The organism is Thermocladium modestius, from assembly GCF_055398215.1.
The window spans coordinates 851563-962720 of the sequence record NZ_AP043731.1 but is presented as its reverse complement, the minus strand read 5'-3'; the positions used below and the strand labels follow the sequence as shown (position 1 = coordinate 962720).

Sequence of the window (111158 nt, the reverse complement as noted above, 5' to 3'; positions counted from 1 at the left end):
TTGCGGACTCGATTGCGGATCTGCCAGCGTCGATACCTCACCCAGTGATAGGCATTGCAATAGTATTGGCCTTATCTCCGACCACCCCGATCGGCGCTGCGTTGGCCGACCTTGGATTTAAGGTATTCGATACCTTCTCCGGCTTATCGCTAGCCTTAATGGCAGTCTCATCCCCCATATATTATAGGTCGGCCAGGAATTTCTTCGAGTCAATGCCGAGGGAGCAGGAGGAGTACGCGCACACAATCGGGATGGACGAGGTCTCCACGTTCATTAAGGTTGTGCTGCCCCAGTCAATTAAAGGCATTGCCAGCTCCGTATTGGTGGCTACGTCAAGGGCAATGAGCGAATTCGGCTCTGTAGCCATTGTTGCTTATTACGTGTTGACTGGCCCCATCCGCGCAATGCCTGCATCGGTCATGATCTACAACTCCTACTCGTATAGCGGCGTCGGCGCTGCGGTCTCCGAGTCGGCAGCGTTGGTGTTGGTGGGCCTTGCCGTTGAGTTGGTCTCCAGGTTATTGGGATGGGGGAGACGGCTATGGTGGTGACTATAAACGTGAAGAAGACGTATGGAGATTTCAAGCTATCCGCATCGGCATCAATGAAGGGCGTGGTTGCCTTGCTTGGAAGAAATGGAAGTGGAAAAACAACCCTGCTCAGAATAATAGCAGGACTGGAGAAGCCGGACTCCGGTTGGGTGTTAATGGATGGAGTGGACGTGACTCGACGGCCTCCCTGGGCGAGGCGAGCCGCCTATGTATCCCCCACCACCTATATCCCGTATCTGAGGGTCGAGAAGCATTTGGGCATTGCCAGCAGGTTGGAGCTGGATTATGCCAAGGATTTACTGCGGGAATATTCAATACCGATGCAAGAGAAAGTGGGCAGGTTAAGCATGGGACAGAGGGAGGTGGTTGCCATATTGACGGCTTTGTCATCCAGGCCCAGGGCATTATTGCTTGATGAGGCTGCTGCCAACATATCGTCTCCGATGAACGTGCTGGGTCCAGTCGCAGCTACATGCAAGGAGGTTGGGATAGACATGATATATGCTGCCCAAGGCGGTTATGGTGAATTATTCGAATCTGTGTTTCACATGGATGCCGGTAAGTTGAGCCAACGCGCTCCATAGGGTTTTCCGCCATCCCAGATGTAATTGACAATAGGAGTTGCATTTAATGTCACGTAAAGCAGCCGCCCCCGGTTAAATTCACGTCCAAATAGGGGGGATTCCCATTGCCTTAATTTTACAGAGCAGTCGAGGGAATTAATGCTTATATAGTTGGTTCGCTTAGGCCCTGTCATGAAGTATAGGCTTATGGACGTGCTTGCTTGTCCCTACGATAAGACATTCCCGCTAAGGCTAGTGGTGCTCGGGGAGCACACCAAGGATAGGAACTACACGGGCAAGGTACCGTTTTGTGAGCTTTACTGTGCATTTAAGGGGATGAACATAAAGGATATGGACGATCCAAGCAAGGCGCCGTGCGCTGAATGTTATAGACACGAGATAGAGGAGGGAATCTTGTACTGCGATAAATGCCACAGGTGGTACCCGATAAAGGAGGACATACCCATACTTCTGCCGGACGAGTTGAGGAACTTAAATGAGGACAAGGAATTCCTCGCGAAGATTAAGGATAGATTAACCAAGGTGGATCCAAAGCTAGCGGATGAGATAATAAATAATGGAAACCCAATAAACCTGAAACAGTGAGGGGATCCACGTAACGGTGTTGGATGGAAGGTAATGCATGCCGTGGATCAATGCTTCACCGCTCGCCGTTGTTGCAATGGATGGCCAGAATGAGTTTGCGCATATTTAGTTGCTTATAGGTAATCGGATAAATCGCCGCTGGGCTCCTCGTCTCGGGGTACCCTAGTTATCCTGCCGGTCTCCATGAGTTTCTTGGCTTGTTCTATGAGGGAGTTGGCTAAGGTAGGCCCTATCCCCCTTGCTTGTTGCAGTTTGGCAGGCGTGGAGTTGGCTATATCCTCTATAGACTTAAAGCCGGCCCTATACAACTCCCTGGCCCTAGTCCTCCCTATCCCCTCCAAATTCAGCGCAAGCTCCAATGCATCGGCCTTTATTCCGTACTTCACGCGAAGCCTGAGCATTCCTATCCTTCCAGCCAATTCCCTCAGCTTTAGGATGCGGGCCAGCTCAGACATGGCGCCCAGCAGCCAATCCAATTGATCTATGTACATGCGAAGATCCCCCGGCTGGGCATCGTACTGCTTTAGCAGTGCATCTTCATCAACCTCATTTATCCAGTCCAGCATCATGGTTGCTGTCTTCAATTCCTCCATAAATGGATTCAACTCATCATCGTCATAATCAGGCAAGGTTGGCGGCATTAACGGTAACCTAGACCAATTGCGAACCAATGCATCGCTCCACTTATCCTCCTCCCCCCTCTTAACCCTGAGCTTCGGTATCTTCCTTGACTTCACCGCCAGAAAAAGCAGATTCAAGTTATTTGCCTTGCCATTTAATTCCCTTAACCCCCTCACGTAATCATTGGCAGTATATGGATCTATGTACGTCTTATTAACGGCCAGGCCAAGCGGTGTTGCGGCGAATTCCCCATTGCTCTCCTCAATGAAGCCGGACTCAATGAGGAATTTCAACATGTCATCAACCCTCCGCATCAAGGCATTCCGTTGAATCACGTTGCTCGCTATCCTATACTGGGAATAAGCTAGTGTATTGGATAGGAAGTCGTTTATTTCGTTCATGTTACTGGCATAACCGCTAGCTATTATGGAGAGAAGATTAAAGGCCAGATTCTCCTCAACGAAGAACCTGGAAACCACGTTCTCCGGTTCCGCATTCACGTAAAGATCGAATAACCTCCTTGCCTCCCTATCATTTGACGCTATCAATACGGCCTCCCCATAAGGATCAAGGCCGGGCCTGCCGGCTCGCCCAGCCATTTGCTTGTATTCCATAACTGGTATATCGACCATCCCCTCCCCAGCCTCATACCTCCTGTAATCCCCTATTATAACCCGCCTGGCCGGCAGGTTAACTCCGGCCGCCAGCGTCGTAGTTGATGCCAATGCCCTTATTATCCTCTGCCTAAATGCCTCCTCTATAAGCCTCCTCACCTCTAGCTCCAGCCCAGCATGATGAAACGATGCGCCGCACCGTATTAGCTGAGATAGCTCATCCCCAAGCAACTTGGAGCTAGACGCCCTCCTCACCTCCTCGGCCGTGCGCGAAGCGGCCTCAACATCTATCAACCTGGATTGAGAATCGCATATAGCCTTGGCCAATTGCTTGGCCACCTTGACCGCGCTGGATCTGGACGACGTGAACACTATGGCCTGCCCTCCGCCGTTCAGTGAATCCATGGCTAGGGATGTGACGGGGTCACCCACCTCCCTCACCCTTATCTTGGTTCCATCGTTAAACGATAGAAATGGCCTTAGGTAAACGCCTTCCCGCAGCGGTATTGGTCTCCAATTGGTTTTGACGAGCTTCGCGCCGAGCCAGCCTGCTAATTCCTCGGCGTTCCCTATAGTCGCGCTCAGCCCTATTATCTGGGGGGTCAATCCCAGCAGCTTTATCTTGGATATGATGGACTCTATTATGGGTCCTCTCTCGGGATCACCCAAGTAATGCAGCTCATCTATTATCAATTGGCCGACATCGCCGAGCCAAGCCGGCTTATGCCTGAGTATGCTGTCCAGCTTCTCGTATGTGGTTATTATCACATCGAATGATTCCAGCCACCTATCATCGCTGTCGTATTCCCCGGTGGATGCGGTTATCCTTATCCCCAGTTCCTCATATGCCTTGAAATCCATTAATTTCTCATACGCCAGCGCCTTTAGAGGCACGGTTACAATGGTCTTCCTATCATTGATCAATACATTGCTGATGGCGGCCACCTCCGCTAGGAAAGTCTTTCCACTGGCAGTTGATGTTACCATCACCACGCTCTCCCCGTTCAATATGCCTCTCCTCACAGCTTCTTCCTGGGGTGGGTAGAGGAACTTGGCATTGCGCTTTTCCTCTATGAATGTCTTAAGCACGTCCGGCAACGATAAATCGGCTATGAGCATTGTCATGTAGGACTTCGGTGGGTTTAAGACTCTATCGGGTCCTCTCCCGTTTAAAGCCGGAAGAATAATCCTCGCTTAGGGCGGGAGAGGGAATCAATTGCTTCACATACTCCAGTATTACGCCCAGCACGTTGGGTGGGTCTATCCGCGTGGTGTCTATAACTAGGTCAAAAATCGATAGGTCCCTCACGTCGAAGCCGTAGATGTCCTTGTACCTCTTCCTATTGGAACCCTCTCTCGCCCTTATTTCGCTCATTGCATCGCTGATATTCCTCCCATCTCTGTTGGCCAACCTAGCTGCCCTAATGTCCTCATTCGCCTTTAGATAAACCTTAATGTCGGCGATATCCTTCAATATCCATGCCGCTAAATGGCCCTCTACCACCACGTTGCCAGCCTTAGCTTCCTCCAACGCATATGAATCAACCATTCTATCTATTGAATGATCCGTCTCCGCCAATCTATGCAATTCTATCAAGGATACCCCCCTCTCCTGAGCTACCTTTCTGAATAATTCACCTATGGACACAGCCCTATAACCGAGCTTCCATGCCAGCAGCCTCGCTATCGTGGTTTTCCCGCTAGCGGCCTCGCCGCTTATGGCGATGACCCCCATCTAAATCACTGGGAGACGAGAACGCTGAGTTTCAGCGCGGTGTTGAGGCAATTACCGCAAATATAACCCCCAAAGGGTCTGCTGGATTTCTTGATTGGCTTACCGCACACGGCACACTTGGCGACGCCCCCGCCGGTCTTTATTTTACTTCTCCTTACTTCTCCGCTTGGGGTCTTCCTCACCGAAATTATCTTCCTAGCCATAAAAAAGGTCATAATGTTCACCATTTAAAAATTTGACTAAAAGCCGCAACCGATCCCCTCCCACCCTAAAGCGCGATTGTCTTTTTATCGCATGCCTTCTAGGTCCAAGGCCGAATCGGGTTTAAATCGAGGCCTCATTTGGATTGATTCGCTTAGCCTTGGATCGATTTAATGAGTTAAGGCTCAGCGGCCCCCCACAGGGCCTTTTTCTCTTCATCGATACGAGTAACTCTGACTCATCACGGTCCAGACAATGCTATGCGTATTTTATAAAGATGCGCTGATGAAAGATGGGGCAAACCTCGCCTCTCTGGGGCTGGGGTGTGTTTTCAAGTCATGTTTTGTCGGGGTTTTTTGTTTCTTGCTGGTCGACTCTCTGAGGATGGGGGGCTGGGGCCGACTACCCCAGCAATGCCAGTAGGGGAGGGGGCCAAGTAGCCCTAAAGGGGCGTAACCCCCAGACCCCGGGGAACCCCCCTAAAGGGCGGGGAGGAGGTCAATAGCTACGGTCTCCTCTTAAATGAGGTCTCGCATTCTGAGGTCAGTAAGTCATTAAGGCTCATCCTTTATCGCTTGGAGGAGGGGCGGGGAGAAACAGAATTGTTGGATTTACGGAGGGTTAATGGTCATTAACCGCGTTTCAATGATGGAATTGCTCCCGCCACCACCAATGCTGCGCTTATTATCATGACGGCCGAGCTGGCAAATGCGGCGGCGCTTGGGGCTCCCTGCATTAATAGGAGCACTAGAAGAGTGGATAATGGTCCAATGGCTGCATTTATGTTCCATCCAAAGGACACCCCGCTCCATCTGGCCTCCACAGGGAAGAGGGATGTGAAGTAAAGCGTTTGGGGCGCGGCAGCCAAGCCGAATAATATGCCCATTATCAATGATATCAGGGGAGCCAGCGGATTGAAACTGAACGATAAATTAACCCCCAGCGGGGAAATCACCATCAATGCGATTGCGGAGGCTATGAAAAGAGGTCGAATGCCGATCTTATTCAACAGGAATCCACTCAATACCTCCCCTGTTACGGCTCCAAGTCCTCCATACATGCTTAAGGTCAAGGCGAAGTCGAGCGCTTTCGATGGAGTTACCCCAACATGTGGGGCAATAAGCTTCGGTATGGCATAGCTCCAGAATCCAGTGCCGCCGTAATAGTACATAGTTAATCCGAGATTTATCAGTATAACTATCAACAGAGCCCTCCAATGTCTTCTTACCACTGAGGCCAGGGGTAGCCTCGGCAATTTACCGGCTCGCTTGGCCTCGACCCATTCCGGCGACTCAACACCGCTCAACCTAATTATCAAGGCTATCAATGCTGGTACGGCGCCGAAGGCATATATTACCCTCCATCCCCATGCATTAAAGGCAGATGGAGGTAATGCTCCCTTGATCGTTAACACCATGAATGAGGAGAGAAACACCGCCCAGGAGAGACCGCTATACATTACTCCATTCAAAATTGGCTTGAGACGGACCGGGGCAACCTCCATGGCCCAAGTCGCTCCCCCGCCGGCCTCTCCTCCCAGCGATAATCCCTGTAATATCCTCATTGAGTAAAACGCAAGGGGCGCGGCTAAGCCTATCGCTGAATACGGTGGTAGAAGCCCTATCACCACGGCGGCTAAGCCTATCAATCCTGCATCCAATATCGTGGTGTACCTACGTCCCCGCGTGTCGCCCAAGTGACCGAATATTACAGCGCCAAGGGGTCTCACCAAGTAAGATAAAGCAAAGGCACCCCATACCTCTAACAATCCAACTAATGGGGAGCTGGAGAAAAAGAGCGGTTGAATTATATATGCAAGGGATGAATATATTATAATGTCATAATACTCCAATCCCCATATTAGCATCGTTGAGATCACCGGGACCAAGTACTGCCTAGTTTCCAGCCTAACTCCCATACCATTTTGATCAGAGAAGCCCTATTTTAATTATTTGGGGGTTAGGGGGTGGGAGTAGTGAAGGTAGATCCTAGAAATGCTTTCAAGCCTTGCTAGGTGTGGGTATGTGAGGGAAGATCTATCTTTAGCCGACCGTATTTTTCGTGCCCTAGGTGTGGCTGGACGGTTGATCGTGGTTATGACGCTTCCCTGAATGTTCTCGGCGCGGGTTGGGACTGCCCCTTAGAGCCTGTGGACGGGGGGCCTCTGCTATACATTCCCTTCTCCGAGGGAGTGCATAGCAAGTTCCCTGGAGGAAGCAGGAAATCCCCACCGCGGAGGCGGGGATGCCCCGCCCGTAAGGGCGGGGTAGTTCACAATTCTGATTCAGCATTGCATTAGCATGCAAAGCCATCCAATGCTGAAATATCAAAGCCACACATTACGTTTAAAACTGGAACGGGGCTCCCGCAGTCCCTCCCATCCCTGAAGTATGGTCTTCCTCCCCAAACCGGGAATCTCCAATCATGATTCGCTGAACTTGCATGTATAATTTTCCTCTTCATAATGTAGAATAATTCCCCGTATTAAGTACATGTATTTTCTCATCAATATTTATCCATCAATTTAAGTAGAATGGTTTGCCGTGAGCAATCATTGCTTCTCAGCCGGGTGGCAGAGCCAATCAATTCATCCCCGTCTAAGCGAATCTCTACGCGTTTCCTGGACAGCGCGGCTATGGTTATGACGCTATGGCCAAGCGGAGAGGCTCTCTCTACGGCCTCGTTTATCTGGAGCGTGCATTGGCTCAGCGCCAGGGCCTCCATGTTTGGGTCCTTGGCAAATGCGTTTCCATTTATGTGGGATCTAAGCGCGAAGTATAGATAATAAAGCATGTCTAGATCCATCGGTGCAGCCGATGCATTTATTACCACGAATACGTCGGCCTTCACGGATCCCATTATCCGCTTTACATCGTCATTTGTGGCATTGCCGTCAAGAACTATTGTAATTATTTGGAAGTCAAGTGGACCTATATCGGTATTTACCATCATTGTTAACCACCGTGTATGTATGATAGAAACAATACAGTATCTCCATCCTTGAGAGGCGTTGCCAAGCCCTTCAATAATCTGACATCCACGTCGTTTATGGCTATGTATATGTCTGGCATTAATTCCTTTCCATCCATTAACCTAGAGAATAGTTTTGGATTGCTTGAACCCAGCCTTGCTATTAAGTCCTTAATGGATGAACCGCACGGTATCTCAACGTCGATTTCGTTGTCGCCAGCAAATATTTTTAGCACGCCGGCGAATCTCAATTTAATTCTAATCCTACACTCCATGTTTTTGGTGTCAGGCAAAATGATTTATAAATCAGTCACTATTAATTGGTCAACTGTGGTAAAGCGATGCATTAACGAGGCCCTAGATGGACTTGGCCACTCGCTGCAGCTTTGCAGGAATGGCAATGGCAAGATAGTCAGCGCCAGGTTGGTTAGGGAGGTCTCCAGGCATAAGTTCGAGCAGCCTAGCGTTGTGGAGGTGTTAAACATGATAGAGATACCCGCAAACATGCTGGGATTATTGATGATAGCGCTACTTGCCATTCCTAGGGGAAAGGTAACATCATATGCAGCCATGGGCAAGCTCCTGGGCATAAGTCCTAGATTGGTGGGATTGCTCCTCTCGAAGAACCCAATTCCAGTGTTGGTGCCATGTCATAGAGTGATTCAATCAGATGGGAACATAGGAGGGTACTCAATACGTAATCCGGCGATAAAGAATGCCGTTGACGTGAAGAGAAAGCTATTGGAGATGGAGGGCATTATATTCATTAACGGTAAGGTGCCCAAGAGATTCTTCATTGATTATAGAGAACATGAGAGAATGTTCTATGAATTATATAATGTTTATGTCAATCAAATGAAGACTAAGAGTTGATATAAAACCATCGGCATTAGCCGAATTGAGCGGGGTTACTCTGGCTTGTGCTCCTCTATGAAATCGGATAGCTCCAGCTTGGGGTATATGCCTAGGCTTATCAATTCCTGCAGCATCAACTTAAACGCGTACGGCACCACTATCTTCGATATATTGCTCTTATTGCCGTGTATTGGGCACACGGGACGGCCCTTGTGGTAATCATACCAAGCTATCATTCCGCAATCCTCGCATACATACATTGTGTACTTATCGCTTGACTCCACCAGCCTCTCGTGAAGCAGAGCGGATGCGCCGTGGGCGATCAGCACGTCTCTCTCCATTTCGCCGAGCCTCAATCCTCCCTCCCTTGACCTTCCCTCGGTGGGTTGCCTGGTCAATATTTGGACGGGGCCTGTCGACCTCGTATGTATCTTATCAGCAACCATGTGGTGCAGCTTCTGGTAGTAAATGACTCCAACGAATATATCGGCCACCAGCTTCTCCCCGGTTATGCCGCTATACATTACCTCCTTGCCGGACCACCTGAAGCCAAGTCTTATCAATGCATCGCGCAGCGTCTTCTCGTCCACTCCCTCGAATGGAGTGGCATCCACTAATTGACCGGTCATCGATGATATCTTGCCCGCTATCGCTTCCATTAACTGTGCAATAGTCATTCTACTTGGCATTCCGTGCGGATTAATTATTATATCCGGCACTATTCCGCTTTCCGTGAATGGCATATCCTCCATGGGCAATACCATGCCGACCACTCCCTTCTGGCCGTGCCTGCTGGCAAATTTATCGCCTAGCTCCGGCTTGCGTATCTCCCTCACCTTTACCTTTATCAATTTATAGCCCTCGCTATTCTCAGTTATGAGTATCCTATCCACTATGCCTCTCTCTCCCCTCCTCACCGTTATTGAGGAATCCCTTCTCTCCTTCTTAAGGGTCTCCTCGGCAAAGGCTCCGTAGAACCTCGGCGGGCTGGTCTTCCCTATCAACACTTCATTACTCGATACCAGCACCTCAGGTATTATGATGCCGTCCTCATCCAAGTGTGAGTATACGTCCGCGCCCTTATACCCCCTCGTGCTTTGGGATGGTATTTCTATTTTATCCGTCTCTCCGCCGGAGTACCTTATCTCCTCCGTCTCATATGTTCTGTAAAATATGCTTCTGAACATTCCCCTCTCCACCGACGCCTTATTTATTATCACTGCATCCTCCATGTTATATCCAGTGTAGGATATCAGCGCGACCACCGCGTTCTGGCCGGAGGGCCTTTTGCTGTAGCCCACCAGCTCTGCTCCCCTTGTGGTTACCAGCGGTCGTTCTGGATATAGAAGTAGATGACCCCTAGAATCCATTCTATATCTAAAGTTTGAGGCAGGCATGCCGAGAGATTGCTTTGCCATTGCGGCCTCATATATGTTCCTAGGCGATTGGTTGTGCTCTGAGAACGGTATAATGGATGCGATTGCCCCCAACATAACGGATGGGTATATCTCCATGTGGGTGAACTTGCTTAGATCGTCTTCGGGCCCTATTGTTATTAATGCATTCTCCTCCTCGTCCGCATCCAGGTACTCTATTATGCCGTTCTTCTCTAAATCATTCCACGTCCACGTTCCTTTTCTCAGGTTATCAATGTGCTCCGGCTTCAGCTTGAACTTGCCTCCCTCTATCACGAGGAGTGGACGCCTTAACCTGCCCGAATCGCAATTCACCCTGACCTCCTTCAATTCATCTATGTAGGCCACGTTTATCTCCTTGCTTATTTCATTTCTTCGCCGCATTTCCCTTAACCTTGATACCAATTGCCGTGGGTCCTCATGAATCCCTATCAATCTACCGTTGAGTAAAACCTCGCTGCCCTTTATGCCGTTTCTTCTTGCCGTCATTATATCCACGACGCCCATTTCGTAGAGCATATCCTCGACGTCCTTTTCATCTATTCCAACGGTCACCGATGCGAGGAGCGCCATGTTCTTCACCAATCCACAGTTGGCGCCCTCGGGCGTCTCCACGGCGCATAGCCTGCCCCATTGGGTCGGATGAAGATCCCTGGCCTCGAAGTGGGGCTGTCCTCTTCCCAGCGATGATAAAACTCTGCGAAGATGACTTATGGTAGATAAATAATTGGTTCTGTCCAGCATCTGCGTCACCCCGGTTCTATTTCCGACCCAGTTACCCGTGGATAGGGCATGCCTTATCCTCTCCGTCATTATGTCGGCTCTTACTATTGTGGCCAAGTTAGGTATCTTGCCTCTAGCGTAGTACTTCTCCAATTGGCTTCTCAGGTCTTGCATGAATTGGTTGAACACGGTCTTGAATAATTGCGACATTAGGTCGCCGACCAGCCTTATCCTCTTGTTGGCCATGTGATCCTTATCGTCCGGCTTCCTCCTGCCCAGGTAAAGCTCAACCACTCCCTTTATTGCCTGTCCCAGTAGGAGTGCCTTCTTCATCCTGATCTCGGGATCTGGGGCGGTGCCTAGGTGGGGCAGGAAATACTTGTCTAGGGTCGACAATGCCCTTTCAATTCTTATTTCCCTCAATTGGCCTATGGCTATCTTGCCCCCTATGTAATCCCTTGCATCGTCTATTGTGGCTGCGACTTGGCTTGATTTCTCGAGGGATGCCATCAATTCGTTCTGTATATCGGGATCATCGCTTATTGCCATAACTATGTCTTGGTCAGTCTCCATGCCAAGCGCCTTCATTACTATTGGGAATGGCAATTTTATGGATAATCCAACCGATTGAACGTATATAACGCCGTCCCTATGTAATTCCACTGTAGCCTTAGTCCTATAGCCGGGCCCTATGGATACTATGGTGGCCATGTATACTCGTGTGCCGCCTCTTTGATCTATTTCATAGATGGGCTTATTGAGGGATAGGTCCTCCTGCGCCACCACGACTCTCTCGCTTCCGTTTATTATGAAGTAGCCTCCAGGATCATCTGGGTCCTCCAGCTTCTTGGGTAGGTCATTCTGTTTCAATCCCATTAGGTTGCAATACCTGGATTTCACCATAATGGGCATGTCGCCTATGTATACCCTCTCGCTTGGATACTCCTCGCCGTTCACCACCAAGGTCATTCGCATATACATTGGAGCGGCGTATGTTGTATTTCTCATCCTTGCCTCCATGGGATAGATAATGCTTTCTATTCCGTCTGACTCCTTAATCCTGGGCTTGCCTATCTCCACTTTATCTACTATGAGGGAGATGCCCTTGACGTTCAGTTCCGCGCTCCCCATCTCCTTAACCATTTTTTGCAGCTTATTGTCCAAGAAATCATTGAAGGAATCTATTTGATGTCTGACCAATCCATTCTCCCTTATATAGGACTCCACTATGGTCCATCTATCGTTGGTAGATGGAAAAACCCCCCCATCATTGGCCTTGGTCAAGTATGGAAGTATTAGCGGTCCCTTCTTCATGCGGATCAACCCGATACTACTATCCTATAGAATATTATCTCTCCAGCAGTGGGGGATTTCCTGTATATTCTCACAACGCTTCCCGGCTTGGCCCCCAGGGCCTTTATCAAGGGATCTTGTGCCCTTATCCATGGCAACTGCCAAGGTGCAACATTTAGCTTCTTCAGGATGGCCTTAGCTTCATCCATGGGAACGAGCTCTGCCTTGGGCACTAATTCGTGATCCAAGGCTCGCTGAGCAATCAATTCATCTTTTTTCCTCCTTGAACGATGGGACGACATTACACTCCATTACGATAGAATACCGTTAATAAATCTTTTCCAGACGGCACACAATTTTCTGCGGCTTGACGTATCATTGATTCCCATCATGCATCAACTATTAATATGCGTTGAAATTGATGATCGATATGATAAGGCCAAGTGCCAAGGTTCTTGCCTTCACCAGCGGTTCCAAGGGCGGGGTCGGCAAGAGCACCATAGCGGCTAACGTGGCTGCAATAATAGACGCCCCGGTGGCATTGGTGGACTTGGGCTTCGACGGGAATAGCACTGCGAGCAAGCTGCATGGAATAGACGATAATGACGACGGCATCCTGAACTACTTGGCAACTGGCGCCAAGCTTAAGATATATGAATCGAAGGAGCATAAGAACGTCTCAATAATTCCGCCGGGTGATCTTGACTATAGATATTTCCTCCTTTTCAGCACCAATAGGTATGCCGTGGCGGCCAGATTCGAGAGATTGATAATTGACCTTTCAAGAAATGGAGTAAAGCTTGTTCTGGTCGACTTCCCGGCAAACATGGATAAGTCTATACATCATGCCTTGATAGCTTTTTCCGACATAGTTAATCTAATAATGGAGCCCAGCGAATCGTCGATAGACTCCCTGACCAAGTTGTACAAGGAAGTGATGGGTTTTTACGATGGATATGGCGTGATAAATACTATCGTCAATATGGTAGCGGTGGATAACGATCCATTGGCTGACTATTCCAGGAAGTACGTTAACAATGGAGAGACGATGAGGATACCATTTGACCATTATGCCAGGTATTATACAAATAACGGCGTCTTGGCAATTCACTACAAGACTGGTGGTTTCACGCCAGCCATCACCGGCGTCGCCAAGCAGATATCAAAGCAGGCAGAGCAGTTGATGGGGGTGAGATTATGATCTCCAATAAGCAGGAGAGATTGAATAGATTGGGCGAGGTATTAGGCGATGACGTGAAGGAATCCATTAAGGAAAAGGGTCAGGATAGTAAGGTCAGGAGAGCCATGAGGTTGACAAGGGATCTAATAGAGCTGCTGGGAGATGATGAATTGACGAAGAAGATACTCTCAAAGATAACGGCAGATGATATAGTGGGGGAGGTGAGGCAAATTGACCCGGAGCTGGCGAGTTTCCTGCAGGTTTGGCTATCAATTAGGTGTTCTCAGTGAATGAGCGGAAGTTAAACGAGCTTAATGAAAGGATGAGGCATGACTTGGGCGGCATATCGATGAAGCGCATTGATAAGGTAAGGAAGGTCGCGGCCTTCCGAGTGAATTACGAGAAGAATATGGCTAAGAAATGCGGTAAGCTGCGTGAGCAGTGCCTTAAAATGCTGCATGATGTCTTGAATGGCTATGATGCAGGCGATGTGAATGTGCTGCTAGGCAAGGGGAATGCAGCGATAGTCGCCTTTTTTCTATGGAGAAGGGATGAAGTCGCCCTGATGGATTATCTGGGCAATGGTAAGTACGATTCAAACGAGGTGAGACAAGCGTATTTGGGCTTAGGAGCCAAGGAACGGGATATAGATGAGGCATTGGGCAGCGGTGGAAAGAGTGAAAAACTGGTCGTAATTAAGTTGCCCAGAAGGAAGCGCGTCAATGCCAAGAGCGAAAAAGATGATCTTCCCCAATTGACCACAATAGATGATCTACCGGACGATTTATTTAAGTAGTTGACCTATGGATAATAGACTGAATCTAATACTCGCATCCATGATCGCAGTACATGTGGTTGCCCTGCTATATAAGCCAATGATATTAGCAATTCTGCCTCTATTGGCAGTAACAGGAGGTTACTCAGTGCCTCTGTTGCTTGGTCTCTTTGATGGAAAGGCGATGCCGTTAGCCACCATAAAGAATGATTATGTATATGACGTGGGCAGCGGCGTGATAAATGTGTTCTATTCTCTGGAGCCATTGTTTAATTCAAGTAGAATGAGCGGAAAAGGCTATGCTGCGTTAGTTACGGAATTCGTTCAGAGGCTGCAATTGGATGACGATGTCTTAGTTTCGTTCATTGTTATGGGGAGCAAAATTATGGCCCGCATAGGATTGAAGATTGCCGTCGATGATATGGCAATTGCGCGGGCCAGGTTCTTATCGATTGAGAGGATATTGGGGGAGTACTTCGTTATCAGGAAGAGATTGAATAATGCGGATTTGAGGGAATTTTATGGAATTAGAGGCATTAAGTTAACTGTGAAGCACTCTCCATTGATCATAGTATCGTTTATGTACTTCATCGTTTACGGCATACCTGGATTACTGATGATTGCCTCAGTAGCGTCATTCTTCATTTACGGCATCTATAGAGGTAAGTGGGTATCCTCCGATCTCCCCTTCAATTATGTGATGAGATCTAATGACAATGCATTCAAGGATATAGACGACGACTCACTGCGGGCGCTCTCATTGGCTCATAATGGAATCAATTCGTATTGCGTCATATTCCAAGGGAACCCAGATCTTCAGGGCAAGGCTAGGAAAATGTACCATAAGGCAAATGAGGGAAATGTGGTTAAGGAGATGGGAAAGTATTACTTCGATGCTATCAAGTGGAGAAATGTGATAAATAGAATTAATTCAGGCGAGTTACCTATAAGACTGCTTGTCCTCTCCGCATTACCGATAGGCCCCGGGTACACTCATCGCTTGCCTGCTCCTTACCTATTCGCTAGGCCGGCCGAGTTCATGAGTGATGGCTTGAGCAGGGACCTCATGATATACTTACCATTTAGGGCAGCCGAGGAGTCGAGTGGTAGTTCAATACGTATAGGCAGGGATAGGCAGGGCAATCCGATTAACGTGAACATGGATTTATTGCCCAACATGCATGGGCTCATAGTGGGACCCACTGGAATGGGGAAGACGTGGACCATGAAGACCCTCCTCGCGAGACTTATGTCGAGAAACATAATGCCCATAGTGGTAGATCCCCACGGCGAATATGCCAGCGTGAGGGGTATTAGGGAGATAGATGTCACCAAGCAGATGATAAACATGTTCGATTTGGGCGGCATTACCAGGACCGAGAGGATCAGCAGGATAGCCGAGGGCATTTCCCTCTCCTTCCAAGTCAATGCTATTGATGAGATAATAGAGGATTTGGAGCTTGCATATGCCGGAGGCGAGATCAAGGATAACAAGGATGGAATTAAGAGATTAATGGCTGTGTCTCAAGATGCTAGGCTGGTTAATGTGTATGAACGCATAGGCGAGGCAATAGAGGGATCCGAATCAATGAGGCTGGACGATTTAATATCGTCGCCAACCTCAATAACGTTCAAGGGAGTGGCGGCTAGCCCCGACGTAACTAGGTTCTTGATGCTGCAGTGGATAGATCATATATATGGATATATATTGAGCAGGAACGTAGGGGGAAGGAGATTATTGGTGATAGATGAGGCGTATTACGTACTATCCAATAGGTTGATAGAGCTTTACGTGAGGGGGACCAGGAAATTCGGCCTAGGTATTTTCCTTATAACACAGGAACTGGGAGATTTATCGCCTGAGGCGGTGCAGAACATTCCATTCAATATATTGCTAGCCGGCCCCGATCCCTATGTTGCCTCCATCGCATCCATTTACAATCTAAGTGAGGAGGACATTCGTTGGTTAACGCAGGCCCTACCTCCCCAAGCATTGGGCGGAGCAGCCAGGGCAATGCTGATCAGAGGTCCGTTAAAGGATCACGTAATGATAGAGCTAGAGAAAAATTAATAGAACTAAATAGACCTCATGCTTTCAAGCAATGCTCATCTATCATTTCGTTTAATAGCCAAGCCTTCATGTATGGCCTCCCTAATTAGGTCAGTCCCTCACTCGAAGGGAAGGTTAATTGCTTCTGGTCCCTTCTTGTAATTCATTATGGGAGATGACATTCGCAGCGATCTATTGGCCCGGGCCCATCAATGGTTCCCGTTCCACGAAAGGGTTAATACCGCTGTTCCGCCTTAATCCAATGATATGGAGAATCGCTGCCGCCATCCTAGTGATGGCTTTATCGGCGGCCCTCCTGGTTCACGCCAGTGGAAACTATACCGGGAACTCGACTGGAATAAACCCTCAATCCATAGAGAACAATTTGATAACGCCGTTTCTAAGCGATGCATTTAATGTAATTTCAATTATAGGAGGACTCAGCATGTGGATGTTGATATTGGCTGGCATATATAAGATCTTCGAGTCTAAGTTAAGCATGACATCGTGGGGCAGGATGAGCGGTCTTTACGAGGCAATAAACAATTTTAAGTGGATATTCATTGGAATAGCCACCTTCTATGTATTGATGTATGTAATGTTTTATGTCGCAAACGGATTGGGAGCCAACGTGAATCCAGGCGCTGAGTCCCTATTAATGATTAGAAAATTGCTGATATCTCCTTTCATTCAATTAGCAAGCCATGCAACTTGATGAATTAGCTTTGACGCTGGAGGCCACTTCGGTAATAGTGATTGGGCTTTGGAGGCATAGAATTAGACTACAGGAGGCGCTGCTCGTAGTGGCTTCATGCATATTCTTCTTATCGCTGCCTCTTTTGATGAACGAACCCCCAATAGGCGCTGGATCCATATTTGAACTATCTGGAATTCGGGATTCTTGGCTAGCCATGTACAGATCATCTATCGCGGCCGGGTTGACGTTATCGATGGTGCTGACCGCCAGAAACATAATAGCCATGGTGGTGCTTGCCGGAGTTAACGTTCCATCCCAACAGTATTACTATGGATTGGAGGCATTGGGCAAATTCTTGGATCCACTATCATTTATTGTATATACATCAATGCATTTAAGCCAGGTAATGCTTGCCATATTTAATACAGTGGTAGAGGTGGCCAGAATATCGGTTTACTGCGGTCAGTCCATCATAGCATTATCGCTTCCTCTGATAATTATGGGAAAAACCAAGTCATTTGGGCTCTCATTATTGATCATTGCCGTAGTTATGGGATTCGTGGCGGGCACAGCGGCCGCCTCCGTTTACGGCCTCAAGCCCCCCTCAATTCGTTTCCCCCCTCAACTGCCTTCATCATCCATGGATCTCCTATACACGACGGGGTACGCTGGTTGGTTAGTCACGGGATACGCGGGTAGGCAAGGATTTGCATTGGTCACCCCCACCTCCATCTCTCCCATACCAGGCGGAAATTTGGTGATAAATGCCACGTATTATCTATGGTTGAATATAAGGACCTCTCCCATAATAAATCAATCCAATGGAGCATACGAGATTGGGCTGGGCTCTCCTCCATTCCATGTTATAAGAAATGAAAGTTATGCAGTTGGTGCGTGGATGTGGCTCAACTCATCAGCCCCTTCGCATTACTATATCCAAAACGGTGATGGGTATGCTGTATTGAAATGGACGGAAAGGCTAACCCCCAACGAAACCATGAAGAACACATTATGGACTTACTCAAGAAACATATCGATAGAAGGATGCAATTATACCGCTTTAACCAAGGCCATCTACAATGAAGCCGATCTAGGCCTGTATATAACGGAATTAACCGGATTATACGATCGCATAGCGCATCAATTGGGGGTGAATTCAATTGATGAAGCTCCGCCTCCAGCTCCGCCTAGTGACTTAATTCAACGCGTGGCTACCATAACGTGCTTCAACAATGGAAACAAGGACCTCACGTACTCTATCATCGCAGTGATATATGGAACTGACCTTAGGGGCTGGGGCGATTGGGGCATTGGACCCAAGCTAGTAGGCATTGCATATACGAATGAACTGATGAGCTACTATGATGCAGTTAACAATGATTATTTGACAGGTGCGATAAACGAGGTAAAGGCGTTGCCCAACATATTCGGCATATTCGTGGTCAGGATAATAGTCCTGTCGGCAACGATCTTTGGCGTGGCCAATGCATTGGCATTCGTCCTGGGATTGCCCACCGGATTCAATTCATTGATGTATGCGTTAATAAATGGTCTAGTCTACGAGTTATCGGTTATATTCCTGTTCAAGCCATCGTATGGCTCCACATCAATAACTAGAAGGATAACCAGGAAAATAATAGGCAGGAATCCCACAGTACCTGGAACCAGAAAATCATCGCTGCTCATGTCGAGGGCCAGGAGGGGCGAGCTGCATCGATACGTGCCGCAATACTTGCTGAGGCGTCGAATAGTAGATGCCACTACGCTGACTTTAATTCATGATGGCTTGACGGGCCGGGTTAAGCGACCGCCAAAGGCTGAGGCAAGAACGATAAGCGATACCACGGCTAGGTATATTGCATGGGCCGTTAGGAAGAGGAGCCCCAGCGACATACGCGTTAGATTCACTGGTAACATATATTCCTACAAGTATTTAACTCAATCATCTATAGCCGTGTTGAGGAGCGATAAATTACTCGCCAGATTCATTCAATACTCGATCGCATTGAGGATAAGCGAATTACACGAGCGAGACATAGACCTACTCCGCTCGGCCTCGTTTGCCAAGTCAGGCAACGCAAGGGCCATGGAAAAGCTTCGAAGGGCCGGCATAGTAGTTAATGGGACTATTGATGCGGCTAGGATAAATAGAATTAAGGAGGACTTAGCCCGTAGGTATAATTGGTTGGGGGATCTATACTCCGGTAGGGCTCCGGCTAAATCCCCAAGGGATCCAGTACTGCGCGAGATGGTGAGTGATTATTTGACCATTCATAGGCAAAGAACAAGCACCGTTCTTCAGATGTCGGTTAGGCTCAAGGTAACTCCGTTGTCCGCAGTAATGTTGAGCCTGGGGCCTCTCTCAATTAAGGTATCGAGGAGTGGAAAATATGGTGAAAACCACGAGAAATTGGCCCACGACGGCGCGGTCCGTGATTACGTAATGATGGGACGAGAAGCAGCCAGGATATTCCGTCGCCGATCGCGAACCATGGAGGATGATCTGTTAAGCGATGCTCGCTTCTCTTCATTATACGTGAAGCCGGCAATAGATTTCCTGGAATCATATAGATCATACTTGGTTAACGCGCTTAACGATATGGGACTCCCCGGATCCACAGTTCACCAGTTCATAATGGAACTGAGAACCGGGCCCGTAATAGATGCAGATAAGGCGGTGGAGTTGATATCCGAGTTGAGGAGGGTTGATCAATTGATGAAATCATTGAGGCCCAGAAAAACGAAGCCCGTAAAATGAATTAAATGGGATTCCCGTTTTAAAGGGGTGAATTATGTCCTCCAAGGCCTATCCAGGCGTGGCTGTGCCCTGATCAATGGGTGGCCAAATTCATGATAAAAAAAGAGACGATCGCCTTTAGGATGGGAAGGAGGTCAAGAAACACTTTCTTCAATAATTATTTAACGGTTTCAGCGGCTTGCCTGGTCGTGAATGAAATGTTTAAATGAGGGGGTTAGGCGATCGATTCATGCCTCTAAAAGTAGGTGATCAAGCGCCGAACTTCGAGTTGTTGGATACGGATCTAAAAAAGGTCAATCTATACGACGTGCTCGGGAGGGGGCAGTATGTTGTTCTGCTCTTCTTCCCTGGCGCTTTCACTAGCGTGTGCACGAAGGAGCTGTGCACGTTCAGGGACAGCATGTTCAAGCTGGAGAAGGCCAAGGCTAATGTAATAGCGATCTCTGTGGATTCGCCTTTTGCTTTGAAGGCATTTAAAGAGCAGAACAGGCTGAACTTCACCCTAGCATCAGACTTCAATAAAACGGTGATAGCTGACTATGATGAAGTGCTACCCAACCTGTTGGGCCTTAAGTACTTGGCAAAGAGGGCGGTCTACATAATAGCGCCGGACCATACAATAAAGTATGTGTGGCACTCAGATGATCCAGGCAAGGAGCCGCCTTACGATGAAGTAGTGCAAACTGTAAATAAGCTCGCATCTTGATTTAGAAGGAGAAGTTAGGCAGGCTTAATTCAATATTCTATGAATTATATCGGCGGTCTTCAATCCTGTCCCCGTTATGATGTGCACCATGCCTGGAACTGGCTTTACCATGAACACCACGGCCGAGGTGGGCTCCACGATAAGCCCAAGGGAGGCGGCAACCCTAAGTCCGGCGATTACATCGCTGTCCCCAGCTAGCCTTATCTCCCCCCCGCTCTCCTTCACGGCATTGATTATCTGATCCAACCTGGGTGGTTTTCCAACCATTATCCCCTCCGGCAACGTGGCCTTCCCATCGCATCGCTGCCCCGTTAACTCGGAGAAGGCGAAGCAAAAACCCTGCGCCTCCACTGCGATAAATCTAGGCATGTCCTTGATTAATCCTTCCTTAATCATTTCCTGGAATCCCCTGTATAGGCCGAGCAGGAGCGTGCCGTTGCCTAGGGGCACCACTATGGATTCCAAGGTCTTGGCTTGATATAGTAATTCATAGGCGATCAATTTAGTGCCCTCCAGGAAGAATGGATTCCATGAATGGCCAACATAGACTCCGTCCCGATCATTCAATGCAGCCGCAGCAGCCTCGGATCTATCCGCCGTTTCCACCACCTCGGATCCAAGGAATCGCATTAGGGCTTTCTTGGAGGGGGATGCGTTGTATGGCACGTATATCCTAGCCCTAATACCAGCTCCTCTACTATATGCTGATAAGGAAACGCCTGCATTGCCGCTGGAGTCCTCGACCAGCATTGCTTCGATTATGGATGCAGCAATGCTCCATCCCCTATCCTTAAAAGAGCCGGTGGGGTTCAATCCCTCCATTTTGAGTCCATATTCCCCCCGCCTTATGAGCGGTGTATACCCTTCCCCTAAATTTATGGTTCTCCTCACGGGAAGCACCTTCATCAGCTCCCTGCTCGTTGCAGCTCTCGGTTTTTCCACATCGAACTCGAGATCCAGAGGGTGACCACAGCGGGGGCATTTCCACATCCAGGTCATGGCGGGGGTCGTGAAGCCGCATTTACTGCATGAATATTTAACTCCCTTTTTAACGTTGATTAGATTGAGGGGCATACGATCCTCCGTTCAAGCCGCTCCACTTTAAAAATATGGGTTCATGAAGACCACCGATCGTTCCCTTTATGAGGAGTAATATTAGCTCTATATGATGTAATCGATATTGGAAAACGCCCAGAGCTCAATTTCAAGTAGTCGCTTCACTTTAGGAAGTAATTTTCATAGTCCTTCACGTACCTGACGCTCTCCTTGACGCCCAAGAACAGCTTTCTAACGTACTCCACGTCGTCCTTGGAGATGCTTTTCCTACCGGATTCGCTGGCCTTGAGTTGAGTTGGTGCTAGTAATTGAATTGAATATCTAAGGCTCTCCTCAACGCCTAGCTTCGTTAATTCCTCCAACGCCTCATCGCTGAGCTCCACCTTCTCCTCCCTGGCTCTAATCCTCAATATCTCCCTCACCTCGTCTGCGTTGTAGGGTCTCGTCCTAATTATCACCAGCCTATCAAGCATGTCCAGGGGAACACCGTGCGGGCTCTCTATGTCGGTGCCCCTTATCTTGGTTAAGCCCCTATTTGTGGCCATTATTATTATCGGGCTTAATTCCCCCTCCATTGCCCTGGACAAATAAGCCCACGTCTCTACGTCCAACATGTGAACATCATCTATGAACAAGACGCCGGGAATCAACTCTCCCTTTCCATCGTTTATCAGCTTCATCACGAATTCATCAACGGATTTCCTCACCTCGCCTGGTATTTCCCTCTCCTCGCTTGCGAATCCGAACAACATAGCCCCAACTAATCCCTGCTGCCTTGCCTGGTATACATCTAAGTCGTTCAGCGTGAAGAACCTGGTTATCTCCTTCTCCTTATATACGGGCCCGCTTGGCACATCGATCTTCCTCTTGATGCTGACATCATACTGTCCCTCCCCCTCTCCGCCCTCCCTGCCCTCCACGAATACTCTTCCCGTTTCCTCGTCTATCATTATAACATCCCCCTCCTCCACGCCCATCTCTATCAATTGCTCAGCTATCTCAGCGGATACCCTGAGCCGTTTCTCCTCGTCCTTGGTCTTTAAGGTTATGGCGGCTCCCCGCGGTATTTGGGAGTATGGATTGTATGGATGCTTCCCCAGCTGGTAATCCATTCCCTTTACCACTCCCTCATACACTCTCCTCCATTCCCTAATCCTAACGCCTATCGCCCTCCTCAATGCCCTTGTCAGGAACTCTGTCTTCTTTATCTCCATGCTGTAGACCTCCGCACCGCTCATTTGAACGAATGGAGTGTCGGAGCCCAATTCCCTGGCTATTCCAATGGCCAACGCAGTCTTTCCCGTCCCTGGAGGCCCCACTATTAGCACGGCCTTTCCACCGAACTTACCGCTCTTTATCATTTTCACCACGTAATAGGCCGCCTCCCTCGCCTCGGATTGGCCGACGAATCCATCTGCGTTGAATTGTATCTTTCCATCTCTTATGCCTAACCCCTTTATATGGCTATGCAGGCCCACCCTTTCAAACGAAGTCTTGACTTCCTCTACCCTTATCTGCGACATAATGATGCGCAATTGATGGAACCCTTTAAATATTTGATGCTATTATCGCAATGAAAGAAGCAATACGCCTAGCCCCCTTCATGGAGGGAAGAGGTCGGGGCTATTCAAACTAAAGTTATATTAGGCCAATTTCACTTCATTAAGGAGGGACTCATTGATATTTTATATGCAGAGGATGAAAACGTCTCATAGAGAGGCATCCAGTGATGATACAACGTTCTTGAACTCCTTGTAATCGAGCTTATGAATGCCCCATTCTACCGACCTTATCACGCCTTCTATGAAGTCCTGCTTCACATTGATTGGAAGCTTTGCTGCTATGCTCATTGAAATGCCCGGCCTCCTCAGCATGGCAATTCCCTCCTCGTATACCTTGATAATTGCCTCTGGATTTCCATTCACGTGAACGCCGCAACTGCCCGGAACGAAATTCAGTAGATCCTCGAATCTTATCCCAGGAGCTAAGTTCGCCGTCACAACCGCGCTATCCGCTGAGCCCCTCTTCAACGCTGCAATTGCGTCGAGTGGATCATTTGCCGGAAGCAGCTCCATGCCGCCCCTGGAGGCTGCGAGCGCTTTTGCCAGAATCACGGAGCTCTCTCTGTTTGTGGGCACAGCTATCCGCCTTCCCACGCTTGGCGTCAATACCATTAGTCCCCTCACAGTTACGTAGTCTATCCTGAGTCCTCTCTTGATTAACGATACGGTGGAATCAAAAATGGCATCCGCGTTGGCGTTATCCTTGGAAAAAACGAGTTCCACATCATCTCTCTCCAGCGAATATGCCACCAATGGGTATGAGACGGGGCCCGGTGCTGCTGCTATCCTCATCTTCTTATCGTTCATGAAGACGCCGCTAGTTATAAGAATTTAAATTAATATGCGGATGTTATTTTCAATTTCATTCAATTATTTAATGGCTTTAAAGGATTCCTCCAACGCTCTTATAGTGTAATCAACTACATCCCTGTCATGAGCAGCAGACGTGAAGTTCACCTCGTATTGGCTGGGCGCCAAATAGACGCCTCTCTTCAATGCCTCCGCATGCACCTTCAAGTACATCTTCTCATTGCTTTCAGCCACGTCCCTTGTGGATTCAACGGGCTTCTTGGTGAAATAAAACTGAAACATAGATGCCACCCTATTGACCCATACATCCAACCCCGCCCTTCCCCCGATATCGATTATGGCCTCACCCAACCGCTTAGCCGCCTCGTTGGCTATGGCATATGCTTGTTCCCCCTCCAGCTCCTTGATCGTTGCAAGCCCAGCGACCATTGAGACTGGATGCGCATTGAATGTTCCAGCATTGTAAACAGGTCCAAGGGGGCTCACCAGCTTCATTATTTCCCGAGATCCACCAAAGGCGCCTATTGGGAAACCACCTCCAATTATCTTGCCCAGAGTGGTTAAGTCCGGTTTAACTCCGAATAAACCCTGAGCCCCCTCCAACCCGACCCTGAAACCAGTCACCACCTCATCTAATATCAAGAGAGTCCCATGTTCCTCAGTTAATTGTTTAACCTCCTTAACATAACCCTCCCTGGGCGGTATTAAGCCGTAATTAGCTGCTATGGGCTCCATTATGATGGCAGCCACCTCGTCTCCTCTTTCTTGCATGGCCTTCTCCAGCGCATCTAGGTCATTGTACGGCACCACTATTGTCAGCTTAGCAGCCTCATCGGGTACCCCCGCGCTGGTGGGAGTTCCCCACGTAGCTGCTCCGCTGCCTGCCTTCACCAACACGTAATCATGACTGCCATGGAAATTGCCCTCGAATTTTATAATGTACTTTCTACCTGTGAATCCCCTGGCCAGCCTGATTGCATTCATGGTGGCCTCCGTCCCTGTACTGACGAACCTAATCATCTCTATGGACCTTACATGATCCATTATCTTGCGTGCCTCATCTATTTCCAGTTTGGTCGGAGCTCCGTATAACCAATCTCTTTCAAGCCAATTCTGCACCGCCCTGAGCACTGCTGGGTGCCTATGGCCTAGGATGAGCGGTCCAAATCCCATGCAATAATCTATTAATTTCTCTCCATCCTCGGTAAATAAGTAGGCCCCCTCTGCTGATCTAACATAGAAGGGGTTGGGCAAGTGCTTCATTGCCCTGGCCGGACTATTGACTCCGCCTGGAAATATGGTAGACGCAAGCTTGAATAGATCGCTCGACATGGGACTAATCACCCAGGTATTCCGCTTAATTAACTTAGTGTGGCAATGGATAAAGCATTATCTCTGTTCCTGGGCCTTGCCGTAATCACAGGCTTATGCAGCCCATGTAGCATCGATGCATCTCGGCCAGCGTCAAGGCTCGGGCCATCCATTTATGGCATAGTCATAATAAAACGGAACACCCGTTCATAAGTTTTTACCTCTCAATGATGCAATTGGAACTTGAAGCATTTATATATGGCTATGCCTTCATCTTTCTCACCAGAGACCCCGCCCGCAAGGACGGGGTAGTTTACCCAGTCCCTACTCTGTCCTGGAGCGGCCTTCTCGAGGTCTTGATTACGTCTCCTTAACTAACGCCGCTCGGAGTCTTCTCGGGGAATAGGCTTCCGCTCCGTAAGGAATAGACCAGGAAGGAGCGGCTAGATCAATTCAATGCCGAGAACTTATTCTTCCTTGAAAGGCATGGCTTATCATCTACTTTATCATTTTTATCAATTATTGTTGACTAGATTCCTTCTGGTTTTATTCCGGGCCTTTATTAATTACTGATAACTAGTATTTATTGAAAGTTTTAGATAGGAGAGTTTACCCGATAATAAGCGTAATTGTTAATATACTTGAATGGAAGCCCAGCAATTAAATGGGGGATGAAATAGGCTATGTGGTGGGCAACATAGGTTCCAGCGGGGTCAAGGTCGCGATCAGAACGGATATGGCCGATAAGGTGCAATTATTTGAGTACGTATCGTATAGGTATCTAAATAATGAGGTCCTGGGATATGTGGTTAATATAAGCAGGGAGCCCTATAAGATAGGGGAGGATCTCGCTGCGGATGCCCTGAGCAGCGCTGTTGGGGTGCAGTTGATAGAAACTATAATAGCCACGGTTATGTTGTTGGGGTACAAGGACTCGGGGCTGAAGTTACCTAGGTCGCCCCCGCCAGTTGGCACTCCAGTTAAATTGGCTGATCCCCAGTTGATCAAGGAGTACTTGGGACTACGAGGTAGACTATGCGTGGGTTACCTGGCTTCTCAAGACGTTCAGGCGTGCCTAGACGAGAAGGGCTTGGCCAGACACATGGCCATAATAGCGGCTACGGGAAGCGGAAAGACTTGGCTCTCCGTATTATTGATAGAGGAGCTCTTAAAGCTGGGAGCCACCGTGGTCGTGCTTGATCCTCACGGTGAATATATAACAATAAAGGACTCCGCCAAGAAGTTGGGCAATGTTGGAGTCACAGTGATAAAGGCAGCGAAGCATCATGTGGGAGATAAGCGGTACTCCATGAATGTGTTGAGGGTTGAACCGGATCAATTAGCATCTATAGCCGGGGTACCAAGCGGCGCATCTAGAATACGTCATATCATTTACTTGATTCACTCGCTCATGAAGATAATATACAAGACCGTGAACGGGGCCGGCGAGTCCGGTTCCGTGGTCGGGATGATTAGATTGATAAATTCATTGTTGGTTCGCCCTCTCGGCGCATCCGACATACAGAGGGCACTCAGGATTCAGCAGCCAATCGGCGAGGACAATGTGCTGGAGCCGGATAAATTCAAGCAATTACTGAATGAGCTTAGGTCGGCAGCCGGCGATGCCAGGCAACGGAGCGCTATAATTAGCGCAAGGGTCTATCTGAAGAGACTGGCAAGAACGGGCGTCTATAGGGGCCGCACGACTCCATTAAGCGATGTGTTGAGGCCTCGCCATGTTTCAGTGATAAATCTGGCGGGCGTCAGCGATGAAGTGCAGGATCACATAGCTTATCATGTTCTTAGCAGGATATTGAAGGCTCGAATAAACTATGTAAGGCAATTGGGCAATCCTCAGTATCCATACCCAGTGGTGGTAATAGTGGAGGAAGCCCACAGGTTTGCTCCCCCCAATAAATCCACGCTTTCCCACTCATTGATAAATAGAATAGCGGCGGAGGGCAGGAAATTCGGGGTTTACTTGGTGGTCATAACGCAACGCCCCTCCAAGATAGATCAAGACGTGTTGAGCCAGTGCCAGAACCATGCCATATTAAAAGTAGTTAACCCGCTTGACAGGGAAGCCATAATAGCGTCCAGCGAGGCGCTCAGTGATGAGCTGGTAAGGATAATTGGAGGATTAAATAAGGGCGAGGCGCTAATAGTTGGACCAATGGCTCCCGCCCCTCTCCTCATTAAGCTTCGCGAGAGGCGGTTAGATTACGGTGGAGGCGATATAGACTTGGACAAGTATTGGGGAGTTAGCGATGGAGAGTCCATAACCAAGGTGAGGGATGCTTGGAGAAAGGCGATGATCCGTGCGGTTCCCCCTCCGGATATGGTGGCCACAGCCATGGGATTAGTCGTAGATGGATTGAACCAAAGGGGCCATGTGGTTTCAGGTTACGTGGATGGATCATCAATTGAAATAAATCTGAGGGAAAGGACGTGGTCCTGCAGCAAGTGCGGGAATGCCCTAACTCCATGCGAGCACGTGGTGGCCCTCTTCTCCAAGGTGGTGTTCGAGAAGGCATCGCTGCTCGGCATAGCTTGACCAAAGAGCTGTTCACAGCATAACTAGGGAGCTGACTTTCTCCCCGCCCTAAAGGGCGAGGGTTCCTCTCATAGGTTCGGGTTTGCGCCTCTCATATAAACTTGATTTAATTGAACATAATTGCCTATTGATAAAACATTTTTAAGCAATTGCAAAATGGGTTGCCTCCATGTTGGTTTACGTACTCGATGATGATAAAATATTGGATACGGATAAATCAGCCCATGACTTCAGCTCATCATGCGAGTGCAGCGTGTACGCACGACACATAGTAGTTAATGTGGGTAAAACGCCCGATCTAGACGTAATAAACTCGATAAAGGGGGTCTTCGATGCTTGGACAGGCGATGGTCTTCACATAGTCTTCAATCCATTGGAGACCACAATAGAAGACATAGCCAGGGAACTTCTATCTCAGGGCTTGGAGCCTGTTCTTCGCGTAGAGGAGGATGTGAGGTACATTTTGTGATAAAGGATAGGGCAAGCCTCGCTCCTTCTAGGGGCGGGGATAGTTTTTAACCACCCATCCACTCCCCCCGTGGCGCCCTCACCTGGTCAATCTTCAGAGGATGAGGAGCGGGGGCCGATCACCCCCGCAATGCCGGGGAAGGGCGTCCACGAAGCCAGCTATAGGAATAGGAGGACTAACGTAGTCCACCTCCTACCAAACGGCCCCCAGGAAAGGAAAATGAGAAGGTTGGCAGAAACCTCCGCTAGGCTATCCAACGAGGTGAACCACGAGAGAAGGCAACAATTCTCCCACGAAGGGAAAGGTAGACCTAAAGGGAACGTGGGGCAAGTTACCAGAAGCACAAGACTACTCTAGGCGTTAACGCTCAAGCAGTCCCTCAAAAGAATAATTAGGCGTGGTCATCATTCTTCTCCCTCCTAAGACTGAAGAAAGAAGGAAAGCTACCGCCCCACGTGAAGCGCGTTTCACCGCCTCACTTATCTATTGTAACCGGCGAGTAGTTTCATGAATGAATCACTGCGACCAGTTGCCGGTCTCCAGGTATTCCTCCATGGCTCCGGCTGCCTTTATTCCAGTGGCCAATGCCTTCCCTATGAGCGAGGGCCCCGTAGCTACGTCTCCCGCCGCAAATACTCCTTTTCTACTTGTTCTGTATTTTGCATCCACGTCTATGGAATTATTATGTCTTAGTTTTATTCCTGCATATCCATCCTTGAAGGGGGGAGTCGGCAATTCCCCGGTCGCCGAGATGACGTTATTTATTGGAACCACGTATTCGGATCCAGGAACAGGTTCAGGGGCTGGCCTGCCGGATTTATCGGGTTTCCCTAGCTTCATCTTTATTAATTTAAGCGCCTCGACGGTTTCCTTTCCAATCACCTCGACGGGGTTTGTCAATTCAATGAATTTAATGCCCTTCTGTATCAACCTATTTATCTCTGCCTTGCCGGCTGGCGCTTCGTTTATGGTTCTTCTATACATGACTTGCACGTCGCCGGCTCCCTTCATTTGCGACTCCAGAGCAGCATCCACAGCGGTTAGTCCAGCGCCTATAACTGCAACAGCGTTTCCAACCTTATACACGGCCTCCGGCGGTAGGTATCCGTTTTCATGAGCATATATCCTATAAAGGAAGTCCAGCGCCAAGTAGCTTCCCCTCAATTTATCGCCGGGTACGCCGAGTTCCCTCGATTTCCAGGTCCCCGTCGCTATGAGCGTTGCATCGAATGAATTAATGATGTCCTCCAATTTAATCTTCTTCTCGGCGAATTCATCTCCGTCATTATGCTCATCCAAATCACCCACCACTTTGATCCTGTTATGAAATACAACCCCCAGCTCGGCCAACTCCTTTATTCCAGCCCTTATATTATCGCGGGGAAGTCTCCATGCTGGTATCCCGAATATAGTTAAGCCGCCGGGCTCTGGGAGCTTATCATATATCTCCACATCATACCCCTTACAGATTAGGTATCCGGCCGCGCCCAACCCAGCCGGCCCAGCCCCTATTATGGCTACCTTCCGTCCCTTCTTGGGAATGCTTTGGCCAGGCGAGCACTTCAGTGCGAACTTCATGTTAATCCAGCATTGCTGCCCAGCCCCGCTTAATAAGCATTGATGAGAAGAATGGCAAGTCTCACCCCTTCTAGGGGCGGCGGGGTAAAAGCTTAAGAGAGGAATAATCAGTTACGAAAATGTATCGTGATACAAGAAAGGCGAGCCTCGCCTTTTTAAGGCAAGGCTAGGCTTTAAAATAGTCCAAGGAATAGTTACTCCCTAGTCAGCTCTTTGGGGCGGGGCCTACCCCCCGCAATGCTGGGAGGGTGATGGAGTAGCGCCAGGAGTGCGCTTACGCATCATCGACCTGCCCAATTCACAACTGTAGGATTACCTAACCTACTCGATGTGGGCCATGCCCAAAGGGTGGGTAGGTGCGAAGAGGGCGGTGAATTGTGGCATGGGGATGTTGCGGCATTGTATAGTTTGAGGAAGAGAGCTGGAGGTGTGACCCCCGTGCCGTTGGGGTCGAAGGGGTCCCATGACCCACCCACCGTAAATAGGTGGTTGAGGGCTAAGTCCCTACACTCGATCATGATTGAATACAAAAAGAGTGAAATGAAAGCGTAGGGACAAACGGTCAATACCTCGAGCTTTATGTATTGCATTCATGTCGGCATCATTTGGATGGGGGAATAGGCTGGAATTGGATGGTTCAATTATTCGGCATTGCGGGCTAAACGTTTAATAACCCTTGAGGTTCTGTGATTGTTGGTGTAAATTACGACAGACGTTTACATAAATGGCTATGCAGAGGTACCTCCCAGCAGGCATTACGAGAAGGGCGTCACGGATCTTTTTGCCGAATCCACCTTGAAGGCGATGAGCGCCTCCGGAAATCCGGATATACGAATGATATACATAGCATCTGCATTGATGGAATTGACTTCAGAGCAGTTGAATGCAGGTAACGTGTTGAGGGAATATATAGGATTGAAAGGAGTTCCAACCATGAGGGTAGAGAATGGAGATGGATCCAGCAGCTTGGCCATATTGGCTGCTGTGAATGATGTTAAACTAAGAGGAGGCTGCGTGATGGTTGCTGGCGTGGAGAAGCCTCATGAGGTCACATCCACCAAGCTAAATAAATTCGTGTCGTTCTCCACGAACAGTGAGTACGAGGCATTCTTCGGCGTAACCCCCGCCGCTCAAGCAGCCATAATGGCGCGGGAGTACATGAATAAATACGAGTATTCCTATGAGGATATAGCGGTGTGGCCCCTCAAGATGCATGAGCGTGGAGCTCAGAATCCCAACGCGTACTTCAGGAAGGCAGTTAAGATCAAGGACATAACGGAATCCGAGCTTGTGGCCGATCCTCTGAGGCTATACGACGTGGCTCCCTATGTAGATGGCTCGGCCGCCGTCATATTATGCGCGGAGCCAAATAAGCGCGATGCTGTGATTCAGATAGCTGGCGCTGGAATGGGTGTTGGATCCGCGTATTTCGCATCGAAGCAGGCATATGATGCGTTGGAATCAGTTGGGCCAGCCACTAAGCAGGCTTTGAAGGAGTCAGGAATGGAGCTTGGGGATGTAAGGGTAGTCAATGTACACGATACCTATAGCATAATAGGATTGCTCTCGCTGGAGGCCATGGGATTATCGCAGCAAGGAATGGCGCCTAGGTTGATGAGGGATGGTGCATTCGACGGCGGGGGAAAGGTAGCAGTTAACATGGATGGTGGATTAAAGGCCATGGGATTCCCGATAGGTGCCTCCGGCCTGTATCAATTGATAAGCTCAGCGCTTCAGTTGAAGGGGGAGAAGCCGTTTGAGTCCTTGAATGCAGACACGGCATTGGTTCATGATATGGTCGGCGTGGATCAAGAAAGCATTGTAATAGCGTTGAGGCGGGGTGATTGATGTGGTGGAGCAAAACCTATCAATACCCAAGTACTGGAGGAGGACTCAACAATATTATAGATTAATTGCGACTAGGTGCACCAAGTGCGGAAAAACGTACTTCCCGCCCAGGAGGGTATGCGATTGCGGCAACGATAAATTAGAGCCGTTTGAATTGCCTAAGAACGGGTCCCTGATCACCTTAACCGTTCTTAGAAGCGTTTCCGTGGACTTCGAGAAGCAGAGGCCTTTGCTGATCGGGGTGGTGGATCTCGGTGGGGTTAAGTTAATGGGTCAAATAGTTGACTGCCCATCGCCAACAGCATTGAAGACCGGGACTCCCATGGAGGTGGTCTTCAGGCGCGTGAAGGAGGACGGCGAGCACGGTATAATTTATTACGGTTATAAGTTCAGGCCAGTTAAGGGGTGTGAGTCATGATAGGAATAGTGGGTTGGGGAACTTATATACCCCGTTATAGGATAAAGACAACCGAAATAGCGGAGTCGTGGGGAGACGATCCGCTGAGGATAAAGGACATGTACCTAGTGGAGGAGAAGGCGGTGGGTTTATTCGATGAAGATACTGTCACCATGTCCGTCGAGGCGGGCAGGGTAGCTATAAGGCGGGCCGGAATAGATGCAAGCCACGTGGGTGCCATATTCGTTGGAAGCGAGTCAAAGCCGTATGCTGTGAAGCCCATATCATCCATTTTAATAGATGCGTTGGGCACATCAAGGAATGTGTTCACGGCGGATTTGGAGTTCGCGTGCAAGGCTGGATCCGATTCCATCATATCGGCGATGGGATTGGTGAAATCCGGCATGGTTAAATACGGATTGGCAATAGGCACCGATGCATCGCAGGGCGAGCCGGGAGAGCATTTGGAGTACAGCGTTGGAACTGGTGCAGCCGCGTACGTGATAGGCTCCGATAATGTGGCGGCCGAGATAAAGGCTGTTCACCCATTCGTCAGCGATACACCGGACTTCTGGAGGAGGGAGGGGTATCCATTTCCCGTTCATGGGGAGGGATTCACCGGTGAGCCTGCATATTTCAGGCACGTCGTTACCGCCGCCAAGGAATTGATGACGGAGCTAGGCATGAAGCCGAGCGACTTCGATTATGCCATATTTCATCAACCCAATGCCAGGTTCCCGTTGAGGGCGGCATCCATATTGGGATTCCCCTTGGATAAGGTCAAGGATGGCATAGTTGTGGATAAGATAGGCAATACTTATAGTGCAGCGGCCTTAATGGGACTGGCCAATGTGTTGGAGAAAGCTAAGCCGGGTTCCAAGATATTGATGGTGCCCTTCGGCAGCGGCGCTGGAGCCAATGCATTCTATATAGAGACTACGGATCTAGTGGTTGAGAAGGCGAAGATAGGAAAAACCGTGGAGCAATACTTAGCTGAAAAAGTATACATAGATTACTCGTATTACCTTAAGTACAGAAAGCTAATAAGGCTTCACTGAAAAGAAAATTAAAATCAAATAGTTTCGAAAGTCTTACCCTCTCAATGCCGGTTAGTCGATCTATGAATTACTATATCTTCCTAAGCGATTTAACGCATCAATGGAATTCGATAATTAATACGATGCTCTCCGTAATGATGAAGCAGAGTAATATTTATATGTGCGTTACCAAAAATTAGACACGGATTAAGTCTTTTCCATATGGTTGGATCAAATAATCTAATCGGCAAAGTATTTAATTGAGTTATTAATAGTCCTAGTCTGTGAATTTTAGGAGGGCCGTGGAATATGAGGAATTGATGGATGAGGAGCCGGAGAATAGAGCTCGTTCATGGTTGATAATCCCTCAATTGGTTAGATCCGGCGTCTTGAAGCCTGTAGATGTTCGTAATATAGTGAAGCTTTCCTGTAAGGAGAAGGATAAGGATATAGTGGGCGTAATATATAGGGTGGTATATGAATTAATAGATTCAGGCATTGTGGACTTAGACGACTTGCCGCGCTGTATTAAGTCGAAGTTTTTCTATAAGGCGGCCAGCTTCATGTTTGATAATGATGATTATGAAAGCGCAATAAAGGCGTATACTATGGCCATTGAGAGAAACCAAAACAAGAAGAATGCATTATTCAACAGGGCCCTTTCCTATATAATACTTTATAAAAGCGATCCTCGGCCAGATTACCTGGATTTGGCGGAGATGGATCTTAATGAGGTTCAGAAAATGGAGAGCGTAAAGGATGACGTGGCGTTTCTGATGGGTTTCATAAAGGAAGAACGGGGGGACCTAGATGAAGCGATAAACTGGTATTCAATTGCGGTTAAATTGAATAAAAATAATAAATTGGCCAAGGATGCATTGGATCGCCTTCGAAAAACTCGTTAAGTAAATCGATAGAGGGGACTTTTTGATTCATTAAACCCCAAAGCATTAAATTAGGGAGTGCCCACGTGGAGACGTGAAGGGCTCGATTAACTTAGAGGAGGAGGTATTGCGGAAATTGATTAATGATGAGATGCGTCTCCACGAATTGGATAAGGCATTGGGGGACTCAAATAAGGCCACGAGGCTTAGAAGACTTTACTTGGAGCGAAAGTTGGGCATAGATTTGAGCAGTATAGGCTCTTCCATAATAGATTTCAACTCAGTTATTGGTCACAATGCTGAGAACACGATAGGAGCAATTCAGGTTCCCGTCGGCGTGGCCGGTCCCTTATTGATCCATGGATCTCAGATTAATGGAAGCGTATTCGTGCCCTTGGCCACCACAGAGGGCGCGTTAATAGCATCGGTTAATAGGGGCGCCAAGGTGGTAACGGAGAACGGCGGGGCATCCAGCTTCGTGCTGCGTAATGAAATGACGCGGGCTCCCGTCTTCAAGCTAAGCAACGCATCCTCGGCCTTGGAGTTCATAAAGTGGGTGGAGGCCAATGTAGACGCCATAAAGCGCGAGGCTGAGTCAACCAGCAAGCACGTGAAGTTGCTGCGGATAGATCCGTTCATGGCCGGCAATAATGTCTGGCTGAGGTTTTCCTTCTTCACCGGGGATGCCATGGGCATGAATATGGCCACTATAGCTACGGATAAGGCTGCCAAATTCATAGTATCCAATTTCAGCGACGCCACTCTCGTAGCCCTGAGCGGGAATATGTGCGTTGATAAGAAGGCGAGCTCAGTGGATTTCTTGCTGGGAAGAGGCAAGACCGTGGTCAGCGAGGCCTTCATAAAGCTAGACTATCTCAAGGAGAGGCTAGGGCTATCTCCATCCGATGTAGTCGACGTGAATAATAGGAAGAATCTGCTTGGATCGGCCATGTCGCACTCTTACGGATTTAATGCGCATTTCGCCAACATAGTAACAGCCATTTTCATTGCAACTGGGCAAGATGTTGCACAGGTAGTAGAGTCGAGCATGGGAATAACGTGGGCCGAGGATCGCGGAAATGGGCTTTACTTCTCAGTGACGCTTCCCAGCGTGGAGGTGGGAACGGTGGGGGGCGGAACTATGCTTCCGACCCAGAGGGAGGCGCTTAGATTGCTGGGAGTGGAGGGAGGTGGCTCCCCTCCGGGTAGTAATTCGGTGAAATTTGCTGAAATAGTGGGAGCGGCGGTTCTGGCGGGTGAGTTGAATTTAGTGCTTGCGCTGGCGCGACAAGAGCTGGCAGCGGCGCACGATATGTTAGGTAGGGCTGGAAGAGGCTAGAAAATAATAGTAGAAAGAAAAAAGAAGATGGATTTCTTTTGACCGGAAGGAGTGTAATTCCGTGCTTGTAGCTTTTACTCTATATACTTCATCGACTTGATTATGAATTGCCTTATTTTAGTCATGACGTTCTCGACGTGCCATATGGGGTTTACAAAGACTATTAACCAGCCCTTGTCCGACATATTGAAGAAAGCAACCTTAAAATTATTGTATTTTATCAGCAGGTATTGGAAGTTGCCGAGGAGGTCATCGGAGACCTTTCGAGATCGCTGGACGAATTCTAGGAGGCTTAGAACGCCGCGGAAGGATTTAACGGTCAATGTATTTGGAAGATGATGTAGGAGCGGAACATTTGATGAATTAATTATGGCGGCGCCGACTATCACCTCGCCGTCTATTAGCTCTGTAAGCAAAAGTTTTTTAAGCTCCATCGAGGGCGTTGTTTCCGTCACCTTATTATTTGGAGAGACGTAAATCACCAATGTCAAATCCCTAAAGTATATAATAGCGTGCGTATTTATAAATTTTTGCCCATTTATGTAGGTCCACTATGCTAGTCACATCGCTAAATAGGACCTTCCATCTCTCCCCGCGTTTCCAGGCAAGCCTTATAAATACGGCACAGCCAGTGGACGCGTGAAGCCATCGTACTTACTGATCATACTGGCATCCATTATAATAGTGTCCAGCATAATGATCGGCGCACTGTTCCCGGTGGAGTTGATGTTCTCAGTGGAGCCCAGGTATTGGTACGTCGTATATGTTGCTGGGTCCATAATCGAGACGCAATCTGTGCCGCTCTATATAATAATGTGGAGGGTCTCATCGCTTCTTTTTCTATCATGGTTATCCGCGGTAATTATATATATAATAAAACCCCTGGTCACGGCCGACGCTCTTTCAGTGATTATAGGCTTGGCATTCATTGTTTTTAATTATCTTTACTTATTCACGATAGGAATCCCCATATCTTTCTACCCGTTTATAATGATATTCCATACCATAGGCCATCCATTAACATATATAGATATGGGGCAAGTAATGGCTGCCTACGTCGCTTGGAGGCTCTTATCGCTTAGAAGACGAGGTCTCCTGCGCATGGTGTTCTAGTTTTTAATTACGCGGAGGAAGCCCCCGTGCTGCGGCTTCCCTCGCACTGAGGAGTGAGGCTTCATGATGCTTTTGTGAAACTGCCTCCGGGGACGGCATTATCGACGCTCCTCGCCCTTTATGGAGAGTGGGTCGGCGTGGCCGGCCCTTGTATCCTTAAAGTTTTTAACCAATTCTATCTGTGCCTTGTTATGGGTGGAAAATCGCCAGTTCCATTGTTGGTGGACGGCAAGAGGGTTGATGGTAGATTGCCTGAGGATCATAGACCAGTTACAATGCGCGTCGGCGTGTTGCCTAATGCGAGCGGCAGCGCGTTGGTGGGTTATGGAAATACCGTGGTTTTGGCTGCGGTCTATGGCCCACGGGAAGCAATGCCGCGGCATATAGCCTTGCCCGACACGGGGGTTCTCAGGGTTAGGTATCACATGGCTCCCTTCAGCACCGATGAGAGGAAGAGCCCTGCCCCCACTAGAAGGGAGATAGAGATAAGCAAAGTGGTGAGGCAGGCATTGGAGCCCGTCATTTTCCTTGAGCAATTCCCAAAGTCATCAATAGATGTGTTCCTAGAGGTGTTGCAGGCTGATGGTAGCACCAGGGTCACGTCGATAACGGCGGCATCGCTTGCATTGGCGGATTCCGGCATACCGATGCGGGATTTAGTGGTGGGCGTATCCATCGGAAAAATAGGCGATACCGTCGTGGTTGATTTAAATAAGCTGGAGGATAATTATGGTGATGGAGACATGCCCATAGCCGTCGTGTATAGGAGGAGCTGGATAACGCTGATGCAAGCTGATGGCTCTTGGACGGTTGATGAAGTTAAGAAAGCCATTGGCTTGGCGTTTAGGGCTGCGGAGCCCATATATAAGATGGAGAGGGACACATTAAAGGGTAGATACTCCGAGCAGGCGATAGTATCATGAGCTACCCATTCGAGGTGATTCCAAGCCTTCGCCGTGAGGCGTTGATGAGGTTGATATCTGATGGGAAGAGGTCGGATGGAAGGGGATTATATGATTATAGGCAAATAGACATAAAGGTAGGTTTGGTGAAGACAGCGGATGGAAGCGCATTGGCCAGCATAGGGAACACTAAGGTAATAGCTGGAGTTAAGTTCGAGTTGGGCAGGCCATTTGAGGACACGCCGGGCGAGGGGAATCTAATAGTTAACTTGGAGACCCCGCCCCTTGCGTCTCCTACATTTGAGCCCGGTCCTCCCGATGAGAATGCGATAGAGTTGGCGCGCGTGGTGGACAGGGCAATACGCCACAGCGGCTTTGTGGATATGTCGACCCTTGCCATAATTCAAGGCAAGTCCGTTTATGCGTTGTGGGTGGATGTCTACGTGTTAAACCACGATGGGAATTTAATGGATGCATCGCTGCTGGCGGCGGTGGCTGCGTTGGCGACATCTCAGGTTCCCAAGTCGGTGATAGACGGAGACGTGGTTAAGCTGGATAAGTCAACTAAGGTTCCGCTCTCGGTTAACATAGATAAAATGCCGTTGACCATCACGTTCAACAAAATAGGCAAGTACATACTTGCCGATGCGAATGTTGAGGAGGAGGTGCTCAGCGAGGGCAGGTTCACGATTGCATTCAGCGGAGACGATGTGGTGTCCATACAGAAGTCGAGCGGGTTCTTCACTCCGTTGGAGGTGGAGGACATGATGTCGCGCGGCTTGGAGTTATCGAAATCGATAAGGGCCAGGGTAGTTGAATCTTTGGGAAATAGGCCGGAGTCCTTCATAATTTAGATTTAGTTTTTAAACCCAAAATCGTAACCCACAGTAAAATGGAGAACTATACCTATCCCAATGCAATATTGATAACCGCGGGTCACGTGGATCATGGGAAGACCACGGTGGTGCACGCGTTAAGCGGTGCATGGGTTGCCAGGCACAGCGAAGAGCTCAAGAGGGCTATGACGATAAAGCTGGGGTATACCAGCATTGATTTGGCCAAATGCGACGGCGCTGAGTTCGGAGTTGCGCCCAAGTATTTGGTGGAGAAATGCCCCAACGGTGATATTCCTAAGCCTTATAGAAAGATCTCAATGCTGGACGCGCCTGGGCATGAGGTATTGATATCCACCATGATAAGCGGAGTGACGTTCGTGGATGCAATAATAATGATAATAGATGCTACAATGCCTGTTCCCCAGCCCCAGACTGAGGAGCATTTCTTGGCGGCTTCAGTCATGGGAATAAAGAACTTGATAATAGTGCAGAACAAAATAGACTTGGTTCAGAAGGATAAGGCGATTGAGAATTACAAGCAAATTCAGTCATTTATAAAAGGAACGTGGGCTGAGGGCGCACCAATAATACCGGTCTCAGCCCTTCATAAGGTTAATATAGATGCATTGGCGACGGTCATAGATGAACGGGTCCCCCCCAAATCCGCGGATATGGATAAATCGCCTATAATGTACGTGCTGAGGAGCTTCAACGTTAATAGGCCGGGTACCCCCGCCGAGAAGCTGGTGGGCGGGGTAGTTGGTGGTTCATTAATACAGGGTAGATTGCGGATAGGAGATGAGATAGAGATCAGGCCCGGCCTCAAGATGGGCAATACCTACAAGCCCATAATCACGAAGGTAGTGAGCATAGCGATGGATAATGTCCAGCTAGATGAGGCAAGGCCGGGGGGCTTGGTAGCGATAGGCACTCAGCTGGATCCTGCATTGACTAAGGCGGATTCATTGGTGGGCAGCGTGGTAGGTCACCCAAACGAGCTTTACCCGGTGTACTCAAGCGTTGTGTTGGATTATCATCAAATACAGAGGAGGGATGTTAAGGATCAATTGAAGACGAATGATCAGGTCATGACGATAATGGGCTCCGCTTCCATACCTGGCATAATAAAGAGTATTAGAAATGGAAATGTAGAGATAACTCTTCGCCGCGCCGTGTGCGCTTCGCCTGGATCTAGGGCAGTCGTCATAAAGCAAGTGGGAGGGCGGTGGCGCATAATTGGATGGGGAGCATTGGTAGATGGGCAAGCGATACTTGATTAAAATTCCCTTGGTATTATTCGACACTAGCGCATTGCTTCTATCGTTTAGGGAGGGAATTAACTTGTTGAATAGGGTATCTGAAATAGTGGATGGAACATACGTGCCCGTGGTGACACGGGCAGTCTTGGAGGAGTTGGACAAACTTGCTAGGTACGGCTCACCCCGGATGAGGCATAGCGTGGAGTCCATTAAGTCCATCATAAATGACAATTTCGCCGTGGCCGATGTAGGAGGCGATGCGGATGAGAGCATTATGAAGTTCTCGGCAAATCATAAATGCGTGGTGGTGACATGCGATATGGAGCTCAAGCACAAATTGGAGAGAATGGGCGTAGAGGTGATATATTTTAGAAAATCATCTAGGAGATTCGAGTCGGATTTTTAATCAATTGTGAGGCATATTCGAAAATAAAGTTAAAGCCGGTAGAGAGGAGTAGCGATTAAATGATAATACGACGATTACGCACCAGGGAGGAGTTTGAGGAGTTTGGCCGCGTCGAGGAGAAGGTATGGGGAGGACAATCCCCTCCCCCGCCTGAGTTGCTCAGGGCAATTTCAGACAACGGCGGCCTAGTGCTTGGCGCATTCGATGGTGAAAAGATGATTGGGATACTGCTCGGCTTTGCGGGCTTCAATCATGGAAGGGTATATCACTACTCACACCAAGCCGGAGTGTTGCCGGAGTATAGGGATAAGGGGGTTGGATATATGTTGAAGATGGAGCAGCGCAGGGAGGTGTTGGGCATGGGAATAGACCTTGTAATTTGGACCTTTAACCCATTGATGTCGAGGAATGCGTTCTTCAATGTGGGTAAGCTGGGCACTGTGGTGAGGTGCTACATGATGGATTATTATGGATCAATGAATGATGATCTAAACAGAGGAATTCCGACTGACAGGGTAATAGCGGAGTGGTGGGTAAACAGTGATCGTGTTAATGGATGGAGGCCCGTGAGGGCCAATCCATCACTTGGAGGGAATATCGTGGAAACGATTGTGGTTAAGAAGGGCAATGCCGCATTCAGAGTGCCTACCCGCGTTGTCAGGGTAGAGGGGGATCCCTTATTCCTCGAAATACCGACGGATATACTGGCCATTCGAGACTCGCTGGGGTACGATGCTGTGAGTAGCTGGGTAAATGCTTACAGGGAGGCATTTGAATACGCATTAAGCAATCACTACCATGTGACGGACGTGGTTAGGATGGATGGTCGTTCCTTCTATGTATTCACCAAGGCAAGCGAGGGAATGGGGGAGCCAATCTGCCACGTTCCCCACCAGCAACATGAACGGCACTACATCCATCACTGACAACTCCGCATTCCCCTTGAGCGGGGAGTTATTCTATATTAAGGTATAGGTATCATCGTTGGAACTCTTCCTGCCTCCAAATGCCCTTATTATCAATCCTGGCGTCTTCATTAGAAGAGGCATGTTAACCGTAATGCCGGCTGACTTAATTATCTTGCTTGCCTCATCGGAGCCCACCTCTATGCGTATCTTCTTAGCGCCTTGAAGCTTGCTCAGTATATCATGGATCTCCACTATGCTTCCCCCATATATAGGTCCCCCACTTGTGGATATGGATACCACCAAGAAACTGGCGCTATTTATTATCTCCCTGACTTTATCGGCATATATGGCGGGCTTCCGCAGCAGCATCTCGAAGTTATCTATCGCATACATGGAGGACCCATTTAAGGAATTGGAGCAAGATACGTCGTTTCCCCGCCTTAGATTGACTATATGTAGGCCATCAACTATTGTGCTCAACTTCCTCAACAAGAATGTCTTTCCAGTGCCGTACTCCCCCACCAGCGCATACACGCCTCCTCCTTGCAATGCATGTCTCAATTCGTCAATTGCCATCCTAGCACTGCTCCCTATAAGCTCCTGCCTACGTATCTCCTCGCAGTCCATATCCTCAGCGAAGCCCAGAGCCATCGATTCATTCTGGTAAGGTAAACAAATATAATTCAATCGATTAAAATAATTACAACAACCCCTCCCGTCCTGAACGGCGAGGCTTGCCCTACATTTTATCAAGTTACTTGTCCATGGCCTTCTTGATTATTTATCTGTATTCTAATTGGGCTGGGAGGGGATTTTTCGTTGTTTCAGGGCAAAAGTTAAAAATTGCCATAAACGAACCACTGGATGACCATTTATGACTACTTGCTGGGGGAGTTGAGGAAATATGGATCTATACATTTAACATTGCTGGACCCGGATAAGATAGATATTGACAAATTCGTGGAGCTTTCTAAAAACGCCGAGAAAAGCGGTTCATCAGCGGTAATGGTTGGAGGAAGCCTGGGTGTGAATGAGAAATTGCTGGACGAGTATTTGGAGGCGGCCAAGAGGGAAGTCAATATACCGTTCATTTTATTCCCAGGAAATATAGCGGGGCTCAGCAGTAAGGCTGATGCATTGTTCTATTTATCAGTGCTAAACTCGCTGGATCCTTACTATATAATAGGAGCTCAAGTTCAAGCCTCAATATTGTTGGCGAAACGCTATACCTCCTTGGACGTGATATCAATGGCCTATATAATAGTGGGTGAGGGAGGCGCTGCGGGATACGTAAGCAATGCCCGCATGCTTCCATTCGAGCGAGACGATATAATAATAGCGTATGCCTTGGCTGCCAAGTACCTTGGCTTTAATGTGATATACCTAGAGGCTGGATCGGGCGCGAAGGAACCCGTTAGGCCAAGCATATTGGCCAAGATGAAACGATTGGTGGATAGGCCCATCATGGTGGGCGGCGGCATCAGGACGCCTGAGGTGGCGTATAGCATTGCATTGGCTGGCGCCGATATGATAGTTACGGGCACAGTCGTCGAGGAATCCCCCTCCATGGTGCTCTCGGATATAGTGGATGCGGTTCATAGGGGTGGAATGGATAGGAAAAACGGTTCCTCACGGAATGAGGAATCTAAGCAGTAATACCACTATTGGCACGGCTATTCCTATAACTATTACGGTCGTCGGAGATAGCTTTATCTTCTCTATTTCTCCCACATCATAAAACCTAACCAAGCCAGCCGACATGAAGGGCTGCATGCCGCTGGACTTTCTTCGCTTGCTCGGCATGTATTATTGTATAACGTGGCCGATTTTTAAGTGTTTCCACATGAGCGTCAGCTCTCATAGGTGCGGTCCTGGCAGGCTTAAACCTCGGCATCCATAATTCTATTCCTTTGAAGCAAAATCACGGGTTCTGTAAACATTTAAAAAATCCAAACCCCGGGGCTTCCCTGAGAAATTAATGAAGAGGGTAGTAAGATTATCGGTGCAGCCTGGGAAGCCGCTTGCTCCTCAAGCTAGCCAGCAGCTTCAACAAGCATCGTTAAATGCAGATGAGGTGGCAAGGAGAATAGCCGATGAAACAAAACCGCTTGCATCGTATGGGGTGAACAGCGTCACTGTGGAGGTGATCGCCGATGATGGAGATTATTCCCTATCGATAGAGTATCCATCCATAACTGATTTATTGATACGGGCCGCCGGTAAATCCGCTCCAACTCACCAAGCAGGAAAGGAAATAATCGGCGATATTCAGTTGGAGAAAGTGGCCGAGGTAACCTTGATAAAGCTGGGAGAACTAAGGAGCACCAGCTTCGTAAAGGCCTTGAAGCAGGTGGTCGGGACTTGTCGATCAATTGGTTTAACTGTTAATGGAAAGGATCCGAAGGATGTAATAAAGGAAATAGACGCCGGTAAATACGACGAATTAGTTAAAAAGTATGAGGAGGAGGCAAAAAAGGTGAGCGGAGATGAGCATTAAGGCCGAATCCATAATTAAAGCGATAGATACGGCGAGGAATCAGTCGAAGCACCGCAGGTTCGAGCAGTCAATAGATCTAGTAGTTACATTCAGGGACTTGGATATTAAGAAACCTGAGAATAAGTTCTCATTAACAGTTACTCTTCCTCACCCGATACCAAATAAGCAGAACAAGATATGTATGATAGCCAGCGGTTCGATGGTTCTATCGGCCAGGGACGCCAATGTTGATTTGGTGATTTCAAAAGATGATTTCCCCAAGTATGTTGAGTCGAAGAAATCCATTAGGAAGTTAGCCCAGGAATATGATTTCTTCTTGGCAACGCCTGACATGATGGTTCAAATAGGCAGAACCATGGGTTCCATACTTGGCCCTAGAGGCAAGATGCCGGACGTGGTTCAACCTAATGCCGACTTAAAGCCCATAGTCGATAGGTACAGGCGCAGCGTTAGGGTTAAGATAAAGGATCAACCGCAAGTAATGGCAAGAATAGGCGGTGAAACCATGAATGAGAAAGAAATAGCAGAGAACGCGACAGCCGTGCTGGAGGAAATAACAAAGAAGGTCCAACCGGAAAAGATCCGCTCGATATATATAAAGTTAACAATGGGCGCTCCAATTAGGTTAAACCTTCAACAGTGATTTCCAATAGAGTAGGATACTTTTTCTCTTGAAAATATAATATTCACGCTGTGCTTAAATAATGCGTGTACTCCCACTCAGTGATTTTGCTCCACGTGTCATCCCATTTATATATTGATTCATAATCGTTCCATTCCTTCTCCTTGATATCCGCATAAGCCGCAATTATGTCTCTCATGTAATCGATTGATGCTATGGGGCTCTTCCGCAGTTCCCCAACGGCCTCGCCCAGAGTCCTAGGCGTCTCCTCTGCGTTCAGTTCGTATGCTATATCCTCTACGGGAGGCGGCGGCGATGCCTTGCTGGATAGTCCTTTCATTACCGCGTTCAGCTCCGCTGCGAATGCAAGGTAAGGATTCATGCTTGGATCCGGATGCCTGTACTCGAAGCGGTTAACTCTTCTTCCGTAGAATGGTATCCTTATCATGGCTGATCTATTGCCGTATCCCCACGCTATTCTGGTGGGAGCCTCATGATGCGGGACCAATCTTTTATAGGAATTGACAGTTGGAGCTACCACCGCGCTAATGCTCTTTGCGGCGGCCAGCAGCCCAGCTATTGCGCTCTGGGCCTCCGGGGTGGCCTCGCTGTTCTTTGATTCGAATAGGTTGCGGCCATCCAAGTCCCATATGCTTATGTGCGTGTGGGCCCCGCTTCCATTTATTCCCCAGAACGGCTTTGGCATGAAGGTTGCTACATAACCGTGTCTCTTAGCTATATCCCGCGCCATTATCTTGTAGATTATTATATTGTCGGCCACCTTTATTGGGGAATCAGCTGGAATATTTACTTCGTACTGTGATGGAGCCACTTCATGATGTATCTTGGTCTCGCCTATGCCTGACTCGCTCATCGCTGCAGTTAATTCCGCCGCAACGTCGAGAAGCACGTGGGTATTACGGCCCTCAAAATACATCCCATCATCAACTAATGCAGGGGAGCCGCTGCTATTGTTGACTATGAAGAACTCCACCTCAACCCCCATCAAGGCGCGGAACCCGCTTCTCTGAAGCTCATAAATCGCGCTCAACAAAACATTGCGTGGGTCCCTCATAATGGGCTTGCCCGAATCATCTATGACATTCATAAAGACATCCGCTATCTTGCCATCGTTCCACCGCTCCACGTAAACGGCATGATTATCCGGAACCGCAACGAAGTCGCTCTTATTCACCGTAGTATATGATGGTATTGATGAGCCGTCAAAGGGCATGCCATCCCTGAACACGTCAAGCGCGGGATCTATAGGCATTAATTCAGCCCTTGGCCGTCCATTTATGTCCATCACGGTGAATTTAACGAATTTAACCCCACTTGCTTTTAAGATCCTCCATACATCGCGTGGTTCCACGTTTTCCCTATATTTATCTATGTCCAGCACATAACGCTTTACTTCATCTATTTATATACATTATTGTTAAAATCGCAATCAATTAACGGGAATACACACCAATTTTTATCCAGCAGATAAGTCACTGCTTGGACTGATTTACATTATATCCTACGTAGAGGCTAGTCTTAATGCCCTTAAGCTTTCCCCTCAATAAAAACGCCTCAACCAACATTATTGTCGCGATGGATGAGAGCACCAGGTAATCCATAGGCAAGTACTGCGCTGACTCATAAAAGGTAACCATCATTAGCGCTGCTCCTCCCATGGTTATCGCCTTGCCATAGATGCCCACTATCTTGAAGGCGGCTATTGCCACCACCGCTAGGCTAAGCACGTAGTAAAGCGAATCCACGGCATAAGCATACTCCATTGCACCATAAGTTAATTGAATTGTACCTGAATATCCTGCAATCATCGCTGCAACATATGATGGAACCAATAATGCTGCTGCAATTATGGTGGATACGTACGTCGCTGTAACCGGCGACAAATACTTGGGGTGTATTGAGTTAAGCCATCGCGGCAACAATCCATCCCTGCTCATCCCGAATAGCATGCGAGCGGTGGCGTTGAGAGTGGCTAAGTAGCAACCGAAGACGCTTATGATCACGGAGGCCGAGAATATAACGAGACCCCACGGTCCTAGGTATTTCTCCACCAAGGTAAAGACTGGATTCACTCCAAATCCCTCCGCCGCCGAGACGAAGTTGCTTATCGATGTTTGATCGAAGCCAACATTTAGCAGTATTGCGTACGTGGTCGCCATGTAAAGCAAGCCCATCAATAGAGTCGCGATTAATGTGGCTCGCGGCACCGTCTCGCCCGGTCTCTTGGCTTCCTCGGATATCTGCGTACTGGTCTCGAATCCCATGAAGTACGTCACGGAGAACAGCAGCCCCCCTCCTATGCCTGCCAAAATGCCATTGATGGAACCGCCGTATGTGGCCTCCGGCGTGAAGGGGAATAGGGATAGCCTGCTCCTCTCTCCGTAAAATGATAACGAGATGAATAGCGCCAATATTATTATCTCAATGGATGATAATAGTGTCTCCGTGCGTATGCTTGGTTTGATTCCGATAATTGAGATAAGCATGGCGGCCACTATGGGAACCAGGACTAGAGGTAATGGGTTGATCAATGAGCCAGTTACGGCGTATATTGCCTCTGTGGTTAAGTAGGAGAAGGCTATGGCCACTGATGACAGCCCAATCAAGCTGTATATTATGTAGATTATTCCGTTCAAGAATCCAGTGAAGGAATTGAGGGAGTTGGTGGGGTAAGCGTAGAAGCTGGCGGCGTGCGGGTATCTCTTGGAGAGGACATATATGGAGTATACCATAGTCATGACTCCCAACGTAGTTAACAGCATGGCCAGAGGCGCAGCAGCGTATGCAGTGCTCATTATCAGAGCCGCCCCGCCCGCTATGCTATAGGTGGGCGCTTGTCCGGCCAATGAATTGTACAGCAATCCCAGGAAGCCCGTTGAATTCTCCCTCAGCTTGTTCGCCATGAAGAGGCTCGCGCACTCATGCAATATAAGTGTTGTTAAACGTTTAGTAAGTAATTGAAAATATAATAGCATCTCGCCCATAGTCTTGTGGAACATGTATATGGAAGGCCTCATCTTGCTATGCTGGGCCAGGCCCTCAATCCTCCTGTTCAGATCAATGAATCCACGTTTAATCACAGCGCACCAATAATTATTGTCGCCCGGCTCACTTGGCTCCTGCTTCCTTGCCCCAAGCCTTAATTAGTCAACTATCGATTCCCAGTACACGAACTAGATGCTGAGCATAGTTAACACCAAGTGCCCCCATCATTAATCCGTGAATGCCGGCTGGATAATGGCTTGAAGTGATTATCTAGCGGAAGGCTTAAAAAAGGAATAGCATCGGAGGCTCTTAATGCCGATCTCAGATCAAGAGAAGCTGAGGATAGCAATAGAGCATAGATTCGGTTACTGGATATGCAGGAACTGCGGGGCCAGGAATCCGATAAACGCCGAGAAATGCAGGCGATGCAAGAGCAAGAATCTCAGGCCTAAGAGATTCAAGCATTAAGTTATTTAGTTATCAGTTATTATTCTCGCCTCGGTTATAGATTAATGGGTCTTGATGCCAAAGATTAAAAACGCACGTTGATCCGGAATTCGGATGATGAAGATCTCGAGTGCTGGTTGGTTGATGAGAGGCTCGCATCGCTGATCTAAATTATGGAGGGTCCTTGGGAGTGGACTTCCATGCTTGCCTGGTTTTTATCGCTTGGATTGTCGGTTCACGATTTCAATTAGTAATCGTGATAGTTCGCCCAAGTCATTTACCTTAATCATGGAATCGCCCGGGGCCTTGCTTATACGTGATGGATCCACTTCATCAAGGTTAATATTAAATCCTAGGCACTTGCTTAACTTATTGGCGCTTATCAAATAGTAATCGCCCAATCTCACGGCATTGCTATCTATGCATGCGTTTATTCGCACGGCGGGATCCCCATTTATGTATCTCACCATTCTTCCTGTCTTAACTGCTAGGTGAGCATCAATTAATAGCCCCAGAAGGGCTTTGAATGCCACCTTATTAACCCAGGAGGAGGGGGATATCTTCCGTATTTCTTCATTTAACTCGTTGAACAAGGAATCCTCGTCCAGCGGTCCCCTGCTCATCAGTATATCCATTAACAGCTTATACTGCGGAAGCATGCTGGCCAGGTAGGAGTGGAGCTGCTTGGCTCCCTCGCCCATTCTAATAGCATCATATATCATCCATCCATGCTGCGTAAGCTCTATTCCATCTTTTCCCTCCCTCACCAGTTCTATCCTTAAAAAGAACCGCGTTATATCTCCCTTGCCCTTTCCTATATCCAGTCCCCTCTCCCTTATCTCGTCCCTAGTCAAGACACCGTAGTTGCCGCCCAATGCCTCTATATATGCCAGCAACTTGCCTAGGCTAACCCTGGGGAATGGAACGCTCCTCTGAACATTTAATGCCATAGCGATAAGCGAGCGCCTCCTCCCTTAAAACAATGTCTTCCATTAGTGGAAATAATACTGAATTCCTCCATATTATCCATTCACTGCCCTTCCTGGAGCGGAATGCCTCCTTGGGATTAGTGGATGGACGACTTGCCGGCGAAGGAATGGTCCCTAAAGTCGCCATCATTTATACGACGGCGAAAAAGTCGATTCTTATCTCAGGTGCGCGGGAATTAGATGGAAAGTTATGGTCATTGCCTAAATTGATGGCTTTCCATAAAAAGACACCTAATCATCTTCAAGATGGGATCATCAACTACAGGGAGTCACGTCCACCTCTACTGTGGTGGATGCAGAGGAAGGACCATAGTATATGGTGCCCCAATAAGTGGAGTACGGCCCATAATCAACGGTTATAGTATATTTCCCAGTTATGGCCGGCATGGGGAGGGTTATTGAGAGAGGCTCATGTGGCGGCATTGAGTATGCGTAGGAAGCTGAGTATCCGTTTGGACCCGCGACGCTTACATCAACAGATCCACCGGGCACCATAAGTGGAGACGAACCTATGAAGACGGAGACGGAACCTGTCCAATTGTGCGGCGGCATGCATATTGGATCATCTATGGTGCCTCCCGGCCCCACGGATGTAGTGGTGCTGGATGAGTAGTGCCCGAAGGGCTCCACGTACACCCCGGTGAGCGGCGGGTAGAAGGAGTGCCCATCATACGTGTACTTTATGGGCAGCTGCGCCATCAACACGTCGCCGAAGGCGGGATTACTCTCCATCGCTAGGTTGACGCCGATTATGGTCACTGTTGTGGTCGTCTCCTTAACGGTGGCCGTTAGTCCGGCCGCTATGGCGGCGGTCACCGGGATATCAACGCCCGCAGCGCCGGCGAGGGCTAGGGCGATCGCCCCCACAGGAATCGAGGCGGAGAAGGCAAACGGGGAATACTGCTGCACGTTGGAGAACACGAACCCATACTCCTGCCCGCTCTGGGTTAGGGCCACCTCATCGAATGGAACTGGGTTCAGCGTGTAGTACTTGCCGAGCTCGCTCAAAAAGTTGGTCAAGTTAGACGTGCCCACCTGGGAGGATGGGTATGCTTGGAAGTTGGAGGATTGAACGTAGCTCTCGTTTGCGTACTCCCCAGTGAAGAACCACGAGCGGTCTATCGGGCACCAAAGCCCCAACTCCGCAACACCAACAGTCCCCCTAGTATACATGGCGGCGAGCGATGGATTATTGACACCAAAACCCGTTGAATCATACGAGCTTGTGGTGTCCGGTCCCAGGCTGGTCCCTATTATCTGGAAGCCTATTGAGGGCTTGGCGGAGGAGCCCGTGGGCACCGCAGCCGACGCGGAGAACGATAAGGAGACGGACTGACTGCTGGACGCGTAGGAGAATAGACTGCCAGTGAAGGCGTTTCCATCGCTGTATTCAGCCCATATTAGGGGTATGTAGGTCTCGTTGGATTGCCAGCTCCAATCCACGAGCCAGAGGCACCCGGAGGGGGTTGGGGGGGTTGGTATGGAGAGGGAGGCGCCTCCCCCGCGGGGCTCTATGGTTATGCTGTCGTTTGCTTGGGTGACCATCCTCCACCCTCCCCCCACGGCGGCCGCCACCGCGTTCACCGGGTTCTCCTCCTCGCCTATCACTGCGTTGGGCTCGTAGGTGGTGAAGTGCATGCCGTACCACGCCGTGGACCCGTTGGTGTACGTTATGATGACCTCGATCCCCACCCGCGTGTCCCCGAAGCCCTCAGCGGCCCACCGCCTCGCCACGCCGTATAGGGCGGATAGGGGCACCTCCGCGGCCCCGTTGCTTGACGTGCCGTTCCACGCCTCCACGATGGGGTCAGGGGAGCCGGGCGGGAGAAGGGCGAGCACCTGCACCTCCGCGTTTACGGGCTTGCCGTGCACATACGTCTCCACTGTTAGGCTGGGCGCAAGGGCGCCCGACGCTAGCAGCGCCACAGCCAGCGTCGCTATCGCCGCCGCTAGCGCGTACAGCAAGTAGCCCCTGCGCATGGGGTGAGGTCTCGTGATTGCTTATAAGCGTTGATGGAGGTCTGCGGTGCAGACTCGCCTATGGCGTGGAGGCTTCGTTGCTCGTTAATGACTTGGATGTCATGAAGGGTTCCGGCAGCTGGGTCTGGAGGCAAGGGCAGCCGTGAGAATGTTGGTCTCAAGGCTCCTTTAAAAGTATGGAATGATTTATTTGAAGTGGGTTTCCTTGGGGAAGGCTTTAAGTAATTATTATTGCTTTCTGCGTCCCCACCTGAAGAGAACTACGCCGCCCCATATCATCACTGCCCCCAGCGCTATAAATGGAATCATGAACAACAATGAGGCGTAATTGAATTCTGTTCCCTGGGGGCTCGTCTGTTGCATTATCTTAATTGAAATCGAGGGGGATCCCCCTGTTATGTTGTACGGCCACACTAGCAGTACTTGACCGGGTTTCAGCGCGGTGCGGTATGCCATGTAGTTTCCCTTAAAGAAGGTCGAGTTTACCTCGCTGTAATTTAGCAATAGTATTCCTCCAGGTGACAGCGATTCCAGCCGGGTCCGCGCTGCTGGCAGTATGGCTGATTGATTAGCTATTTTAAATAATGAATGGCTTGCATTAATTATAACAACAGCCGCCCCGCTGCTACCGGGCATAAATGATGGAGACACTCCTAGTATCTTGGAGCCAAGCATTGTCATATTATACCCAACCACTGCTCCAGTGCTTACAGATGATGTGGATAAGTAAAGAAGCGAAGTGCCTATCCCCAAAATGATTATTGCACCCACGACTATTATTATTATCCCCACCACTTGGGCTAACACCTCAGTGAACCTCGTGTTTTTCTCGCTCATGAAAAAAGTGCGACCGGCGCTGCCTTTTAATGGTAATGATGTGGTAGGTGAGTTAAGCATGCTGCCCAAATCAACGTTATTCAGTGGACCTATGTAGTGCCAGGACCGGCCGTGCCTTGCATACACGTACTCCCTATCTCCTATCCTCTTTACCACGAACACGCCCTCCTCGCCGCACTTCGGACAAATACCTCTCCCAATAGACCTAGAGCTCAATTGGGTCCTCTCTGTTGAATAGAGTGGGTCTTTTTAATGGTAGCTGTGTGGTAAGTTGAGTAATAGAAGACTTAATAGAGCTTTGCCTTAGATCAATGCATCGGGACCGCGCGCTTCGAGCCCTAAGGGGCTATGCCTTGACTCGACGCGCTGCTTGCTTACTGGACTCCTCTGCCAACTCCTTGTCCCACTTCTCGTAGTCCCAGTACCCTATCAATTCATAGATTTCTTCCCTACTCATCATATCCCCCAACAATGACTTCTGGGTCCCCTCCTCCTTAATGGTTCTCAACGCCTTCCTAACAGCGCCCATCGCGTAGCGAAAAGTGGTGACGGGGAATATCACCACCTTATACCCAAGCTCCTCGAATCTCTTGGCCGTTATGTAGGGAGTCTTGCCGAACTCCGTCATATTTGCAAGAAGCGGTGCCTTGACTCGCTGAGCGACTAATCTAAACTCATCCTCGTCGTGCAACGATTCGGGGAATATCATATCGGCCCCAGCCTCGACGTAGGCATTAGCCCTATCTATTGCATCCTCAATGCCATTCACGTCCCTCGCATCGGTCCTGGCTATTATTATGAAGTTCTCATCCCGCCTAGCATCCACCGCCGCCCGTATCTTCTTTATCATATCCTCGACGGGGACAACTCTCTTCCCGCCCAAGTGCCCGCATTTCTTCGGGAATTCCTGGTCCTCCAGGTGAATGGCCGCTGCGCCGGCATCTTCCATTACCCTGACCGTCCTAGCCACATTAATGGCCTCCCCGAAGCCAGTGTCCACATCAACTATCAAGGGAAGATCGACCGTTTCCGATATATGGGATACCTGCATTGCGAGCTCCGTTAGTGTGAACACCCCTAGATCCGGCAGTCCCAGCATGTTGGAGAACGCCGCGCCGCCGAAATATATCGCCTCGAAGCCCTCCGCCGCGGCCAACATGGCGGTAATTGGAAGAAATACGCCTGGAGCAACCACTATTCCATTCCTTCCCAATCTCTCCCGGAACCTCTTTCTAATCTCTCTCTTATCCACTCCCCTCCGGAATAGGATGGGGTCCATGAATCGCGCAAGCCCTCATATATTAATAAATAAATCGCAGGTAAACGGAAGACATCAGTTCTTAATTGCCGCGGTGGCAATTTAAGCTATGGTCACACAATCATAATGCCCTTAGGTTTGGGTTACCCAACGTTCACGTGGATTGGGTTTTCATGGTTGTATTGATGTTTTGCGATATCGAATCATTGCCTTGCCTCCTCAATGCTGCCACTAAGGCAAAGGGCGACACCGGCGTAGAGTCGCGTAGGCAATGTAATGAAGCAACTAGATTGTGGGGCATTATCTTTTATAGCCGAAGCGTCTGAGTAATTCCTTTCTTTCTGACTCATCGTCGCTGCCCTCCACTCCAAGCGGTGCTGCCCCGTCTATTACTCCAACCACTCCCCTTCTTTCGGGGGATTGCTCGGCCACTATTATGGTTAATGGATTCGCCGTAGCGGCGAATATGGTCACCACCTCCTGCACGTTCTTTATGGCGTTGAGAACGTTTATGGGATAGGCGTTTCTTATGAAAATGGAGAAGACATGCCCTGCCGCTATTTTCTTGCAAAGCTGTATAGCAGCATTCCGCAGCTCTTCATCGTTTCCCTCATGGCGTATCAATCTCTTTCCGCTCGCCTCGCAGAACGCCAAGCCGAATTTCACTCCTGGAACTGAGCCCACTATAGCCTCATATAAATCCTCAACGGTTTTAATGAAGTGGGCTTGGCCCACTATCACGTTGGAGTCCTTGGGATACTCTACATCCACGGCCTCCAATTTCATAATAACGTAATTGCTCGGAAATTTAAAAATGTGAGCTTGGTTCATCTTGGACCAAGCATTATAGGGAAATTCATTAATCTACCTCCTAATCCCACTTGAATTTAAAGGAGGGCATTAACTTGTTGCTTTGTTCAGCGTCGTGATGTGTTCTTTCCAAATATGATTGAGGCATGCCTATATCGCTGCTTTGCCTGGAATTTTGCAGTTGAAGGGGTTTATTCCCCCTGAAGAGCCGAGGCATGGCTCTACCCATCATGATGACCCTCCCAATTATCTGCTTGAGAGGAGTTTATTGCTCGGCAACATTTTTAACCGGGCCATGGATGTATCGAGCGATGGACCTCAATTCAATTAAGTCGTTTGTTAAAGATTATGTAAAGAAGAATGGATTGATCGAAGTCAGATACGTTAAGGTAAGGGAGGTGGAGGGGGTTAAGGGGCAGTCCATGGTCTTGATCGGAATATACTTGGATAAGCCCATGAAGTTCGACGCCTTGATGGGCCTCCTTAATGGCTTAACTGCCTTGATAGGCGCTGGAGAGCGGTGGATATATGCTCCTCACGGCAAGGAAATAAGATTGATGATCGCTCAATCAACGGCTCCAAGCACATATAGGGGGCGCGGCTAATAAGCAGGTAGGCATTCATTGACTACCCTGGATTTCTGGGCGTGACTTAATCAAAGGACCTTCACTCTTCGCCCTCTTATATAGTGTTGGGCGGCTCCAATTACCGCGATGTAGAGCAAGAGGAGCGCGCCGATCAACGCATCCTCGCCGTAGTAGTAGGATAGGATCCTCAGCACGGCAGCGGCCCCCACGGCAGCCGGTATCCAGCTGGAGTAACCCTTTGGCCATATCCATAATATGCCTGGTGCAAGCATTGGAACGCATAGGGATAGCATTATGGGCGCCAAGAAACCTATCGCCATTGCGTGGAAGTAATATATGCTGGGCAGCCCCATCAATATCGTAGCGATGGCCGAGGGCAGTCCCACAGTTAATCCCACGATCAACCCCATGGGCAGCGCGACGGCCAGTCCCTCGTTGGCGTTCACAATGGGTAGCCCCATCAATGCGATTATAATGGCTATGAATGCTGCCCTATCCGCTTCAAGCCACAAAAGAGATGCAACTATCGGATATAGAGGAAGCAGGAGCGCATCCAGGGGGGTCGGTTTCATTCTGTTACTAACCCTCCTGACCAGCCCCATCGCCGATGCTATGGGAAAGCCAATCAATCCCCACTGAAACCCAAGAACCGCTGCCCCCACATCGCTGAGCAGTCCTGCCAGGGTGAACCAGTTGGGGAAATAGAGGGGTTTCCCCCCAAGTCCTTGTTTGGCAAACATAATGGCATAAATGGACGCCCAAAGCACGGTTAACGGTCTCCAAGTCCAATTACTTGCCATTAACAATGCTCCCCACAACATCAATAGGGATGCGATCAAGATTGATGCTTGCTTTGATGGCATGAAATTAGTGAAGCCGGGATGCTGGCTATACATTATGCCCATGTAGAACAAAGTCAGTGCAGCTAGCATGGTGCTGCCGTGAACTGCGTAGAAGAATGGCGACATAGCTGGGCCAATGATCGCCAGCGCCAATCCAATCCACAGCATTGCTTGGGATACCCGTATTTGAAACCTGAAATGGTGGTGGTAATCCATCGGAGGCAGCTCCTGCTTGGATTTCCCGAGCACGTTCTGGAGATGGCCTTAGCTGGTTAAAAATATTGGTTAGCAATCGCGTTGGTGCATGAAATTTAGCCGGGAATGTCGCCATGAGTCAATGCCCGGCAGCTGCCTTTTTCGCCGCGCAGTCGTTGCAAGCATATACTCTGAACTTGGTTCCAAGCGGGGGGAACTCATGCTCTACTATTGTGGCATCCTTGTACGACACCTCCCTCAAGCAGTAAAAGCAAATCACGGTCCAGCGACGCGCGTAGCTCCTCATTTACATTAAATCCATACGAATAGTATATAAGCTTAGTCTTGTTGGGAGGATAAATGCTTGCCTCAATTAAGGTAATAGATGAGAAATGCATTGGGTGCGGGATCTGTTGGAGCGTATGTCCTAAGGCCGTCCTAGCGGGAGAGCTGAGGGGAGTGGCCAGGGTCATTAATGGAAATGCATGCCATGCTTGCTTTTCGTGCCAGAACAATTGCCCAACCAATGCAATATACGTGAGCCCCACCTCGAGCCGATTTCCTTAACCACATGATGGCATAAAATGCTCTCGGTTTTAATGATTAATAACCATTATTTATTACCCTTAAGCATGGTCGGAGTGATAATAAAGAGCGATGATTACCAAGACCTATACGTTGCATCGTCGCTGGTGGCCTCGCTGGTCCTCAGGGGGGATGACGTCGACGTATTCATAACGGGCCGCGCAGTAAGCGCGTTCGCTACGGGCCGCGCGAGCAATGTGGTAGAGGCCATGAAATCCCACGGCATGGATTACATGGATATATTAAGGCAAGTGAAGGATATTGGCAAGTTGAGGATACGCATCTGCACGGGGATGATGGAGGTGCTTGGATTAAGCGAGTCTAGCCTGGATCCACTGATAGATGGCGTATCCACGTTCACGGATTTCGTGATGAATAACGATAACATAATAGTCACGTGAACTCCGCTGTATTTCTTTTACTTCATTTAACTTCAATAGTGTTTCCCTCAGTTAGTGGTTTCTAGGTGTGGGTTAAGTTTTTTAATTGAGATAAGTCGGCATTCCCCATGGAATCGAGGCCTAAGGTGATTGAGGAATTGATGCGTGGAAATCCTAGGTTAATGATTTGCCCTAGCTGTGGTGATAGGATGAGGGTTGAAAGTGAGACCGCCAGGAACAGCGCGAGCTACTACGTGGCTGAGCGAAGCATTAAGTGTGGGCGATGCGGCTTGAAGATACGGCAATACGTATATATGTTGAGGGGATAGCCATGTTCAAGGGCAGGGATGTTAATGTACACATAGAGAGGACCGCCCGCATAATAATGTATGGCTTTCTCCTTAACATAATCACAATAATAGCATTAGTCGTCTCCATATCATCCATAACTATAAATGCGAAATCGCCGTCGGCGGGGCTAGTTAGGGGTCTCCCCCTAATTGATTATTTCTCGGCCGCATCAACAATAATATTGGTTCTCATGGCATTGGCGGCATCCATGGTATCATATATGGCGAGGCTCAGCACACTCCGCCGCGAGTTCAAGGACGCCAGGAGATTAATAAGGATATACATAATCGTTAATGCAATCGCCATGGTATTCCTAGCCACGTACTTCGCCAGGATAAGCCCGTTTCTCCAGTTCTGGACCAACGGTCTCACCACTGGGTCCGCCGCGGTTCCCGTCTTGGTCGTATCATTATTGGTGCTGCTCCTGCTCGGCATAGTAGTGATATATATGGGTCTAATCAGCTTGGGGCGGGTAGAGGACATGTTCCGGCCACATCGCAGGCCGGGCGGTTCCCCCAGGCCCCCGCCTCAATGAGGAGGGTCATCAATAGGACCCCGCTTGATGCTTAGAGGCATCGCCTCCCACCTTATACGGATAATGATGGTATTATTAATCTTGAGCTGAGCTAATGTATTTCCATTAATGCGCTAAAAGGTCTAGTTCTTTGGCGTGGAGTAGTTCCAGAAAGTGGTGTATGGGGGAAAAGCAGAAAAATATATTTTTTAAGACTTGATTAGGTGACTTGGCATAGCGTATAGTATAGCCGTGGTTGGTGATTCCCCCGTGCCCGACTTGCCCAGCAGGGATTTAGTGCGATTCTCGCGGTGGGGAGGCTTAGAGGCCAAATACATTCCCCTCTCTAGATTCGCGGTTGCGATAAGCAATGATGGCTTATCCATATCAATACGGGGCAAGCAGGTCAACCTGGATGGCGTGTTCCTGAGGAGCCTTGGGCTCTTCATAGATGTTGAGCAGTTCTTCTACAGGACGTCGCTTCTTAGATCCATGCAAGAGATGGGGGTGGAGATAATAAATTCCGTTGATGGATTGCTGAGGACTCGAAATAAAATGGAGACGCTCCTGATGCTGAGCAAGGGAGGAGTGAATGTACCTAAAACTCTGGTCACGGAGGATTTACTCAATGCCTACGCAACCATGAAGCAGTGGGGAGACGCCGTGCTCAAGCCAATACAGGGATCCCGCGGGTTTGGATCTGTTAGGGTGACTGACGCCGATGTTGCGTTTCAAGTAATGAAGACGCTATTGACATTTCGTCGTCCCCTTTACCTACAGGAATACATAGATAAGCCGAATAGGGATATAAGGGTGATGGTGATAGATGGCCAGGTGTTTGGCTGTATGTATAGGCTATCCACGAATGGAAACTGGAAAACCAACATAGCTCAAGGCGCGACAGGCATGGCTTGCAAGTCCGTGGATCCAGAGCTGGCGGAGATATCCATCAAGGCCGTTGAGGTTCTCGGGCTAACCTACGGTGGGGTGGACGTCGGCGAGAGCAAGTCCGGTTATATCGTGTTCGAGGTGAACGGCAGCCCGGATTGGCAGGAATTAACCGCTGTAACTAATAAAAACCCAGCAGAGGATTTAATCAAGGTGATGCTGAAACGATTATCGAGGTGAGTCGCGTTGACTAAGTGGATGATAAGGTGCACTAGATGCGGCACTGAGATGGAGTTCAATGTGGCGTTCGACCTCTCTAAATTGAACGGTCACCTATTCATCTACTGTAATAAATGCAAGGCAAATACGGAGCACGACATTCTGGGAGTCTTCGATCCATTCACGGAAAGATTCATAGATAAGAACGAGTTGGCCAACCTTAAGTTCAAGTCGATAGAGATGGATTAATTCCTCTTAGTTCACAGTACTAGTAAAGAGGCGTAACCCCCAAGACCCCGGGAACCCCCCTCAAGGCGGGGAAGAGGTCAGAGTATATGGTGTCTATTATTGGAGAATAGTGCAGGTTCACAGAGTTGCTATGCTAACCTAATTTATTTAGGGAATTAATCCCTGCACTTGCTTTCGTATTCTTTCTGTTTTAAGTAGAGTTTCGTCAATTTCTCCTTTAGATTCCGAATGGAGCTCGTCAATTCATTAAGCCGTTGTCTGTAATCATTGCTTAAGCCGTAGCCTATCTGTTGCTTCAATTCCAGGTCCCTTGCCTCGGTTTCCTTGCTATTCAATTCCTTAGTCAGCCTATCTATTTCGTCCGTTAATAAAGAGAGGGCCTCCTTGCATTTAACCACTGCCTCCTCTTTCTTTCTCTGGAACTCATTTATGTATCTATATACAGTAGTCTCCTTCTCATGATTGTTAGGATCACTTATTATCACTTCTATGGCCTTGATTATCTTCTCATCGTACTCGCTTATCTCTTTAACATAATGATCCAGCTGATTCATCACGGCCTCAATGCTGGCCTTGCCTGGCGCCTCTTTGGCTGCCTCGTAGTCGCCCCCGTTCACGGTATTCGCCGCACTCAGCACAACGGAGTCGCCCCTTATGATTAACTTGCCGTTAACATCTATGTTCTCCTCAACCCCCTCCTTGTTTATGATTATGAAGCCAACCACCTTTCCTGTCTTCTTCTTATATCTAACGTTCCTTATAATGCCGCGATACTCATCTCCAACATACAGCTTCCTTTCCTTGTAGCTGGCTGGGGTAATATATTCACTGCTATTACTGGCCTGGCTAAATTTCTTGAACCAGCCGAAAAACATGGTGGAAATCGATAATCTATATTTAAATTTCAAGCGGTTAAAATACGGCATGGATGAGTGGGAGGAACTGAGATCGGCCGTTTCCAACTGCACCAAGTGCAGACTACACGAGGGGCGGAGGCATGCGGTGTTGGGAGAGGGGCCATTGAATGCGGAGTTAATGCTAATAGGGGAGGCGCCTGGAGCTCAGGAGGACATGACTGGTCGGCCATTCGTTGGAGCCGCTGGGAAATTGTTGAACGATATGCTGGGCGAGGCCGGCCTTAGCAGGGATAGAATATACATAACAAACATTGTTAAATGCCGTCCACCCAATAATAGGGAACCGCTTCCGGATGAAGAGGAGGCCTGCCTGCCCTACTTGATAAGGCAGATAGTTCTAATAAGGCCTCGATTGGCGATCACAATGGGGAAGCACAGTTCAGCTGCTCTGCTCTCCATGGCAGGCGTGAGGATCAATGGCATTTCCGAGGTCAGGGGTCGCCTTCGTTCCATTAAGGTAGGAGACGTTGAATTAACGGTGTTGCCCACGTATCATCCGGCCGCCGCAATCTATAACCCACGGCTCAGAGCAGCAATAGTTGGGGACTTGAGGATCGCCGCCAGCTTCATGTCTAGGAGGAGGTCATCCATTTTGGATTTCATTGAAGATGAAGAACATCGATCGGGGCATTGATTTTTTCCTTAATGAAATCCAGCACTCCATTCCTCCTAGCCACAAGTATCGAGAAGCCTCCTATTGATGCTCCTGCCTGGCGTATTATGTTTAGCAGAGCGTCAATTGTTCTTCCGCTCCTCATTATATCATCAACTATAAGCACTTTATCCTTTCTCCCAAGCAAGTCCTTGGGCAAGTAAATGCTGGTTCTTCTAGGCGGGGAATCCACTATATATGATGATTCATAGAACTCCTCGAAGCCTGCATCCTTGTATTGCTTGGCTATGGTTAGTCTAGCCCTCAACGCGCTGGCGGCCACCACCGCCAGCGGTATTCCATCCGTGGCCACTGTTACCACGCTGGTTATATCGGATTGGCCGAACAACTTGCTCACCCTTCGTTCATATAGTTTCAGCACGTATGGATTGAATATGACGTTGCTTAGGTCTATGTAGTCTCCCTTGTTCTTTATCAACATGGGCATTAGCCTGGGCAATTCCAGCTCCGCCTCCAGCTTCCTAACTATGTTTGAGGCCGTCTCGGCCGACGGCAGTATATCGCCGTTGGCATACCTGCAAAGCACGCTCTCGGGTATGCCCAGGGTATCCGATAGTTGCCTGAAGGAGTAGTCAAAGAGCCCCCTGATTATGTTTATCAACTCCACCGCCTCCAGCTCCACGCTTAGCTTCTCTATCCTAGCCATTTAAAGAGTCGTTTAAACAATGGCCTTAATTAATTTATCGCCTTACGCGTGGACCTCCAAATACGTATACGGGGCACAAGCGATTTAACTCCGCCGCTGCCCAAGCAAGGCGTGTCGGAAAGCGTAGATGCGATAAGGGGATCCCTTAGCAGCGCATTGAGGGGGAAGAGGTTGGTTCTAGCCATGAGCGGGGGAATATCCATCTATAGATCCCCCGACATAGCTAGGTTGCTGATACGGCATGGAGCTGATGTTTTGCCCTTCATGAGTCGAGAAGCCGTTAAGTTACTCGGACCTAAGGTAATGGAGTGGGCTACGGGAAACAAACCGGTGGTGGGGCTCAGCGGCTATGCGGAGCACGTTAACATATGCGGTAGAAGCGACGTGGTTTTAATATCGCCGGCCACCGCCAATACCATCGGCAAGATATCCAACGGAATAGCGGATACGCCGATATCCCTATGCTCGATGGTGGCCATAGGCGCTGGGGTTCCCTTAGTGGTGGTTCCAGCAATGAATGAATCCATGTGGCGCAATCCATTGGTTAAGCGCAATCTGGAGACCCTCTCCAAGCTGGGAGCTAGGGTGGTGGAGCCCATAATAGAGGAGGGAAAGGCGAAGCTCCCGCCCATAGACGAGGTGGTGGAGTCAGTCATAGATTCATTGTCGCCAAGGGACATGATTGGAATGAGAGTGCTTGTCACGAGCGGGCCAACTAGGGAGTACATAGATGCCACGAAATACGTAACCACGCCCAGCAGCGGCTTGACTGGGTACTACATGAGCAGGGAAGCCGCGGCTCGGGGCGCGTCGGTTACTGTGATCAGTGGCCCTGTTGGAATGAGGTACCCGCCCAACGTAGCGGTTAAGACCGTGATGAGTGTCTTGGATATGTATGAGGCAGTCATGAATGAGCTTAGGACTGCTAGCTATGATTTCGTGATACTGACGGCAGCTCCGCTTGATTTCTATGTTGCTAACAGGGAGCGGGGAAAATTGGATAGCTCCATGGAGCGGGTCTTGGTAGAGATGAGGCAAGCGCCGAAGATAGCCCGGGACGTGAAGCGCGTCTCCCCCCGCTCGTTTTTGATAGGATTTAAGGCGGAGGTGGGAATCGATAGGAAAGAACTCGTGGAGAGAGCCATGAAGAGGATGAGGGAGGGGAATTGGGATATGGCTCTCGCACATGATGTGGGAGGAAGCCTGGGCTTCGGTTCCCTGCTGGATTCCTACTTGATGATCTATGGATCGGGGGAAATAAGGGAGGTGGGGCCCATGAGCAAGCGCGAGTTATCACGGTTGGTATTGACGGAGGCGATTAGGCTTCGCTCGTCATTATTTTAGGCCTTAAAGGGCATGTGCAATGGCGGTTAACCTATACCGTGCGTAGTACCACTTCATTCTGGCACCCACATCCAACAGCCTCCTGCCCAGCTCTGCGTGGGCCATGGCCACTATCAGTGGGTGATAGCTGGGATCCGAGCCGTGATGCTTGTGGCTGCTGGCCACTATGTAGGGGGTAATCCTTATTCCGCTATAGTAATACAGCATGCCCAGCGTAGTCTCATCGCTTAGGAATCTCCTGATTCCGGAATCGATTGATTTCAAGGCGTCGCTCAGCCTGTCCAGCATGTTTGTGTTTATTGACTCCAATAGGGGCTTGCTCAGCCTAACGCCTTGCTTGGGTCCAATGAAAAACACCCCGCGCCACTTGCCGGCTATCCTATACCCATACACTTGCGGTTCATCTTGGAGCTTCACGCTGCGGGAGAGGAATCTCTGTCTATCCTCCCGTCGCTCCCATGTCTCCCTATCCAAGATGGTGTAATGCATGTATTTACTCACCAACTCGGAATCGATTTGAGTTATTGATTCATCCAATACGTTATCGCTGTCCACCACCAATGAATCCCAGCCCTCCGCCTTGGCGTCTCGGATTATTTGCATGAAGGTGAGGCTCCTATCTCTCCAGTTACCGAACCGCAGCTCTATCGGCGTTCCCTCAATTACTCTCCTTAATATATCGATTTGCGCGGGAGAAAATACATTATCGATGTATGCAATTCCTCTTTCCGCCTTCAGCAGGTCCAGGTTTAGGAGGAAATAAAGCAGCAGCTCATGTATTCTATAAAAAGGCAAGTAAGTTATGAGCAGCATCCAAGGATGGCCATGCATATAGGCAAAATAAACTTTACGTCAACAGCTTAGCGACTTGAGGGTAAGTTTATTAAGCATTATGGAGGCGTAGAGCGATGAAAATAGCGGCGGTCCAGCCGTTGCCCGACCTAGCTATGGCGATGAAGTTGATGGAGACGGCCATTAATGACTCCTCCGACGTGGTCATGCTTCCCGAGAAGTGGATTCAACGGGGGACCGCTGCGATAGATGCAGCCATCGATATGAGCTCAACGTTCAACGGATTAATTATTCCAGGCGCGTTCGAGATGAGCGGTGAGGTGAGGGCGCCCATAATTAAAGGCGGTGAGGTGAGGGCATGGGCCATCAAGTCCCACCTAACTAAGGCTGAGCTATCCAGGGCTAGGCCCGGGCCCGGCCCGCTTCTGGTGGAGTTTCGGGGAGTCAAGATGGGCATCATGATCTGTTATGACGCTGACTTCCCGGAAATAGCCCGTGCGCTTACGGTTAGTGGGGCGTCCCTATTTCTAGTCCCGTCCAGGATACTCCATAGGGGTATCGATATGTGGCGCATCTATATAGTGGCCAGGTCCTTGGAGAACAGGGTGCCCCTAGTAAATGCGAATGCGCTGGATCCTCCAATATTCATGGGGGGATCTCGGGCCGTGGAGCTTAGAGAGGAGCAGGGAATAATAATGGCAATGGAGCGAGTATTGGGAGGCGAGCCGGGCATTCTTTACTATGAACACGGTGATTCTCTCTCTACTTTCAGGAAAGAAAGAATCAAGGAACTACGTAGCTACCAAGTTAGGGTCATCTCCATTTAGTGAAAGTCCATTGATCCTAGCCTCATAGACACACGGCTATGAATTCCTCATCATGATCGACGACGGAGCACCCCAACGTAGATATCACCGTCATGGCCTTCTCAACATCTATGGCCGCCGGCGGCGACTTGTGCTCGCCCCATATAACTGTCCTGCCTATCCCCTTCAATTTTCTAAGCACTTGCTCCTGCTCGCCTCTGTATAACGCGTGCATTATTATTACAGCGTCGAATCCGGACCTGAGGGGCGGCGCTGTAAACGAGCCAGCAACGATGTCCACGTCCTTGCCTCCGTCCTCGCCGCACTTGAGGAGGCCCATTAAGGCATATATTGAGATGTCCATGCCAACCAAGTAGCCATCCAGGGATAATAGGTACCTACCCGTGCCCGCCGCCGCGTCTAATACCCTCCAGCCCCTCACCAATTGCCTTAAATAATCTGGGCTGAACCTGCCCGACTTATTGCATAGATGCTTGAGCACTTCGCTCTCTGTCATGGGCGGCGGTCGCTCCCTGATGAGTTTCGAGATGGTTTCATTCGATATATGCACCCCGATTCCTCTGAATACCATCTCGGCTATGAACCACGGGCTTGATTTACCCATATATATCATCCTTGGCCTAAGCGAAAGAATTGCCGCAACATTATCATATCCCCCAGGCAATCTAATCCTCTTTCCACCTTCAATGAAGGCCCACTTGGCCACCCCGAACCCGGCCACCGTCTCATCTAGGTTCTCGCTAGATCCCAGGAACACGCTCATATTATTATGTTAATCTATTATTCCTTTATTAATGAATCGCCCTTTTCAGCCTAAGCAGGTCGGCCAGCATGACCTCCGCGGTCCTGGCGGAGGGACCGGCGGGCCCCCTCAAGCTTACGGTGTCTCCCCCAATCCGTATCTCTATTGCGTTGTAATTGCCGCTGACCGATGCCAGAGGAGAGCTGGCGTCCACTTCCATTAACGTGACTGCCATTTCCCTCGAGTCCATATCTGCAACTGCCACCTGCTTAACCCTCCTGCCTGCTTTAATTGCTTGCCTAATGCGTTCATCATCTGCATCGAATCTGGATAGCTTTACGTCCCTTAGAGTAGCGTTCAGCCCCAGTTGATTGGCCAAAATGACGAGCTTAGCGCCGGCGTCCCACCCATCCAGGTCTATCCTTGGGTCAGGCTCGGCCAGCTTCTCCCTAATCGCCAGCTCCACCGCGTCCTTTCGCGACAAGCCTTCCTCTATCTTGGTCAACACGAAGTTTGTGGTGGCGTTAAGGGTTGCCTTTATGGAGTTTACCTCCCTACCCCACAATCCCCTCACCAAATCTATTGCCGGGGTTCCCGCCATCACGGTCGCCCTATATTCTATGTTTGCGTCTCCCTTGACTGCGGCTGCCATTAACCCAGCGAAATCCAGCGCCAGCCCGGTCTTGTCAGACGTAACCACGCTTACGCCGCTGGAGAGCAGTTTTCTATACATCGAGAGATTGGGTTCTCCGGTATCATAGCTGGGCGGTATCGATATTATTGCCGCGTCGATTCCAGCATCTATTATATCATCTAGCCCCATGTCCATGCTCTCTCCATATATTCCATTTTCTATATATCTACTTAAATCCCTGGCCTTCATGCAATCCCGCCTCAGCACTCCTCCCTTGGAGGCCATTATCGCCACCACGCAATCATCGACTCCCCTCCTGATGAGGAGCTTGGCGAAGTCCCTCCCAACGTTTCCGAAGCCTATGAGCGATATTCTCATGCTACTCCCAATCCCCAGAAGATTTTATAATTAATGCCCAGCACCTCTGTGTGCTGTAATTAGTTAGGCTTGTGTCTCCAACGGTGAAAAAATTTTTGCCGCCTTGTAACTAGGAGTTTTTATAGCCGAAAAGGGATTATGGGAAACTAAGGGAGTTCCAGTTGGGATTCACGATCAGTTCCACTTATTGTTTCACATAAACTGAAAATCAGTGGAGAGAGCAGTTCTAATTAAGGGGCAGCGAACAGATGCAGTTCATGAGAATCAAAACAAACATGAACACAATCGCGCTGTTGGCGGCCGCATTAATGGTAATGCTGTTGGCGGCAGCAGCCTCGTTGCACGCGTCAACTACTAATACAACCACCACTGTGACCAATACGACCACCGCTCCTCCCCCCACTAACACCACCACAACCCCGCCTCCGACCAATTCATCCAGCACAGTAAATGCTACCTCCCAAGCCCAGAACTCGACGTGCGTGGCGGCATTGGTTCACGTGGAGCTCAGCCAAATGTTCTATTATAGAGTATATCCCCTTGCCAACGCAACCCACAATAATGAGACATTGATGTTGCTCAGCCAGGCCGAGAACTTGACTGAAACCGCCAAGGAGTTGATAAACGAGTCCCAATGCTTTACTGCATTGAAGGACGCTATAGAGGCGATTCACTTGGAGCAGAAGGCATTTGTCCAGTTGGTTCATGAGAAGCACCTCAACAGAGCCACGGGTCTCCTGGCCCAGGCAGAGGCCGAGCAGCGGGAGGCCTCGGTGTTGCTAAGAGAGGCAACTGCGTTTAACGCAACCGAGGCGGTCGGCAACTTAACGCGCATAATGGGTGAGCTAAGCAATATAACCTCGTACCTGAGCACCGGCAACTCATCATCCCTGAACGCCAGCAGCATAAGGGCAGAGCTAATTACTATACGTGCTCAGCTGAACTCGATCAGGACATCCATAATAGAGGTCAAGAAGCTCCAAGCAGCCGCTGCCAGGGCCATGCTTAGATCATCTATGTACATAAACTCCACCTCAATATTCTACAATACAACTGGCAATGCATTTGGAGCTTACAAGAGAATAGAGCATATATACAATGCATTGTATAGGTCGTATATTGTGTTGCTAAATCATGGATACAACGACACTCAGCTATACCAGTTGATACAGCAACTGCAGCAATTGTTGGGCAGTGGTCCCCAGGGAATCCGCAGCGGTGGCTTAAGCAAGATATCGCACTCGATTCATTCACATGGGCCTCATGGTTCAGGCAATGGGAAGGGACATAAGCATTAAATCGATCCCTTAATTATTTCCAAAAAAGCCCCTCCTTTTTCTTCTCATCATATTAAAGCGAATGGAGTTAGTATCGTCTCAACAAGTTTATAAAATGCCACGTTAGCCGTGGATTCAATGATATTTAACAGGGAGCTTTCGCTGGTATATGATGCATCTGGGCGTAGTTTAGCTGAGTTCTTAATTCAGATAAACGAGGATAGGCCAGGTATTTTGGCGGCAATTGGTAATGCATATGCAGATCACGGCGTGAATATAATAAATATTTCATATAATAGAAATCAAAAGATGATCCATATAATAGCGGATATGAGCGGGAGCGATATGGGCATGGGGGAATTAGAGGAGCTCCTCAAGAAGTTCTCGTTCGTATCAGGGGTTGTGGAGAAGCCCCTTGAAAGTAATGCTCACTTAATTCCGAGCTTGTCGCTGCCAACGTTTTGGGGTAGGCGCGTGGTAGTGATAGACATGGATATGCTCGTCTCGATCGGCGCTCCCATTTTCAAGATAGTTCAAGAGATGGGTAGATTGGATAGATCACGGCTTTCCGATATATCTCCTCAAATGCTGAGGCTGGTTCAATTGAGGGGATTAGCCAGGATAGATTTGGTTGTGGTGGGCTCCACCGTAAGGGCCAAGTTATGCAATGAGGATGGGTTGGACCTAGCGATGAATTACTTGGAGGGATTGTTGGGGGAAATACCTTATCGCGTCTATAAAAGCAAGGAAAGCGAGGCCTGCGTTGAGCTGGAGATAAGCAAGTTATGAAGCGGTTGAGGCATTGCTGCTGGTCGGTTCTTCCTGCTTGTCCGCTCGCTCCATTTTAGTCAAGTAATCCAATAACCCCGCTTCCTGAAATAGCTCGCAGACCCTGCACACTTCCCTTGATGAGGGATAACCGCAGTACTTACACTTATGAATGGTCGGCTCAACGCCTTTCCTCACCAGCTTGGAGAGATTATCCCCGAAGGATACTAGGGAGTACTTTATATTTGGATTATCGCGCTCCATCTTAGCCAATGTGAACTTCAACTTATAGCGGGGATTGGTGTATACATAGGGACACTCCAGCTCCATTAATGGTATTCCATGATAGTAGGCATAGATTGCTATCTCTTCCTCCCTCAATAATCTAAGGGGCTTTATCCTTGGAATGAATTTATCCTCGTCCACCTCGTTCTCCGGCGTGGCCCCGAACCACGCGAACCTCTTCAAGTCATTCCCCATCACGTTAAGCATGACTGTCTGCGCCTCATCATCTATGTTATGGCCGGTCGCTATTTTTGTCAATCCGTGTTGTTTTCCGATTATGTTCATTGCCCTGCGACGGAGTACTCCGCATATGGTGCACATATGGGTGTTCTTGCCCTTGCTCCATAATCCTTGCGATATATCGGCCGCTGTGTATCCGTATATATCCTTAAACGCAAATGTCTTATATTCTATTCCATACTCATCTGCAATCTTCTTAACTATATCCACTCGGCTCATCCTGTAAAAGCAACTGAATGGTTGGCCCTCATTCACGCTAAACGCCAACAAGTAAGTATCCCTAGGTATTTTTCCCTGCCTCCTGAATAGGCCAAGCATGTGCATTAGCACGAGGCTATCCTTGCCTCCGCTCACCGCTATGCCGACCCTATCGCCGCTCGCTATCAATTGATATCGCCTAATCGTTTTGAGCACTGTATCCTCCATTTCCCTGAACAAGCAGTTGAGGCAGAGGGATTCACCGCTGGACTCGCGGCGAAACGCCGCTTCACGCTTACCACACTTGCTGCAGATCACCATCCAAGAAGCAATCTCGGCAGTCCAATTAAATTTTGATCTAGCTGCTCAAAGTTAGGTCCATACATTGCAATCACAGCTATTAGCTGACCTCTCCCAGCCCTAAAGGGCGAGGTTTGTCCCCCCTTTATCAAAGTTAAGACAACTGGCTCTCGACTTGAGGAAGCAGGACAAGGAGTACCGGCAACTCTATTCACAAACGGCTCAACAGATTGCAGACCGTTACTACGAGGCTAGGGACAGGTTCCTCAACGGACTAGCACGGTTCCCTAAAGGGAAGAAACCCCATAAGTACCACTCTCTTGTCTACCCACAGAGCGGTTGGAAGATAGGAAACGAGGTGGATTAGGACTAAGAGTGGGAAGAACAAGAAGAAACTAGCGTTAAGGCTGTCAAGCCTTGGCATATTCAAGGTCATTGCCCATAGGGGCTTCCCACTAGACAAGGTCAGGAGGGTCATTGTTAAGCTAACGCTCGCCGAGAGGATCTACATATCCTTTGTGGTTGAGGGCGTCGAATTCCCTCAAGTGGAGAAAACGGGCAAAGTAGTCGCAATTGACGTTGCCTGCTAAGCTCCGCCCTCTACCCGTGGCGCTGAGCCATAGGCAAGGTGGGGCTAGGAAGCAGGAAGCTCCGCCCTTTAGGGCGGGGTAGCTCACATGTATTCATCCCCTAGATCATCGTAATTATAGGTAGGCCCGTAATCCAGCAATAATTTAGCCATTATGTTTAAGCCCTCGCTTCCAAACATTCTTCCTATTATATAGATGTGCTGCCGTATTAGATCGTATTTCATTTCATCGGTTATGGTTAATTTGTATACGTATTGCTTTGCATTATTCATTGCCTTCTGCCGTTTAGCCACCAACCCCCTCGTATATAGCCTGCTCAGCACTGTTAATATGGTGGTGTAGGCAGTCTTCCTTCCGGCCTTGTTTAATTCATTCCAGATTTCATTTGCTGTGGCCTCCTTCAGCCTGCCCAGTATTCCTATTATATCGGCTTCCAAGGGGCCTATTGTCAAGAGCCTCCTTTTCTCTGTACTTACCATTAGAGTTGCTTTTCTCCAGTTGTAGTTTAAATGCTTTTCTCTCGTTAATAGACGATATCACGATATTTTGATATCCATTCGAATTTTATATACATATGGAGCGTATTCCCTGACTATTCTTCTACCGATTATATTGCAGTTAACATTAGCCTCTATACATTTGTTCAAAACTATAGATTCCGCCTCACTCCATGGATTCTCCTCGCGGCCTGTATGGTAGAAATGTATTATGCCACCCTTAGCAATACAGGATAAAGCATCGATCAGATACTCTCCCGCGCCTAATGGAAGCGTCATTATTACCCTATTGAATCCCTGCTTAACGACGTTGCAAAAATGACGCGCATCGTCCTCTATTGGGATCACCTTTCCTCGAACCTTATTTAATTTCACATTACGTTCCAGGTAAATGACTGCGTCCGGATTCAATTCAACAGCATGAATCGAAGACACGTCGGGCTGTCGCTTCAGTATGGCAAACGCATAAGGACCTGCGCCGGCGAAAAGGTAAGCTATAGACTCATTTCGGCCAACCATCAATGATAAATCCAACCTATCGCTCTGATCCCTGGGAGAGAAGAACACCTTGGTGGGGTCTATTAAAAGCCTATACCCCAATTCCCTGTGCATAACCTCCGTGGGTCCCGGTATCAATACCTCAGTTTCGTACAGCCTAAAGGCTCCCCGTCGAGCGCCAACTCGCCTCACCACCGACTTCACGTTCTTGTTGAGCCTAATCAATGCTTTTGCTATTTCATATTTGTACTGCTCCAGCTCGCTTGGTATTTCGACGACCACCACAGCCCCTTCCCTGGATCCTATCACATCAAAGCTATTTGGAACTAGCCCACGGAGCTCCATTGGAACATCCACTGCATCCCTAAGCCTCATTCACTTGAGGCTACCAGCAACGGCTTTATAAACGGAACCCAAGGATTCGATCTTTTGAGATAGTAATACAGGGCTCTCTACATCGATGGATATTTTTCCTTAATAGTTGGGGGTTTTAGACAAGGAATTCCCGGTCCAGCTCAGCGAGTGAGAAGGAGGGGCTCCTATTTCCCATTACAGGGGAGAAGCAGCATGGATGTGAGTAAATGAATGTTTAAAAAATAAATCCACTCAATTATGAGCGGCAATTCTCTAAGCAACAGGACGGACCGTGGTAATCCCCCAGAATTCTAGGCTTCAATTTACATGGAAGATGCTGCCATACATTCCTATTTACAATCATTAATTCTTTGAATTCATCCTAATTGAGGCTGAATGAGAACCCTAATCCTAATTGCCTTTTAACATTGTGAGAAGTAGCCAGGCATTTCTCTTACCGTTTATTGGGTAAGATTGAAAGTCAGTGCCCTAGGTTGTGGGGGTTCATCAGAGGAATCTTGGTATCTCCCGCCTCTCCGCTTGTTGCTGTTGTGGAGCCCCTTGGGCGTTTCCCTTCTGCTCAAAGTAAAGCCGCAGCAGCTCCGGCACCGCGTTGTCCACATCCATCTTCTTCAACAGCTCCATATACTCCCCGGTGTGGTCCACGTCTACCTTTATGAATGAGACTGCTATCTGCCTCAGCTTCTCCTCCAGCTCCTTCAGCATGTCGGTTGTCATTACGGACGTTATTAATGGGTTGCTCAACCATGATTCGAAATCCTTGACCGTTCTCTCTATGTAGAAGAGCATTGCCTGGGCGGAGAGCAGCAGCGCGAATCTATCCTGGGACGCCGCGTACTCGCCGTATTTATCCAGGTCATCCAATAGCTTCTTCTGTCCATAGACCCATCCCTCCAGCCTATTCATCAATCCCCTTATGTGATTCTTTATTTGTCCCTCCACGGTTTCCTCGCTCTCCATGGCTTGATGTATAGTCCCTCTTTATTAAACCTTTTGTCTTTATATTAATTCCAAGAACCCAGCCAAATGCGGGCTCGACAGTGATGGTGAGTTCCATGCCTTAATTATTAAAGCCTTTCCAATGAACCAGGACTTAATTATCCGTCTCCGGCGTTAAGGGGGAGGGGAGAGGTAAATAGCCCTTCATTTAATCCTAAGCTTCTTCTAGTTGCCTGGGATCGTAACATTGAAAATAAATGATCGCCCTCTTAATTATCTGATTATTATCGGGATGGATGGGAACGCAACATTAAAAATCCCCACTTATTTTTACGTTGATCCAATGCCCAGAGAGCTGGAGCGCGGTTATAGAATTCTGTTCAATGGGAAAGGCAAGTACTTCAGACCCATGGGCATTGCCATCGTGGTCATCCTTCCCCTATTGATGTCCATATACGTCGGCCTATCCGTTTATCAATCGTTGGTGATAAGCTTCGTCTATCTATTGGCAGTGATGGGCTTGCCCTACCTCATAAAGCTGCTCGTCCACGGCGTCGGCTCCTATAAGATGTACTTCACAATAACCTTGGTTATGTATATGGAGTCCGCCGTTATAGATCTATTGCTGACGGTGATTAGGCGGGTGCCCATGGTTATGATAGGCGTGATGATAATGCTGCCCCTCACATCCACCACAGTGACCCTTCTCCGCAACCCCGGCAATAATCAATCCATAACCAGCTATTTATGGGATTTATCGAAGTTATTCTTAATGCTGCTCATATTCCAATTAGCTGCATATACATTGATACTGGACAAGGTGATAGTTGGATTGAGGGTTTTTGGGATAATAGGAATAGATATATCCATGTTCCTTCTATCCATATTAATAGAGCTGCTGGTGTTGGGCCGGCATAAATCCCTAGGCACATTCAATTACCTGGGCATGTTTGGAACGTATATTTACTCAATAACTGCCCAGGATGGTTCCTTCTTCGAGGAGGCATTGGCCGCGCGGGCGGTGAGGACTAAGGTCAAGACCCACATAGTGAGGCTGGCGGGCTATGATCACGCCTTCCTAATTATTCCATATTTTCACGGCGGTCCTATAAGGAACGTGGGCGGCGGGGATATAATTCCCAAGATAATGGATCTCGGCAGGGAACTGGGCTCTTCGTTGGTGTACGTTCACGGAGTCGGCAGTCATGAATTGGATCCCGTGACGCAAGTCGACGTGAGCAGGATACTGGAATCAATAAGGAGGACCTTAATGAGCATCCCCAACCCCGCTCCCGCTTCAATAGAGTCAATACCCTTGACCACTGTAATTAAGGGAGACATAAAGCTGACAGCCATCCCGCTCGGCGAGAAGGTCTTGACAATAGTATCCCGCATTAATAAGTCGACGGACGACATACCGCTTAGGGTGTATGATGAGCTAAGGCAATTGATTGGCCCCAGCTTGGATAAGTATATATTAGTGGATGCCCAGAACGGCTTTGGAAGCGATAATTCGTGGGATGATAATGATGTTAAGTCACTGGCCGAGGCGATAATGGAGTTGGAGAGAGCGCCAGGGTGAAGTCACCCCTACTGTTGGGCATTGGTCACCTCGATGCAAGCGAGGTGAGCGAGGATCAAGCCGAGATAGGGAGTGCGGGAATATACATCATAATAGTGGGGTTCGGTGGGAGGAAATTGCTGTTGATAGACATAGATGGAAACAATATAACTCCCGAGCTCAACAAGAGGTTAGTGGAGGGGCTTAGGGATGGGTTTGACGATGTGGTGATAATAACTACGGATAATCATCAATTCACTGGGTCATTCGGCAAGCTTGGGTATAAGGTGGTTGGGGAATCCATAGATCCGGACAAGATGGTTATTAATATAAAGAGGAAGATCGAGGACATAAAGCTCTCGCAAGTTGCCCCAGTGCATGCGGAGGCTGAGGCCGAGGTTAACGTGATCGGCGAGGATGGATTTAAGGGAATGGTGGAGGCCGCCGCGAAGACGGTGAATGAAGTTCCCCAGTTCGTTTTTCTGTATTTGGGTCTTCCATTGATACTCGCGTTGGCTATATCCCTTCTCATATAATCCCTCGGACCGCCGAGCCTCAGTTATGTATTGTGCCTTTCATGCATGTACTAGCGATAAATTCTTAAACTTAGACTTAATCGGCTTTGAAGATGGTCTCGAGTCAGCCGAGGAAGCAGAGGAAGAGGCTTGCCAGCGCCTCATGGAGCGAGAGGCGTAAATTTCTAACAGCGCCTCTTTCAAAGGAGCTTCAAAGGCAGTACGGAATCAAGAGATTAACGGTTAGGAAGGGCGATACTGTTCTAGTGATGCGAGGCGATTATAAAGGAATAAGGGGAAAGGTGTTGACTGTTTCCTATGCTAAGGAGAGGATAACCGTCGAGAATGCATCGTCAAAGAAGGCTAATGGAGAGGTCATTTATCGCTCCATTCATGCATCTAAGGTAATGATAGTGGAGCTAGACACAAGCGATAAGCGTAGGATGAGCGCAATAGAGAAACGGAGGAAATCGCTGCCCAGCGCCGGGGGAGAGGAGGTAGTTGTTCAACAAGGTGGTTCTTCGTGACGCACCTAAGGAGATCATTGGCGCCGGGTTGGTGGTCCCTCGAGAAGGGCTACTCCTGGACGGTTAGGCCAAGGCCTGGACCACATGGGGCTAGGGAAAGCCTGCCCCTCGGCTTGGTGCTGAGGAATTTATTGGGTTATGTTTCAACGCTTGAGGAGGCCAGGAAGGTATTGGGGGCGGGCCAGGTGAAGGTGGATGGCAAGGTCAGGAGGGATTACAAGTATCCGGTGGGGGCCATGGATATACTGGAGCTGGTTCCAACGGGGGAGCGGTTCAGGATGCTTCCAGACCCCGTGAAGTTCCTAAGGCCTGCTCCGCTGGGGCAGGAAGATGCCGTGGTGAAGGTGAGGAGAATAGAGAACAAGACGGTGGTGAAGGGAGGCTTGGTTCAATTGAACCTAAGCGATGGATATAACGTATTGGTCAATGACGGGAAGGAATACGAGACCTTAGGTTCCCTCTTCATCTCGTTGACCGATGGCAAGATAGTTGATTATGTTCCTATGAAGCCCGGCAGCTATGCGATTATAGTGAGCGGCAGCAATGCTGGACGGCATGGGGTTCTGAAGTCCATAATAACAACAATGCGTCGCCGGGAGGCGATAGCCTCCATAGAGGGCGATGGAACGGAGTACAGAACTGTTTTGGATCACGTATTAATGATAGGAAGGGATGCTCCATTAATAAAGGTGAATTAACATGCCCGCAGTAGATGTGGCGTCCCTAGACTTAAAGTCATTGACTCCCGAAGCCATTGATTGGCGTAAGTTCGTGCTGCCCGCGGATAACCCGATGAGGGCTATTCGGATAGATAAGGTCGTCGTCAATATGGGGGTTGGGCAGAGCGGCGAGAAGCTGGAGAAGGCCGCTAATGTGCTCAAGGAGTTGACGGGTCAAGACCCATCGTATAGGAAGGCGAAGAGGTCCATAAAGGACTTTGGGATACGGAAGGGAGAGTATATAGGAGTTGCCGTGACTCTTCGCAGGGAGAGGGCCATCTGGTTCTTATTGAGGTCTCTTGCAGTCGTCGACTTCACCCTAAAGAGGAGCAGTTTTGATAACTTCGGTAACGTCAGCTTCGGCATAGCCGAGCACATACTCATGCCTGGCGCCAGGTATGACCCAGCCGTGGGGATTTGGGGATTCACCGTCACCACAGTGCTGGCTAGGCCCGGCATGAGGATTCAGCATAGGCGCAGGATGAAGCGTGAAGTTGGGAGGAGACAGCGGGTTAATAGGGAGGAGGCTATGAAGTTCTTCTCCGACGTAATAGGCGTGAGGATAATTTGAGTTTCTTGATCTTCAAAAAATTTTTAAATAATAGGTTCAAGAATGGCAAGTGTTCAGGATAGTTTCGGTGAGGGATTACATCCGAGTGCCTCCATCTAAGTTTGGGGAGCCCATAGATAAGATAGCAGTTGAGCAACTGCGTGAGATGTATGAGGGACGGATAGAGAGGGATTTGGGGGTGTTCGTCTCCGTGTTCGATGTGAAGGTAGATAAGAAGGGCATAGTGATGTTCGGAGACGGCGGTGCTTATCATAGGGTTGAGTTCAAGGCGTTGGCCTTCGTTCCTTTAATTAATGAAGTGGTGGAGGGGGAGGTGACGGATACGCATGATTTCGGAGCATTCATAAGGATAGGGCCCACCACGGCATTCATGCATAAAACTCAAATAGCTGATGAGAACGTGATTCACTACGATAAGCAAAGCAAGGTATTCATAATAGGAGAGAAGGCTCACGACAAGACGCCGAGGAGACTGGGGAAGGGAGACATTGTGAGGGCCAAGATAGTTGGGATAAGTTACTTCTCGGCTCAGGAAGGCAATAGGGTCAATATATCGCTAACTGCCAGGCAACCGTTCCTAGGCAAGCTGGAGTGGATAGAGGAGGAGCTGCAGAAGAAGAAGGCGAAGCCCCAGCAACGGTGATGTGAATGTCGAGGCGCAGGCTCACTGGAAAACGGCACCTGTCGGGATATAAGGCATGTAGGAATTGCAAAATGATAATTCCAGACGATGCTGAATCGTGCCCCAACTGCGGCTCCACGGATTTCAGCAATGAGTGGAATGGTCTAATAATCGTGGAGGACGTCGAGAAATCATGTATGGCTAAGTTCCTCGGCCTCACGAAGCCTGGTATATACGCCATAAATGTATCGTGACGCTGCGAAAAAGCAAGTCACCATCTTGGGGCCTGGAAGATTCCTGAAGCGAGAACTGGGCGCTCCGTTATTGTTAAATAGGGGGAATTCGATCATAAGGAGTCATGCCCGTCACATACACTTGCAGCGCGTGCGGGTTCGTGCTTTATAGGGGCACTAGGCCTAAGTCGTATGAGGATGTGTGCAAGCAATGGGGGTATGTGTGTCCCGTCTGCATGAGCGCCCTAGAGGTGCCGGGCAAGTCCATTAAGTGGAAATTCAATCCTTAGCGCTGGAAATGCTTATTTACGTTGATGCGCGGCGGGAGCCGTGCGTGACGTAGCAATAGTTGGGGTTGGTCAATCCAGGTTTGGAAGGAGAAACGATGTAAATTTACAGGAACTGGCTTGGGAGGCGGTGCGCGAGGCATTGAGCGATGCCAAACTATCGCAAAAGGATATTCAGTACTCCGTGGTCAGCAACATGGGTCTCTGGTCGGCCGAGGAGTTGCCCGCCGTGGTCGTTAATGAGTACTGCGGCTTGACGCCTGTGGGTAGCCATAGGGTGGAGGCTGCCTGTGCATCCGGCAGCGCGGGTGTTGTCTCTGCCTACAACATGGTGGCCAGCGGCGCAGTGGATATAGCAATGGTGATAGGAGTGGAGAAGATGAATGAGTCCCCAACCGATGCCGTTGTTGAATTGATAGGTAGGGCCGGATACTATTTATGGGAGTTCGAGAACTTCGGCCTCACGTTCCCGGGCTATTATGCTCTTCACATGAGTGCATACATGAGTCAGTACGGCGCGACGGAGGAGGATTTCTGTAGGGCAGCTATAAAGGCTCATCATTATGGGTCCCTCAATCCAAAGGCCCAGTTCAGGAGCGAGATAACCATGGAGCAATGCCTATCCAGCAAGTACGTTGCTTGGCCAATTAAGCTGTACGACTCCAGTCCAATAACCGATGGCGCGGCGGCCCTGATTCTGGCGGGTGGCGAGATTGCTGGGAAGATAACCGACACGCCGGTCTGGATAAGGTCTATTGGGTACGCGACCGGCACCGCTAACCTGAGCAAGCGACTGGACTTCACGGGGCTGGATGCGGCTAGGAGGGCGGCAGACGCGGCGTTGAGGAGGGTAGGGCTTGAGAGGAGGAATGTTGGGGGTCACTTCGACGTGGCGGAGGTTCATGATTGCTTCACGATAGCCGAGGTAATGGCGTACGAGGATTTGGGAATAGCGGAGAGGGGGACTGGGGTTCAATTGCTAAGGGAGGGGCAGACATACAAGGGCGGCTTGATTCCTGTTAACTTGGATGGAGGACTAAAGGCGAAGGGACACCCGATCGGAGCCACGGGGGTCAGCATGATTGCTGGGTTGACTGATCAACTCCTTCAACGGGTTCAGCCCAGGGAGAGGCAGGCGGATATAAGGAGGGGATGGGCGCTAGCGCATAACGTGGGGGGCACCGGCCATTACGCATATGTAACTCTTTTATCGCTGAGTAGAGAGGGGGGTCCGCAATGATCGTGAAGGACAAGGACGGCAACGCGATGATTCAAAGCGAGAGGGAGCTCAAGCTTCGCTATGTTATATCGGTTAATAAGGTGAGGAGGTTCTTTGATGGACTGCAGGAAGGCAAGGTCTACTTCACTAAGTGCATTAAATGCGGTGCAAAGTACTTCCCGCCCCAAGCCGACTGCCCGGCCTGCGGCTCGAGCGAGATGGAGTGGATACCAATAACTGGCAGGGGAAAGCTGGTCGCGCTAACGATAATAAACGTGAAGCCCTCGTCCTTCTCCGGGCCCGACTACGCTGTTGGCGTGGCTAGGTTTGGTGAATTGGGCGTCGTGGCTTGGCTGGACATCGATGCGTCGATCGCAAGGGACTCAGTGAGGCCTGGCGTTGACGTGGAACTGGTGGTGAAGGATGGAAGGTATTGGCTTCACCCCATAATTAATGCATAAGTTCTCGGGGAAGCCTTGTTATAAAGGAGTGGGCAAGCCTATCTCTGAGGCGGGGGTAAGTTTTCAGGTTAGTGTTTTATTGGGGTTTTCACCCCCTCCCTCTCTCGGTTAATTCTTTGAGGATGGGGGGCTGGGGCCGACTACCCCAATACCAGTAGGGGAAACGGAGTAGCGCCAAGGGGGCGTAACCCCCAAGAGCCCGGGGGAACCCCACCCCTAAAGGCGGAGAGGAGGTCAGTCCAGCGAATCGGTGGGTTTCTTCATCGGGCGATCTCTGGGCTTAATATGGTGCCGTTGCATTATTATAATTATAAATATCATATATATAAATAGCTAGTTTATATGTGTAGTTATTGCTTTACTTTCAGGGCAGTCAGCCCGAGTTTGGACACGTGCTTATGCTCGTGTTTTGGATGAATCTATGTGCAGCTAAATATATTATGGCGACTTATATAAAATTAACTCCGAAAGATATAAAAAGCCCTATTCGGTATACTATAACTATGAATGCGATAGAATTAGTAAAAAGAGAACCGATATATGTAAAGAAAGGAACCCCTGCGATGGAGGCAGTGCGGCTCATGTCTAAGGCCAACACCGGCCTCGTGGTGGTGGTGGGCGATGATGGCAAGGTGCTTGGGGTCGTGAGCGAGCGGGACATAATACGGGCGCTTGCAAATGGGGTTGACCCATCCACGCCCGTGGATAGCGTTGGTACTATGAACTCCATAGTTAAGGTTCATGAGAAGGACCCGATAATTAAGGTGGCAGCATTGATGGCGGAGCGAAACGTGAGGCACGTGGTTGTTGTGGATGATTATGATAGGCTGAAGGGAGTTATATCGATACGGGATCTCCTGCGGGAGTACGATGCATTGAAGGAACTCGCCAGGAAACCGCTCGTCCCATTAACAAAGGAGTAACCCATGCATTAACAATCAATTCTTAAAAATCAAATTATCTTTTCCTCGAATATTTTTGCCGGCTCCCTGATCTTCAATGTAATGGCTGCAGCTGCGAAGCAGATAATGGCAGCGACTATGGTACCGACGAAGCTGCTTAACGCGTACTCTATGATAATTGATATGACAATTGATAGTTCGTATATGTAAGCCAGGGACGTTGTGAATAATATAGGGCTCACAAGGGTGCTGAGCATAACCAATACGGACATGTATGCCATGACGGCGAACACGCCCATCAACGCTGCGGTTCCCATATTCACCTCGGCGAACACTCCGGATACGCTCAGCCCGATCAGCGATATAGCTATTATTCTGCGAACCCCCGCCAGCCTGATCAGGTACCTGGTAAGCACTGCGGCTGGGATCATTGGCAGCATCAATATGGCATTGATTCCATGCAGCCGCGGCATTAATTGCATCAGGTAAGACCAGGACACGGCCATTGCCATCGACAAGAGAAGCAAGTCCTTGTTATGGATTGCTTGCCTCAAGTGAATGCTGTGCACCTTCAATATGTTGGGGGACAAGGACAATAACAGACCGGCCGCAAGCAATCCCCCAGCCACCGCGTAGTCGTAGGCGTTCTTCAATCCAAGGGAGAGCGATGCTATGAATAGCCCGCCTGATAATAGAAGCACGTAGGAGGTTATCACGTGCCTGGTCCTGCCCATTATGCCAAGCGCTAAGCCCACCACGGAGACCATGGATGTGAAGTATATGCCCATAGCTGCCCCAGTCACCGCGGCGCTCAGGTATGGATTGATGGATCTGAGGTACGCCCCCATGGCTGCGATCGCCATCGATACTACCAGCGAGTCCCTGCTTCCGATCTTAGACGAGAGGAAGACGGCTGGCAATTGAATGCCAAGGAAGAACGCCGTCAACATCATGAGGGGACCCAAGCCGATGGGGGCTGCTCCCATCATTATGAGTAGATAGCCCACCAGTATCAGTGACACCAGAGCCCCCAGCCCCTGCCGCATGCGTGAAAAAAGGCGTTTCTTAAATATATACGTTTCGCGACAATCAATTGACGTGGGTGGCCGTCAGCCCTGCAGCGCGCTGTAGTAGTAATCCATGACGTGGGTTGGGAAGTATAGGAACAATAAGTTGACCGGCAGCGACTCCATTTCCCCGCCGTATTGATAATAAAACGCAGCGCAGAAGGGGCAGACGGGGTCAAGCATCTCTATCACTGTGGTGTTGCTCCCCCTCGAGAAGTAAAGGGAGTACTCGGAGCGAGCTAATCCCCTTAACAGGGACAGCTGGGCTGCACTGGCCTTTGTCCCCCCTCCATGCAGTACGTTCAGGGTAGAGTTTATTGCATTGGGGGTAGCCCCTATTACATAGGTGAACGTTCCGGTGGAGTTATTGAATATGACGAAGAGCGGCGTGCCCAATTCATTGCTGGGAATGCCTAACGCGCTCGCGGTCTTATTTATCTCAGACAATGCCCCGCTCACCTCGTGGAGCGACTCGTTGAGGCTAAGAGATAGGCTGCACTGGGGGTATTTGGCCGTTAAGTAGCCATGTATTAACCCGGGGTAAGCTAACTCGTACGTGATGTTCTTGGTGTTCTCATACTGGATGTTGTAGTATAGGTTGATCACGTATGATTGATTTATGGCGGATAATGCATCCGCCGCCGAGTAATTATGGTAAATACATGCCCACTGGTTCCAGTCCGACACCCCATAATTGAATTCATCCAGCAGCAGTTGGGTGGCGTTGGATTTGGATGGCGTGGAAGTCGTGCTGATGGGCGGCGGCGATATGGTGCTCGTGGATGGTACGGGGACCGCCGGTCTCTTTATGGTTACCACTAGCACGACCGCCGCGACCACCAAGACGGCGGCTATCGCCGCTATTACCAATCGATTATCCATTAAACACGGCACCGCCCCGCTCTTTTATAAGCTGCGCCTAAGACCTTACATTCAAGGCCAAAATGGGTCCAGGTTCGCATAGCTTAGTTATGGGGATAATCCCATAGTTGAGGATCATGTCTGAGTTTCAGCGGGATGCGTAATCGCCGATTCCTTTCAATGATTCCCAACCCATCCCCGCATCACTCCGATTGCCCATTTTATTGGATTGCTCGGGGGCATTATGGTGCTGTAATCGGTCATTAATCGTTGGAGGGATTCATTGCCTCGGCCGCCGATCGCCGCGATATTATTGCCTTGGATGAGTCGAACCAAGGCGTGGTCACCTCATCTATCCTCCACCGCTGCCTCACAGTGCTATCCTCAATCCTGGCGGTTACCCCGCTCATTAGGGATAGAAGTCCCACCCACGCTATCATGGCTCCATTATCGCCGGCCAGTTGATGCGGAACCACGTGAAGCGATGCGTTGAACTCCTCCGCGGCCACCCTCATTATATCCACGAGCCTCCTGCTCCGCGCGACGCCGCCAGCCACCACCAACCCCCGCTTTCCCGTCAACGCCAACCCCCGCTCCACCACCTCGGCAAGCATGTAATACACGGTCTCTATGAAGCTGAGGCAAACATCCTCCTTCCGCTCCCCCCGCCTCAAGGCCTCCACTGCCCTCGTGTATATCCCCGCGAAGTAAACGTCCTGCCCAGCCACGTTATACGGCATCTCGATGTACCTGGACCCCCCGGCCGCGCACTCCTCCACCCTCGGAACGCCGGGGAAGCCGAACCCAGCCTCCCGGGCGAACATATCTATGCAATTACCCACAGCTATGTCAAGGGTCTCCCCGAACACCCTGTACCTATCCCCGGAGTGCGCGAGGACCATTGTGTGCCCCCCGGATACCAGCAACACCAATGGATCCACCGCGCCCGTGGCCAGCCTAGCTATCTCCACGTGCGCGACCCCGTGGTGGACCGGTATGAGGGGCTTGCCCAGCCTAAGCGCTAGGGTCCTGGCGATGGTGGCTCCCACCCTCAAAGCAGGCCCAAGGCCCGGTCCCTGCGAGAAAGCGACCCCGCTAACCTTTCCTAGGTCGATGACAGCGGCGGCCCTGCGAAGCAGCTCCGAAGCTGCCTTCACGTGATGCTCCGCCGCCTCCCTGGGATGAATTCCGACGCCGCTTGGCGGGATGTACGTGCTCCACTCGTTTAGGAGTATGTTTCCCTCATCATCCACGGCGCCCAGCCCTATGGTGTGGGCCGTGGACTCTATTCCAAGCACTATCACTGGGGAGCGCCGTGACGCCGTCCCCTAACCGCCCCCTCGCGCTGCGTCTCGAATATTGTGTAATTACACTTGCCGCAGTGCCACCTGGGCGTTGGTTCTTTGTGGAACGCCATGACGGAGCCGCACCTTGGGCAGTACCTCCTGTTGAACTTGAAGACCCCGTTCTTCATGTCGATGGTGTACCAAAGATGGGCCCTGGCCTTCACGTCGGTCATTTGGATCCACCCTTCTTCGCTCCCTTCTTCGGCTTCTTAGCCTTAATCGCCTCCCTTATCTTCTTAGCCTCCTCCGGCGGCATGTTCCTTAACCGGACGTATAGGGGCTCCACCGCCGCTCCCTTTGCCTCATCGTCGTAGACGTGCACCTTAGCCGTTGACCTCCCGGCCCCATAACTCGTCCTCACCTCCACGACGTATACCTGGCCCTGCTTCACTCCCAGCATTGACGCGACGGCGTCCCTGAGCTGGAGCCTAGCCGGCGTGGGCTGTCCCTGGTGTTGCACCTCCACCTCCAATTCCCTCCTCCCCAATAGCTTATTGACTTTCTCCCCTGCAATGGATATTCCGCTCGACATCGCTGTTGATTGAGACATCCAATTGACGCCCCTTACTAGGCAATTTTAATTTTTTGCCCACGACACCAATCAATCCCGCCCCGAGCGGACAGCGCTATCGCCACGGCGTCGAGCTCATCTAAGCGAAGCGATGGATACCTCCCCCTCAGCCAATCCCTCTTCCTGGACGCCTCCGCCTCATCTATCATGGCCACGGACTCAAACACGCCGCACGCCCCAATCCTACTCGCCACCCGCCTCCCCAGGGGGTTATCGCCTATGGCCAACACGCCCCTCAATCTGCCCAGCAACGCCTCCGCCCTCCTGGGCGTCAGCATCGCGTGCATCAACAATTCATTGCCGCTGAGCAGGGCGAGGCCGAACTTGCGGCTACCAGCATCTGCGCCCACCACCAAGTCATCGACGCTTTCCGATATTGCCTCAGCAACCTCCCCCACCAAGTCGCTGCCCACCCTCAATGCCCTGCAGGGGGAGTCCACGTAGTAATCGAGGAGGGTAATGTCGCCCCCGCAATCATCAACGTTCTCCATGTACTCCACGCGGATCACGGAATCACTTAAAATGCCCAGCAGCTCCTCGTATATGGCCCGCCTCCCCGCGTAGGCTATCTCCACGCCACACACTCGCCGCGGCGCATTTAAGCGCTTCGCCTCCCCTCCTTCTCTCTCCGCTTCCTAGCAGCCGCACTCGACTGGATCGCTTGGCTTCATCAATTCCCGCATGAATGCGGTGGCGTACATTCCCCGCCTCAAGACGAACCTAAGCCTGAGGGGGGACAGCCTAACCTCCTCCACCCGCGGCGATGAGTCCAAGACCCTCCAACCCCCGCTCGCCGAGGCCTCGGGGATGGATTTTATCTTAAACGATTGAGTGGAGACCCCCTCGCTCCTCAACAGCTCCCGCTCCCACTCCCTCAGAGATGACTCCCCAGTCCTGAACCCAATCAAGGCGCCCGCCACGGCCGCCCTCCCCCTCCGTATCAACTCATTAATCCTATCCCTGACGCCGTCCGTAACCACGGCCCTGTGAATCGTGGGTAGCCCAGACTCGTCTAGCAGGATGACGCTGTCGCCCGCCACGGCCGAGTTTATGGGCAGTCCCCTGACCAACCTCTCGCTGAGGGACTTGTTGAAGAGATAGGACTGATAGGACTCCACGTAAAGCCTGAGGAGGTCGGTGGGAAGCCGCCTGAGGGCACCCACGTAATCCCCTCCCCGCCTCAATAAGTGGCTCGCCACTGCCCTCTCTGCCCTGTACCCCCTGGGGAACTCCTTGAGCGCCTCCCCCACCTTGCCGGCGTCAAACAGCTCCCTGGCCTCCCTCCCCGCCTCAGGCTCTCCGGGCCTGGGCGACCCAGCTATCTCCCTCACCGCGCCCTCGTAGTCCCCCATCACCATCATCTTCCCTATCAGGTGAGTGTTTGGCCTCCTCGTCCCGAACCTCTGATACCCGAAGAAGTTGGGGACCCCCCTCTCCCTTGCTTGCGATAGCGCGTCCCACACCCCCTCCTCCCGCGCGCCCCTCACGGTTATGTCGAATGCATTGCCGTATATTGACTTGGAAGTGCATGGCTCGTCCATGGTGAACGCGTCCAGCACCTGGAAATCCTCGTCCCCAGCTCCAAGGAAATCGCTTGGGTTAACGCCAAGCACCGACACTATTTGCACCGTCACCGCGTTGGCGTCCTTCAACCCGCCGTAGCTGATCCTGTCCAGCGGCACCCCGAGCCTCCCGGCAAGCCGCTCCACCACGGTTAGGGTGTCTATGCCCCGCTTTCTGACGATCCCCCAAACCCAGTTACCGGGCCGCGGCGCCGGCCTGTCGGGGAGCTCGCTCCCATCCAACAACACCTCCCTCACCTGGAAGTCCTCTGGCACCTCCCTCAACCGCCCCCCAATGCCAGGGGAGTCCGTGGAGTAGGCCGTCATCCCTATAAAGACATCCAGCTCAGCCAGCGTCCTCACGGCGCCCCCGCCTGGGAAGCTTTATAAATCGAGATGCATGCATAGGCCGTGAGGTTCTCCAAGGTAGCCCTCGGGGGGACCTTCGATTCGCTGCACAGCGGCCACATAGTTCTCCTCTTCGAGGCCATGAAGCACGGAGATAAGGTTCTCATAGGCGTCACCAGCGACGCCTTCGCCCAGAAGTATAAGCAGTACAGGGTCAGGCCGGTGGAGGAGAGGCTGCGCAACCTGGAGGTGCTTCTCACCAGGGAGTTGGGCTTGAGGAGGAGTAGGTTCGAGTTGAGGGTGATAGATGACCCCTACGGGCCCGCCGCCAGCGATCCGGAGCTGGACGCCATAGTTGTAAGCATAGAGACGTACGCCCGCTCGCTGGAGATCAATGAGTTGAGGATATCCAAGGGCCTCCCACCCCTCACAGTGCTGGTGGTCCCCATAATAAAGGATGGGTACGGCAACAAGCTGTCCAGCACGTTGGTTAGGCAAGCATACGATAAGTAAACTACCCCGCCCTCACGGACGGGGTCTCTGGCGAGAAAGATGAATCCCCATGCCGGCGATCGCATTGTGGGGCACCGCCCACGACGCGGCTTGAGGGTGTTCCTGCCTCATCATGGGTTCCCGAGATAAGGATTAAAATCAATGCTAGTTGAGGGGGCCTGTGATACTGGTAATAAGCGGGGAGAGGCTCAGGCTGCGGGGGGCTGAGGTGGTGGGCCTGGACTCGCTTCCACCGCCGAGGGAGTTGAGCAGGTTCGACGCAGTTGGGGTGATAGGCACTGACAGGTTCATAATAAGGGCCATTCATAGGCTGGAGGGGGTCGACGTCCCCATATTCACGGGCGGCCGCAATGGTTACCTGGGCAGCGTGGAGCCGTGGGAGTTGGAGGAGGCGGTGGAGAGGATAGTTAGGGGGGATTACGAGGTGGAGCCGCTGGCCAGGCTTAGGGTTAAGGGACTCAACCTTCCCCAGGCAATAAACGAGGTGGCGGTGTTTCCGGCCCGCAGCGCGACGGTTATGAATTACTCCCTCTACATAGACGGCGAGTACGCTTGGAGCGACTCGGCGGACGGCGTCATAATATCCACCCCGACCGGGTCCACTGCCTACGCATTGAGCGCAGGCGGCGTGCTGCTTCACTCCAGGACGGAGGCCATGGAGGTGGTGCCGGTGAACAGCGTGAACGTGAACAGGGTCCCAATGGTGGTCCCCTTATCGTGCAAGGTAACCGTGGGGGGAATATCATCACCGCACAGGGTGGTGGTCATAGTGGACGGCTCGGTGAGGCAGGCGGCGCCGGCGGACTCCATAACCGTGGAGAGGGGGGACCCCATTAGATTGATAAGGTTCAGCGCATCCCTGGCCCGCTACAGGAAGAAGCTGAGGCTATCGATGGACCTCACCCCAAGCGCGAAGCTGGTCTACACGGTGCTGGAGTACGAGGGCCCGCTGACCCCAAGCGAGATAGCCAGGAAGACCGCCATGCCGCCCAGAACCGTTAGGGCAGCGTTAAGGCAATTGATGGAGAAGGGCCTCGTCTCCCGCTCCTCCCCCGCGCGGGGCGGTAGTAGGAGCACCACGTACAGCGTGCTCTAGGCTGGACCCGTTCCTCCCCACCTCTAGGTAAAGCCGCGAAACGCACACGCGCGGGAATAGGAGGAGATCCATGCACTTAACCACGCCGCCCAGGTCCTGCTTCATGCATGAAGAGGCGCGGCCGCGCTTTTATTTCTTTCCATGGATGCATATTATTTCCTCTACTCAACAAGAGTTGACGAGGGCTTCAGCTTCAAAGCGTGGATTCATACATGTCGAATATCACGTAGAAGACAACGCTGGCCAGGGGGACGTATATCGTCGTAATCAATAGCATGAGGCCGGCGGTGTTGATAGGCACGGGCCCTATGGCCGCGCTGCCCAGGATGGAGAACGACATGGAGAGCACTATGAGGAGGAGCGGGAACAACATCACGGCCAGGGTGTACACCTCGAATAGGACGCCCAAGTCGCTCGCCACCCTGCTCAGCCTGGTTAATTTATCGGCAAGGAGGGAGTTGGACTTGGAGAGAAGGAGCTCCCCGACCCTGGGCGTCAAGCGGCTTCCCTCTACTAACACGTTTATGGCGTCCTTGTACGTGTATGAGGGCACCCTCTCCGCGCTGCGCTTGAGGGCCGTGATGGGGTCGACGCCGTTCCCCATGTCCCTCAATATTAGGCCCAGTTCCCTCCGGATGATGGGGTCATCCTCCTCGTCGTGCGCCTCCCTAATGGCCTCCCCAATGGGTATGCCAGCCGATATTAGGGGGGATAGCCTGAGCAGGGTGTAGACGAACCTATCGTTGAAGTGACTCCTCCTGGCGCGGACCAGGTACTGGGGGTACAGCACTGAGCCGGCCACCGCGGCGGCGGACGTTATGGCCAAGGCCTCGCCGGCGAACGAGATGACGCCCACCCCCAGGGCAGCGCCGGCCATTATCAAGGCGAGCCCGGCGGCTATGGAGAGCTCCATGACGCTGGCGAATACTGCCATCGCCCTCTTGTCGTAGCCGTACCCACTCAACGCGTGGCTGTCCTCAATCAACTTTATTACGGGGTCCCTCACGGCAATGCACCTGCCTCCACAGTCTTAAGCGTGGCCTCCGGCTCCAGGTAGTAATTCTTTATTATCTGGAACACGGACCTGTAGTCGTTGAACCCATGCCTAGCCGCCTCCCGCAGCAAGCGGCTCCTCCTCCCCAGCTCATCGAGCTCGTCCTTGCCCACCACGGAGCTCTTGGATGCATCCATTTTTCCGTTTATTAGGAGGTCCGTGAACACAGGCCTATCCGTGTAGTCGAGGTACTCCTTCACCTCCCACACGCTTCTCCTGACGCCCGCGCCGGTCCTGACCCTCCTCACGGACACGTATACGTGGGCCATCCCCAGCAGGGCGGTGGGGACGTCCATTGGCTTCGTTACGAACCTCCTCACCGCTCCCTCGGCGTTGTCGGCGTGTATCGTGGTGAGGCCGTGGTGCCCGCTGGCGAATGCCTGGAACAGCACGTACGCCTCCTCCCCCCTCACCTCCCCCAGTATCAGGTAGTCGGGCCTCATCCTCATGGCCACCTTCAACAGCTCCATCATGTCTATCTCCTCCCTCTCCTCCCCCCGCCCCGGCCTGACCAGTAGGGGGAGCCACTGCTCGTGGAGCAGCCTCAGCTCCCTCGTGTCCTCTATGGTGATTATCCTCGCGTCTGGCCTCAACAGGAAGAGGAGCGCGTTGAGTAGAGTCGTCTTCCCGGCCCCAGTGGGTCCCACTATCACCACGTTCCGCTCCTTATCCAGCGCCATCCATAGGTAGGCAAGGGCGTCGGGCCCCGCCGTCTCCAGCCCTATCAGGTCAACGACTGTGTACGGCACCCCCCTGAACTTCCGTATGGTGAAGGCATCCCCATTGGCCGCCACCTCCCTCAGCACGACCTCCACCCTCGCGCCCTCAGGGAGCAGCCCCTCCAGTATGGGGTTGGCCGAGTTGACTTGACGCTCCACGGCATTGGATACCTTGGCTATGAAGGCCCTCACCTCCTCCTCCGTCAACGCCACGTTGGTCCTCATGTTCTCGTACCTGGAGTGCCATATGAACACGCGCCCGTCCCTACCGTTGACGTGGACGTCCTCCACGTATGGGTCCCTCATTATGGGGTCCAGCTTGCCGTAGCCCCTCGTATCCCTCCTGAAGTAGTAGGCCAGCTTCTTGGCTGTGTCGCCCTCAACCCTGGCCCGCGCGAGGAATTGCTTGAAGGCGGCCTCGCCGTCCTCCAGCTTTGACTCCAGCACGTACTCCTTCGCCCTAGCCAGCAGCGCCTTCTCAGCGTCCGTAAGCACGGGCTCCAGCACGTCGTACCTCATGACCCCATCCACGTCCCTGGTCACCCCTATGTATGCGCTCCCCTCCTCTATGGGGTATACATCCATATACTTGGCGCCGGCCCCGCTCATCTATTGAGAACCCCTCCAAAAACAGAAATATAAAACATGCGTCCACCCAGCTCGACAGGTCATCGCTGCCTTGGCCGATCCCTTTATTAGCAGCCCCCTCCCCTCCCCCCATGCGTTGGATCAACCACGCCGCCTTCGCCGCCCTGCTCGCCGCGTCACTGCTGTCCCTCGCTTTATCCCCGAGCTCGCTCACGACGGTGGAGGTGGGGGGCGAGTTTCAACTGCCCGTCCCATCCAGTCGACTGGCTGTCTCGGCGTTCTCCGCCCTGCTGTCCCTCGCGCTGCTCGTGGAGGGCCTCCCTAGGTATAGGAGGAGCGCCTTCATTGCGAGGGTGGAGGGGCAGGTGCCGGAGATGGTTAAGAGCTTCCAGAGCGCGTTCTCCACGGGGCTCACCATGGCGGACGCCGCCAGGATGGTGGCGGAGAGCGGCCTCTCCCCCATCAACGGCATATTCAGGCAGGCCCTCGCCAATTACAGGTTGACGGGGGACCTCCCCGCCTCCCTCTTCCGCGCGGTGGCGGGCAGCGGGTCTAGGAAGGCCGTGTCCGCCCTCAAGGTTATAATGGCGGCTTACCAGCATGGGGCGGGCGCGGAGGAGGCGTTGGAGGCCCTTTACAGGTCCCTCTCCCAGTTGAGGGAGTTCGAGTCGCAGAAGAGGAGCCACTTGGGGCAGTACACGGCAATCATCTACGTCATGGTCCCCATATTCTCCCTAGTGGCGTCCATAGTCGTGGTGGGCTTCATCCCGCAGCTGCAGAGCCTCAAGGCCTCCTCCTCCCCCTTCGCCGAGGGGATAGGGGGCGGTGGAGGGATTGGGATCAGCGTCCCCACTGGCCTCTCCATAATCCAGTTAACCAGCTCAGTCATATCCCTATTCGCCGGGGCCATAATTGGGAGGCTGGTCTACGGGGATCCCTGGGCCGGCTTGATCCACTCATCCGCCCTAGTGGCCATATCCCTCGCGGTGTACCTGGCCGCTCCCCTCGCGTCAGGCATGTTCACGTGAGGATAGATCTAAGGCAAGCTACCCGTAAAGGAGGATGCTTCCCGCTTCATGGTGGTTCTTCCCTTCACGGGCGAGCCCCACGCTCCGTGGACACGGGCCAGCGCCTAACCAATCCCCCTCCCTCTTCCTCAATAACTTCCACAATGCTTGCCCACCCCTCCATCCCAGCCCTTGAGGTCGCGGTGTTCATCCGCCTCACCGGCATTAGTTATATAGTGGAAGGGGGTTCGAGATGGAAACAGAAAATTTATAAATATCCATTTTATGAATATATTGAGGGTTATGGAAAGAGCCAGGAACAAGAAAGGAATTGAGGCCATAGTGGGCGCGGTGCTTCTAATAGTTATCACCGTGGTGGCCGCCGTGCTCCTCTACCTCTGGTTCACGGGCTACCTAACAGGCACGGCCAGCAAGGCGCCCCAAATAAACACCGTACAACAATTCATAGTCACAGGAGCAAGCATAAGCAGTAGTGGACAGGTGACGGCTTATGTTGAGAACACGGGCAACGTGCCCGTCACTATAGCGCAGGCAAACGTGTTGAATTCAACAAATGGGGCGGTGGTGTGCGCAGCCATACCGGGTGGCTCTGGCTCTGGCGCCCCAACAAGTCCTACTAATCTTAGCCCAACTTCGGTGTCCAGCGGCGGCAGCGTTGGTACCGTAACATTCAGTTGCTCCTCTCCTACTTTAAAGCCCGGTCAATCGTATACGATTCAGTTGATTAGTAATAGCGGCGTGAGCGCGGAGTACACCACCACCGCTTCCTGATGTTTTTAGATAAGCTTTTAAATTTTAAAGTAATTCTTTTCCCATGTCTTCTCGTTTCGGCGTCAGTGAGGTGGTGGGGGCGGTCATGCTTGTGTTGATAGCCGCCGTGCTGGGCCTCTTCGTGCTAGGCTACGCCAATAGGCTCCTCTCGGTCGGAGGCCCCAGGTATCAATGCTCCATATCCATTCCATTGGCTGTGTACAACACGAGCGGCTCCGCCGTGACCGGCATGGTTATCTACGTCTACGACCCCGGCCCCGACTCCTGTCAATTGAGCTCGGCGTACGTGGTGAACGGGACCACCAACGCCGTTCTGGCTCAATTAGTGATTCCGCGGGCCCAGGTGGGGGTTGGTCAGTTGGTGCGGCTGGTCTACGGTAAGGTATCCAGCTCCAGCGCGTACGTGGATAATGTGACGTCCAGCGCTCCCGTGCCTGTGCCCAGCGTGGTCTCCATATACACGGTGACGGGCAGTGAGGCGCAGTACCCGCTGCAGTAGGAGGAGAGGGTTGGGGGACTTGCTTGCCGGCGCCATCGTCCTAATAGTGGCGATACTGGTGATAGCCATTATGTTCTCCGTGGTGCAGCGGCAAACCACCCCCGCCTCCCAGCCCCCGCCCCATCAATCCTCGCCGGTAATGGTTGGGGGAAGCCCGGCCGCTGGGAGCGGGTACGTCGTGCTGGAGCCCGCCCAATCCACGGCGGCCTGCTCGCTCACTAGTGGCGGTGATCAGTACGTGATTAACTGCAGGCCCCGTCAATCAGGCGGCGTGCTTAACGTAACGAAGATACTGCTGGGCAGGAGCGGTTTGCTATTAATTGGGACTCCCGTCAATCAAGTCCCTGTCGCGGTGGAGCCCCCCATGGTACAATTGACCGTTCAACCAATGGTTAACTACACGAAGCTGGGAGGCAAGACGACGTTTTTAGTCGCCATCTACGTCACGAATAATTACTCCGCCTACCTACCCCTCAACCCCAACTGGGTGTACCTAACCGCCTCATACAACGCGGGAAGCGGGAGCGCCACGGCAATACCGCTCCAACTCAACTCATTGATGGTGCCAGGATCCTCCGTGGTGATCACGAAGGAGGTGCAGGTAACGGCACAAACCGCTGGCCTAAAGGCCATTACGTTCACGGTTGATGAGGAGGTGCTGGGGAGCACCGTCGCCTCCGCCTCAGTCACGGCTTACCTGGTGGTGCAGGGATGAGGGGGCAGGGCACATTGATAATGGGGATTGTAATAGTTGCGGTGGCCGCCGTGCTGATATACGTGATCGCCGTCGAGTCGCCGGCCGCTCATGAGGTGGTGAAGGCGGCTGGCGCCCCTGTTCTGACAGTGATTAACTCCACCGCCGTGGCCTATGAGTCCCCTTACGGGCCCCAATTAGTGCTTTGCAGTTGGGTTAACTCGACGGGGGTGGAGGGGCCTCTTGCTTGTTCCTATAGGGTGGGCAGGTTGGGGGATGGGGAGTGGGCGATAAACTTGGAGGCGCCGAGCGGCAAGTACTCCTACCTACAGGTAACCGTGGTGTCCAGCAACGGCGCGGCCGCGTCCATAGAGCTGGCGAGGACCCCCAACTGCACCGTGGCCGTGGCCCAATACCCACGGGTTGCCGTGGTTCCGCTCGGCGACGCGTACCTGGGGTACTCCATAGTTGGCCTCCCCAACGGCTTTGGCAATACAGCCCCGATAAACGTGGCAGTGACGGGGGTTAGGGTGAACGGGGTTTACCACCCGATAAGCTCCTACCTATTGGGCGGCCAAGCCGCAGCGTCCTCCTCCCCGGCAGTCGCCTCCGGGATCCTCGACCTAAACGATCTGATAAATGGTCCGGGGAGTTATACGGTTACGCTGGGTGTATCAACGGCCTGCAAGGTGATCAACGCATCCACCACCTTCATAATACTGGCCCGCCTCCTCAACTTCCAGCCATTCAACGTGGGTTGCCTGGGCAACTTGACGCAGAACGGGAACAACATAACCAGGGTGCTATACGCGTACACGCTTCGATTGGCGAATGGGTACGAGTTAAACGCGTTCCTCGATAATGTGACGACGACCGCCCCAGGCCAGCTCCAGGTAGAGCTACCCTCCTCACCGTCTCTTTCTGTGGGTAGTGGTTCCATATATGCGGAGAACAACACCGCCTACGTCAGCGGAACCACTTATCCCAGCGGCTCCGTTTCTAATTTGACATTGTGGAGCGGTTCATATACCTTAAACGAGAGCCTAACATTTGATGCTGCGATTAATACAAGAACGGTTTTATTGGGTAACTACTCTTATCAATCACAGAGCGGTTACATTAACGAGACCATACTGCCGGTCACGGGTAACGTGATGAATCTACTAAATGGAGTTTCCAAGTTCTATGTGAAGCATATATATCAAGGTGATTTTTATGGTTTTAATATCAGTTATTGGCCTCAATATTATAATGTTTCATATTCCCCTTATTACTGGTACAACTATGAAATAACTCAACCCATATTGGAATTAAGTGGGTACGAGTATATTCCTACTTCATTGTCAGCTGGCATAATGCTTTGGCAAGAAACCTATCACTCTGGCATCACAACAATAAGGGTAATCGGAACTTATTCAAGCGGCACCTATCCACCTGGGGATGGTTTCGATATATATCTATTTATAAAACCACCAACTTCAAACAACCATAACCAAAGATATAAGTGGTCCATCAGTGAAGAATATAATTGGACATTGCCATATCTTGCTTCTGGTTTCGGGTATGGTATAAGCAATTATTCATTGGTGCAGGGAGATGTTATTCTTCCCATTGCGCAGTCACCGTACATAATGGTTCAATGGAATTCCTATTGGGAAACAGGCGCTTCCACAACCGGATCTACTGGCCAATTTAACATTTGGATAGTGAATTATACTAAGGTAAATGGAAATACGATTTCATTCAATGGAGTATCGCCCTCCCCTTCTCCCAACCTAGGTAGTCCTTATGCTGGGTGGGATGGGTATGGGGAGGGCTACTTCGCTCCTCATCCAGGCGATTACATCTGCGTAACGGTGACCTATGTGAATAAAACAAACACGCTTTATGCGTCGGCCGTCGACTTGAACACGGGGCAAATAGCCACGGCGCAGGTGTCCCTGGGCAATTACTTCTCCCCACCGCCCAACGGCAATTACGTGTTTGGAATTGGGGGAAGCACGGCCACCGTGGATTACGCTAATTGGGGCGTGGTTCTCGTGAATTACACTAACGTTAAATGATCATGTGTTAAGACGGGGAAAGGAAGGGTAGAATTTAGGGGTTTAGAGGGTGTCCATTATCTGCGTCAATGCCTGGGCGAACTCCTTCGTTCCCAGCGCTTGGACGTTCATGAACCTGGCCAGGTCCTGAGTCACCTTCCTCTGATTCACGGCCTCGTTTATGGCCTTGTCTATTAGGTTCGCCGCCTCGGTCCACCCCATGAACCTCAGCATTAGCTCGCCGCCCCTTATTATTCCCGTGGGGTTGGCCACGTTCTTCCCGGCGTACTTGGGCGCCGTGCCGTGCACTGCCTCGAACATTCCCCCCGTGTCGCCCACGTTGGCCCCGCCCAGCACGCCTATGTTGCCTATCAAGGCCCCCGCGGCGTCGCTTATGTAGTCCCCGTCCAGGTTGGGCGCCAGTATCACGTCGTAGCTCTCCGTCCTCGTTATTATCTGCTGGAACATGTTGTCCGCTATCCTGTCGTTTATCAAAAGCCTCCCGGCCTGGCTGGCCCCCTTGCTCACCTCCTCCTCAGTCACCACCTTGTCCCTGAACTCCTTCACGGCCACCTCGTACGCCCACTCCCTGAACGCCCCCTCCGTGTACTTCATTATGTTGCCCTTATGCATTATGGTGACGCTCCTCCTCCCGTTCTGGAGCGCGTACCTAATCGCCATCCTGGCCACCCTCTGCGTCTTGTACTTGCTTATGGGTTTCACGCCGATCCCGGCGTCGTCCTCTATCTCGACCTTCAACTCCCTCCTCAGGAAGTCCCTCAGCTTAACCGCCTCCGGGCTGTCCCACCTCCACTCTATCCCCCTGTACAAGTCATCCGTGTTCTCCCTAACTATTATCAAGTCCACCTTCTCCGGGTTCCGCAGGGGCGACTCCAGCCCCTTCATGTACTTCACGGGCCTTATGTTGGCGTATGCGTCCAGTATCAGCCTTATGGTCACGTTGAGGGACCTAAATCCCCCGCCCACCGGCGTCTCGAGGGGTCCCTTCAATACCACCCTATACCTCTGAATCAGGTCCACGGACTCCTGGGGGAACCTGTTTCCGGCCATTTTCTCTGCCTTCTCCCCCACGATCGCCTCCATCCACTTTATCTGCCTGGAGGACTTGTAGGCCCTCTCCACCGCCTTATCTATGACGCTCATCGCGGCCCTCGTTATCTCGGGGCCAATGCCGTCGCCCTCTATGAATAACACGATGGGCTTGTTAGGGGTCTGCCAAACCCCTCCCTCCACCTTAATCGGCTCCCCGTCCTCTGGAGGATTATATTTTATCATGGATAAATATATAGGGCTACCCTTATTTAATTTTACCCCAAAGTCCTGCCCAGCCATGCCCCCCAACGAAACCGCCTCAGCTACCGGCTTAAGCCCAGCAAGCCCCTCAAAGCCGGACGAATGTATAATCACTCAAACCATTTACGCCGTGAATTATAGGGGCGGGTCATGCCTCTTTAATTGGGCAAATGCGTTACCAATTATTGGACACGCAGTTAGGCAAGTTTTTAAATTCGCCCCGCCCAATCCCCCATGAGTCAACCCCTGATTCAAATACGGATAACGTACATTCACGGCGAGGTTAATGGTGCCGCCCCCAACCTGAACGTGGCAGTTAATTTTCAATTGAATGGTGCGCCGGCCGTGAGGGATAACTCCATGGAGGTTCCCTTCTCCATATCCGCCTCCTCCGTTCCCCCCTTCCTCAACATAACCATAAGGGGCGCGGCTTTGGTCCAGGGGGACCCCAAGGCGATAAACTCGCTGGCCAGTGACTTGAGGTCGGGCAAGCCGAACCAGGTCCAGGCCCTCGCCATGCAGTACGCCATGCTGGAGCTGGCCCTCATATCCAGGGAGCTAGGCCTCCCCCCAATACTTCCCGTGCAGCCGCCCCCGCCGCCTCAGCAGCAAAGCAATAATAACATACTGTGAAGGGCCCCATACCGGAGCCACCCCTCCTAGTATTTTAGCGGCTTCCTGATTGGGCGGCTCGACCTGCCCTGGCGCATTGCGGGGGTTACTGGGTGAAGTACTCCCATCCCCTGTATTGAAGCGGTTCACCGCCGTAATAAACTCCGCTTCCCTCCTCCACCTCGGCGAACTCCACCATCCCCATTCCCCTCAAGCGGTTCACGCAGTCGCGCCTCACAGCGAAGACGGGGAGGTACTCCTCGCCTCCATTGAAGACCGCCTCCTCCACGGGGATCCCCAGCTCCACTGCCGCCTCAACCACGTCGCGGGGGGCGGGGAGGCTCGTCACGATTATCTTGGCACTCCTGCCCATCACATGAAGCACCCTGCCCAACCCATCGCTTGAATCCATGGACGCGTCCAGGCAATCCGCGAGGGAGGCATCGCCGTAAACCTGGAGGGGCAGCTCAGGCCTCCTCAGCATCTCCACCCCCCTAGCCACTGCCGGGTTCCCCGCCCTCTCCCTCCACAGCTTGAAGGCAAGCCCGTTATAGCCGAAGAGCGGCAGCGTGACCAGCGAGTCGCCGGGCCTCGGCCTCCTCCCCACCTCCCTCTCCGCTGCTCCAATCACGGCCACGTCTATGACCCCCTCCTCCCCCTCGTTCAAGTCCCCCCCGACCAGGGGCGCCCCGTACCGCGACCCAGCGTCCCTGACCCCCCTCATTAATTGAACCGCGTCCTCCTCCTCGGCGTCCCTCCTCAAGGTGATGGAGGCCGCGATGGCCATGGGCCTCCCCAGCTTCACGAAGACGTCGCTTAAGGCTCCCACCGTGGTTCTCCACCCCACGTCGTAGAGGGTCATGAATTCCATCTTTGTCCTGGAGAAGGCACCCCCATCTATCTTTATTATGAGGAGGTCCCCTCCTTTCCCCCTCACGTACGATACGTCGTTATCCTCAACGCCGGCCTCCCTCCTTATCCTCTCCAGCACGGCCTCCTCCCCGATCTCCCACAGCTTCATTTGTCGCCCATCATAGCAAAGCTTTTAAATTAATCACCGTAGGCGTGACGTCGGATATGGCAAGTAGGTGTGTGGGAATGATTCAATCGGAGTTGAACGAGATGGCGGGCAAAATAGTTATGGTTAAGCTGAGGGACGGCACGACGGTTAGGGGCGTTCTCAAGAGCTTCGATCAACACATGAACCTCCTCCTGGAGGATTCCGAGGAAATAATAGACCCCAAGACCTCGGTCAAGAGGGGCATGGTAATGATAAGGGGAGACACGGTGCTGTTCGTGTCCCCGCTGTAGGTGGTGAGGCATGGGCACTGGAACACCTACCTTCGGCAAGTTCAATGGAGGGAAGAGCCACATAACCTGCCCCAGGTGCGGCAGGCACTCCTACAACGTGGTGAAGGGCTATTGCGCAGCGTGCGGCTGGGGGAGGTCTAAGAGGATCAGGAGGTACTCCTGGCAGAACAAGAAAATCAATGGAAAGCGATTGATCTAGGTTAACTCGCCTCCCCGCCAACCAACTCAACCGCTAACGGCGATCTCATTTTCGTGAGGGATTAATAGTAATTGAGATCGAGATGGATTTACTGCGCGAGCTCCGCCGTGCCCACCAGGGGTTGGGCGCCATCACTGGTCACAAGCACGGTGTCCTCGAACTGCGCCACGAATCCCTTCCCGGCCTCCACCAGGGTCGCGTAGCCGTACAGGGCTCCCCGCCTGGTCAACTGCTCCACTATGGATGCGGCTCCCTGTCCGAGGTCCTTGACCAACCACCTGGGCGTGAAGGGTAGGGAGTTGAACCTGGAGTATATGGCGTCGAGCGCCTTGGCCAACTCCTTATCCAGCTTCTTAGCGGTGAGCCGTTCCACCCTGTATATGGTCACCGCCCTGCCCTCCACCACGTGCCCCCTGCCGTTGGTGGTGAACGGCTCTATGGCGTACGTCTCCCCCTCCATCACCTTCTCCCCCCCATCCACCTCCACGTTGGGGACGGAGACGCCGGCATGCAGCTCGTACCTGCGTATCAAGTGCCCCGTCAAGTTCTCTATGGGCTTGTATCCATAACTCCTCACGGTCTTCTCCACCACCGCCCCGATCCTCCCCATTGATGTGCCGGGCTTGAAGTTATCGATCGCGTTCACCAATGCGTTCCTGGCCGCCTTGGCGAGTAGTGAGAACGCGTCGTTGAAGTAAACAGTCACTGCGGCGTCGGTTATGTACCCATCTATGTGCGCGCCAGCATCTATCTTCACCACGGAGTTGCTGGGTATGGTTAGGCCATCCCCTATCACGGCGGTGTAGTGGGCGGCCACGTCGTTTATCCCCACGTTGGTCGGGAATGCGGGCTCCGCCCCGTACTCCCTGACGACGCCCTCCACGAGCTCGCACAGCTCCAGCACCTTCATGCCCGGGTGAACGGAGTCCACCGCCTTCCTCAACGCGGCCCTCAATGCCCTACCGGCGTCCCTGTACTTCCTTATGGCCTCCTCATCCATGCGCAAAGCCGGTCCGCCGTGCTTAAAACACTGTCGGGCAGCGTCCCGTCGGTGGAACGTGGGGAGGTAAGGGAAGGCAGGGAAAGAGATGGGGAGGAGAGGGGGGAATGCTTATTAATCCATGTATCCATCATGGTTAATTCATGGATGAGCAGGTGAAGGCGCTCGTCAAGAGCACCGCCAAATTAATAGAGACCGCCATCAGCGTGAAGCCCACGGATTGCATATTGAAGAACCTCGCTACAATAACAGGAAACGCCCTGGCCGCGCTCAAGATGCTGGTGCCGGAGATCGCCGGCGCGGTGGACGAGTTGGCCCCCAAGTTTGAGAAGATACAGGAAATGAGCAAGTCGGTAACGAGCAACCCCAGCGTGGAGGCGTACATAGAATCCGTCATGAGCATCTTCTCCAAGTTCAACGTGGATCCAGGGATATGGGCGGCTTTCACAACGCTGGAGGCCATGTACGCCATACAGCTGTGCGGCAATGAGGCGGCCAAGTACTTCCTGGTCAGGACGATACTGGCGGGCTCGCTTCCCTTCAACCTATACGTAGCCATGCTGAACCACGTGGGGGTGGATAATCAATTCGGCGTAGAACTGTTCAAATCCCTCCTCTCGCAGTCAGAGGGTCAATAATTGATCCCGGGACTCGATAAGGATTGATTATTTAGTTTTTGGGATTGATTATTTTTCTTGATTAAATCAACGCCCCACCAATAATTGAAGCGCCTCCTCTCCCTGCTTGCTCCTCGCGTCCTCGCGCATCATTAAGTCCCTTATGGCTATGCGTATGGCCTCGGAGCGACTTGGGAATACCCCTCTCTTTACTAAGTCATCAAGTTCCTCCAGCATTTGCTTGGGAAGGTGCACGGATATAAGTACCATCTTCTCCTTGCTCTTGGTTTTAGGCATAGGGGAGGTAAACCGGGCTACCGGTTTTTAACGTTGTGGTTCATCTTAAATGTATATACGGTCATCAGGACCTAGGCGCCGCCGTCCTGCCCTGCGTCCCCTCATCCTTGACAGACTCGAATATGGGCGATCTGTAGTACCTCCGCGAGACCTCTGACGGCACGTTGGTCAACTCATCCTCCGGCAGTATGCTCAAGGCGTCCCAGGCTATGTCGAGCGTCGTCTCGAAGCTCCTCCTCTCGTAGTACCCCTGCGATATGAACCTCCTCTCGAACTCCCCGGCAAACCTCAAGTACCTCCTCTCCCTCCAGCTTAGGTTGTTCTCCCCCACCAGTATAGCCAGGTTCCTTATGTCGGATGCCCTCGCGTAAGCCGATATCAATTGATTCGCGACGTACTTATGGTCCTCCCTCGTCTTCCCCTCGCCTATCGCGTCCTTCATCAACCTGGAGAGGCTCATCAACACGTCGAAGGGCGGATATATCCCCCTGCCCCACAGGGAGCGGGACAGGACGAGCTGCCCCTCAGTTATGTAGCCGGACAGGTCGGGTATTGGGTGGGTTATGTCGTCGTGGGGCATGGTTAGTATGGGGAACTGCGTCACGCTTCCCTTCCTCCCATGGGCCCTGCCGGCCCTCTCGTATATGGACGCTAGGTCGGTGTACATGTAGCCAGGGTACCCCCTCCTGCCCGGCAGCTCTCCCTTGGAGGAGGATAGCTCCCTGAGAGCCTCGGCGTAATTAGTCAAGTCGGTCAGGATGACTAGGACGTGGTAATCCAGCCACCAGGCGAGGTACTCCGCTATAGTCAAAGCAATCCTTGGGGTGAGTATCCTCTCCGCCACGGGGTCGCTGGCGAGGTTGAGCACCATGACCAGCCTCCTCAACGCGCCCGTCCTCCTGAACTCGTCCAGGAAGAATAATGCCTCCTCCGTCTTCAACCCAACCGCCGCGAACACTATGGCGAACTCCGACTCCGCCCCCCTCACCGTTGCCTGCCTGGCGGCTTGCGCAGCCATCATGTTGTGCGGCAAGCCCGTGCCGCTGAATATGGGTAGCTTCTGCCCCCTCACCATTGTGTAAAGACCATCTATGGCGCTTATGCCAGTCTCTATGGGCTCCTCCGGGTAATCCCTGGCGTACGGGTTGAGGGGCTCGCCGTTAACGTCCAGGAACTCCTCGGCCGGAGGCATGGGCAGCCCATCCCGGGGCTCTCCCCTCCCATTGAGCACCCTGCCCAGCAAGTCCTCGCTGACCCTGACGTCGAACGTCTTGCCCCTGAACCTCACCGTCGATCCAAGGGCGGGCAAGCCCAGCGTGCCCGTCAATACCTGGGCCACCGCGTAGTCCGGCCCCACCTCCACTACTTGCACCAACCTGGGCTCCCCGTCCGGCCCCTCCACCTCGCCTATCTCGCCGTAGGCGACGTTCCTGGTTCTCTTGATGACTATGAGAGGGCCCTTGACCTCGCTCACGGTCTTATAGCCCTGAACGCCCCTTATCTGCTGCATGGATCCACCCCCTACATAAGCGTTTTAAGTATTTTGCACCTGGACGCATGCATGGAGGCGGCAATGCTTTAAACCTTTAAGTTCCCCCGTCCCCATGAGGAGGCCGCAACCGAACGACGTGTACCTATTCAAGTTAATCCACCAAGCCCGCACCAACGGTCGCTTGACGGCGTTCACCGTCACCCAGATGAGGGAGAACGAGTACGTCAGCGACATATGGATGAGCGATGGAGCCAAGGCTTGGCAATTCACGCGCGGCGGCTCCGACTCCAGCCCCGCCTGGTCCCCAGAGGGGTCACGCATTGCGTTCCTCTCAAGGAGGGGCGCTAAGCCTGAGGAGAGGTGGGTTCAGTTAATGGTGGCGGACATCGCTAACCTCGCCGGCGAGGCTAGGCCGCTGGCCAAGCGGGAGGGCATATCAAACATAAAGTGGTCCAGGGATGGAAAGTTCATATACTTCACGGGCCCCGTGGGGAAGGTGGACGAGGATGTTAAGGTGATCGAGCGGATACCCATATGGTTCAACGGGAGGGGCTTCACGTACGGGGTCAGGAATCACTTGTTCCGAGTCGACGCTGAGACGGGCGACGTGCAGCAATTAACGAGCGGCGACGTGGACGTTGTGGCGTTCGACGTGATTGACGACGTGATCCTGGCCATATCCAGCCAGGAACTCAAGCCCTTCGAGACGGAGATCCACGTGTTGAGGGGGTTCAGGATGGAGCGCGTGAGCAAGGAGAGGTTGAGCGTGGAGTCAATAACGTGGCTCCCAGGCGAGGAGGGAGCGCTCGCCGTTGGCAATGACTTGCATAGGGGAACGGTCACCCACAACAGGCTGCTGCGGGTGGACTTGGATGGATCCGTTAAGGACTTGCTGGGCGATTTCCCCCTGGAGGTGGGGAACAGCCTCAACAGCGATATGAGGGGCTCCCCGCCCGACGTTCGGGTGGACATCGATGGATCCCTCGCCCTCTTCCCCGTCAACGAGGCCGGCTCCGTTAACCTGTACGGGCTGGACCTCTCCCTGGGCCGGTTGAGGCGCGTTACTGAGGGGGAGTGGAGCGTGGAGAGCTTCTCCTCGCGGAACGGACTGCTTGCCTTCACTGCCATGGACGCCGCGGCGCCCGCCGAGCTGTTCCTAATGGATGCTGGAAAGCCGAGGCGGGTGACGTCGTTCAATGATGGAGTCACGTCCTCGCTTCAATTGAGCCGCCCCACCCACTTCAAGTTCAACGCCAGCGACGGCGCCGCGATAGATGGGTGGGTCATGATGTCCCCAGCGAATGAGGGGAGGCGGGCGGCCGTCGTGGAGATCCATGGAGGGCCCAAGACCATGTACGGCAACGCCTTCATGTTCGAGTTCCACCTATTATCCTCGGAATTCGCCGTCATCTACATGAATCCCCGCGGCAGCGCTGGGTACGATGAGGCGTTCGCCGATATACGCGGCCACTACGGGGAGAGGGACTTCATGGATATAATGGAGGGGGTGGACTACGCGGCGTCGAAGTTCCCCATAGATCGATCCAGGATCGGCGTCATAGGGGGATCGTATGGTGGCTTCATGGTTAACTGGATAGTGACGCACACCAATAAGTTCAAGGCAGCCATCAGCGAGAGATCCATAAGCAATTGGCTTCACTTCTTCGGCACCAGCGATATAGGGTTCTTCTTCGGGAACGACCACGTGGCCGGGGACCTCTCCTCGGATCCGTGGGGTAATCAATCCAAGTTCCTCGAGAAGTCACCAATAACCTACGTGAAGTCAGTGGAGACGCCCATAATGATAATCCACTCCACGGAGGATTATAGGTGCTACGTGGGAGAGGCAATTCAGTTCTTCACAGCGTTGAGGTACAACGGCAAGGCCGCTCGCCTCGTCCTCTTCCCCGGCGAGAACCACGACCTAAGCAGGACAGGCAAGCCCCTTCACAGGGTGGATAGGCTGACCAAGATAATGGATTGGTTCATCGATCACTTGAATAAATAGCAATGCATTAAAGCGGAGCCGTGGCTTGCCTCCGTGGATGAGCTGAGGGTAACCGAGCTGGCGTTCAATATATTGATGAGGGCGTCGAAGGGCCCGGCAAGGCTTGACGACGTCGCGCGGGAAATGGGGGTGGAGCCGAGCTCCTTGATGCGGACAGTGATGGAGCTCTCATCAAGGGGACTGCTGGAGGTGGATAAGGCGGTGGAGTCCACCTATGAATTGACGGAGGAGGGGCGCAGGTATTTAAGCATTGGATCCCCTGAGGCCAGGCTAGTCAAGTTGCTCGCGGCGTGCCGCTGCTCCCCGAGGCCGGACGAGGTGGCGGGGAGGGCCAGGGAGGTCGGCGTCGAGCTGCTGGAGGGGGAGGTCGGGATAGCCATAAGCAACGCGGCCAGGCTAGGCCTCATAGAGGTCATCAACGGCCGCGTAACGCTGCGCGGCGGGTCGGGAGGGGACCCCGTCAGGGCCGCCTTGGAATCCGTGGCTCGCGGGGCCGTCGTGGACGACCTGCCCCAATTGATTAGGAGGGGCTTGGTGAGGCGCAGGGAGCGGTCCGTGATAACAATAAAGCCAACGAGCATGTTGACGGAGTTGCTGGGAAGCGGCGCAATAAAGCCGGCTAGGCTGGTGACGGCGTTAACCAGCGAATTGATTCGCAGCGGGGAGTGGCGTAGGGTGGAGTTGAAGGAGTTCGACCCCTCCGTCCCAACGCCGATTCTCCTCCCCATCGGCCGTCACTTCTACGGCGAGTTCATAGACTTCCTGAAGGAGATCTATGAATCAATGGGGTTCCAGGAGACCTACGGTCCATATGTTGAGCTGGAGCTCTGGAACTTCGATGCATTGTTCCAGGCCCAGGACCACCCGGCCAGGGAGATACACGACACGTTCTTCGTGGATGCCCCGCGTGGCCACGGCGTGCCCGAGGACCTGCTCAAGAAGGTCGCCGCGGTTCACGAGGATGGGGGCGGCACTGGGTCCCTCGGCTGGAGGTATAAGTGGAGCGCGGAGAAGGCCCTCTCGCTGGTGCTTCGCTCCCAGGCCACGGCGGTTAGCGTGCGGTCGCTGGCGTCCCGGGGCGATGGGGAGTACAGGTCGTTCACGATAGATAGGGTGTTCAGGCCGGAGCTCCTGGACGCCAAGCACTCCATGGAGTTCCATCAAGCCGACGGCATAATGGTTGGACGGGGGCTCACGTTTAAGCACTTGCTGGGGTTCCACGAGGAGTTCGCGAGGAGGCTGGGCATGAGGAAGGTCATGTTCAGGCCCTCCTACTTCCCCTTCACCAGTCCCAGCGCTGAGATATACATGCTGCACGGGGAGCTGGGGTGGATAGAGGTGGGGGGTACCGGGGTGTTCAGGCCGGAGGTGTTGGCTCCCCTGGGCATCAGGGAGTCCAGGGTGTTGGCCTTCGGGATGGGGGTGGATAGGCTAGCCATGGTAGTAATGGGAATAAACGACATACGGGATTTGATGTCAGCCAATGTTGAGGAGCTCCAGCGGAACAGGGATAGGCTGGTTAGGGCGTTGAGGGCAATGGCGTAGGCGGCACGCTTAAAACCGGGCCGCGGCTTAACGGCAATGCCCATGGATATAGTCGCCGTGGGGGAACCCCTCGTTCAATTAAATGCGGTCACCCGAGGCCCTCTTCGACACGTTCAGTACTTCGAGAAGCACTCCACGGGGTCCGAGGCGAACGTGTGCGTGGCGGCCGCGAGGCTCGGCATGAGGAGCGGCTTGATAACTAGGCTGGGAAACGATGAGTTCGGCCTATTCATACGGGACTGGCTGAGGGGCGAGGGGGTGGACGTCTCTCGAGTCGTGATGGACGGCGAGCACCCCACTGGCATCTACTTCGTCCAGCGCGGGTACCCAGTGCCCGGAGTCAGCGACGTGGTTTATTATAGGCACGGCTCGGCGGCGTCGTTCTTATCCGAGGAGGACGTGGATCGCGATTACGTGAGGGAGTCCAGGGTCCTCCACACGACTGGCATAACACTGGCTATAAGTGAGTCGGCCAGGTCGGCGGCGATGCTGGCAATGGATGAAGCAAGGAGGGCCGGGGCCCTGGTGTCCCTGGACCTCAACATACGCAGGAAGCTTTGGAGGAACATGGATGAGGCGGTCGACGTCGTGGGGAAGGCAATGGCCAAGGCCGGCGTCGTCTTCATGGATGAGGAGGAGGCCTCCATGATCCTGGGCGCGGAGGGGGTGGACGCGGCGTTCAGGGAGGCGGAGAGGAGGTTTGGGTTAACGAAGGTAGTGCTGAAGCTGGGCAGGAGGGGCTCAGTGGCTAGGTGGGATGGAGAGGAGGAGCGAGTCAATGCATTTGAAGTGCCCGTCGAGGACCCGATAGGGGCTGGGGATGCGTATGTCGGTGTCTTTCTCTCCTCAATGTTGAAGGGCATGGGGTTGAGGAAGTCAATGGTTAGGGCATCCGCGGCGGCCGCCATGGTGGTGACCGTGAGAGGGGATGAGGAGAATCTCCCCAGGGAGGGAGATATAGACGTGTTCCTCAGGGGGTTTGGGGGAGATGTAGATCTTAGGTGAAGGAAAAAATATTAAGCCCGCCTAATCGACTCCAATGTGTCGTTCACCCCCGAGGTTGCGGTGGATGGGAATGCCGTGGTGGTCAGGATAAGGCTGGGGCCTGATGTCAGCGCTTCCATGCTGGCCAAGAAGTTGAAGGAGAGGACTGGCTTGGAGTTCGCTGGGCTAGGCGACTCCGTTGCTAGCGTGGTGACGATTGATAGGTCGTTCATGGATGATCAATTCATCAAGTTCCTAAGTGATAGGGTTCTCTCAATGCTTGACGTTGACATAAAGGGATTGGCCGGGGAGGCCAGGAAGCCGTCGAGGAGGCGGGGCAAGAAGCGTAGGAAGAGCAGGGGGAGGAGGGGGCGTAGGAGTAGAAAGTCCAGGAGCGGCAGAAGAAATTCATAGACACGTAAGGTTTTTAAATCTTCAGAGTCATGCATTTTTTACTATGTCGGCTACACCGATAACTCCTCCCGCTGCAGAGGAGGTTCATATAGAGGTGGATGATGATACAAAGGCCACCATTAAGGAAATACTCTCCCAGATGGTTAACCCCGTAACGGCGGAGTTCTTCGTGGGCGCCGCCTGCAAGGAGCGGGACACCAATTGGTGCGTCCCCACCCAGGAATTGCTAGATCTGCTTGTGGAGCTCGCGCCTCCAGGCAAGCTAATAGTCAATAAGCACGCCTATGAGGAGGACAAGGCCAGCTTCGATAAGTTCGGACTAGCTGGGAATAGGGTTCCAGCCATATTGCTGGATGGCGGTTCCATCAGGTACGTGGGGGCGCCGCTGGGCGAGGAGGTGAGGGCCTTCATTGAGACGATAACGAGGCTATCCACCGGGAAGACAGGCTTGAGGCAGAAGACCAAGGAGACTCTCAGCAAGTTAAACGAGTCCCAGGCAAAGAAGGTGGAGGTGATAACGGTGGTCACCCCGTCCTGCCCCTACTGCCCCTACGCCGTTCTGCTCGCCAATATGTTCGCCCACGACAGCGGGGGCAAGGTGATCGCGTTGAACGTGGAGGCATACGAGGCGCCGGACATAGCTGACGCCTACTCCGTCAGCGCCGTTCCGACCGTCGCATTAAGGGCCGTCGATCAGGAGGTGGGTAACGTGGAGTTCGTCGGCGTCCCGCCGGAGGCGGAGCTGCTCAAGAAGGTGTTGGAGTACAGCGGAGCTGAGCCGAGTCAATAAAAACAAACAAAAAATAAATTCATTTACCTTAATGCGTTTGCCTTCCGCTTTAGGTTTCTGATCCACGCCGTCCCGGGAAGCCTATGCTTCGCAACGCGGTTGGGCTAGCCGCAATTGATTTAATTCCATTAAATTGCCTATACAAGCATGGAGTTATCGTTCGCCACCGGCAATAGAAATAAAGTGAAGGAGGCCTCCGCTGTTCTGGAGAGGTTCGGCATATCCATTAATCAATCCCCGCTCAGGAAAATAGAGATACAGAGCGGTGATTTGGTTGAGATAGTCGAGTACGCATTATCGCATCTATGCATGGAGGCGAATAACTTGGTGGTGGAGGATGATGGACTATTCGTGAATTCCCTCAACGGCTTCCCAGGGCCCTACGCGGCCTACGCCTACTCTACCATAGGGGTGAGGGGCTTGTTGAAATTAATGCAAGGAGTAGCCGGGGAGGAGAGGCGGGCCACCTTTAAATCAGTGGTGGGTGCCTGCGTGGGCGGGAGGCGTTTTATAGTGGAGGGAGCAGTGGATGGGGTCATAACTGAGGAGCCGCGGGGGTCCTCTGGTTTTGGATTTGACCCGGTCTTCTCCCCGCTAGGCGGTGGCCGTACCTTCGCCGAGATGAGCATTGAGGAGAAGTCTAGGTACTCCCATAGGGCCCTCGCTTTCAGCCGCCTCGCCGAGCGCCTATTGAAAGAAGGAGCACTATGAAGAATGCCAGCAACATGACCGCCGCGCCGGCCTCTATCCCGGCGGCTATCCTATAAAGGGTAAGAGAGGACTGGCCGTGTATCGTGCACACAGTGCCCGCTCCCCCCGTTGCCTCATCATAGTAACCATCGGCTAGCGTCACGTTGTTCGGGTAACAGTACGGGTACTCCCCCCTGGGCAGCCTCATCTCCACGTACCGTGAATCCTTGGCTATTATTATTATGCTGCTCCACTCATTGAGGGTTATGTTGGCTTTAACGCAGCCGCTGATGCTTTGATGCGGCCCGTACAAGATGAGCGTGGAATTGGCTGGGATTATTATTGTGTAATTCATCTGGGAAGTAGCCACGTTGCAGGCAATGGACCCGGCGTGGAGCACCGCGGCGGCGGCCAGCATTGCTGCCACGACGGCCAGCAAGCCTATGATTGGCCTCACCGGCTCACACCTCGGGAAGCTGGAGCTGGCTCGGTATTAACTTCTCGTTCTTCAAGTTCCTAAGGAACTTGACGTTATGCATGAGTATCACCTTGGATGCGCATCCATAGCAGTACGGCTTTCCCCCTATTATGGCCATGGTCTTGCCGGATCCACATGCAGCGCATGTTTGAGTCCTCATCCCTGTCGCTCGGCGGCGCCGCTGGATTTAAACGTTGCCGGCCCCCGCCTGCTTTCTAAACAACAATGCGTTTTGATTGCCCACCTCATCGATGCGCTCCAGCCTCAACCCGGCTTCCCCAAGTATTTCGGCCACCTCCCCCGGCTTCATGCGTATCCAGGAAGGCGGGCCAAAGCCCCCGACGCCCGGCTTAAACTCTATTATCAATGCCCTACCCCCGTCCCGCAGTATCCTGTAGACCTCCCTCGCCACGGCGCGTTTGTCCTGCATGTCGTGGAATGAATTAACCATCAATACAACCCCCACCTCCCCGCTGGGTATCGAGGTTCGACCCGCGTCCTCCACCAGGAAGACCGCGTTGCCGCCTGCGGCGGATCCCCGCGCGGCCTCTATTGCGTCGGCATCGGCATCCACGCAGTACACCTTATCTGCGTGCCTAGACAGGACCCCGCAGAATCGCCCCTCCCCGCATCCCAAGTCGGCGGCGGCCTCGACGTGATTCATTGTCTCCTCTATCAGCTTCTCTAACTCGGGCGACCTAAATGATCCCCAATGCGCTCCATGCCTTCCATGGAACATAATCGATATCGGATTCCTAAGTTATTAAAATGTTTCCCCGACTCGCCGCGATAATTATTGCATTGCTACGAAGAATTATAATAAAATTGCAATAAATATTGAAAATTCCTTATAATTTGAAATCCATTATTCCAATACATGGACACAAAGACCCTGGGATTAACGGCCCTAGCCGTGGCCCTACTAGTGGTGGCCGCGGTGGGCTTCTATGAATACTCAACGGCGTCGGCCAAGGTATCATCGCTAAACTCCTCCATACAGATGTACAAGTCATCCCTGCAGGCAGCGGAGGCCAACGCCAGCAAGTACGAATCCCTGTACTTCAATGCAAGCAAGTACGAGGCGATGTACATGGCGCTGTACAACAACGCGGAGAGGAACTACACCACGTACCTGGGATTATATGAGAAATTATCATCTAGCGGATTGACAGAAATGGCCCAGCAATACGCAGAGGGAGCCGCGCTCGACGTCGCTTTTCAGTTCTGGGATGGAATTGCCATAGAGAATCCATCCGACGTGCTTCCGCTATTATCATCTAACTTCACAGCTAATGTGCTGGGCTCGCCGTTCCCTGGAACCTACTCGTATTCGTCCTTTAATTCAACGTGGTTATCCAGCTTCTTCGGCAATTACGAGACGGTGTACTTCTACACAACAGCTCCTCCCAACGTGGCGAGGATCGGTAACTCAACGTTTTCCGTGTCGGCTGTGGTTCAATTCTTCGTGGCCCCAACCCAGGACCCAGTTTACCTACAGGTCTTCAATGCATCCAACACAATAATCATTAAGCTAGTGAACGGAAAGTTCCTCATAACGAGCCTATCATGGACAGGGAACGAGTTGCCGCCCTCGGCGGTCATAACAGGATACCCGTCCCAACACTCAATGCAGGCAAACCAAGCCCTGGAGACATACCTAAGCGAGTTGAACGGCCTCGGGGCTGAGCTGCCGCCAGCCCAATTATCGCAGTCATTCGCGCCCACGGCAACGCTGAGCGTGGCAGGCCAATTACCGCCCGCGCTGAAGCCAGGCAATTACTCAGGCCTCGCCTCGATAGAGAACTTCTTCGGCAATTGGGATAATTACTTCATATTCGTAGCCGAGTACGCCCAGAACCTATTGCCCAATGGAACCGCGGTCTCGCCCATGGTGAGCGTGGCCCTGCAGCCAAACGGCACGGAGGCCGTGGTCACGGCAAACGACACTGTTTTCATAGGATTCGTCAACAAGGGAGAGGCGGGATTCCCCGCAATATATGATCTCCATGCATCTATAACTACCGTGTTGATGTACAACTCAACTGCAGCTCAATGGCAAATAACGTACCAGGATTGGAACGTAACGGAGGCCTCGTTGGCCGGCGATACCCTGTACTACAACCTGAACACCCCAACATTCACGGTGGTCGGGGAGCGCACGGTAACCGTCAATGCATCCCTTGGCGCCGTGATTAGGCTCGGCAACCTCATCGCCGTGGTGAGGCCAGGCACGTACGCCGAGCTGCCCAACGGCACGCTGGAATCTCTATACAACTTCTCCCTAGTGGATCTAGGCATGCAGGCAGTATACGCGCCGGAGCCGGGCTTGACGCCGCTCTACGCATTCGCATTCGCAGTGGACGGCCAAATATCGCCCCAGTACTCGCTGGTCAACTCAGCGAAGCAGCCTAGCCCCGTTATAACGGTGGCCTTCGCGCCAGACACGTGGACGTCGTGGACGTGGTTCGGCGGCTCGTTTAATGGATCTACCTATGTGGGCGGTTCATATAAGTTCCCAGACCAGTGGATATATGGGAATGGCGTGATTGTGAATGATAAGTTCTTCAAGCCGGTGATTTGGGTGTTCGAGTCGTCCCAGACACCGCTGGGCGAGGCCCCGGTCGCCGTTCAAGTGCCGATCTCCAGTGCATTCGGGTTGACGCCCATATCCGCCTACTCCTTCGCCGTGAATGGGACTGATGGCGGGGTGATTCAGGCAGGTAATATAATAGCTGTGATACAGCCGGGAACTTACATAAATACGCAGAGCTCCACTCTGAAGTACTATAACTTCTCTGTAATATTCTACTCCCCCAGCAGCGTAACGGCTCCAGCCCCAGGCCAATTGCCTGCGCTTGTTTTTGCCTACGCCGTGGACGGCCAGGTAACGTTCAGCGACACTGCGACCCAGCCCTTCATAACCGTAATAGAGGCGCCGTCGGTCAACTCATCAATGTGGACCTGGGGAGAGAAGAACGGCGCATATACCTACCTATTCAGGGATCCCATAATAACGGGCAAGGGATTGATCGTAAATCTAACGTTCCTGAAGCCCGTTCCATGGGTGCTGAGCCTGGAGCAATTAATGCCGCCGAGTACCTCCACTACAATGTCTCAGACCACCTCCACTACATCTACCACCACCTCCACTACATCAGCGCCTCCGCCATCATATACTTGGGGAGGATAAATTAATGACTATTAATTGAATGTAGTAAAAATACATCGATTATTGAGCTAAAAATAATGGATTTTTCTTCAAATCCATGATATTTTCCAATTCATATGATTCACTATCATCCGCGGTGAGAGAAGAGATCGCCCAGCGGATCCCTCGTTAATCACTTCCATGCAGGCAATACCCTCACGTTTCCGCTGCCCGCTCCTCCTGGGTCCTCATGGATGAGAATAGCCATCCCGCCTGGATAATGGTTGAGATACGCTGAACCCCATGGCAAGTCACCAAGAGTTCCCAAGCGGGGGATATTGAGACTCCCCCGGGGGTTGGTCTTTCTTAGTTGAGGGAGGAGACTTTCTTCCACATGCTCCAAGCGAGGATAGAGCTAAATGGCTTCCAGCTATTGGGTATCGATGGTCGTCAGGATGGCTTACTTGGTTATGTATGATGGATCCGCGTTCAACGGATTCTCGGGAGGCAGGGGAAGCGTGGAGCACGTGATTACAAGGGTTCTCTCTAGGCTGAATGGCTCGCCGGTGAGACTAGATAAGGCGTCCCGCACGGATCCCGGGGTCTCCGCGTTGATGAACGTGGTGGCGGTGAACTTGAACGATGAGTTGAAAACCGGGTTGATAAATTCAAAATTGCCCCGGCAAGTCAGGGTATGGGGAGCGGCTAGGGTACCGCCCAGCTTCAACCCCAGGAGGGCAATGCAGAGGACCTACCTCTACTTCTCTCCATCCATGGGGGAGGACCTGGAGTTGATGAGAAGGGCCGCGGCCGCATTCGTCGGCAGGCACGATCTTCGGAATTACATGATTAGGGATGGCAGTCCCACCATTGTTGAAATGCATGAGATAAATGTGGAGGAGTTTAACGGGATTATCAGTGTGGAATTCAAGGGCCGCGGCTTCCGTAATAAGATGCTTAGGAAGATAATGCATGCCATATTAATGGCTGGAAGGGGCGTGCTGGGCGTAGATTTCTTGCGGAGAACAATAGATACAGAGGAAAACATCCCAATGCCTCCCCATCAACCACATGGCTTGGTTCTTAAGGCGGTTAAATACGAGAATCAGCCTGGCTTCTCAATCG

General features: G+C 51.4%; 123 protein-coding genes and 3 pseudogenes (2 of these 126 only partly in view). 74 read left to right on the top strand and 52 right to left on the bottom strand.

The features are described from left to right. The 3 genes from ACZ5ZS_RS04900 to ACZ5ZS_RS04890 form a co-directional block, all read left to right on the top strand. Window positions 1-551 carry the 3' portion of an ABC transporter permease gene (locus tag ACZ5ZS_RS04900; RefSeq protein WP_229657745.1) on the top strand. It extends 214 nt beyond the left edge of the window, so 551 of the gene's 765 nt are visible here — the last part of the coding sequence; its start codon lies off the left edge, out of view; the stop codon is at window positions 549-551. Next, window positions 542-1135 (top strand): ATP-binding cassette domain-containing protein, encoded by a 594-nt coding sequence (locus ACZ5ZS_RS04895; RefSeq protein ID WP_188596534.1) that lies wholly within the window; start codon window positions 542-544, stop codon window positions 1133-1135. Before ACZ5ZS_RS04900 ends, ACZ5ZS_RS04895 begins: the two co-directional genes overlap by 10 nt. 171 nt (window positions 1136-1306) lie before the next feature. Next, window positions 1307-1720, top strand: coding sequence for a Trm112 family protein (locus ACZ5ZS_RS04890; RefSeq protein ID WP_188596533.1), 414 nt, complete (start codon window positions 1307-1309; stop codon window positions 1718-1720). Window positions 1721-1833: 113 nt separating this feature from the next. Here ACZ5ZS_RS04890 and ACZ5ZS_RS04885 read toward each other — a convergent pair whose 3' ends face one another. The 4 genes from ACZ5ZS_RS04885 to ACZ5ZS_RS04870 form a co-directional block, all read right to left on the bottom strand. After that, window positions 1834-4074, bottom strand: coding sequence for a DEAD/DEAH box helicase (locus ACZ5ZS_RS04885; protein WP_188596532.1), 2241 nt, complete (start codon window positions 4072-4074; stop codon window positions 1834-1836). Between the two features lie 31 nt (window positions 4075-4105). Continuing rightward, on the bottom strand, window positions 4106-4690 hold the full coding sequence (cmk, locus tag ACZ5ZS_RS04880; protein ID WP_188596531.1) for a (d)CMP kinase: 585 nt from the start codon (window positions 4688-4690) through the stop codon (window positions 4106-4108). A 5-nt stretch (window positions 4691-4695) separates the two neighbouring features. Continuing rightward, window positions 4696-4893 carry an eL34 family ribosomal protein gene (locus ACZ5ZS_RS04875; RefSeq protein WP_188596530.1) on the bottom strand — a complete coding sequence of 66 codons (198 nt, stop codon included), beginning with the start codon at window positions 4891-4893 and terminating at the stop codon, window positions 4696-4698. A gap of 629 nt (window positions 4894-5522) precedes the next feature. Continuing rightward, entirely contained in the window at window positions 5523-6809 is a 1287-nt protein-coding gene (locus ACZ5ZS_RS04870; RefSeq protein ID WP_188596529.1) for an MFS transporter, read from the bottom strand. A 45-nt stretch (window positions 6810-6854) separates the two neighbouring features. Here ACZ5ZS_RS04870 and ACZ5ZS_RS04865 point away from each other — a divergent pair. After that, a pseudogene (locus tag ACZ5ZS_RS04865) lies at window positions 6855-7161 on the top strand (zinc ribbon domain-containing protein); the annotation flags it as partial. 235 nt (window positions 7162-7396) lie between these two features. Here the strand turns inward: ACZ5ZS_RS04865 and ACZ5ZS_RS04860 are convergent. Together ACZ5ZS_RS04860 and ACZ5ZS_RS04855 are read right to left on the bottom strand one after the other, a co-directional pair. Then, complete coding sequence (locus ACZ5ZS_RS04860) at window positions 7397-7843, bottom strand: hypothetical protein (RefSeq protein ID WP_188596528.1); 447 nt, start codon at window positions 7841-7843, stop codon at window positions 7397-7399. A 2-nt stretch (window positions 7844-7845) separates the two neighbouring features. Then, window positions 7846-8136: a MoaD/ThiS family protein gene (locus ACZ5ZS_RS04855; protein ID WP_075060066.1), complete on the bottom strand. Its 291-nt coding sequence runs from the start codon at window positions 8134-8136 to the stop codon at window positions 7846-7848. Between the two features lie 55 nt (window positions 8137-8191). Between ACZ5ZS_RS04855 and ACZ5ZS_RS04850 the strand changes: the two genes are divergently transcribed. After that, a complete protein-coding gene (locus tag ACZ5ZS_RS04850; protein ID WP_229657704.1) occupies window positions 8192-8734 on the top strand; it encodes an MGMT family protein in 543 nt (180 codons plus the stop codon). A 35-nt stretch (window positions 8735-8769) separates the two neighbouring features. On the opposite strand, the gene ACZ5ZS_RS04845 is transcribed toward ACZ5ZS_RS04850, so the two are convergent. Together ACZ5ZS_RS04845 and ACZ5ZS_RS04840 are read right to left on the bottom strand one after the other, a co-directional pair. Then, on the bottom strand, window positions 8770-12168 hold the full coding sequence (locus ACZ5ZS_RS04845; protein WP_188596527.1) for a DNA-directed RNA polymerase subunit B: 3399 nt from the start codon (window positions 12166-12168) through the stop codon (window positions 8770-8772). 5 nt (window positions 12169-12173) lie between these two features. Beyond that, complete coding sequence (locus tag ACZ5ZS_RS04840; protein ID WP_188596526.1) at window positions 12174-12449, bottom strand: DNA-directed RNA polymerase subunit H; 276 nt, start codon at window positions 12447-12449, stop codon at window positions 12174-12176. 128 nt (window positions 12450-12577) lie between these two features. Between ACZ5ZS_RS04840 and ACZ5ZS_RS04835 the strand changes: the two genes are divergently transcribed. The 7 genes from ACZ5ZS_RS04835 (at window position 12578) to ACZ5ZS_RS04805 (ending at window position 20313) form a co-directional block, all read left to right on the top strand. Beyond that, window positions 12578-13348 (top strand): ParA family protein, encoded by a 771-nt coding sequence (locus ACZ5ZS_RS04835; RefSeq protein ID WP_188596525.1) that lies wholly within the window; start codon window positions 12578-12580, stop codon window positions 13346-13348. Next, window positions 13345-13617: a hypothetical protein gene (locus ACZ5ZS_RS04830; protein ID WP_188596524.1), complete on the top strand. Its 273-nt coding sequence runs from the start codon at window positions 13345-13347 to the stop codon at window positions 13615-13617. Before ACZ5ZS_RS04835 ends, ACZ5ZS_RS04830 begins: the two co-directional genes overlap by 4 nt. Next, complete coding sequence (locus ACZ5ZS_RS04825; protein ID WP_188596523.1) at window positions 13614-14123, top strand: hypothetical protein; 510 nt, start codon at window positions 13614-13616, stop codon at window positions 14121-14123. The genes ACZ5ZS_RS04830 and ACZ5ZS_RS04825 overlap by 4 nt, the downstream gene beginning before the upstream one ends. Window positions 14124-14130: 7 nt before the next feature. After that, window positions 14131-16173, top strand: coding sequence for a helicase HerA domain-containing protein (locus ACZ5ZS_RS04820; RefSeq protein WP_188596522.1), 2043 nt, complete (start codon window positions 14131-14133; stop codon window positions 16171-16173). A gap of 241 nt (window positions 16174-16414) precedes the next feature. Further along, window positions 16415-16867, top strand: coding sequence for a hypothetical protein (locus tag ACZ5ZS_RS04815; RefSeq protein ID WP_188596521.1), 453 nt, complete (start codon window positions 16415-16417; stop codon window positions 16865-16867). Then, on the top strand, window positions 16857-19607 hold the full coding sequence (locus ACZ5ZS_RS04810; RefSeq protein ID WP_188596520.1) for a hypothetical protein: 2751 nt from the start codon (window positions 16857-16859) through the stop codon (window positions 19605-19607). Before ACZ5ZS_RS04815 ends, ACZ5ZS_RS04810 begins: the two co-directional genes overlap by 11 nt. Window positions 19608-19836: 229 nt before the next feature. Next, window positions 19837-20313, top strand: coding sequence for a redoxin domain-containing protein (locus ACZ5ZS_RS04805; RefSeq protein WP_188596519.1), 477 nt, complete (start codon window positions 19837-19839; stop codon window positions 20311-20313). A gap of 24 nt (window positions 20314-20337) precedes the next feature. On the opposite strand, the gene ACZ5ZS_RS04800 is transcribed toward ACZ5ZS_RS04805, so the two are convergent. The 4 genes from ACZ5ZS_RS04800 to hemL form a co-directional block, all read right to left on the bottom strand. Beyond that, entirely contained in the window at window positions 20338-21387 is a 1050-nt protein-coding gene (locus tag ACZ5ZS_RS04800) for a threonine synthase (protein WP_188596518.1), read from the bottom strand. A gap of 143 nt (window positions 21388-21530) precedes the next feature. Then, window positions 21531-22892, bottom strand: a complete 1362-nt coding sequence (locus tag ACZ5ZS_RS04795) for a RuvB-like helicase (protein WP_188596517.1) — start codon at window positions 22890-22892, stop codon at window positions 21531-21533. A 186-nt stretch (window positions 22893-23078) separates the two neighbouring features. Next, window positions 23079-23738, bottom strand: a complete 660-nt coding sequence (locus ACZ5ZS_RS04790) for a DUF3834 domain-containing protein (RefSeq protein ID WP_188596516.1) — start codon at window positions 23736-23738, stop codon at window positions 23079-23081. Between the two features lie 63 nt (window positions 23739-23801). Then, on the bottom strand, window positions 23802-25073 hold the full coding sequence (gene hemL / locus ACZ5ZS_RS04785; RefSeq protein ID WP_188596515.1) for a glutamate-1-semialdehyde 2,1-aminomutase: 1272 nt from the start codon (window positions 25071-25073) through the stop codon (window positions 23802-23804). A gap of 643 nt (window positions 25074-25716) precedes the next feature. On the opposite strand from hemL, the gene ACZ5ZS_RS04780 reads away from it, so the two are divergent. Together ACZ5ZS_RS04780 and ACZ5ZS_RS04775 are read left to right on the top strand one after the other, a co-directional pair. Beyond that, the gene (locus ACZ5ZS_RS04780; protein WP_188596514.1) at window positions 25717-27606 is read left to right on the top strand and encodes an ATP-binding protein; all 1890 of its coding nucleotides are present in this window, start codon (window positions 25717-25719) and stop codon (window positions 27604-27606) included. A gap of 169 nt (window positions 27607-27775) precedes the next feature. Then, window positions 27776-28075, top strand: a complete 300-nt coding sequence (locus ACZ5ZS_RS04775; protein ID WP_188596513.1) for a hypothetical protein — start codon at window positions 27776-27778, stop codon at window positions 28073-28075. Between the two features lie 516 nt (window positions 28076-28591). Here ACZ5ZS_RS04775 and ACZ5ZS_RS04770 read toward each other — a convergent pair. Continuing rightward, window positions 28592-29653, bottom strand: coding sequence for an FAD-dependent oxidoreductase (locus ACZ5ZS_RS04770; protein ID WP_188596512.1), 1062 nt, complete (start codon window positions 29651-29653; stop codon window positions 28592-28594). Between the two features lie 272 nt (window positions 29654-29925). Here ACZ5ZS_RS04770 and ACZ5ZS_RS04765 point away from each other — a divergent pair. From ACZ5ZS_RS04765 to hmgA, 6 genes and pseudogenes are all read left to right on the top strand, one after another. After that, a pseudogene (locus ACZ5ZS_RS04765) lies at window positions 29926-30205 on the top strand (hypothetical protein); the annotation flags it as partial. A 252-nt stretch (window positions 30206-30457) separates the two neighbouring features. After that, the gene (locus ACZ5ZS_RS04760; RefSeq protein WP_229657703.1) at window positions 30458-31501 is read left to right on the top strand and encodes a thiolase C-terminal domain-containing protein; all 1044 of its coding nucleotides are present in this window, start codon (window positions 30458-30460) and stop codon (window positions 31499-31501) included. Window position 31502: 1 nt separating this feature from the next. Next, window positions 31503-31919 (top strand): Zn-ribbon domain-containing OB-fold protein, encoded by a 417-nt coding sequence (locus ACZ5ZS_RS04755; protein ID WP_188596511.1) that lies wholly within the window; start codon window positions 31503-31505, stop codon window positions 31917-31919. Beyond that, on the top strand, window positions 31916-32956 hold the full coding sequence (locus ACZ5ZS_RS04750; RefSeq protein ID WP_188596510.1) for a hydroxymethylglutaryl-CoA synthase: 1041 nt from the start codon (window positions 31916-31918) through the stop codon (window positions 32954-32956). Before ACZ5ZS_RS04755 ends, ACZ5ZS_RS04750 begins: the two co-directional genes overlap by 4 nt. Window positions 32957-33219: 263 nt before the next feature. Next, window positions 33220-33840 (top strand): tetratricopeptide repeat protein, encoded by a 621-nt coding sequence (locus tag ACZ5ZS_RS04745; protein WP_188596509.1) that lies wholly within the window; start codon window positions 33220-33222, stop codon window positions 33838-33840. 130 nt (window positions 33841-33970) lie between these two features. Continuing rightward, a complete protein-coding gene (gene hmgA / locus ACZ5ZS_RS04740; RefSeq protein ID WP_229657744.1) occupies window positions 33971-35158 on the top strand; it encodes a hydroxymethylglutaryl-CoA reductase (NADPH) in 1188 nt (395 codons plus the stop codon). Window positions 35159-35232: 74 nt separating this feature from the next. Here hmgA and ACZ5ZS_RS04735 read toward each other — a convergent pair whose 3' ends face one another. Continuing rightward, window positions 35233-35640 (bottom strand): hypothetical protein, encoded by a 408-nt coding sequence (locus ACZ5ZS_RS04735; RefSeq protein WP_229657743.1) that lies wholly within the window; start codon window positions 35638-35640, stop codon window positions 35233-35235. 157 nt (window positions 35641-35797) lie between these two features. Here ACZ5ZS_RS04735 and ACZ5ZS_RS04730 point away from each other — a divergent pair, with 157 nt between their 5' ends. The 6 genes from ACZ5ZS_RS04730 to ACZ5ZS_RS04705 all read left to right on the top strand — a co-directional run bounded on the left by ACZ5ZS_RS04730 (window position 35798) and on the right by ACZ5ZS_RS04705 (window position 40600). Further along, the gene (locus ACZ5ZS_RS04730; protein ID WP_188596507.1) at window positions 35798-36271 is read left to right on the top strand and encodes a hypothetical protein; all 474 of its coding nucleotides are present in this window, start codon (window positions 35798-35800) and stop codon (window positions 36269-36271) included. Between the two features lie 191 nt (window positions 36272-36462). Further along, complete coding sequence (rrp41, locus tag ACZ5ZS_RS04725; RefSeq protein WP_188596506.1) at window positions 36463-37194, top strand: exosome complex exonuclease Rrp41; 732 nt, start codon at window positions 36463-36465, stop codon at window positions 37192-37194. Then, window positions 37191-38027, top strand: a complete 837-nt coding sequence (rrp42, locus tag ACZ5ZS_RS04720; protein ID WP_188596505.1) for an exosome complex protein Rrp42 — start codon at window positions 37191-37193, stop codon at window positions 38025-38027. Before rrp41 ends, rrp42 begins: the two co-directional genes overlap by 4 nt. A gap of 38 nt (window positions 38028-38065) precedes the next feature. Continuing rightward, window positions 38066-39289 (top strand): translation initiation factor IF-2 subunit gamma, encoded by a 1224-nt coding sequence (locus ACZ5ZS_RS04715; RefSeq protein WP_188596504.1) that lies wholly within the window; start codon window positions 38066-38068, stop codon window positions 39287-39289. Next, complete coding sequence (locus tag ACZ5ZS_RS04710; protein ID WP_188596503.1) at window positions 39267-39674, top strand: PIN domain-containing protein; 408 nt, start codon at window positions 39267-39269, stop codon at window positions 39672-39674. The genes ACZ5ZS_RS04715 and ACZ5ZS_RS04710 overlap by 23 nt, the downstream gene beginning before the upstream one ends. Window positions 39675-39733: 59 nt before the next feature. Continuing rightward, window positions 39734-40600, top strand: coding sequence for a GNAT family N-acetyltransferase (locus ACZ5ZS_RS04705; protein WP_188596502.1), 867 nt, complete (start codon window positions 39734-39736; stop codon window positions 40598-40600). A 33-nt stretch (window positions 40601-40633) separates the two neighbouring features. On the opposite strand, the gene ACZ5ZS_RS04700 is transcribed toward ACZ5ZS_RS04705, so the two are convergent. Continuing rightward, on the bottom strand, window positions 40634-41233 hold the full coding sequence (locus ACZ5ZS_RS04700; protein ID WP_188596501.1) for a hypothetical protein: 600 nt from the start codon (window positions 41231-41233) through the stop codon (window positions 40634-40636). A 213-nt stretch (window positions 41234-41446) separates the two neighbouring features. On the opposite strand from ACZ5ZS_RS04700, the gene ACZ5ZS_RS04695 reads away from it, so the two are divergent. Further along, entirely contained in the window at window positions 41447-42238 is a 792-nt protein-coding gene (locus ACZ5ZS_RS04695; protein ID WP_188596500.1) for a phosphoglycerol geranylgeranyltransferase, read from the top strand. Here the strand turns inward: ACZ5ZS_RS04695 and ACZ5ZS_RS04690 are convergent. Further along, a complete protein-coding gene (locus ACZ5ZS_RS04690) occupies window positions 42212-42385 on the bottom strand; it encodes a preprotein translocase subunit Sec61beta (RefSeq protein ID WP_075060078.1) in 174 nt (57 codons plus the stop codon). The two genes, ACZ5ZS_RS04695 and ACZ5ZS_RS04690, sit on opposite strands and share 27 nt — an antisense overlap. Window positions 42386-42560: 175 nt before the next feature. On the opposite strand from ACZ5ZS_RS04690, the gene ACZ5ZS_RS04685 reads away from it, so the two are divergent. Beyond that, window positions 42561-43079: a 50S ribosomal protein L11 gene (locus ACZ5ZS_RS04685; protein ID WP_188596499.1), complete on the top strand. Its 519-nt coding sequence runs from the start codon at window positions 42561-42563 to the stop codon at window positions 43077-43079. After that, on the top strand, window positions 43069-43722 hold the full coding sequence (locus ACZ5ZS_RS04680) for a 50S ribosomal protein L1 (RefSeq protein ID WP_188596498.1): 654 nt from the start codon (window positions 43069-43071) through the stop codon (window positions 43720-43722). Before ACZ5ZS_RS04685 ends, ACZ5ZS_RS04680 begins: the two co-directional genes overlap by 11 nt. A gap of 43 nt (window positions 43723-43765) precedes the next feature. Here the strand turns inward: ACZ5ZS_RS04680 and ACZ5ZS_RS04675 are convergent, their stop codons facing one another. Beyond that, a complete protein-coding gene (locus tag ACZ5ZS_RS04675) occupies window positions 43766-45103 on the bottom strand; it encodes a glutamine synthetase family protein (protein WP_229657702.1) in 1338 nt (445 codons plus the stop codon). A 91-nt stretch (window positions 45104-45194) separates the two neighbouring features. Further along, a complete protein-coding gene (locus ACZ5ZS_RS04670; RefSeq protein WP_188596497.1) occupies window positions 45195-46625 on the bottom strand; it encodes an APC family permease in 1431 nt (476 codons plus the stop codon). A gap of 394 nt (window positions 46626-47019) precedes the next feature. Here ACZ5ZS_RS04670 and ACZ5ZS_RS04665 point away from each other — a divergent pair, with 394 nt between their 5' ends. Beyond that, window positions 47020-47175, top strand: coding sequence for a 50S ribosomal protein L40e (locus ACZ5ZS_RS04665; protein ID WP_188596496.1), 156 nt, complete (start codon window positions 47020-47022; stop codon window positions 47173-47175). Between the two features lie 194 nt (window positions 47176-47369). Here the strand turns inward: ACZ5ZS_RS04665 and ACZ5ZS_RS04660 are convergent, their stop codons facing one another. The 6 genes from ACZ5ZS_RS04660 to ACZ5ZS_RS04635 form a co-directional block, all read right to left on the bottom strand. Next, window positions 47370-48104, bottom strand: a complete 735-nt coding sequence (locus ACZ5ZS_RS04660) for a hypothetical protein (protein ID WP_188596495.1) — start codon at window positions 48102-48104, stop codon at window positions 47370-47372. Window positions 48105-48398: 294 nt separating this feature from the next. Further along, entirely contained in the window at window positions 48399-50123 is a 1725-nt protein-coding gene (locus ACZ5ZS_RS04655; protein WP_464858587.1) for a hypothetical protein, read from the bottom strand. Between the two features lie 228 nt (window positions 50124-50351). Then, a complete protein-coding gene (locus tag ACZ5ZS_RS04650) occupies window positions 50352-51122 on the bottom strand; it encodes a hypothetical protein (RefSeq protein ID WP_188597180.1) in 771 nt (256 codons plus the stop codon). Between the two features lie 184 nt (window positions 51123-51306). After that, window positions 51307-52239, bottom strand: a complete 933-nt coding sequence (gene prpB, locus ACZ5ZS_RS04645) for a methylisocitrate lyase (protein WP_188597179.1) — start codon at window positions 52237-52239, stop codon at window positions 51307-51309. A 279-nt stretch (window positions 52240-52518) separates the two neighbouring features. Continuing rightward, the gene (locus ACZ5ZS_RS04640) at window positions 52519-53004 is read right to left on the bottom strand and encodes an adenosine-specific kinase (RefSeq protein WP_229657769.1); all 486 of its coding nucleotides are present in this window, start codon (window positions 53002-53004) and stop codon (window positions 52519-52521) included. An 85-nt stretch (window positions 53005-53089) separates the two neighbouring features. Continuing rightward, window positions 53090-53260 (bottom strand): hypothetical protein, encoded by a 171-nt coding sequence (locus ACZ5ZS_RS04635; protein WP_464858584.1) that lies wholly within the window; start codon window positions 53258-53260, stop codon window positions 53090-53092. A 79-nt stretch (window positions 53261-53339) separates the two neighbouring features. Here ACZ5ZS_RS04635 and ACZ5ZS_RS04630 point away from each other — a divergent pair, with 79 nt between their 5' ends. After that, entirely contained in the window at window positions 53340-53633 is a 294-nt protein-coding gene (locus tag ACZ5ZS_RS04630; protein ID WP_188597177.1) for a hypothetical protein, read from the top strand. A 50-nt stretch (window positions 53634-53683) separates the two neighbouring features. Here the strand turns inward: ACZ5ZS_RS04630 and ACZ5ZS_RS04625 are convergent, their stop codons facing one another. Both ACZ5ZS_RS04625 and ACZ5ZS_RS04620 read right to left on the bottom strand, forming a co-directional pair. After that, a complete protein-coding gene (locus ACZ5ZS_RS04625; protein ID WP_188597176.1) occupies window positions 53684-54706 on the bottom strand; it encodes a hypothetical protein in 1023 nt (340 codons plus the stop codon). A gap of 85 nt (window positions 54707-54791) precedes the next feature. Beyond that, entirely contained in the window at window positions 54792-54959 is a 168-nt protein-coding gene (locus ACZ5ZS_RS04620) for a hypothetical protein (protein WP_188597175.1), read from the bottom strand. Between the two features lie 53 nt (window positions 54960-55012). Between ACZ5ZS_RS04620 and ACZ5ZS_RS04615 the strand changes: the two genes are divergently transcribed. The 6 genes from ACZ5ZS_RS04615 to ACZ5ZS_RS04590 all read left to right on the top strand — a co-directional run bounded on the left by ACZ5ZS_RS04615 (window position 55013) and on the right by ACZ5ZS_RS04590 (window position 57838). Then, window positions 55013-55219, top strand: a complete 207-nt coding sequence (locus ACZ5ZS_RS04615) for a 4Fe-4S dicluster domain-containing protein (protein WP_188597174.1) — start codon at window positions 55013-55015, stop codon at window positions 55217-55219. A 65-nt stretch (window positions 55220-55284) separates the two neighbouring features. Then, a complete protein-coding gene (locus tag ACZ5ZS_RS04610) occupies window positions 55285-55638 on the top strand; it encodes a hypothetical protein (protein WP_188597173.1) in 354 nt (117 codons plus the stop codon). A 107-nt stretch (window positions 55639-55745) separates the two neighbouring features. Beyond that, a complete protein-coding gene (locus ACZ5ZS_RS04605) occupies window positions 55746-55946 on the top strand; it encodes a hypothetical protein (protein WP_188597172.1) in 201 nt (66 codons plus the stop codon). Continuing rightward, the gene (locus tag ACZ5ZS_RS04600; protein WP_188597171.1) at window positions 55901-56503 is read left to right on the top strand and encodes a hypothetical protein; all 603 of its coding nucleotides are present in this window, start codon (window positions 55901-55903) and stop codon (window positions 56501-56503) included. The genes ACZ5ZS_RS04605 and ACZ5ZS_RS04600 overlap by 46 nt, the downstream gene beginning before the upstream one ends. A gap of 249 nt (window positions 56504-56752) precedes the next feature. Further along, window positions 56753-57610 carry an ATP-grasp domain-containing protein gene (locus ACZ5ZS_RS04595; protein ID WP_229657768.1) on the top strand — a complete coding sequence of 286 codons (858 nt, stop codon included), beginning with the start codon at window positions 56753-56755 and terminating at the stop codon, window positions 57608-57610. Window positions 57611-57616: 6 nt separating this feature from the next. After that, window positions 57617-57838 (top strand): hypothetical protein, encoded by a 222-nt coding sequence (locus ACZ5ZS_RS04590; RefSeq protein ID WP_075059905.1) that lies wholly within the window; start codon window positions 57617-57619, stop codon window positions 57836-57838. 155 nt (window positions 57839-57993) lie between these two features. Here ACZ5ZS_RS04590 and ACZ5ZS_RS04585 read toward each other — a convergent pair whose 3' ends face one another. Next, window positions 57994-58713, bottom strand: coding sequence for a GumC domain-containing protein (locus tag ACZ5ZS_RS04585; protein ID WP_188597170.1), 720 nt, complete (start codon window positions 58711-58713; stop codon window positions 57994-57996). A 49-nt stretch (window positions 58714-58762) separates the two neighbouring features. On the opposite strand from ACZ5ZS_RS04585, the gene udg reads away from it, so the two are divergent. Next, window positions 58763-59389 (top strand): type-4 uracil-DNA glycosylase, encoded by a 627-nt coding sequence (gene udg / locus ACZ5ZS_RS04580; RefSeq protein ID WP_188597169.1) that lies wholly within the window; start codon window positions 58763-58765, stop codon window positions 59387-59389. Here the strand turns inward: udg and ACZ5ZS_RS04575 are convergent. Beyond that, window positions 59355-60074, bottom strand: a complete 720-nt coding sequence (locus tag ACZ5ZS_RS04575) for a phosphoribosyltransferase family protein (RefSeq protein ID WP_188597168.1) — start codon at window positions 60072-60074, stop codon at window positions 59355-59357. The genes udg and ACZ5ZS_RS04575 overlap by 35 nt on opposite strands. 111 nt (window positions 60075-60185) lie before the next feature. Here ACZ5ZS_RS04575 and coaBC point away from each other — a divergent pair, with 111 nt between their 5' ends. Next, window positions 60186-61418 (top strand): bifunctional phosphopantothenoylcysteine decarboxylase/phosphopantothenate--cysteine ligase CoaBC, encoded by a 1233-nt coding sequence (gene coaBC / locus ACZ5ZS_RS04570; RefSeq protein WP_188597167.1) that lies wholly within the window; start codon window positions 60186-60188, stop codon window positions 61416-61418. Between the two features lie 3 nt (window positions 61419-61421). Here the strand turns inward: coaBC and ACZ5ZS_RS04565 are convergent, their stop codons facing one another. After that, a complete protein-coding gene (locus ACZ5ZS_RS04565; protein ID WP_188597166.1) occupies window positions 61422-62231 on the bottom strand; it encodes a hypothetical protein in 810 nt (269 codons plus the stop codon). Between the two features lie 95 nt (window positions 62232-62326). Between ACZ5ZS_RS04565 and ACZ5ZS_RS04560 the strand changes: the two genes are divergently transcribed. After that, a complete protein-coding gene (locus tag ACZ5ZS_RS04560) occupies window positions 62327-63037 on the top strand; it encodes a carbon-nitrogen hydrolase family protein (protein ID WP_188597165.1) in 711 nt (236 codons plus the stop codon). Between the two features lie 22 nt (window positions 63038-63059). On the opposite strand, the gene ACZ5ZS_RS04555 is transcribed toward ACZ5ZS_RS04560, so the two are convergent. After that, window positions 63060-63800 (bottom strand): class I SAM-dependent methyltransferase, encoded by a 741-nt coding sequence (locus ACZ5ZS_RS04555; protein ID WP_188597164.1) that lies wholly within the window; start codon window positions 63798-63800, stop codon window positions 63060-63062. 28 nt (window positions 63801-63828) lie between these two features. Then, entirely contained in the window at window positions 63829-64791 is a 963-nt protein-coding gene (locus tag ACZ5ZS_RS04550; protein WP_188597163.1) for a homoserine dehydrogenase, read from the bottom strand. A 257-nt stretch (window positions 64792-65048) separates the two neighbouring features. Between ACZ5ZS_RS04550 and ACZ5ZS_RS04545 the strand changes: the two genes are divergently transcribed. Continuing rightward, window positions 65049-66089 (top strand): hypothetical protein, encoded by a 1041-nt coding sequence (locus tag ACZ5ZS_RS04545; protein WP_188597162.1) that lies wholly within the window; start codon window positions 65049-65051, stop codon window positions 66087-66089. Between the two features lie 117 nt (window positions 66090-66206). Then, window positions 66207-66857 carry a hypothetical protein gene (locus ACZ5ZS_RS04540; protein WP_188597161.1) on the top strand — a complete coding sequence of 217 codons (651 nt, stop codon included), beginning with the start codon at window positions 66207-66209 and terminating at the stop codon, window positions 66855-66857. Here ACZ5ZS_RS04540 and ACZ5ZS_RS04535 read toward each other — a convergent pair. Further along, complete coding sequence (locus ACZ5ZS_RS04535) at window positions 66852-67880, bottom strand: TIGR00269 family protein (RefSeq protein WP_188597160.1); 1029 nt, start codon at window positions 67878-67880, stop codon at window positions 66852-66854. The genes ACZ5ZS_RS04540 and ACZ5ZS_RS04535 overlap by 6 nt on opposite strands. A 127-nt stretch (window positions 67881-68007) precedes the next feature. Between ACZ5ZS_RS04535 and ACZ5ZS_RS04530 the strand changes: the two are divergent. Next, window positions 68008-68440 (top strand): annotated as a pseudogene (locus ACZ5ZS_RS04530) (RNA-guided endonuclease InsQ/TnpB family protein); the annotation flags it as partial. A gap of 92 nt (window positions 68441-68532) precedes the next feature. Here the strand turns inward: ACZ5ZS_RS04530 and ACZ5ZS_RS04525 are convergent. The 3 genes from ACZ5ZS_RS04525 to ACZ5ZS_RS04515 all read right to left on the bottom strand — a co-directional run bounded on the left by ACZ5ZS_RS04525 (window position 68533) and on the right by ACZ5ZS_RS04515 (window position 70779). Next, window positions 68533-68928: a BlaI/MecI/CopY family transcriptional regulator gene (locus ACZ5ZS_RS04525; protein WP_188597159.1), complete on the bottom strand. Its 396-nt coding sequence runs from the start codon at window positions 68926-68928 to the stop codon at window positions 68533-68535. Between the two features lie 57 nt (window positions 68929-68985). Next, on the bottom strand, window positions 68986-69819 hold the full coding sequence (locus ACZ5ZS_RS04520; RefSeq protein WP_188597158.1) for a class I SAM-dependent methyltransferase: 834 nt from the start codon (window positions 69817-69819) through the stop codon (window positions 68986-68988). A gap of 486 nt (window positions 69820-70305) precedes the next feature. Next, complete coding sequence (locus ACZ5ZS_RS04515) at window positions 70306-70779, bottom strand: DUF2153 family protein (protein WP_188597157.1); 474 nt, start codon at window positions 70777-70779, stop codon at window positions 70306-70308. A gap of 322 nt (window positions 70780-71101) precedes the next feature. On the opposite strand from ACZ5ZS_RS04515, the gene ACZ5ZS_RS04510 reads away from it, so the two are divergent. The 11 genes from ACZ5ZS_RS04510 (at window position 71102) to ACZ5ZS_RS04460 (ending at window position 78396) form a co-directional block, all read left to right on the top strand. After that, window positions 71102-72340, top strand: coding sequence for a DUF2070 family protein (locus ACZ5ZS_RS04510; RefSeq protein WP_464858577.1), 1239 nt, complete (start codon window positions 71102-71104; stop codon window positions 72338-72340). Beyond that, window positions 72337-72855, top strand: coding sequence for a DUF2070 family protein (locus ACZ5ZS_RS04505; RefSeq protein WP_464858575.1), 519 nt, complete (start codon window positions 72337-72339; stop codon window positions 72853-72855). Before ACZ5ZS_RS04510 ends, ACZ5ZS_RS04505 begins: the two co-directional genes overlap by 4 nt. A 92-nt stretch (window positions 72856-72947) precedes the next feature. Next, window positions 72948-73361, top strand: coding sequence for a 50S ribosomal protein L24 (rplX, locus tag ACZ5ZS_RS04500; protein WP_188597155.1), 414 nt, complete (start codon window positions 72948-72950; stop codon window positions 73359-73361). Further along, window positions 73358-74059 carry a 30S ribosomal protein S4e gene (locus tag ACZ5ZS_RS04495; protein WP_188597154.1) on the top strand — a complete coding sequence of 234 codons (702 nt, stop codon included), beginning with the start codon at window positions 73358-73360 and terminating at the stop codon, window positions 74057-74059. The genes rplX and ACZ5ZS_RS04495 overlap by 4 nt, the downstream gene beginning before the upstream one ends. Before the next feature lies 1 nt (window position 74060). Then, window positions 74061-74651 carry a 50S ribosomal protein L5 gene (locus tag ACZ5ZS_RS04490; RefSeq protein ID WP_188597153.1) on the top strand — a complete coding sequence of 197 codons (591 nt, stop codon included), beginning with the start codon at window positions 74061-74063 and terminating at the stop codon, window positions 74649-74651. 49 nt (window positions 74652-74700) lie between these two features. Continuing rightward, window positions 74701-75294, top strand: coding sequence for a DNA-directed RNA polymerase (locus tag ACZ5ZS_RS04485; protein WP_188597152.1), 594 nt, complete (start codon window positions 74701-74703; stop codon window positions 75292-75294). Window positions 75295-75299: 5 nt separating this feature from the next. After that, the gene (gene spt4, locus ACZ5ZS_RS04480) at window positions 75300-75527 is read left to right on the top strand and encodes a transcription elongation factor subunit Spt4 (protein WP_188597151.1); all 228 of its coding nucleotides are present in this window, start codon (window positions 75300-75302) and stop codon (window positions 75525-75527) included. A 104-nt stretch (window positions 75528-75631) separates the two neighbouring features. Continuing rightward, complete coding sequence (locus ACZ5ZS_RS04475) at window positions 75632-75796, top strand: hypothetical protein (protein WP_188597150.1); 165 nt, start codon at window positions 75632-75634, stop codon at window positions 75794-75796. Window positions 75797-75836: 40 nt separating this feature from the next. Then, window positions 75837-77033 (top strand): thiolase domain-containing protein, encoded by a 1197-nt coding sequence (locus ACZ5ZS_RS04470; RefSeq protein WP_188597149.1) that lies wholly within the window; start codon window positions 75837-75839, stop codon window positions 77031-77033. After that, window positions 77030-77473, top strand: a complete 444-nt coding sequence (locus tag ACZ5ZS_RS04465; protein ID WP_229657766.1) for a Zn-ribbon domain-containing OB-fold protein — start codon at window positions 77030-77032, stop codon at window positions 77471-77473. The genes ACZ5ZS_RS04470 and ACZ5ZS_RS04465 overlap by 4 nt, the downstream gene beginning before the upstream one ends. A 503-nt stretch (window positions 77474-77976) precedes the next feature. Beyond that, window positions 77977-78396 (top strand): CBS domain-containing protein, encoded by a 420-nt coding sequence (locus ACZ5ZS_RS04460; RefSeq protein ID WP_188597148.1) that lies wholly within the window; start codon window positions 77977-77979, stop codon window positions 78394-78396. Window positions 78397-78425: 29 nt separating this feature from the next. On the opposite strand, the gene ACZ5ZS_RS04455 is transcribed toward ACZ5ZS_RS04460, so the two are convergent. From ACZ5ZS_RS04455 to truD, 7 genes are all read right to left on the bottom strand, one after another. Continuing rightward, entirely contained in the window at window positions 78426-79421 is a 996-nt protein-coding gene (locus ACZ5ZS_RS04455) for a hypothetical protein (RefSeq protein ID WP_188597147.1), read from the bottom strand. Window positions 79422-79484: 63 nt separating this feature from the next. After that, on the bottom strand, window positions 79485-80324 hold the full coding sequence (locus ACZ5ZS_RS04450) for a hypothetical protein (RefSeq protein WP_188597146.1): 840 nt from the start codon (window positions 80322-80324) through the stop codon (window positions 79485-79487). A gap of 242 nt (window positions 80325-80566) precedes the next feature. Beyond that, entirely contained in the window at window positions 80567-81607 is a 1041-nt protein-coding gene (gene kae1 / locus ACZ5ZS_RS04445; RefSeq protein WP_188597145.1) for a KEOPS complex N(6)-L-threonylcarbamoyladenine synthase Kae1, read from the bottom strand. Next, complete coding sequence (locus ACZ5ZS_RS04440; protein WP_188597144.1) at window positions 81604-81822, bottom strand: 30S ribosomal protein S27ae; 219 nt, start codon at window positions 81820-81822, stop codon at window positions 81604-81606. Before ACZ5ZS_RS04440 ends, kae1 begins: the two co-directional genes overlap by 4 nt. Next, a complete protein-coding gene (locus ACZ5ZS_RS04435; protein ID WP_229657765.1) occupies window positions 81819-82199 on the bottom strand; it encodes a 30S ribosomal protein S24e in 381 nt (126 codons plus the stop codon). Before ACZ5ZS_RS04435 ends, ACZ5ZS_RS04440 begins: the two co-directional genes overlap by 4 nt. A gap of 17 nt (window positions 82200-82216) precedes the next feature. Then, window positions 82217-82795, bottom strand: a complete 579-nt coding sequence (locus tag ACZ5ZS_RS04430) for a hypothetical protein (RefSeq protein WP_188597143.1) — start codon at window positions 82793-82795, stop codon at window positions 82217-82219. 60 nt (window positions 82796-82855) lie between these two features. Continuing rightward, a complete protein-coding gene (truD, locus tag ACZ5ZS_RS04425; RefSeq protein ID WP_229657764.1) occupies window positions 82856-84145 on the bottom strand; it encodes a tRNA pseudouridine(13) synthase TruD in 1290 nt (429 codons plus the stop codon). 48 nt (window positions 84146-84193) lie between these two features. Here truD and ACZ5ZS_RS04420 point away from each other — a divergent pair, with 48 nt between their 5' ends. Further along, complete coding sequence (locus ACZ5ZS_RS04420) at window positions 84194-84643, top strand: pantetheine-phosphate adenylyltransferase (RefSeq protein ID WP_188597142.1); 450 nt, start codon at window positions 84194-84196, stop codon at window positions 84641-84643. Window positions 84644-84803: 160 nt separating this feature from the next. Next, the gene (locus tag ACZ5ZS_RS04415) at window positions 84804-85739 is read left to right on the top strand and encodes a helix-turn-helix domain-containing protein (protein ID WP_188597141.1); all 936 of its coding nucleotides are present in this window, start codon (window positions 84804-84806) and stop codon (window positions 85737-85739) included. Window positions 85740-85932: 193 nt separating this feature from the next. Here the strand turns inward: ACZ5ZS_RS04415 and ACZ5ZS_RS04410 are convergent, their stop codons facing one another. Continuing rightward, window positions 85933-86745 (bottom strand): type II secretion system F family protein, encoded by an 813-nt coding sequence (locus ACZ5ZS_RS04410; RefSeq protein WP_188597140.1) that lies wholly within the window; start codon window positions 86743-86745, stop codon window positions 85933-85935. Next, complete coding sequence (locus tag ACZ5ZS_RS04405; RefSeq protein WP_188597139.1) at window positions 86742-88121, bottom strand: type II/IV secretion system ATPase subunit; 1380 nt, start codon at window positions 88119-88121, stop codon at window positions 86742-86744. Before ACZ5ZS_RS04405 ends, ACZ5ZS_RS04410 begins: the two co-directional genes overlap by 4 nt. A 110-nt stretch (window positions 88122-88231) precedes the next feature. Here ACZ5ZS_RS04405 and ACZ5ZS_RS04400 point away from each other — a divergent pair, with 110 nt between their 5' ends. The 5 genes from ACZ5ZS_RS04400 to ACZ5ZS_RS04380 all read left to right on the top strand — a co-directional run bounded on the left by ACZ5ZS_RS04400 (window position 88232) and on the right by ACZ5ZS_RS04380 (window position 93155). Next, a complete protein-coding gene (locus ACZ5ZS_RS04400; RefSeq protein ID WP_188597138.1) occupies window positions 88232-89128 on the top strand; it encodes a type II secretion system F family protein in 897 nt (298 codons plus the stop codon). Window positions 89129-89410: 282 nt separating this feature from the next. Next, a complete protein-coding gene (locus tag ACZ5ZS_RS04395) occupies window positions 89411-89899 on the top strand; it encodes an archaellin/type IV pilin N-terminal domain-containing protein (protein ID WP_188597137.1) in 489 nt (162 codons plus the stop codon). A 43-nt stretch (window positions 89900-89942) separates the two neighbouring features. Further along, entirely contained in the window at window positions 89943-90398 is a 456-nt protein-coding gene (locus ACZ5ZS_RS04390; RefSeq protein ID WP_188597136.1) for a hypothetical protein, read from the top strand. Further along, window positions 90373-91113 (top strand): hypothetical protein, encoded by a 741-nt coding sequence (locus tag ACZ5ZS_RS04385; protein ID WP_188597135.1) that lies wholly within the window; start codon window positions 90373-90375, stop codon window positions 91111-91113. Before ACZ5ZS_RS04390 ends, ACZ5ZS_RS04385 begins: the two co-directional genes overlap by 26 nt. Continuing rightward, entirely contained in the window at window positions 91110-93155 is a 2046-nt protein-coding gene (locus tag ACZ5ZS_RS04380) for a hypothetical protein (RefSeq protein WP_188597134.1), read from the top strand. The genes ACZ5ZS_RS04385 and ACZ5ZS_RS04380 overlap by 4 nt, the downstream gene beginning before the upstream one ends. Before the next feature lie 42 nt (window positions 93156-93197). Here ACZ5ZS_RS04380 and ACZ5ZS_RS04375 read toward each other — a convergent pair whose 3' ends face one another. Further along, a complete protein-coding gene (locus ACZ5ZS_RS04375; RefSeq protein ID WP_188597133.1) occupies window positions 93198-94430 on the bottom strand; it encodes an NADP-dependent isocitrate dehydrogenase in 1233 nt (410 codons plus the stop codon). A gap of 252 nt (window positions 94431-94682) precedes the next feature. Between ACZ5ZS_RS04375 and ACZ5ZS_RS04370 the strand changes: the two genes are divergently transcribed. Then, window positions 94683-95081: a hypothetical protein gene (locus tag ACZ5ZS_RS04370; RefSeq protein WP_188597132.1), complete on the top strand. Its 399-nt coding sequence runs from the start codon at window positions 94683-94685 to the stop codon at window positions 95079-95081. Between the two features lie 85 nt (window positions 95082-95166). On the opposite strand, the gene ACZ5ZS_RS04365 is transcribed toward ACZ5ZS_RS04370, so the two are convergent. Next, window positions 95167-96081 carry a thiamine-phosphate kinase gene (locus ACZ5ZS_RS04365; RefSeq protein ID WP_188597131.1) on the bottom strand — a complete coding sequence of 305 codons (915 nt, stop codon included), beginning with the start codon at window positions 96079-96081 and terminating at the stop codon, window positions 95167-95169. 56 nt (window positions 96082-96137) lie between these two features. Here ACZ5ZS_RS04365 and ACZ5ZS_RS04360 point away from each other — a divergent pair, with 56 nt between their 5' ends. Beyond that, entirely contained in the window at window positions 96138-96371 is a 234-nt protein-coding gene (locus tag ACZ5ZS_RS04360; RefSeq protein ID WP_188597130.1) for an LSm family protein, read from the top strand. Window positions 96372-96381: 10 nt separating this feature from the next. Then, on the top strand, window positions 96382-96570 hold the full coding sequence (locus ACZ5ZS_RS04355; protein WP_188597129.1) for a 50S ribosomal protein L37e: 189 nt from the start codon (window positions 96382-96384) through the stop codon (window positions 96568-96570). Window positions 96571-96658: 88 nt separating this feature from the next. On the opposite strand, the gene map is transcribed toward ACZ5ZS_RS04355, so the two are convergent. Beyond that, the gene (gene map, locus ACZ5ZS_RS04350) at window positions 96659-97570 is read right to left on the bottom strand and encodes a type II methionyl aminopeptidase (RefSeq protein WP_188597128.1); all 912 of its coding nucleotides are present in this window, start codon (window positions 97568-97570) and stop codon (window positions 96659-96661) included. 18 nt (window positions 97571-97588) lie between these two features. On the opposite strand from map, the gene ACZ5ZS_RS04345 reads away from it, so the two are divergent. Then, window positions 97589-97729: a hypothetical protein gene (locus ACZ5ZS_RS04345; protein WP_188597127.1), complete on the top strand. Its 141-nt coding sequence runs from the start codon at window positions 97589-97591 to the stop codon at window positions 97727-97729. Beyond that, window positions 97714-98208 (top strand): hypothetical protein, encoded by a 495-nt coding sequence (locus ACZ5ZS_RS04340; RefSeq protein WP_188597126.1) that lies wholly within the window; start codon window positions 97714-97716, stop codon window positions 98206-98208. Before ACZ5ZS_RS04345 ends, ACZ5ZS_RS04340 begins: the two co-directional genes overlap by 16 nt. A 66-nt stretch (window positions 98209-98274) precedes the next feature. Here the strand turns inward: ACZ5ZS_RS04340 and ACZ5ZS_RS04335 are convergent, their stop codons facing one another. Together ACZ5ZS_RS04335 and ACZ5ZS_RS04330 are read right to left on the bottom strand one after the other, a co-directional pair. After that, window positions 98275-98484, bottom strand: coding sequence for a ribbon-helix-helix domain-containing protein (locus tag ACZ5ZS_RS04335; RefSeq protein ID WP_075060320.1), 210 nt, complete (start codon window positions 98482-98484; stop codon window positions 98275-98277). 64 nt (window positions 98485-98548) lie between these two features. Further along, a complete protein-coding gene (locus tag ACZ5ZS_RS04330) occupies window positions 98549-99994 on the bottom strand; it encodes a V-type ATP synthase subunit B (protein ID WP_188597125.1) in 1446 nt (481 codons plus the stop codon). A gap of 94 nt (window positions 99995-100088) precedes the next feature. On the opposite strand from ACZ5ZS_RS04330, the gene ACZ5ZS_RS04325 reads away from it, so the two are divergent. The 6 genes from ACZ5ZS_RS04325 (at window position 100089) to rdgB (ending at window position 106428) form a co-directional block, all read left to right on the top strand. Then, complete coding sequence (locus ACZ5ZS_RS04325) at window positions 100089-101984, top strand: S9 family peptidase (protein ID WP_188597124.1); 1896 nt, start codon at window positions 100089-100091, stop codon at window positions 101982-101984. 33 nt (window positions 101985-102017) lie between these two features. Then, complete coding sequence (gene pheS, locus ACZ5ZS_RS04320) at window positions 102018-103529, top strand: phenylalanine--tRNA ligase subunit alpha (RefSeq protein ID WP_188597123.1); 1512 nt, start codon at window positions 102018-102020, stop codon at window positions 103527-103529. Between the two features lie 36 nt (window positions 103530-103565). Next, window positions 103566-104534: a sugar kinase gene (locus tag ACZ5ZS_RS04315; RefSeq protein ID WP_188597122.1), complete on the top strand. Its 969-nt coding sequence runs from the start codon at window positions 103566-103568 to the stop codon at window positions 104532-104534. A 36-nt stretch (window positions 104535-104570) separates the two neighbouring features. Beyond that, window positions 104571-104927, top strand: coding sequence for a hypothetical protein (locus tag ACZ5ZS_RS04310; protein ID WP_188597121.1), 357 nt, complete (start codon window positions 104571-104573; stop codon window positions 104925-104927). A 43-nt stretch (window positions 104928-104970) separates the two neighbouring features. Then, on the top strand, window positions 104971-105717 hold the full coding sequence (locus tag ACZ5ZS_RS04305; protein WP_188597120.1) for a thioredoxin family protein: 747 nt from the start codon (window positions 104971-104973) through the stop codon (window positions 105715-105717). A gap of 147 nt (window positions 105718-105864) precedes the next feature. Then, complete coding sequence (rdgB, locus tag ACZ5ZS_RS04300) at window positions 105865-106428, top strand: RdgB/HAM1 family non-canonical purine NTP pyrophosphatase (RefSeq protein ID WP_188597119.1); 564 nt, start codon at window positions 105865-105867, stop codon at window positions 106426-106428. On the opposite strand, the gene ACZ5ZS_RS04295 is transcribed toward rdgB, so the two are convergent. The 3 genes from ACZ5ZS_RS04295 to ACZ5ZS_RS04285 are packed head-to-tail and all read right to left on the bottom strand — an operon-like array spanning window position 106385 to window position 107624. Next, window positions 106385-106864, bottom strand: coding sequence for a hypothetical protein (locus ACZ5ZS_RS04295; RefSeq protein ID WP_188597118.1), 480 nt, complete (start codon window positions 106862-106864; stop codon window positions 106385-106387). The two genes, rdgB and ACZ5ZS_RS04295, sit on opposite strands and share 44 nt — an antisense overlap. 4 nt (window positions 106865-106868) lie before the next feature. Further along, window positions 106869-107045, bottom strand: a complete 177-nt coding sequence (locus ACZ5ZS_RS04290) for a hypothetical protein (RefSeq protein WP_188597117.1) — start codon at window positions 107043-107045, stop codon at window positions 106869-106871. A gap of 27 nt (window positions 107046-107072) precedes the next feature. After that, window positions 107073-107624, bottom strand: a complete 552-nt coding sequence (locus ACZ5ZS_RS04285) for a class I SAM-dependent methyltransferase (RefSeq protein WP_188597116.1) — start codon at window positions 107622-107624, stop codon at window positions 107073-107075. A 138-nt stretch (window positions 107625-107762) separates the two neighbouring features. Here ACZ5ZS_RS04285 and ACZ5ZS_RS04280 point away from each other — a divergent pair, with 138 nt between their 5' ends. Beyond that, window positions 107763-110075, top strand: coding sequence for a hypothetical protein (locus ACZ5ZS_RS04280; protein ID WP_188597115.1), 2313 nt, complete (start codon window positions 107763-107765; stop codon window positions 110073-110075). Window positions 110076-110476: 401 nt separating this feature from the next. Next, window positions 110477-111158 carry the 5' portion of a tRNA pseudouridine(38-40) synthase TruA gene (locus ACZ5ZS_RS04275; protein WP_188597114.1) on the top strand. The gene runs 134 nt beyond the window's last position, so the window shows 682 of its 816 coding nt (coding positions 1-682); its start codon is at window positions 110477-110479; its stop codon lies off the right edge, out of view.

What these genes read in the sequence shown, in the direction of transcription:
- prpB (WP_188597179.1), bottom strand. Translation starts at nt 52,239, where the DNA reads ATGGACCCCATCCTATTCCGGAGGGGAGTGGATAAGAGAGAGATTAGA.
- ACZ5ZS_RS04710 (WP_188596503.1), top strand. Translation starts at nt 39,267, where the DNA reads ATGGGCAAGCGATACTTGATTAAAATTCCCTTGGTATTATTCGACACT.
- ACZ5ZS_RS04400 (WP_188597138.1), top strand. Translation starts at nt 88,232, where the DNA reads ATGCGTTGGATCAACCACGCCGCCTTCGCCGCCCTGCTCGCCGCGTCA.
- ACZ5ZS_RS04855 (WP_075060066.1), bottom strand. Translation starts at nt 8,136, where the DNA reads ATGGAGTGTAGGATTAGAATTAAATTGAGATTCGCCGGCGTGCTAAAA.
- ACZ5ZS_RS04450 (WP_188597146.1), bottom strand. Translation starts at nt 80,324, where the DNA reads ATGGATAATCGATTGGTAATAGCGGCGATAGCCGCCGTCTTGGTGGTC.
- ACZ5ZS_RS04515 (WP_188597157.1), bottom strand. Translation starts at nt 70,779, where the DNA reads ATGGAGAGCGAGGAAACCGTGGAGGGACAAATAAAGAATCACATAAGG.
- ACZ5ZS_RS04455 (WP_188597147.1), bottom strand. Translation starts at nt 79,421, where the DNA reads ATGCGGCAGGGGCTGGGGGCTCTGGTGTCACTGATACTGGTGGGCTAT.
- ACZ5ZS_RS04335 (WP_075060320.1), bottom strand. Translation starts at nt 98,484, where the DNA reads ATGCCTAAAACCAAGAGCAAGGAGAAGATGGTACTTATATCCGTGCAC.
- ACZ5ZS_RS04630 (WP_188597177.1), top strand. Translation starts at nt 53,340, where the DNA reads ATGGACCTCAATTCAATTAAGTCGTTTGTTAAAGATTATGTAAAGAAG.
- ACZ5ZS_RS04355 (WP_188597129.1), top strand. Translation starts at nt 96,382, where the DNA reads ATGGGCACTGGAACACCTACCTTCGGCAAGTTCAATGGAGGGAAGAGC.
- ACZ5ZS_RS04635 (WP_464858584.1), bottom strand. Translation starts at nt 53,260, where the DNA reads ATGATGGGTAGAGCCATGCCTCGGCTCTTCAGGGGGAATAAACCCCTT.
- ACZ5ZS_RS04760 (WP_229657703.1), top strand. Translation starts at nt 30,458, where the DNA reads ATGAGCGCCTCCGGAAATCCGGATATACGAATGATATACATAGCATCT.
- ACZ5ZS_RS04405 (WP_188597139.1), bottom strand. Translation starts at nt 88,121, where the DNA reads ATGAGCGGGGCCGGCGCCAAGTATATGGATGTATACCCCATAGAGGAG.
- ACZ5ZS_RS04845 (WP_188596527.1), bottom strand. Translation starts at nt 12,168, where the DNA reads ATGAAGAAGGGACCGCTAATACTTCCATACTTGACCAAGGCCAATGAT.
- ACZ5ZS_RS04555 (WP_188597164.1), bottom strand. Translation starts at nt 63,800, where the DNA reads ATGAGCGTGTTCCTGGGATCTAGCGAGAACCTAGATGAGACGGTGGCC.
- ACZ5ZS_RS04330 (WP_188597125.1), bottom strand. Translation starts at nt 99,994, where the DNA reads ATGCAGCAGATAAGGGGCGTTCAGGGCTATAAGACCGTGAGCGAGGTC.
- ACZ5ZS_RS04660 (WP_188596495.1), bottom strand. Translation starts at nt 48,104, where the DNA reads ATGGCATTAAATGTTCAGAGGAGCGTTCCATTCCCCAGGGTTAGCCTA.
- ACZ5ZS_RS04560 (WP_188597165.1), top strand. Translation starts at nt 62,327, where the DNA reads ATGAAAATAGCGGCGGTCCAGCCGTTGCCCGACCTAGCTATGGCGATG.
- ACZ5ZS_RS04375 (WP_188597133.1), bottom strand. Translation starts at nt 94,430, where the DNA reads ATGATAAAATATAATCCTCCAGAGGACGGGGAGCCGATTAAGGTGGAG.
- ACZ5ZS_RS04815 (WP_188596521.1), top strand. Translation starts at nt 16,415, where the DNA reads ATGATATGGAGAATCGCTGCCGCCATCCTAGTGATGGCTTTATCGGCG.
- rplX (WP_188597155.1), top strand. Translation starts at nt 72,948, where the DNA reads ATGGTCTCGAGTCAGCCGAGGAAGCAGAGGAAGAGGCTTGCCAGCGCC.
- ACZ5ZS_RS04790 (WP_188596516.1), bottom strand. Translation starts at nt 23,738, where the DNA reads ATGAACGATAAGAAGATGAGGATAGCAGCAGCACCGGGCCCCGTCTCA.
- ACZ5ZS_RS04365 (WP_188597131.1), bottom strand. Translation starts at nt 96,081, where the DNA reads ATGAAGCTGTGGGAGATCGGGGAGGAGGCCGTGCTGGAGAGGATAAGG.
- ACZ5ZS_RS04280 (WP_188597115.1), top strand. Translation starts at nt 107,763, where the DNA reads ATGGACACAAAGACCCTGGGATTAACGGCCCTAGCCGTGGCCCTACTA.
- ACZ5ZS_RS04440 (WP_188597144.1), bottom strand. Translation starts at nt 81,822, where the DNA reads ATGACCGACGTGAAGGCCAGGGCCCATCTTTGGTACACCATCGACATG.
- ACZ5ZS_RS04510 (WP_464858577.1), top strand. Translation starts at nt 71,102, where the DNA reads ATGCCCAGAGAGCTGGAGCGCGGTTATAGAATTCTGTTCAATGGGAAA.
- ACZ5ZS_RS04390 (WP_188597136.1), top strand. Translation starts at nt 89,943, where the DNA reads ATGTCTTCTCGTTTCGGCGTCAGTGAGGTGGTGGGGGCGGTCATGCTT.
- ACZ5ZS_RS04340 (WP_188597126.1), top strand. Translation starts at nt 97,714, where the DNA reads ATGGATGAGCAGGTGAAGGCGCTCGTCAAGAGCACCGCCAAATTAATA.
- ACZ5ZS_RS04610 (WP_188597173.1), top strand. Translation starts at nt 55,285, where the DNA reads ATGGTCGGAGTGATAATAAAGAGCGATGATTACCAAGACCTATACGTT.
- ACZ5ZS_RS04490 (WP_188597153.1), top strand. Translation starts at nt 74,061, where the DNA reads ATGCCCGCAGTAGATGTGGCGTCCCTAGACTTAAAGTCATTGACTCCC.
- ACZ5ZS_RS04800 (WP_188596518.1), bottom strand. Translation starts at nt 21,387, where the DNA reads ATGCCCCTCAATCTAATCAACGTTAAAAAGGGAGTTAAATATTCATGC.
- ACZ5ZS_RS04535 (WP_188597160.1), bottom strand. Translation starts at nt 67,880, where the DNA reads ATGGTGATCTGCAGCAAGTGTGGTAAGCGTGAAGCGGCGTTTCGCCGC.
- ACZ5ZS_RS04290 (WP_188597117.1), bottom strand. Translation starts at nt 107,045, where the DNA reads ATGAGGACTCAAACATGCGCTGCATGTGGATCCGGCAAGACCATGGCC.
- ACZ5ZS_RS04640 (WP_229657769.1), bottom strand. Translation starts at nt 53,004, where the DNA reads ATGAAATTGGAGGCCGTGGATGTAGAGTATCCCAAGGACTCCAACGTG.
- ACZ5ZS_RS04750 (WP_188596510.1), top strand. Translation starts at nt 31,916, where the DNA reads ATGATAGGAATAGTGGGTTGGGGAACTTATATACCCCGTTATAGGATA.
- ACZ5ZS_RS04620 (WP_188597175.1), bottom strand. Translation starts at nt 54,959, where the DNA reads ATGAGGAGCTACGCGCGTCGCTGGACCGTGATTTGCTTTTACTGCTTG.
- ACZ5ZS_RS04600 (WP_188597171.1), top strand. Translation starts at nt 55,901, where the DNA reads ATGCGGCTTGAAGATACGGCAATACGTATATATGTTGAGGGGATAGCC.
- ACZ5ZS_RS04690 (WP_075060078.1), bottom strand. Translation starts at nt 42,385, where the DNA reads ATGCCGAGCAAGCGAAGAAAGTCCAGCGGCATGCAGCCCTTCATGTCG.
- ACZ5ZS_RS04670 (WP_188596497.1), bottom strand. Translation starts at nt 46,625, where the DNA reads ATGGCGAACAAGCTGAGGGAGAATTCAACGGGCTTCCTGGGATTGCTG.
- rdgB (WP_188597119.1), top strand. Translation starts at nt 105,865, where the DNA reads ATGGAGTTATCGTTCGCCACCGGCAATAGAAATAAAGTGAAGGAGGCC.
- ACZ5ZS_RS04460 (WP_188597148.1), top strand. Translation starts at nt 77,977, where the DNA reads ATGAATGCGATAGAATTAGTAAAAAGAGAACCGATATATGTAAAGAAA.
- ACZ5ZS_RS04830 (WP_188596524.1), top strand. Translation starts at nt 13,345, where the DNA reads ATGATCTCCAATAAGCAGGAGAGATTGAATAGATTGGGCGAGGTATTA.
- ACZ5ZS_RS04540 (WP_188597161.1), top strand. Translation starts at nt 66,207, where the DNA reads ATGATATTTAACAGGGAGCTTTCGCTGGTATATGATGCATCTGGGCGT.
- ACZ5ZS_RS04805 (WP_188596519.1), top strand. Translation starts at nt 19,837, where the DNA reads ATGCCTCTAAAAGTAGGTGATCAAGCGCCGAACTTCGAGTTGTTGGAT.
- ACZ5ZS_RS04780 (WP_188596514.1), top strand. Translation starts at nt 25,717, where the DNA reads ATGGGGGATGAAATAGGCTATGTGGTGGGCAACATAGGTTCCAGCGGG.
- ACZ5ZS_RS04545 (WP_188597162.1), top strand. Translation starts at nt 65,049, where the DNA reads ATGAGAATCAAAACAAACATGAACACAATCGCGCTGTTGGCGGCCGCA.
- ACZ5ZS_RS04875 (WP_188596530.1), bottom strand. Translation starts at nt 4,893, where the DNA reads ATGGCTAGGAAGATAATTTCGGTGAGGAAGACCCCAAGCGGAGAAGTA.
- ACZ5ZS_RS04770 (WP_188596512.1), bottom strand. Translation starts at nt 29,653, where the DNA reads ATGAAGTTCGCACTGAAGTGCTCGCCTGGCCAAAGCATTCCCAAGAAG.
- ACZ5ZS_RS04835 (WP_188596525.1), top strand. Translation starts at nt 12,578, where the DNA reads ATGATAAGGCCAAGTGCCAAGGTTCTTGCCTTCACCAGCGGTTCCAAG.
- ACZ5ZS_RS04605 (WP_188597172.1), top strand. Translation starts at nt 55,746, where the DNA reads ATGGAATCGAGGCCTAAGGTGATTGAGGAATTGATGCGTGGAAATCCT.
- rrp42 (WP_188596505.1), top strand. Translation starts at nt 37,191, where the DNA reads ATGAGCTACCCATTCGAGGTGATTCCAAGCCTTCGCCGTGAGGCGTTG.
- ACZ5ZS_RS04870 (WP_188596529.1), bottom strand. Translation starts at nt 6,809, where the DNA reads ATGGGAGTTAGGCTGGAAACTAGGCAGTACTTGGTCCCGGTGATCTCA.
- ACZ5ZS_RS04890 (WP_188596533.1), top strand. Translation starts at nt 1,307, where the DNA reads ATGAAGTATAGGCTTATGGACGTGCTTGCTTGTCCCTACGATAAGACA.
- ACZ5ZS_RS04695 (WP_188596500.1), top strand. Translation starts at nt 41,447, where the DNA reads ATGACCATTTATGACTACTTGCTGGGGGAGTTGAGGAAATATGGATCT.
- ACZ5ZS_RS04700 (WP_188596501.1), bottom strand. Translation starts at nt 41,233, where the DNA reads ATGGCTCTGGGCTTCGCTGAGGATATGGACTGCGAGGAGATACGTAGG.
- ACZ5ZS_RS04885 (WP_188596532.1), bottom strand. Translation starts at nt 4,074, where the DNA reads ATGCTCATAGCCGATTTATCGTTGCCGGACGTGCTTAAGACATTCATA.
- ACZ5ZS_RS04285 (WP_188597116.1), bottom strand. Translation starts at nt 107,624, where the DNA reads ATGTTCCATGGAAGGCATGGAGCGCATTGGGGATCATTTAGGTCGCCC.
- ACZ5ZS_RS04840 (WP_188596526.1), bottom strand. Translation starts at nt 12,449, where the DNA reads ATGTCGTCCCATCGTTCAAGGAGGAAAAAAGATGAATTGATTGCTCAG.
- cmk (WP_188596531.1), bottom strand. Translation starts at nt 4,690, where the DNA reads ATGGGGGTCATCGCCATAAGCGGCGAGGCCGCTAGCGGGAAAACCACG.
- ACZ5ZS_RS04655 (WP_464858587.1), bottom strand. Translation starts at nt 50,123, where the DNA reads ATGCGCAGGGGCTACTTGCTGTACGCGCTAGCGGCGGCGATAGCGACG.
- ACZ5ZS_RS04895 (WP_188596534.1), top strand. Translation starts at nt 542, where the DNA reads ATGGTGGTGACTATAAACGTGAAGAAGACGTATGGAGATTTCAAGCTA.
- ACZ5ZS_RS04820 (WP_188596522.1), top strand. Translation starts at nt 14,131, where the DNA reads ATGGATAATAGACTGAATCTAATACTCGCATCCATGATCGCAGTACAT.
- ACZ5ZS_RS04585 (WP_188597170.1), bottom strand. Translation starts at nt 58,713, where the DNA reads ATGTTTTTCGGCTGGTTCAAGAAATTTAGCCAGGCCAGTAATAGCAGT.
- ACZ5ZS_RS04680 (WP_188596498.1), top strand. Translation starts at nt 43,069, where the DNA reads ATGAGCATTAAGGCCGAATCCATAATTAAAGCGATAGATACGGCGAGG.
- ACZ5ZS_RS04860 (WP_188596528.1), bottom strand. Translation starts at nt 7,843, where the DNA reads ATGATGGTAAATACCGATATAGGTCCACTTGACTTCCAAATAATTACA.
- ACZ5ZS_RS04615 (WP_188597174.1), top strand. Translation starts at nt 55,013, where the DNA reads ATGCTTGCCTCAATTAAGGTAATAGATGAGAAATGCATTGGGTGCGGG.
- ACZ5ZS_RS04665 (WP_188596496.1), top strand. Translation starts at nt 47,020, where the DNA reads ATGCCGATCTCAGATCAAGAGAAGCTGAGGATAGCAATAGAGCATAGA.
- ACZ5ZS_RS04465 (WP_229657766.1), top strand. Translation starts at nt 77,030, where the DNA reads ATGATCGTGAAGGACAAGGACGGCAACGCGATGATTCAAAGCGAGAGG.
- hemL (WP_188596515.1), bottom strand. Translation starts at nt 25,073, where the DNA reads ATGTCGAGCGATCTATTCAAGCTTGCGTCTACCATATTTCCAGGCGGA.
- ACZ5ZS_RS04525 (WP_188597159.1), bottom strand. Translation starts at nt 68,928, where the DNA reads ATGGTAAGTACAGAGAAAAGGAGGCTCTTGACAATAGGCCCCTTGGAA.
- udg (WP_188597169.1), top strand. Translation starts at nt 58,763, where the DNA reads ATGGATGAGTGGGAGGAACTGAGATCGGCCGTTTCCAACTGCACCAAG.
- ACZ5ZS_RS04435 (WP_229657765.1), bottom strand. Translation starts at nt 82,199, where the DNA reads ATGTCTCAATCAACAGCGATGTCGAGCGGAATATCCATTGCAGGGGAG.
- ACZ5ZS_RS04520 (WP_188597158.1), bottom strand. Translation starts at nt 69,819, where the DNA reads ATGAGGCTTAGGGATGCAGTGGATGTTCCAATGGAGCTCCGTGGGCTA.
- ACZ5ZS_RS04315 (WP_188597122.1), top strand. Translation starts at nt 103,566, where the DNA reads ATGCCCATGGATATAGTCGCCGTGGGGGAACCCCTCGTTCAATTAAAT.
- ACZ5ZS_RS04370 (WP_188597132.1), top strand. Translation starts at nt 94,683, where the DNA reads ATGAGTCAACCCCTGATTCAAATACGGATAACGTACATTCACGGCGAG.
- hmgA (WP_229657744.1), top strand. Translation starts at nt 33,971, where the DNA reads ATGCGTCTCCACGAATTGGATAAGGCATTGGGGGACTCAAATAAGGCC.
- ACZ5ZS_RS04705 (WP_188596502.1), top strand. Translation starts at nt 39,734, where the DNA reads ATGATAATACGACGATTACGCACCAGGGAGGAGTTTGAGGAGTTTGGC.
- ACZ5ZS_RS04795 (WP_188596517.1), bottom strand. Translation starts at nt 22,892, where the DNA reads ATGTCGCAGATAAGGGTAGAGGAAGTCAAGACTTCGTTTGAAAGGGTG.
- ACZ5ZS_RS04810 (WP_188596520.1), top strand. Translation starts at nt 16,857, where the DNA reads ATGCAACTTGATGAATTAGCTTTGACGCTGGAGGCCACTTCGGTAATA.
- ACZ5ZS_RS04575 (WP_188597168.1), bottom strand. Translation starts at nt 60,074, where the DNA reads ATGGCTAGGATAGAGAAGCTAAGCGTGGAGCTGGAGGCGGTGGAGTTG.
- ACZ5ZS_RS04380 (WP_188597134.1), top strand. Translation starts at nt 91,110, where the DNA reads ATGAGGGGGCAGGGCACATTGATAATGGGGATTGTAATAGTTGCGGTG.
- ACZ5ZS_RS04715 (WP_188596504.1), top strand. Translation starts at nt 38,066, where the DNA reads ATGGAGAACTATACCTATCCCAATGCAATATTGATAACCGCGGGTCAC.
- ACZ5ZS_RS04305 (WP_188597120.1), top strand. Translation starts at nt 104,971, where the DNA reads ATGTCGGCTACACCGATAACTCCTCCCGCTGCAGAGGAGGTTCATATA.
- rrp41 (WP_188596506.1), top strand. Translation starts at nt 36,463, where the DNA reads ATGGGTGGAAAATCGCCAGTTCCATTGTTGGTGGACGGCAAGAGGGTT.
- ACZ5ZS_RS04325 (WP_188597124.1), top strand. Translation starts at nt 100,089, where the DNA reads ATGAGGAGGCCGCAACCGAACGACGTGTACCTATTCAAGTTAATCCAC.
- map (WP_188597128.1), bottom strand. Translation starts at nt 97,570, where the DNA reads ATGGATGAGGAGGCCATAAGGAAGTACAGGGACGCCGGTAGGGCATTG.
- ACZ5ZS_RS04550 (WP_188597163.1), bottom strand. Translation starts at nt 64,791, where the DNA reads ATGAGAATATCGCTCATAGGCTTCGGAAACGTTGGGAGGGACTTCGCC.
- spt4 (WP_188597151.1), top strand. Translation starts at nt 75,300, where the DNA reads ATGTCGAGGCGCAGGCTCACTGGAAAACGGCACCTGTCGGGATATAAG.
- ACZ5ZS_RS04685 (WP_188596499.1), top strand. Translation starts at nt 42,561, where the DNA reads ATGAAGAGGGTAGTAAGATTATCGGTGCAGCCTGGGAAGCCGCTTGCT.
- ACZ5ZS_RS04475 (WP_188597150.1), top strand. Translation starts at nt 75,632, where the DNA reads ATGCCCGTCACATACACTTGCAGCGCGTGCGGGTTCGTGCTTTATAGG.
- ACZ5ZS_RS04565 (WP_188597166.1), bottom strand. Translation starts at nt 62,231, where the DNA reads ATGCTGCTCATAACTTACTTGCCTTTTTATAGAATACATGAGCTGCTG.
- ACZ5ZS_RS04775 (WP_188596513.1), top strand. Translation starts at nt 27,776, where the DNA reads ATGTTGGTTTACGTACTCGATGATGATAAAATATTGGATACGGATAAA.
- ACZ5ZS_RS04360 (WP_188597130.1), top strand. Translation starts at nt 96,138, where the DNA reads ATGGCAAGTAGGTGTGTGGGAATGATTCAATCGGAGTTGAACGAGATG.
- ACZ5ZS_RS04395 (WP_188597137.1), top strand. Translation starts at nt 89,411, where the DNA reads ATGGAAAGAGCCAGGAACAAGAAAGGAATTGAGGCCATAGTGGGCGCG.